The organism is Roseibium algae, assembly GCF_037783265.1.
In the GTDB taxonomy this organism is placed as follows: domain Bacteria; phylum Pseudomonadota; class Alphaproteobacteria; order Rhizobiales; family Stappiaceae; genus Roseibium; species Roseibium algae.
The window spans coordinates 1-115,343 of sequence record NZ_JBAKIA010000009.1 but is presented as its reverse complement, the minus strand read 5'-3'; the positions used below and the strand labels follow the sequence as shown (position 1 = coordinate 115,343).

Sequence of the window (115,343 nt, the reverse complement as noted above, 5' to 3'; positions counted from 1 at the left end):
AGATAGAGTGTGCTTACGCCACTCTTCATCGTTACGACCGCCAAATGGACCATCCTTATAGTCCTCACGGGCGTGTGCACCGCGGCTTTCCTTGCGGGCCTCCGCTCCGTAAACCGTAGTAATGGCGTTGGCCATCAAGTTTTCCAACTCAAGCGTCTCGACCAAATCCGAATTCCAGATCATCGAGCGGTCAGAAACCTTGAGATCCTTCATCTCGCCCCAGATGCTCGACAGGTTTTTACAACCCTCTTCCAGGCTTTCCTGGGTCCGGAACACGGCTGCGTCTTTCTGCATCGCGTGCTGCATCTTGTCGCGAAGGTCAGCGGTTGGCGTTCCGCCATCTGAATTGCGCAGCTTGTCGAAGCGTTCCATGATTTTTTCACAAGACGCTTCATTAGGCGTCGGGATCGGCGCGACACGGTCAATGGTTTTGCCAGCGCGGATTGCTGCTGCCCGGCCAAAGACCACCAGATCGATCAGCGAGTTGGAGCCGAGGCGATTGGCCCCGTGAACTGACGCACAACCTGCTTCACCCACAGCCATCAATCCTGGCTGAATACGATCCGGGTTTTCCGCATCAGCGTTCAGCACTTCACCCCAATAGTTGGTCGGAATGCCGCCCATATTGTAGTGAACCGTTGGCAGAACCGGGATCGGTTCCTTGGTCAAATCAACGCCTGCGAAAATTTTCGCGGATTCTGAAATGCCCGGAAGCCGTTCATGCAACAAGGCTGGGTCCAAGTGATCCAGATGCAGGAAGATGTGATCCTTGTTCTTGCCGACGCCGCGGCCTTCCCGAATTTCCATCGTCATGCAACGGGACACAACATCGCGGGATGCCAGATCCTTCGCAGAAGGAGCATAACGCTCCATGAAGCGCTCGCCTTCGGAGTTGGCAAGATATCCGCCTTCGCCGCGCGCACCTTCTGTGATCAGACAACCTGAGCCGTAGATACCGGTCGGGTGGAACTGAACGAATTCCATGTCCTGCAATGGCAAGCCAGCGCGGACAGCCATGCCGCCTCCATCACCGGTACAAGTGTGAGCAGACGTCGCCGAAAAGAAGGCCCGACCATATCCACCAGTCGCCAGAACGACCATTTTGGCGGAGAAACGGTGGATCGTGCCGTCATCCAGGTTCCAGGCGATCACGCCCTGGCAGACGCCGTCTTCCGACATGATCAGGTCGAGCGCAAAATACTCAATGTAGAATTCTGCATTGTGACGCAGGGACTGACCATAAAGCGTGTGCAGAATAGCGTGTCCGGTCCGGTCGGCAGCGGCACATGTACGCTGCACGGGCGGTCCATCACCATAATTCTGCATGTGGCCACCGAATGGCCGCTGATAAATCTTGCCTTCTTCGGTGCGTGAGAACGGAACACCATAGTGCTCCAACTCGTACACCGCCTTAGGCGCTTCACGGGCCAGATACTCCATGGCGTCGGTATCACCGAGCCAATCGGAGCCTTTCACCGTGTCGTACATGTGCCATTCCCAGCTGTCTGGCGTCATATTTTTCAGAGAGGCAGCAATACCGCCCTGTGCCGCAACAGTGTGGGAGCGGGTCGGGAAGACCTTCGAGATACAGGCTGTTTTAAAGCCCTGCTCGGCCATGCCGAGAGCTGCGCGCAAGCCTGCGCCGCCAGCGCCAACCACAACCACATCATAGCTGTGTTCGACGAATTCATATGTCTTGGCCATTCGGGTCAGCCTCCAAAGCCAATCTTGAGCACGGCGAAAAGCGCGCCGAAACCGATGAGGGCACAGAAAAACGTGTTGCCCATCAGGCAGAGCACTTTCGCACCCTCACCATGAACGTAATCTTCGATAATGACCTGCATGCCGAGCTTCATGTGGAAGACGCCGGACAGGATGACCAGCAGCATCAGGATCGAAATCAGCGGGTTGCCAAGTGCGGCAACGGTCTCTTCATAGCCTGCGCCTTGCAAGGAAATGACGAGAACCACAAAGAAGGAAATCAGGAACACGTTGGCAACTGCTGTGACGCGCTGCTTCCAGAAATGGTCCGTACCTTCTTTGGCAGAACCAAGCCCACGAACCTTGTTGAGGGGTGTACGCATGTCAGTCATATCAGATCTCCCTCAGCGAACCGCGTAGCCAATGACCCAAAGGATCAGGGTCAGGCTAACGGAGCCAATGATCGTGGCGCGTGCCATCCACTCTCTGGCCTTTGCTTCAAAACCATGACCCATGTCCCAAACAAAGTGGCGCAAACCGCCAAGCATGTGGTGCACCAAGGCCCATGTGAAGCCAAACAGGATCAACCGGCCGAGGATCGAACCGAAGACCTCGCTGACAAATTCGAAATAGGCCGGTCCCGCAGCAGCTGCAATCAGCCACCAGACCATCAGGATGGTCCCGAAATACAGCGCAGCACCGGTGATACGGTGCAGAATCGACATGACCATCGTCAGGATCGGTTTATAGATCTGCAGATGGGGCGACAGAGGGCGATTGCCCTTCAGGTCGGCATTCGACATGGAACTTCTCTCCCGTCCGACGCCAATCTTACGTTTACGTAAGCGTAAGCAATTAAAGGCGTTGTCTAGAAGGGTTCTAGCGTCAACACCTCGGTTCGTCAAAGGATCCTATCGCCAATTCTTAAACGAGTTGTGCTCTAAACCCCTCGATTTGGCACTAGTCCCTTATAGAATCGATTTAAATGAGCGAGATATTTTCAACCTAGACAATGGGATTTGTCTACGCATCAGTTTACCTGACCGAAGCGGCAACCGAGAGAAGAGTCAAAGTTGCGCCGTGATTCGTCTTCCCCATGACTCATCATCACTCATCCAATAGCCCATCGTTCAGACAGACCACTGCGAGTGCGCACACACGGGGGCATCCTTCGGCACTTTCGCGAAAATAGCCTTCGCAAAGCCATGCATTCCGCCCGCAAGAAGGTTCCCGCAGTGCCACAACCCTCCATCAACTTCGGGATGGGCTGAAATAAGCGCTTTATATTCAACATCCGCCCAAAAATAACCTTAGGTTAGTTTTTAAACTCATATCAACATTCGATATAATTCCGAAGGACTTCGAACATGAAAAAGGCACTCGCCGAGTTTATCGGCACGTTCACATTGGTTCTCATTGGATGCGGAACGGCTGTCGTCGCGGGCATGGGAAGTGGAACAACGGAGATCGACGCCCTCGGCATCGCATTCGCTTTCGGTCTCGCCATCGTTGCCATGGCCTATGGCATTGGCCGCGTGTCAGGCTGTCACGTCAATCCAGCTGTAAGCTTCGGTGTCTTCATCGCCGGACGCATGTCTGCCCGCGACTTTTTGACCTATGCAATTGCCCAAACACTTGGCGCGATCACCGGAGCGGTAGTTCTTGCGGTAATTTTTTCTGGCAAAGGCTCGGGCTGGGACGGCGGGCTCGGCCAGAATGGTTGGGGACCGAGTTACCTCGCTGAATTCAACGTTACATCGGCATTCATCTTTGAAGTCGTCGCAACGTTCCTCTTTCTGGTCTGCATTCTGGGTGTCACCGCGAAGGGCGCGCCCTCTCACCTTGCCGGATTGGCAATCGGCCTAACGCTTGCTGCAATCCACATTTTCGGCATCAATATCACCGGTGTTTCGGTTAACCCGGCACGGTCCATTGGACCCGCATTGGTCGGCATGGCGGCGAACCCACTCGCAGTTGCACAACTGTGGTTGTTTATTCTTGCCCCAATGATCGGGGCTGCCGCTGCAGGACTTCTGTTCAAGTCCGGTCTCATGGACACGGATTCCGAATAACAAAAATGCAGCGCATCACCTGTCTGACATTCCAGCCAGACAGGTGATGCCAATTCGATAACTTTGAGCAGGCAGTTCTTGCTGCTTCAACCGAAAACGGACCACCCGATTTTGCGGGTGAATGCCTCCATTGCCTCGGTTCCCAGCTTGGAATTGCCGTAACTGTTGAGCCCAGGAGACCAGACAGAAATTGCCCCCCGTCCGGGTGCGATGACCAAAATCCCACCACCAACTCCACTTTTTGCAGGCAGGCCAACGCGGAAAGCAAAGTCTCCGGATCCGTCGTATTGGCCACATGTCATCATCAAGGAATTGATCCGGCGCTTGCGCTCCCGCGATACAAGATGCGGCATTTCCCCAGTGTCCAACAGGAACCTGCCCGCCAGCGCCAACTGTTCGCAGGTCATCTCAATCGCACATTGATGGCAGTAGGTGCCGAGCACCCTATCGGGAGAGTTTTCCAGATTGCCATAAGAGCGCATGTAATGGGCAAGCGCGAAGTTTCGATCTGCTGTGTCCAACTCAGAGCTCGCCACGGCCTCATTGATGTGAATGTCGTCCTGGTCAGCAGCAGAGCGAATAAAACGCAGCAGAGCGCTCAATGCTTCGCCCGGCGCTGCAGCACCAAGCAGGGTGTCAGCAGCGACCAAGGCTCCTGCATTGATGAACGGATTGCGTGGAATTCCCTTTTCACGCTCCAGCAGGAGAATAGAATTGAATGCCTGGCCAGACGGCTCACGTCCAACCCGTTTCCAAAGCGCCTCCCCGACCCGGCCCAGCGCAAGCGCTAGAACGAATACCTTCGAGATGGATTGAATGGAAAAAGGAATGCGTGCATCGCCAGCGGAAAACAGACTGCCATCCGCCGTCGCAACACTGATCGCGAAGTGACCCGGATCGATCTTGGCAAGTTCAGGAATATAATCTGCGAGTTTTCCCCGTTCCTCGGACCGGCCAACAGTATCCGCGATCTCCGTCAATAAATCCTGCATGCCCACCCCTTCGACGGAAGCCCCATTTTATGCCTTGGTGATCTAGCAATAATGGCCAGGCTTTGTCACACGGTTTCCGGCTTATCAGACTTCGCGTCCAGCCTGAACGCGCTTGAAGACATGCATCATGAAAATGGTCGCAAAGATCGGTGTCACCAAATTCAAAATCGGCACAGCAAGCAATCCAGCAATCACAAGGCCGCTCATGAAAACGGTCACGCCTTTGGCCTTGCGCAAACGCCTAGCTTCCTCAGGTGACATGAAGCGTGTGGCGGCAAACTCAAAAAACTCTCGCCCAAGCAAATAACCATTGACCAGGAAAAAGGCGACCAGATTGATTCCGGGAACAAGCAGCAGGAACAGCGCGAACAAATTGCCCACGATAACAATGCCGGTGAATTTCAACGCCAGAATGATTGATGGAAACGCCGCCATGGCCCTGCCCGGTGGGTCAGAGGGATAATCCCGCGCCTCGACAATATCTGCAATCTCGTCCTGAAACAGGCCTGCGAACAACGCCGACACTGGTGCAATCAGAAATCCCAGCCCGATAATGGCCCCAATGCCGGTCAAGATTGAAAGCGCGGTGCTGAGCCAGGGATAGGGCAGATCAACAAAGCCGGTGACAAACCCCTCCAAGGCAATCCAGATGACCACCAGAACTGCCAGCGTGAAACCCAGCATTTTGAAGAAGATCTTGCGAAACTGAGGTTCGAAGACCTGGGACATGGCACGGGAGGCGGAACTAAACATATGAACTTTCAACAGTCTGTTGCTTGCCGGTTCGACATAGGGACCAAAACCAGTGGGCGCAAGAGCGGGCAGACGAAGATCTCAATGCGGAACAGCTCTCCCACGGCCTGACGGCCTGGTGCTGTCAGCGCTGTCCTCACTCAGGAGGACAGTTCATCCGCCAATTGCTGAATCTGATGCTGTGCGAAGACCTTGATGCCAGCCTCTCTCAAGCGTGACGTAACGATCCCGAAACCGCTTTTTCGGGCGCCGTCATGATGGCCGCTGTAAATAAAGGTCGATCCGCAGGACGGGCTGCCGTCCGTCAACAAGGCGTATCCGCACCCCTCGGCAATCGCAGTCTCAACCGCGATCTGCGCACCGGCCTGGAAGAGGTCCGTGACGTCGCTGCCGTTGTCCTCAAAGATCTTTCCCCGTCCAGAACTTACATCAGACCCGTCGCACCCAGGTTCAATTTCGGCCGGGGGGCGCGGGATCTGAAAGCCGGCGGCGACTTCAGGGCACAAAGGCACGATCATCCCGAGCCGCGACCACTCGGTCAACAGGTCGCTCTCGAGGGTGAGGGAGGATCCGTTATATCGGACTGGACGGCCCAGCAGGCAGCCGCTGACGAGTATCTTTGACTTCATGGGCCGACAATACCGAACTGGCAGCGCTGCGCATAGTCTCGATCACAGCCCCATTTGCGAAGATCGTTGTGCCCGAGGAACTATGAGCATTCGTTCCGCTCTGTGGTCTTTGCGCAATGTCGGCGTGGTCTCGAATCTGATACCGATAATACTTGTGTTTTAAAGACGTTTTGGGGACATGGAAACCGGCATGCCTTTCCAGCAGGTCGAGCCAATTACGCGAATCGATGATGGCTCGATAACCATCGCTGGCGGCGGACCGAGAGCACCGAGCAAAGGCAAGGCGACCCGCCTCAATCAGCTTGTCTTCGACTATACCAGGGCGGCGGTGAACGCTCTGCAACGTAATGCCTCGAGTGAAAATTTCAGCATTGATGCAAGCGAAGGCGACAAGCGAACCCTTTGGGAAAGCCGGACCCGGACCACCTGGTAGCGGCCCGCAGACGCAGCAAGCAGCGCGTCACGCTCTCAAACTCCTTGTCTGTCGTTGGACCCAACTCCAAACCGGCATCCGCTTTTGGGATATCCGCTCTAAAATCGCGTGCGGGCTTTGAGCGCCTGCGTCAGCGTACCCTCGTCGAGGTAGTCCAGCTCGCCGCCGACGGGTACGCCATGGGCCAAGCGGGTGACGCTGACATCCAGCCCGGCAAGTTGGTCAGTAATGTAGTGAGCGGTTGTCTGACCTTCGACGGTCGCGTTGATCGCCAGAATAACTTCGCTGATATCACCGCCGTGGCAGCGCTCGATCAGGCCCGCGATATTGAGATCATCCGGCCCGATGCCATCCAGCGGCGACAGGTTACCGCCCAGAACATGGTAGCGAGCGTTGAGCGCTGCTGCACGCTCCAACGCCCAGAGATCCGCCACATCTTCTACCACAACCAGCATGGTCTGATCACGGCGCGGATCAGAGCAAATGGCGCAAGGGTCTGACGTATCCACCGTGCCGCAGGTTGTGCAAACACCGATCTTGTCCACGGCGACGCCCATGGCCTCGGCCAGCGGCACCAGAAGCTGATCTTTCTTCTTAATCAAATGCAGGGCAGCCCGGCGGGCGGATCTTGGCCCGAGACCCGGCAATTTGGACAGCAGTTGAATCAGCCGCTCGATCTCCGGACCGCCAACTTTAGAATTTGCCATAAATGCTTCCGTGAACTCTGCTTAGAACGGCAGCTTCATGCCGGCAGGCAAACCCATGCCGCCCATGAGTTCCTGGGTCTTTTCCTGCATCTGGGCTTCGCCCTTGATACGCGCTTCATTGTGCGCAGCAACGATCAGATCTTCGAGGATCTCGACATCGTCTTCTTTGAACAGGGACGGATCAATCTTGACGCTGCGAAGCTCACCCTTGCCAGCAATTTTTACGGTCACGAGACCGCCGCCGGACGTGCCTTCGGTTTCAATTTCAGAGAAAGCTTCCTGCAAAGAGCCCATTTGCTCCTGCATCTGTTTTGCCTGCTTCATCATCTTGAGGAAATCCATGACCCTCACGCTCCATCGTTTGTTGCCTGATCCGCATCCGCTGCGGTCGCTGATTTGCATTGGCCATAGTCGGACAGTTCCGACGAGGCAATCTAAATTTCGTCCGGATCGTCGTCGCCCAGCGCTTCATTCAACAGAGGATCAGCCAATTCAGCGTCCTCGTCTTCGCTTTCCTGCACCCGGACATCGACCACTTTGGCGCCTGGAAACTTGCCCAACAATGCGGCCACAGTCGGATGAGACCTTGCATCAGACAGCATCTGCTCCTGATTGGCCTCCTCTTCCTCATGGATGGTCGGACGGCCCTGATTTCGGCTGACACTGACGATCCAGCGCGTGCCGGTCCACTCGGTCAGCTTGCGGCCAAATTCACCGACAATATCGGCTGGCGCATCTTCGGTCGGTTGCACCTCGATGCGTCCCGGTTCAAACTTGACCAGGCGCATCTGACGCATGATTGCGACTTTCATCGGAATATCGCGTTTTTCAGAGGCAAGAGCCGCACAATCACGCAGGTTAGCAAGTGTAAAGGCCGGGGCTGTTGGCTCAGGCGTTTCCTGAGGCGCTGCATAGGTCATCGGTTGAGGCGCGGCCTGTGCGGCCCCGCCTGTGATCGCTTCAAGACGCGGACGCCCGCCCGCGACAGCTGCTACAGGTGCTGACAATGCTGGATTTTGCGCATGGCTCTGGGCCGCTCTTGGGCCGCCACCCTGCTGGCCACCGCCTGAACCGCCGCCCTGGCTTACAGGCGCACCACCGCCGGCTGGAACGGCGCCGCCACTTCGCAGCAGCGCCAAGGCTTCGCCCGGATCCGGAAGGTCCGCCGCATAGGCAAGTCGCACCAGAACCATATCGGCAGCGGCCAATGGCTTGGGCGCAGACTGCACCTCATGAACGCCCTTCAGCAGGATTTGCCAAGTGCGTGACAAAAGCCGCATGGAGAGCTTTTCAGCAAACTCGTGACCGCGCACCCGCTCGGTCTCCGTGACAGACACATCATCCCCAGCCTTGGGCACAATCTTCAAACGGGTAACCAGATGTGTGAAATCTGCCAGATCGGTCAGAACCACCGCAGGATCTGCGCCAACGGTGTATTGCGCCGCCAGTTCGTCCATCGCGCCCGCTATGTTGCCGGACATCACATATTCAAACAGATCGATCACCCGCGCCCGGTCCGCCAGACCCAACATTCCGCGTACGTCATCTGCCTGAATAGCGCCGGCACCATGGGCCATCGCCTGATCCAGCAGTGACAATGAATCGCGCGCAGAGCCTTCACCGGCTCGCGCAATCAGTGTCAGCGCTTCATCGGTGATTTCAATGCGTTCAGCATCAGAAATCCGGCGCAGCAAGCCAACCAGTTTGGGTTGCTCAATACGACGCAAGTCAAATCTTTGACAGCGTGACAAAACCGTAACCGGGACTTTGCGGATTTCGGTCGTCGCAAAGATGAATTTCACATGTTCCGGCGGTTCTTCCAGCGTCTTCAAAAGACCATTGAAGGCCGCATTCGACAGCATGTGAACTTCATCGATGATGTAGACTTTGTAGCGCGCCGTTGCCGGTCGGTAACGCGCCGCATCGGTGATCTCGCGGATATCGCTGATGCCAGTGTGAGAGGCCGCATCCATCTCGATCACATCGACATGACGGCCTTCCATAATCGCCTTGCAGTGAGAGCCTTCCTGCTCAAGCCGGACAGTCGGCTTGTCGGAAACGCCTGGAACTTCATAATTCAGGCCGCGGGCCAGAATTCGGGCGGTGGTCGTCTTGCCGACGCCACGAACGCCGGTCAGCATCCAGGCCTGAGCGATCCTGCCGGTGTCGAAGGCATTCTCGAGAGTCTGAACCATAGGCTCCTGCCCCACAAGATCCTCAAAGGTCTGCGGGCGGTACTTACGGGCCAGAACCCTATAGGCACCGTCTTGTTGAGCCATGTCTTTTGGGGCACTTACGCCCTCTTGCGGGAAGCCAATCTCATCCATGAATGCACCTTACCGTCTTTTGCAGCGCAATTCCCGCACCCAGTGAAAAATTTTCTCGTGATCCAATGGGAAATCCCGGCACAAAAAACTTTAATCATCATCTGAAGCATTTAGGGGAGTAAGGTGGAAGGCTGGCACGATGACCCGTGCCGGATCTCGTTAGGGCTGCTTCCTTCCGGACCTGACCCGATTGGCGAGTGGCTCGTCCACCACCAACCTTCCGAGGCCCTTATATCAGGAGAAGGTGGGTTGTTGGCAAGAGAAAAGACAAAGTTTGTTTGCCAGATGATTTGCAATTGGGCTCACCTCGCTCCGGATCGCATATTGTCCTTGAGAGATCATGCGGAAGAGACCGCATTCCAGACACCCAAAAGGCAGGAAAACCTGCTACCTCTCTGAATTGAGCTGAAAAACTAGGTTCAGCCATATATGATAGAAGCCAACAGGATTTTCCAAGCAGGACCCAATACATGATCGCCTTCGATATCAATCCGCGCCTTGAAGGCGATAGCTATCCAGTTGCTGATCTCGGACTTTGCGCCGTCCGGCTGATGAAAGATGCGAATTATCCCTGGATCATGCTCATCCCGCGTAAAAATGACATGATCGAATTGCTTGATCTCGAACCATTGGAACGTATCGTCCTGATGGAGGAAATCAGCAAGGTCAGCGCCGCGCTCAAGTCAGTCACAGACTGTGAAAAGCTCAATGTTGCCGCTCTTGGAAATGTTGTTTCCCAGCTCCATGTTCACATCATCGCAAGGTTCCGTGACGACCCGGCGTGGCCTGATCCAGTCTGGGGAGCTATTTCGCCATCACCTTATGTGGATGACAAGGCATCGCATCTGATTTCGGACTTGCGAGACGCGTTAAACGCCTAAAAGAGACCTGCCCTTTCTACCCTCCTTAACCGTCGCTCCCCCTCAGCCAAATGATGTCTTATCGCCAGCAAAGGATCCAGCCTGCATGACGGCCCTATTTTCCCAAGCGCGCCATCCCATGAGCTTCGTCGACAATGTCCTCGACCGACAGTCGGTCCAGCGCCCGAATGCCGATTGGATCACGGCGCGTCTAGACTCCAGTGACGCAGGGATTGTGCTTTCCACCGAAACCCAGTTTGTTCTGGCAACTTTTCCTGAAGCTGATCCGAGCATACGCCACAGCCTTCAAGGCGCTCTGGCTCTTGGAGCAAAACGGGAAGAGATGATCTTCCTCGGTCAAAACGACGACGGAACAGCACCGTTGTTCGCAACCGCAATTGCCAAGACCGATGAAGCCATAGAAGCTTTGGACGGTGTGACCGGGATCGATCTCAGAACACTGGCAATTCAGGGCGATCTGCCCCGCGAGGATCTGGGTGCTCTTGCCCAAGCGCGTGCGATGATCCACTGGCATCGGACGCATAAGTTCTGCTCCCGCTGCGGTCATCCGTCAGACCTGGCAGATGCCGGATATCGGCGCGAATGCGTGTCTTGCGGTGGCCAACACTTTCCGCGCACAGATCCTTGCGTGATCATGCTGATCACCGATGGCGACCGGGCGCTCCTCGGACGTCCGCCTCGGTTGGCGGAGGGGATATTCACGACCCTCGCAGGTTTCATGGAGCCCGGAGAGACAATCGAACAGGCTGTCCGACGCGAAACGATGGAAGAAGCGGGCATTGCAGTCGGGGATGTTCAGATCGTTGCAAACCAGCCCTGGCCATTTCCCGCCAATCTCATGCTTGGCTGCTATGGCACAGCAACGTCCACGCACATCAATCTGGAAGACGATGAGCTGGAAGCCTGCCGCTGGTGCGACAGGGCCGAAGTGCAACAGATGATGGATGGCACTCATCCGGCTGGTGACCGTATTCCGCCATCTATTTCCATTGCCTATCAACTGATCACTGACTGGATGGCTGGCCGAATTGGCTGACATTTTTTGGAGACCATATGGCCTTCTGCATCTACCTGACACACCCCCAAGTCCAGATTGATCCGGCTGTTCCCGTGCCTGACTGGGGGCTTTCAGATATCGGACAGGCCCGCGCGCAGTTAGCGGCAGGCTTGCCATGGGCGCGCGCCATCAAACACGTGATCTCGAGCGCGGAACGCAAGGCCATTGAGACGGCAGAGATTTTTACCAAGTCGAATAGTGTGCCGCTGACACTCATCGAAACGCTGCACGAGAATGATCGCTCGGCGACGGGATTTCTGCCCCCGGAAGAGTTCGAGCAAGTGGCAGATCAATTCTTTGCCAAGCCGGATGAAAGCGTGCGTGGCTGGGAAATGGCACAGGCGGCCCAACAGCGGATCGTTTCCGGTGTGCAGACCTGTCTTGCAGATATTCCGACTGAAGACCCGGTGTTGTTTGCCGGACATGGCGGTGTCGGGACGCTGCTGATGTGCCATCTGATGGCAGTATCAATTTCCAGGTCTTATGACCAGCCGGGCGGTGGAGGTTGCTGGTACCGGTTCAACAAACCTGACCTGATCAGCTGTCTGGCCGGGTCGTTGTCTTGGAACAGGCTTTAAGGCGATCCAGCCCGCTATTCTGTCGCAATCGCTGTTCATGATAGGCTTCAGATTAAGCTATTCACCTGGAGCCAAAACGTGATCAGAAGCCTCTCTGTTCTAGCAATCATCTGCTTTGCATCCACTTGCCTTATCGGCAAACGCCCTGCCTTCGCAGGGCCCCATGATGCTGCGTTCCGGGTCTTTCTGGAAAAACAAGTCAAACCAGCTGCGCGGGCGGAAGGCATCAGCACAGCCACGCTGTCTAGGGAGCTCAAAGGGCTGACACCTGACACGTCCCTTCCCGGACTTGTTGGACCTGGAGGCAAAGGCTCTCCGCCAAAGGTCAATTTTCAAGCAGAGTTTCGGGCTCCGGCGAATTACTTCCGAGACAGCCAATTCAATGCGCTTGTGCCGGGCGGACGCCGCCTGATGAAAAAACATGCGACATCTCTGGCGACCATCGAAAAACGCTATGGCGTTCCAAAGCGGATCATACTTGCCATCTGGGCGCGGGAGAGCGGCTATGGCGGTGCAAAAATTCCTCATGATGCCATCCGTGTTCTGGCGACCCGCGCTTTCATGGGGCAGCGACGCGGATTTTTCCAAGACGAGCTGATTGCCGCTCTGAAGATCCTGCAAAATGGTGCAGCCACGCGCCAGCAGTTGAAGAGCTCCTGGGGCGGAGCAATGGGCCAGCCACAATTCATGCCGACCAGCTATCTGAAATATGCCGTCGATTTTGACGGCAACGGCCATCCTGACATATGGCGCACAGAGGTCGACACCATGGCCTCCATCGCCAATTATCTGGCAAAGCACGGCTGGGCCAAGGGCCGAGACTGGGGCTATGAAGCCTCTATTCCAGACAATGTCTCCTGCTCGCTTGAGGGGCCAGACAACCGGATGGCGATTTCCAAATGGGTGAATGCTGGCGTCAAACGGGTCAGCGGACGACCATTCCCCGATCAAGAGCTTTCCAGACAAGGCAATATTCTGATGCCGGCCGGTCGTTATGGTCCCGCTTTTATCGCGACGGAAAACTTCTACGTCATCAAGGAATATAACGAGAGCGATACTTACGCACTTTTCGTCGGTCATCTCGCCGACCGCTATGGCAGCAACAAAGGCTTTTCAGCAGCCTGGAAACCAACCAAGAAAACCACACGCGGAGCAGTCCGCACACTGCAGAAGTCGCTGGAAGCCAAGGGACATGACGTCGGCGGTGCTGACGGGCTCATCGGCTTCAAGACCCGCCGCTCCATCGGCAAAGACCAGGAAGCCGGAGGATATTTCGCAACGTGCTGGGTGGGTTAGTTTATCGTCATTTCTGCTTATCACCACGATCGGGCAGGTCCCGCAGCATGAGCCAGACCAGAAAGCCTATGAAGGCGAAGGTACCGAGGTTGAGGATTGTATCGAGCAGACCACCGACAATCATTGCATGATCTCCTCTTTAAGCGCCTTCAACAGGCACACCATTAACAGAACCGTGATGAAGACAAACGGTAAAGCCCCCAGTGCAATCAGCTTCTTCACCGCGTCCATTGAACCGGACAGGATCATCGCGTAACCGAGCACGACACCCCAGACCAGGCGGATGCGTGGTTTCGGATTTGGATCGCCGCCTGTCGAAAAAGTGCCCAGCACAAAGGCCGCACTGACCACACTGGTGACAATAAAAAGAAACGCCGCAACAACAGTTACGAATGTAGTCACCACCGCGAAGGGCATGCGCTCCAGTAACGCGAATGTGGCGCGCTCAGCATTGTTCGCAGTCACTGTTGCCAATTCTCCGGCTCCGTGCAGAGTTTCAAAAAGACCAATGCCACCAAAGGCACCGAACCAGATCACTGAAAATAATATCGGACCGATCAGAACACCGAGCACGAATTCACGGATCGTGCGGCCCTTGGAAATCCGAGCGATGAACACGCCGACAAATGGCCCCCAGGCAATCCACCAGACCATATAGGTCAGCGTCCAGCCTCTGAACCAATTAGCCACCTGGTCGCCAAAGAAGGTGAAGGTCTGAAAGCCCCTCGGGATTGCATCTGTCACATATTGCCCAAAGCTTCCCAGGATCGAATTCAACAGGAATTCCGTGGGCCCGAATATGACAATGAACACAACGAGGCCGATGGCCAGCAACATTGCAAGATTGGACAGCTTTGACATGCCGCTGCCAAGATCGATCAGCAACGCCGGGATGTAGCAAGCGACCATGACAACAAAAACAGTTCCCACAAGCCATGAAGCGGCACCATCACCGCCCATCATGACGTTGACGCCGTCTGCGACCTGAAACACCCCCATGGCGATGGACCCGCCGACACCGATTGCTATGGCAATGATGGCCATGAAATCAGACGACCAGCCGACGACCCGGGCCCAACGCTCTTGCGGGAACAAATAGAGGATCGGCGCGCTTACAAGCATCGGAGTTCCACGGCGAAACGCGAAATAGGCGATCACCAGAGCCGTTGCCCCATAGATGCCCCAAGCGTGAATACCCCAATGGAACATCGTCGTGACCAGTGCCTGTTCAGCGGCGACCGAGTCGGTCATGTACTGACGCGCGAATTCGAAATGAGTCAGCGGTTCAGCCACCGCCCAGAACAGTAAGCCAACGCCCATGCCTGCTGCAAAGAGCATGGCAATCCAGGACGCGGTGGAGAATTCCGGCCGATCATCATCCGCACCCAAACGAATGTCGCCAAATCGGGAAAAGGCCAAGGCAATGCAGAAGAACAGCATGCCGGAAACCGTCAGCATTAAAAACCAGCCACGGCTGCGAAAATACTGCTCAACAATCGCGGAGGCGACAGACACAAGGCCAGCGGAATCAACCACACCCCAAATGCCGACGGCGGTGATGACCGCAAGGGAAGCAAATAACAGGGCGCGGGCTGCAGTCATGTCATATCCACCATGTCAGGATCCTCTCTTTAGAGGACTAAAATGCAGACAGTTCCAGTCTCCGGAACCTTCTGCAAAGGCATCGGCAGGCACAATATATGACTTTCGCGAAATAGGGACTTTCCTTTGCCAGAGCGCAAGATGTCAGAGATGGAGGTGAATAGCCCTCAATCACTCACCACGCCTGCAGGAGCCGTTTCCAGCTTGAAGGCCGCGGCCATGAGGGCTTTTGTGTAGCCTGTCTGCGGATGATCAAAGATGTCTGCGGACTTGCCGGATTCGACCACTTTACCGCTGCGCATGACAACCACGTCATTGGCAAGCGCACGCACGACCTTCAAATCATGGGAAATGAACAGGTAGGCCAACCCGTGTTTCTTCTGCAAATCCCGCAGCAGGTCGACCACTTGCGCCTGCACACTCATGTCGAGAGCCGAGGTCGGCTCATCCAGCATGACGAATTTTGGCTCCAGCACCATGGCGCGGGCAATTGAAATGCGCTGACGCTGACCACCGGAGAACTCATGCGGATAGCGGAACCGGGTGGTGGCATCGAGCCCGACTTCCACCAGCGCCTTGGCGACTTTCTGGTCGCGCTCTTGCGACGAAAGCTTCGGAAAATGGACCAACAGGCCCTCCCCGACGATATCAGCCACGGACATGCGCGGCGACAAGGCGCCGAAGGGGTCCTGAAACACAATCTGCATGTCACGCCGAAGTGGGCGCATGTCTTTCCAGGAATTCTCCTGAATATCCTTCCCCTTGAAGGCAATCCGTCCCGTCGAGGAAATCATCCGCAAAATGGCAAGGCCCAGCGTCGTCTTGCCGGATCCACTCTCCCCAACGATGCCAAGGGTCTGGCCTTCGCGAACGGTAACATCAATCCCATCAACCGCCTTCACGTGATCGACCGTTCGGCGCAGAAATCCGCGTTTTATCGGAAACCAGACCTTCAGATCATCGGCCTGAACAACCACCGGCTTGCTCTCATCGTGAACCGGCGGCTGGCCTTTCGGTTCGGCTGCCAACAGATGACGCGTATAGGCGTGCTGAGGGTTGTCAAAGATCTCTGCGACAGGGCCTTCTTCAACGATCTTGCCATCGGTCATGACGCAGACCCGGTCTGCGAATTTGCGCACAATGCCGAGATCATGAGTGATAAACAGCAGTGCCATACCGCGTTCGGCTTGAAGCTCTTTCAGCAGCTTGAGGATCTGCGCCTGCACTGTCACATCAAGGGCAGTTGTCGGTTCATCAGCGATCAGAAGATCTGGCTCATTGGCGAGCGTCATCGCGATCATCACGCGCTGGCGCTGGCCACCGGACAATTGGTGCGGATAGGAACTCAACCGTGTTTCCGGGTCTCTGATGCCGACCTGGGTCAACAGCTCCAGAACACGCTCCCGTGCCTTGGTGTCGCTCATTCCCAAATGGACTTTCAGAACCTCTGCAATTTGCTTTTCAACCGGGTGCAGCGGGTTGAGCGAGGTCATCGGCTCCTGAAAGATCATCGAAATCTCGTTGCCCCGCACCTTACGCAAGGTCTTTTCATCTGAACTCAACAGATCAACACCGTTGAACATCACTTTGCCGGTGGGATGCGACGCCGTCGGATAAGGCAGCAGTTTTAAGACAGACAGGGCCGAAACCGACTTGCCGGAGCCACTTTCGCCAACCAGAGCAACGGTCTCGCCTTTGTTCAGGGAAAAGGATACCCGATCCACGGCCAGGTTTTTCTTGTCGCCCTGCTGAAAGGCGACAGAGAGATCCTCAACGGAGAGGAGCGGCTGGTTTTTATATGTGCTCATGGTGTCCATCTCCTCACACAAAGCTCTTGCGCGGATCGAAGGCGTCACGGACAGCCTCGCCGATGAAGATCAATAGGCTGAGCATGAGCGAAATCACGATAAAGCCTGTGATGCCAAGCCAAGGGGCCTGCAGGTTGTTTTTGCCCTGAGCCAGCAATTCGCCAAGCGACGCAGAGCCGGGAGGCAGACCAAAGCCAAGAAAATCCAGCGCCGTCAGGGTTGAGATAGAGCCGTTCAAAATGAAAGGCATGAAGGTCAGTGTTGCCACCATGGCGTTGGGCAAGAGGTGCCGCCACATGATGGTTCTGTTAGAGACTCCGAGCGCACGAGCAGCAGCAATATATTCAAAATTTCGCCCGCGCAGAAACTCCGCACGCACAACGCCGACGAGCGCGACCCAGGAGAAAGCCAGCAGAATTGTGAACAAGGTCCAGAACCCGGGGATCAGAACCGATGACACAATCAAGATCAGATAGAGCGTCGGGATCGCCGTCCAGATTTCGATGAACCGCTGGAAGAGAAGATCGACCCAGCCGCCATAATAGCCCTGCACGGCCCCAGCCGCGATGCCAATGATCGAAGATGCCAGCGTCAGCGCCAGACCGAACAACACCGAAATGCGGAAGCCGTAAACCAAACGGGCCAGCACATCACGCCCCTGATCATCGGTACCAAACCAGTTCCAGTTGCCGATCACGCAATTGGGGTCATTCACGCCCTCAGCGTAGCGAGAACAACGGGTTTCCTTGTCCAGCATCCAGGAGGGTGGGGCTGGAGCCGGCACCGGGATTTCATTATTCACCGTCCGATAGGAATAGCGCACCGGCGGCCATAGCATCCAGCCATTGGCCCTGATCTCGTCCTGCACGAAGGGATCGCGATAATCCGTGACAGCTAGGAAGCCACCGAATTTCTCTTCCGGATAATTCACAAAGACTGGCGCCAGGATTTCTCCCTTGTAGGAGACCATAATCGGCCGGTCATTGGTCAGGAATTCAGCGCCCATGGCTACTATGAACAGGATTAGAAAAATCCAAAGCGACCAGAAGCCTCTGCGGTTGGCTTTGAAGTTGGCCAGGCGGCGCTGATTGATCGGCGACAAACGGCGATTGCGAATATCGTCCGGAAGGCTATCTGATTGCGTAGCTGTTGCGTCCATGCCTCAGACCTCCCGTGTTTCGAAATCAATCCGGGGATCGATCCATGTGTAGGTCAGGTCGGAAATGAGATTCACCAGAAGGCCCATCAGCGAGAAAATATAAAGCGTGGCAAAGACAACCGCATAGTCGCGATTGATAACGGATTCAAAGCCCAGCAAACCAAGACCATCCAATGAGAAAATTGTCTCGATCAAGAGAGACCCGGCAAAGAACGATGAAATGAACGCCCCCGGAAAGCCCGCCACCACGATCAGCATGGCGTTTCGGAACACATGACCATAGAGCACCTGACGTTCATTTAGGCCCTTGGACCGTGCCGTAACGACATATTGCTTGCGAATTTCATCCAGGAAAGAATTCTTGGTCAGCAGCGTCGTGGTTGCGAAAGCGGCCAGCACCATGGCGGTCAAAGGCAAAGCCAGGTGCCAGAAATAGTCGACAATCCGCGCAGGCCAGGACATGGCCTCCCAATTCTCCGAGGTGAGCCCCCGCAAAGGGAACAGATCAAGGAATGATCCCCCGGCAAAAAGCACGATCAGGAGCACAGCGAACAAAAAGCCCGGGATCGCATAGGCCACGACAATGACACCAGAGGTCCAAACATCGAACCGGGAACCATCTGCCACCGCCTTCCTGATCCCCAAGGGCACCGAAATGGCGTAGGAAATGAACGTCATCCAGAGCCCAAGCGAAATGGAGACCGGCATCTTTTCGGCAATCAAATCGATGATCCGGATATCTCGAAAATAACTCTCGCCAAAATCAAAGCGGGCGTAATTCCACAACATCCCGAGAAAGCGTTCCAACGGCGGCTTGTCGAAGCCGAACTGAGCTTCAAGTTCCTTGATGAACTCCGGATCCAGCCCCTGGGCACCGCGGTATTTCGAACTGGTGCTTTCGCCAGCTGCGCCGCTAACGCCTGATGAGCTTCCACCGCCGCTGAGCATATCCGACGTGCCGCCACTAATACGTGCCGTTGCCGAGACATCCGTGCCCGAGAGCTGCGCAATGACGCGCTCAACCGGCCCGCCCGGCGCGAACTGAATCACAAAGAAATTGATGGCCATGATCCCGACCAGGGTCGGAACCATCAGCAGCAGCCGTCGAAGGATATAGGCGCCCATATTGCTGTTCTATCGCCTTTTCATTGTTCGTTTTGAGCATGTCTCATGTTCGCGAGACAACTTGAACTGCTCTGACCGTCTGTTTTGATTCATTGTACAATCGGAAGACCGGTTTTTACTTTGATAGCCCATAGCTGGTGCCATGACCTAACCGCCCTTGCCGATCTTTTGCGCCTTGTCCTGATCAAACCACCAAAGAGACTCGACCGGAAAATCATAATGAGGTGGTTCATTCGAGTAGCCGAACATGTCCCAAAGCGCCACCGAATGAACCGGCTTGTACCACTGCGGTACCCAGTAATGTCCGGACCTCAAAACCCGGTCGAGGGCTCGGGCCGCGACATTCATGTCTTCACGCGTTATGGCATTGAGCGCCTTGTCAACGAGCGCATCCACAACCGGGTCCTTGATGCCAGCGAGATTGTTTCCGCCTTTGACCTCACCGGCATGTGACACCCATAGATCGCGATCATTGTTCGCCAAAGTCGGGTTGATTGCGAACCGGCGGCTGGTCACATCGAAATCAAAATCATTCAAGCGAGATTGATATTGTGCTGGATCAACAAGCCTGAAATTAGCCTTGATCCCCAGTCGCTCGAGGTTTTTGATATAGGGCAGCGTGATACGCTCAAAGCCTTTTGAATTGCTGAGGAACTCGAACTCAAGCGGCTGCCCATCCGGGCCGACGAGAATTGAACCGTCTCGCGTATATCCAGCCTCTCTTAGAAGCTGCGATGCCTGCCGCAAAAGTGTCCGGTCAAATCCGGATTCGTCGGAAACTGGCTGGAGGTAGGCCTCTCCAAAAACCTCATCCGGCACCCGCCCTCTGAAGGGTTCCAAAAGGGCTAACTCGTCTGCCGGAGGCTGACCTTCTGCCATCAACACCGAATTCTGAAAGAAAGACTGCGATCGCTTGTATAGGCCGTAAAACAAAGATTTGTTCGCCCATTCGAAATCGAAGGCATAGCCAATCGCACGGCGCACGCGAGGGTCAGAGAACTTCTCCAATCGCGTGTTGAAAAACCACCCCTGTGCACCCGAAGGCCGGTCGTCCGGAAACTCCTTGAGGATCACCCTCCCATCCTCAACCGCCGGAAAATTGTATTCCGTCGCCCAGGTCTTGGAGGAGAACTCCTCATGATAGGTGATATTGCCCTTCTTGAAGGCCTCAAACGCGATCTGGCTTTCCCGAAAAAACTCGATGCGGATCACTTCAAAATTCGACTGGCCGACCAGAACCGGCAAATCCTTCGCCCAATAGTCAGAGACCTTGTGGTACTCGACATAACGCCCGACAGCATGTTTTCCGACCTTGTACCCCCCCGAAGACAGAGGTGGCGTCAACGTTGATTGTTTGAAGTCATAAGCCGTGTAGTAGCGTTTGGAAAAGATCGGCAGCCCCGCCACCAAGAGCGGCAGTTGGCGCGTGTGATTTCCAGTAAACCGCACAGCCACACGGTACTCATCAAGCACTTCGGTATCAAGCAACTCCTTGAGTGGCAGTCGGACCTGGGGATGCCCCTCGGCTTTCAACAAGATCAGGGAAAACGCCACATCCTGTGCAGTCACTTTCGATCCGTCGTGAAAACGTGCTTCCGGGCGTAGATTGAAGATATAGGTGCTACCATCGTCTTCAATCTCGACACTTTCAGCCAATAGGCCGTACATGGCATCCGGCTCGTCGAGCGCTCGCACCATTAAAGTATCAAAACACAACTCCATGCGAGGAGGAGCATCACCCTTCAAAATGAAAGAATTGAACGAGTTAAATGTCTGGATATTCTGGTTGAAACCCCAACTCGGCGCGCGAAATATGAACTTTCCGCCCTTGGGGGCGTCCGGGTTGGCATAATCGAAATGCGTAAAATCTGCCGAATACTTGAGATCACCGAAAACCGACAAGCCGTGTCGTCGCTCACCAGCCACAGCTGAACCCGCACTGAACGGCATCGCGGAGGCAACAGCTGCCGCTCCGGTCAGCTTCAACAACTGGCGACGACTTGTTCCGCGCCCCGCCATCATTTCGCGACACCGGTTTTTGCAGCCTTCGCCTCGTCGTACCACCAGATCGTCGGGAAGCCATTCGAGTAGTCAGGTATGTTGTCCGGGTGGCTGAAGCGGTTCCAGCGCGCCGTTCGGTCAATGTCGAGATACCATTGCGGGATCACGTAATAATGATGCATGAGCACCCGATCGAGCGCACGCGTCGAGGCGACCAGTTCATCTCGATTCTTGGCAAAAATCACTTTGTCGATCAACGCGTCGACACCCGGGTCCTTGATGCCTAAAAAATTATAGGATTGTTGCTGGTCAGCGGATTCAGAACCCCAATAATTGCGCTGCTCATTGCCCGGCGACAGGCTCTGGGGCCAAAGGAATGAGGTCATTTCAAAGTCGCGACTGCGAAGCCGGTTGATATATTGCGGCGAATCCAGCACGCGCAGTTCCAAGTCTATCCCGATCAGCTTCAGACTGTTTGCAAATGGCAGAACAGAACGTTCGGCGCTTGGATCCCTTGCAATATACTCGATGGTAAAGGGCTCGCCGGTCTTCTCATTGACAAGTTTGCGATTCTCCAACTTGTAGCCAGCTGACTTCAAAAGAGTAAGCGCTTCACGCAAGTTGGAACGCTGGTTCTGCGGAGATCCACCGACAGGGTTCTTATACTCCTCAGTGAAGACAGAGGCTGGCACAAGGTCCCGCACACTCTCCAGAATTTCAAGTTCCTTGCCCTTCGGCAAGCCTGACTGCGCCAACTCTGTTCCGGCATAAAAGGACGAAATGCGCTTGTACTGATCGAAAAAGGCCGTCCGGTTCAGGCTTTCGAAATCGAAAGCATAATTCAGCGCTCGCCGCACTCGCGGATCTTTAAATTTATCCAAGCGAAGGTTTGGAATGAATGCCTGCATAATGCCAGATCCGTGATCCGGGAATGTCTCCAAAACGACCTTGCCGTCCTTCACCGCCGGAAAATCATAAGCCGTTGCCCAGTTTTTCGCGACGTTTTCATTACGCCAGTCATACTGGTCTCCCTTGAAGGCCTCCAAGAGTACGGCGCTGTCACGGAAGGAGTCGTAGCGGATTTGATCGAAATTATTCGTTCCAACATTAACCGGCAGATCCTTGCCCCAATAGTCGTCAACACGTTCATAGATCACACGGCGGTTAAACGTGAAATCCTTCACCTTATAGGGGCCGGAGCCCAGCGGGGCTTCCTGTAATCCGCTGGCAATGTCACGAGGCTCACCATCGGCATTGACACCCTCCCACCAATGCTTCGGCATCACTAACAGCTGCCCGACGATATGAGGCAATTCTCGGTTGTTTTTGGTATCGAATTCGAAACGAACGACACCGCCTGGCAACTCAGTCGCACTGGACACATCATGATAATAGAATTTTTGCCGTGGACTGAGCTCTGTTGCCTTTTCAAAGGACCAGATTACATCCGCTGCTGTGATCGGCTCACCATCTTGCCATTTGGCTTTCGGGTTCAGGCGATACTCAACCCAGGAATAATCGTCTGGATAGCGAAGGGCTTCAGCGATGAGCCCATATTCAGCACTGATGTCAAGCTCATCGAGCGAGCTGGTCATCAAGGTCTCATATACCAGGCCCACACCCGGTGCAGGGCTTCCCTTTGGCAGGATCGGATTAAACGTATCGAACCCACCGGACGTCGAGAGGCGCACGAGTCCGCCTTTGGGTGCATTCGGATTGACATAATCAAAGTGTTTTACATCAACGCCGTATTTGGGACTGCCCGTAAGCGCCGTCGCATGGTGCCATTCCGGTTGGGCAGCTTGCACTGAGGCAATCGGCAAACTCAAAATCGACAAACAGAGGAGGGAACATGCCCAAATGGATTTCAACGGTCCCGATCTCCTGTTGCCACTCGCCATGCATCATCTCCGCAATTCAACAAACTCACCCTTCGCCGAATCAGGCAAGCGTGTTCACAAAATTAGTCATGTAATACTAGGGGAGAGAATGGGTCTTCGTCACCTGTTCTTAATGCACATGACAAAGATTTAAGAACTTGGACAAACTAAGTATATTTAACGAGGGCATACCAAGCACCGGACATAAAAAAGCCGCATCAGAAGACGCGGCTTTTTACAATGACAGCAAATTATACTGCCAAATTTAATTATTATTGGCTTGGCAAAGCCACCGGATCAGTCGCCTGCTCTCGCAGATACGCCAGGAGATTGGCGCGATCTTTTGGCTTGCGCAGACCTGCAAAGCCCATGGATGTCTTAGGAACGTGTTCCTTGGGCTTGGTCAGGAAGCCATCAAGCTCTTCAAACGTCCAGGCTGGATTTGTATCACCAAAAGCAGTCATCGCTGCGGAATAGGCAAAACCTTCGTGCGATCCCGGTTTACGATCGATCAGATCCCAAAGCCCAGGTCCAACTTTATTGGCACCATCAGGAGTGAAAGAATGGCAAGCAGCACATTTTTTGGCAACTTTCTCGCCGTCGCTAGAACTTGCAGAAGCAAGACGAATGGCGATGGGTTCGACTTCTTCGACAGCGTCTGCCGAACTCGCAACAACACTGCCTTCAGGCGGCAGTGAAATTTCGTAGCCGGGTTTTCCCGGAATCGTCGGGTGAAAGATGATGTCTGATACAATTCCGACGCCCATGGTCAGAAGTAACACCATTAAAACCGCACCCGCGGCCTTATTAAGGGTGAAGGAATCCATTCTCTCCGGCTCCAAGCTAATACGCGTCCGGGTCCGCAACTTGCATCACGGACCCATTAAGCTTTTCGATTTGAAGCGGACCCTACAAATTTTTTGACGTTGCTGTCCATAGGTATAAAAGGACTCTGCCTAAGACATTCAGACGCAGATCCGTATGGCTGCCTGTCAAGACTGCTGATTTTCAACTGGAGCACCCCGTGAACAGCGCACTTGTCGTCATTCCCTCCCGCCTTGCCGCGACCCGCCTGCCAAACAAACCATTGGCAGATATCTGCGGAAAACCAATGATCGTTCGCGTGATGGAGCAAGCCCAAAACGCCGACATCGGCCCCGTTGTCGTGGCCTGTGACCATAAAAGCATCACCGAGGCTGTAAATGATCACGGCGGACGCGCTGTGATGACACGAGAGGACCATGAATCAGGTTCTGACCGAATTCAAGAGGCTGCAAACACAGTTGACCCCGACAGAAAACACGGTGTTGTGCTGAATCTGCAGGGAGATGTCCCTCTGATCGAGCCTGAAGCGATTCGCGCAGCCTTTGCGCCCCTATCCAATCCGGCGGTCGATATTGGGACAATCATGACGGAAATTCATGAAGAGCGTTTTCGTGACGATCCAAGCTTCGTCAAGGCCATCACAACGCCTGTCGGATCGACTGCTTTTAGAGCGCTTTATTTCACCCGCGCCAAGTCGCCAACCGGTGATGGCCCCCTTTACCAGCATATAGGTGTCTATGCCTATCGCCGCGACGCCCTGGACAAATTTGTCGCCTTGCCGCCCTCACCGCTGGAAATTCGTGAGAAGCTTGAACAACTGCGCGCACTCGAAAACAACATGCGCATTGATGTTTCCCTGATCCACAGTGCTCCAATGGATGTAAACACCCCGGAAGACCTGGAACGGGCACGTGCGGCAGTTTCTGCGCAATAAACCGAATTCTCTGATATGACACGTGCAAATTGATCGAGGAACCAACAGAACCGATGTCTGACCGCAAGAAGATCGTCTTTCAGGGCGAAACAGGTGCCAACTCCCATATGGCATGTAGCAACGTCTATCCCGACTATGAGGCGATCCCCTGTGCAACGTTCGAAGATTGCTTTGCGGCCATGGACGAGGGCAGCGCCGATCTGGCCATGATCCCGATCGAGAATTCGGTCGCAGGGCGTGTTGCCGATATCCACCACCTTTTGCCAAAGTCCAACCTTCATATTATTGGCGAATACTTTCTGCCGATCCGCTTTCAGTTGATGGCCCCAAAGGGCGCTCAGATTGAAGATATCAAGACAGTTCAGAGCCACATTCATGCGCTCGGACAATGCCGGAAAGTCATCCGGGAACTGGGGCTGTCCGCAGTTGTTGGCGCTGATACTGCCGGTTCTGCCCGCCAGATTGCCGAGAAGAACGACAAGAGCATCGCTGCCCTGGCCCCTGAAATGGCGGCCGATATCTATGGGCTCGACATCCTACGCCGGGACGTGGAGGACGAAGCACATAACACCACACGCTTTGTCATCCTGTCACGCGAGAAGCATGAAGCAGCCCACAGCCGCGATCCAATAATCACCACCTTTGTGTTCCGTGTTCGCAACGTGCCCGCAGCCCTCTACAAGGCACTGGGCGGCTTTGCGACCAACGGCGTAAACATGACGAAGCTGGAATCCTACCAACTTGAGGGGCAGTTCTTTGCCTCGATGTTCTATGCTGATGTCGAGGGCCACCCGGACGACCCCAATCTGACACTTGCTATGGAAGAACTCGCCTTCTTTTGCGCAGAACTAACAGTCGTCGGCGTTTACCGCGCCAGCCCGTTTCGCGAAAAGATCCGCGAACCGGAAGCCAATCGGGCCCTGCGTCCAACTCCCAAAATCTGATTAATTCCAATTCAGGACGAATGAATGACCGATATCCAATTTGATACCCTTTGCATCGGCAATGCCATCTGCGACGTCTTTGCCCATGTCGAAGAAGACTTCTTGGTTCAGGAAAGCCTCGTCAAAGGCTCAATGCGCCTGATCGATACGCAAGAGGCTGTCCGCCTATTCGACAAAATGGGGCAGACAGTCCGTGTGTCCGGTGGTAGCGCTGGCAACACGGCTGCAGGCATCGCATCTCTTGGCGGCAAGCCGGCCTATTTCGGCAAGGTCGCTCAGGATGAGCTTGGTGACAGCTATGCCCATGATATGAAGGGCACTGGCGTTCACTTTGAGACCCCTCGCCTCATCGATGGCGTGCCGACAGCCCGCTCCATGATCCTGATCACGCCTGATGGCGAGCGGACCATGAACACCTATCTTGGTGCCTGCGTCGAATTCAGCCCTGTTGATGTCGATCCAGACGTCGTTGCCGCCTCCGCTATTACTTATATGGAAGGCTACCTTTGGGACCCTGCAGAAGCGAAAAAAGCCTTCCTGGAAGCCGCGAAGATTGCCCATGCCAATGACCGCAAGGTCGGCATCACTCTGTCAGACTCTTTCTGCGTTGATCGCTACCGGTCGGAGTTCATCGGTCTGCTTAAGGACGGCGTTGTCGATATCATGTTCGCGAACGAGCACGAACTGAGAGCGCTTTATGAGACATCAGATCTCGACACAGCCGTTGCAGCAGCTCGCGATAGCGGCGCTCTCACAGCACTGACACTGGGTGAGAACGGCGCAATGGCGATCACTGCCAACGAGACGGTCAAGGTTCAGGCAAGAACTGTGAATGAGGTCGTTGATCTCACCGGTGCAGGTGACCTCTTTGCATCCGGCTTTCTGTTCGGGCTTGCCCGCAACTACGATCTAACCTCAGCAACAGAGCTGGGTTGCCTTTGTGCATCCAATGTCATTGGACATGTCGGTGCACGACCTGAAAAACCCCTGAAAAACATTGCTGAACAGGGTGGCTTCGAAGTCTGAGGCAAGCAGGCCTTACTTCGGGAAGCACGCATATAAACTGAGAAAGCCGTGTCCAAATTTCTGGATGCGGCTTTTTTATTATCAAACCTTTCGATCTAAGCCGACCGGGAACCCATGAAATTGCTTGAGTTCTTTCAAGACAAAGGTCGTCTGCATTTCCTTGATACCTGGAAGACGTCGGATCACAGACATGGCAAAATCCGAATATCGATCCAGATTTTCAGCGACCACCTGGACCAGAAAATCCGCATCTCCAGCGATGCTGTAGCAGGCAACCACTTCCTCAAGCTCTGAAATCTGCCGGGAAAATTCTTCGGCTTCGCTTTCACTATGGCTATCGATCTTGACCCGTATGAAGGCAAGAACACCAAGGCCAATCTGAGTACGATCAAGCGAGGCACGGTAGTTCTGAATAACCCCGACTTCCTCTAGTTGGCGAACACGGCGCCAACACGGTGAAGCAGACAGACCAACATCTTCGGAAAGCGCTTGATTGGTCAAGCGTCCGTCTTTCTGCAGAGCATTGAGAATTCGCCGATCCGCGTCAGATAGTTTCTTTGAAGGCATTTTTCACCGAAATTATTGTGATTTTAGATAGGATCTACCTATTAATAATCTATAACTGGGTAAATAGGCATGAATAACCTCATACTATCACATAGTTTTGGCGAGTTATTTCCCCATCAAGGACGCCAAGCATGTCGACAGATTTGCGAATTGCCATCATCTCCCGACCAGATCTTCCTATTGGCTTACTCGCCAATACGGTCGCGGCAATTTCAGTTGGCATCGGCGCCAAACTTCCGATCCTCGGCAACCTCCAGCTGACAGATACAGAAGGCCGGACTATCGACATTTCGTCCAACCGGCCCGTGCCTATCCTTCAGGCTGGTCAGGAAGTCCTATCGGAACTGCTTCTCAAGGCACTAAAGACCAATGAAGCAGCAATCGTTCCCTTCCCTGCCTTTGCACGGTCCCTCCATTCCTACGCCGACTATGAAGTAGCCTTTCCGGACAAGGATCTCAGTATAGAGCCCCTTGACGGACTTGGACTGGCCGGTCCCGAAAAATGGGTCCGCTCGCTGACAGGAAATCTAAAACTCCTGCGTTAGAAATTAAGAATGAAAAAAGGCGGCCAAAATGGCCGCCTTTTTTTTTAAAAAACTCTTACACAAATTACCCTGCAAGGTCTTCTACGCTGACAACTTCGCCATCTTCATTCAACCGATAGATCACCGGTGTGCCGGTTCCAAGCTCGCGCTTGAGGATTTCTTCAGGTGACAGCTTTTCCAGTTCCATGATCAACGCACGTAGGGAATTGCCATGAGCTGCGACGATTGTCCTCTTTGAAGACAGCACCTGCGGCAGGATTTCCCGGCGATAATAGGGAAGCACGCGCTCAGCTGTCATTTTGAGGCTTTCGCCACCGGGAGGTGGAACATCGAAGGAGCGACGCCAGATATGAACCTGTTCTTCGCCAAATTGCTCTCGCGCCTCATCCTTGTTCATGCCGGTTATATCACCGTAATCACGCTCGTTCAGAGCCTGGTCCTTGATTGTTTCCAAGCCTTGCTGGCCGAGCTCTTCCAGAATGATCGTCAGCGTCTTCTGTGCCCGCTGCAGAACCGATGTATAGGCCACATCAAACTCAAGCTTCATGTCGCGCAGCTGAGCGCCTGCGGTCTTGGCTTCCTCGACGCCCTGCGCCGTAAGGTCAGGATCTTTCCAGCCAGTAAAAAGGTTCTTCAGATTCCATTCGCTTTGGCCGTGGCGAACAAGCACCAAGAGACGTTCCATGATTGATTTCCCCAGTTCGTCAGTAAGATGTCAGTCGTTCAGGCCAAGAACATCGGCCATCGAATAAAAGCCTGGCTTTTGATGAAAGCCCCAAAGCGCTGCCTTAACAGCACCTTTTGCAAAAAGTTGGCGATCTTCAGCCCGGTGGGTCAGCTCAATCCGCTCCCCTTCACCTGCAAAAATCACTGAATGCTCGCCTATAACAGATCCCCCGCGCAGGGTGGCAAACCCAATATCTCCAGCATTTCGAGCTCCGGTTATGCCATCACGGGAGCGCACAGAGCGATCCGCCAAAGATATGTCTCTGCCTTCAGCAGCGGCCTCACCCAGCAACAAAGCCGTGCCCGAGGGAGCGTCAACCTTGTGCTTATGGTGCATCTCCAGAACTTCAATATCGAAGTCCTCATCCAGAGCCTGAGCGGCTTTTCTTACAAGCGCTGCCAGGAGATTAACACCAAGGCTCATATTGCCAGATTTAATGATCCGAGCCTGGCGTGCGGCGTCATGTAGTGGCAAATCCTCACCTTCAGCCCAGCCAGTTGTTCCGATCACATGTACGATGCTCGCTTCAGCGGCCAAGTTCGCAAATGCAAGCGACGCCATTGGCGCGGTAAAATCAAGAACGCCGTCAGCTGCAGCGAAGGCACTTTGCGGATCTAAGGTAATCGAAACGTCCAGATTGCCAACACCGGCCAATTCGCCGGCATCAGCACCGAGGAATTCAGACCCTTCGCGTTCAACCGCACCGCTAACACGGGCACCGTTGGTTTCCGTTACCGCCCGCACCAAAGCCCGGCCCATTCGGCCACCAGCTCCAACCACGACAAGCCGCATATCGCTCATGCCAAACCTCATTCAATTTTCAGTTGCTGCCGTATAACAGCATTCTCGGCCACAGAGCAAAACCTGTCATTGGTGAAATAGCCTGTTTCAACAATGAGAGAGCGCTCTGCGGAAAACCATAGGAACGTAATTACGTCTTTTAAATGAAAACAGGGCGGGATCGTTGCCGATCCCGCCCTGCCTCAAAACACCTTTGAGAAGATCATGCCTTATTCGGCTTCTTTCTCGAGTTCCTTGCCAGTCTCCTGATCAACAACCTTCATGGACAGGCGAACCTTGCCACGTTCGTCGAAGCCCATGAGCTTGACCCAAACCTTATCACCTTCTTTGATCACGTCAGTGACCTTGGCAACCTTGCGCGGAGCGAGCTGGGAGATATGAACCAGACCGTCCTTTGCGCCGAAGAAGTTCACGAAGGCACCGAAATCGACGCACTTCACAACTGTACCTTCGTAGATCACGCCAACTTCTGGCTCAGCAGCAATGGAGTTGATCCAGTTAACTGCAGCCTGAATGGCCTTGCCATCAGAAGAAGCGATTTTGACCGTGCCATCGTCTTCGATGTTAACCTTTGCACCGGTCTTTTCGACGATCTCACGGATGACCTTGCCGCCTGAACCGATAACTTCACGGATCTTGTCGACTGCAATTTTCATCACTTCGATGCGCGGAGCATGTTCGCCAAGCTCGGCACGCCCTTCAGTGATCGCATTGGCCATTTCTTTCAGGATGTGGATACGACCGTCCTTGGCCTGTGCCAAAGCGACCTTCATGATCTCTTCGGTGATGCCCTGGATCTTGATGTCCATCTGCAGTGCGGTGATGCCGTTTTCGGAACCCGCTACCTTGAAGTCCATATCGCCGAGGTGATCTTCGTCGCCCAGAATATCTGACAGAACCGCAAAGCGTTCGCCGTCCTTGATCAGACCCATTGCAATACCTGCAACAGGAGCCTTGAGCGGGACGCCAGCGTCCATCAGAGCCAGGGACGTGCCACAGACAGTCGCCATGGAAGACGAACCGTTGGACTCAGTGATTTCCGACACAACGCGAAGGGTGTACGGGAATTCATGATGCAACGGCAGCATTGGGTTCACTGCGCGCCATGCCAGCTTTCCATGACCGATTTCACGACGCCCTGGGGAGCCCATACGCCCAGTTTCACCGACCGAGTATGGTGGGAAATTGTAGTGCAGCATGAAATGGGACTTGTAGGTGCCTTCGAGCGCGTCAACAAACTGCTCATCTTCGCCTGTGCCGAGAGTGGCAACCACGAGGCCCTGAGTTTCACCGCGTGTGAACAGAGCCGAACCGTGAGCACGCGACAAAATGCCAACTTCGGACGTGATCGCACGAACTGTTGAAAGGTCACGACCATCGATCCGCGAACCAGTGTCCAGAATGGCGCCACGAACGATTTCAGCTTCGAGATGCTTGAATTCACCGCTCAAGACAGCAGCTTCTGGTGCATCATCACCGCCATTGGTGATCAGCGCTTCAACGACGGCTGCCTTGGCAGCATCAATCGCGTTCTTGCGCTCTGTCTTTGCGGTGATGGCATAAGCTGCCTTCAGTGCATCGGCAGCCATGCCCTTGACCTTCTCGTAAAGAGCGGAGTGGTCAGGCATAGAGAATTCGCGAGGCTCTTTAGCAGCTGTTTCAGCAAGCTTGATGATCGCATCGATCACAGGCTGGAAACCAGCATGACCGAACATCACGGCTGAAAGCATTGTTGCTTCGTCAAGTTCCTTGGCTTCGGACTCAACCATCAGAACCGCATCTTGCGTTCCTGCAACGATCAGATCCAAGGCGGATTCGCTCATGTCGTCGATTAGTGGGTTCAAAACGAACTCACCATTGATCATGCCAACGCGTGCGCCGCCGATTGGGCCCATGAACGGAACGCCAGACAGGGTCAGGGCTGCAGAAGAGGCAACCATCGCCAACATGTCTGGAGCATTTTCCATGTCATGGGACAGGACTGTGATCACGACCTGAGTGTCGTTCTTGTAGCCATCGGCAAAGAGCGGACGAATAGGACGGTCAATCAGGCGGGACGTCAGGGTTTCGTGCTCTGACGGACGGCCTTCACGCTTGAAGAAGCCACCCGGGATCTTACCAGCGGCATATGCCTTTTCCTGGTAGTTCACGGTGAGCGGAAAGAAGTCCCGACCTGGTGTAGGGGATTTCGCGGATACAACGGTGGCAAGAACCTTTGTCTCGCCATAGGTCGCCAGAACGGCGCCATCAGCCTGACGGGCAATTTTGCCCGTTTCGAGTACGAGCGGACGACCGCCCCACTCAACTTCTACACGATGAACATCAAACATCATGATTCCTTACAGATTTGTCTCCTGCGCGAAAGGCAACTCACATCGTGCGCAGAAACCTAGTATCGGTCGGCCCCGTATGGGCCGGTTACCGATCGAACGTGTCACGGGCAAGACGACAAGCTTCTTTTCGCCAAAAGCCAAAAACAGCCAGCAATCCTGCCCCATGACAGTTCCGGACTTCATATAGTGCGGATTCCGTTGAAATGGAACCGCTCAAAAAAACGCGGCGGACAAATCTGCCCGCCGCACTCAAATCCATAAAGCAACGTCCAATCCGAATGAACCGCCAGAGCGATCAAAAGAATCTGCGAACGATGTTTCGGTCTTTTGAAACTGCGAGCCTTTTAGCGGCGAATGCCGAGGCGCGTGATCAATGTCTTGTAACGCTCTTCGCTCTTGCCACGGGCATAATCCAGAAGCGAACGACGCGTTGCAACCATCTTCAGAAGGCCGCGACGGGAATGGTTATCCTTGCCGTGATCCTTGAAGTGACCAGTCAGGTTGTTGATCCGTTCGGTCAGGATAGCGACCTGAACTTCGGGAGAACCTGTATCGCCTTCTTTGATGGCGTATTCTTTCATCAACTCAGCTTTGCGCTCAGTAGTAATCGACATCCTCTTTCCTTTCAGAGATATGGCCGGTTAACCCGGCACGAGATGGTTGCCGGCAAGCCGGCCAAATCCGTATTTTCACCAGAGCCGAGATGTCGGTCAGCAAAGGTTCATCCGGACGATCAGAGCCAATTGGCCCGATAGCGGCGATATATGGCGGAAAACGCATGGAAAGGGAAGGGTTTTCTCTGAGATCAGAAAAATCCCTCCCTATAGGTTAAACACACGGTTCGGCTGGAAGCGACCTCGCTCGACAGTTCCGAGGGCGACCGGAACGCCTGCATGACTAGTGAATGCCGTCTCACAGTTCAGCGGTGCTTCGCGTCCACGCAACAAAATGTCCAGACCCTTTCGAATTCTAGACGCATCCTCAAGAGACACGGGCACCTCCGTAAGGTCTTCCATGGCATCACGAACTGGCAGGATGAACTCGCTCACCAGCGCATCTACGCTGTCGGTTTCTTCCAACCCTTCGGACGCTTCAAGCAATTCGTCCAGGGTGACCATGTCCTCTTCGCCAAAAGGTCCAACCAGAAGGCGGCGCAGTTCAGTCACGTGACCTCTTGTTCCAAGCCGCCGACCAAGATCACGGGCCAGCGCACGCACATAAGTACCCTTGCCGCATTCGGCTTCAATAATGGCCTGGTCTTTTGTCGGGCATTCCACAAGCGATAGCCTGTGAACGTCGATGGGACGTGCCTCAAGCTGAACGTCTTCGCCGTCACGCGCCAGATTATAAGCCCGCTCACCATCGACCTTGATGGCCGAGAAGATTGGCGGAACCTGCATGATCGTGCCAACGAATTCCGGTAGTGCGGCTTCAATATCTTCGGCACCTGGGCGTACATCAGAGGACGCGACCACTTCACCTTCGGTGTCATCCGTGGTTGTCTCTGCGCCCCAAGTCACCTCAAAACGATATACTTTCCGGCCATCCATGACGAATGAAACCGTCTTGGTGGCTTCGCCAAACGCCAGCGGCAAACAGCCGGAGGCTCTGGGATCTAGTGTTCCGGCATGTCCGACTTTAAGCGGATGCAGGATGCGCTTGATTTTGCCAAGCGCGTCATTCGAGGTGATGCCGTAAGGCTTATCCAGCACCAACCAGCCGTTGATAGCGTTCCGGTGCTTCTTGCGTTGCTGCTGCCGCGCCATATATTTTCCGTTCGTGGAGCTTTGTAACGTTGGCGCTATGCGCTCAGGCTGATGCCCATATCACTCTGCGTCGTCTGCATCCAGATCACGCGAAACAACAGGTGACTGCAGCAATGTTTCGATGCGGTCATCATCGTCGTATCGAGTGTCCAGAACAAAACGCAGATCAGAGCTGTATTTCATCGTCATGCGACGAGACACAAGACCGCGCAGGTGCTTTGCTGACCGGTTAAGGGCCGTTTCAACTTTCTTCGCATCGCCTCCGCCAAGGGGCATGAAGAGACATGTTGCCAGACGCAGGTCCGGTGCCATGCGAACTTCAGGAATGGTGACGATGACGCCTTCCAGATCGGGATCCGCGAGTTCGCCGCGCGTCAAAATTTCCGACAGTTCCTTGCGAACCAGTTCACCAACGCGCAACTGGCGCTGTGTCGGCCCCTTGCCGCCTTGTCCCTGTGGTCGTGCCATGATGTCTCAATCCGTTTTCGGAGCGTCATTCCTCTTAGAATGAACACCGCCTCATTTTAGATAACAGTCCGAGCCTTGCTCGAACGACGTTGGCCTTCCAACGCTAAATGCAAGACGCCGGCGCCGCTTATGTTGCTGCGCCGGCGTCTTTATTTTCAGTTCACTTGTCGTTCTATAGCGATCTTGCGAGATGCTCGACGCGGAAGCATTCGATAACGTCGCCAGCGCGCATATCCTGGTAGCTGACGAAGTTCATGCCGCATTCCTGGCCGGATTCGACCGTCTTGACTTCATCTTTGAAGCGCTTGAGCGTGCCCAGCTTGCCTTCGTGAATGACAACGTCGTTGCGAATGAGGCGTACTTCGGCCCCGCGCTCCACGATACCTTCGGTAACCAGACAACCAGCAACCTTGCCAACCTTGGAGATGTTGAAGACCTCTTTGATCTCCGCATTCCCGATGAAAGTTTCGCGACGTTCTGGAGACAGAAGGCCAGACATGGCTGCCTTTATGTCATCTACAAGATCATAAATGATGTTGTAGTAGCGGATTTCGATACCGTCGCGACGCGCTGCTTCGCGCGCCTGCTTGTTGGCACGAACGTTGAACCCGATGATCGGTGCCTTGGAAGCCAAAGCCAGCGTTACATCACTTTCAGTGATCCCGCCGACACCTGACATCAAAATACGTGCGCTGACTTCGTCAGTTCCAAGTTCTTTGAGTGCCTGGACAATAGCTTCAACAGAACCCTGCACATCGCCCTTGAGGACAAGCGGGAATTCCTTGTGACCAGTGTCCTGAAGACGGTTCATCATCTCTTCAAGTGACCCGCGGGCACCAGAAGCAACCACAGAAGCCTTTTCCCGGAGCTGACGCTGACGATACTCAACAATTTCACGAGCACGTGCTTCGTTTTCGACCACAGCAACCATATCGCCAGCTGCTGGTGTTCCCTGGAAACCGAGAACTTCGACCGGCTTGGAAGGACCCGCCTCCTTCACCTGGTTGCCAGACTCATCGAGCATGGCACGAACACGGCCCCATTCGGAACCGGCAACAATGATGTCGCCAGGACGAAGAGTGCCTTTTTGAACCAGAACGGTTGCAACAGGACCACGACCGCGATCCAGTTGTGCTTCAACGACGATCCCTTCAGCTGTCCGGTCCGGATTTGCCTTAAGTTCAAGAACTTCAGACTGCAACAGGATCATTTCCAGCAGCTTGTCGAGGTTCGTGCCTTCCTTGGCGGAGACCTCTACATCAATCACTTCGCCGCCCATCGCTTCCACAACAATAGAATCCTGAAGCAGTTCGGTGCGAACACGGCTCGGATCAGCACCAGGCTTATCCATCTTGTTGATCGCGACGATAATCGGAACATCGGCAGCCTGTGCATGCGCAATGGCTTCCTTGGTCTGCGGCATGACGCCATCATCAGCAGCAACAACCAGGATCACGACATCGGTAGACTTGGCACCACGAGCACGCATCTGCGAGAACGCGGCGTGACCCGGTGTATCGATGAAGGTGATTTTATTGCCAGCCTGTTCGATCTGGTAAGCACCAATATGCTGCGTAATGCCGCCAGCTTCACCAGTCACAACCCTGGAGTTACGAAGCGCATCAAGAAGCGATGTCTTACCGTGATCGACGTGACCCATGATGGTGACGACAGGTGGACGTGCCTGCAAGGTTTCTACTGAATCTGGTTCAGAGAAGAGACCGGTTTCAACATCCGACTCAGACACGCGCTTGACCGTGTGTCCCATTTCAACAGCAATCAGCTCAGCAGTATCCGCGTCAATCACATCCGTGATCTTGAGCATCAGATCCTGTTTCATCAGGATCTTGATCACATCAACAGCACGCTCTGTCATACGGTTGGCGAATTCCTGAATGGTAATCGTTTCAGGCAAAATAACTTCGCGCAGAACCTTTTCACGAACGACCTGCTGGCCACCACGTTTTTCTTTTTCACGACGACGGCGCAAGGACGCAAGAGAGCGGGAGCGCTGATCGTTGCTTCCACCTGTCGCTGCTGAAATCGTCAACTTGGACCGACGGCGGTCATCGCCAGTGCGCGGACGTGTCGTTGTTGGTGCCGGAGCGACCTTCTGACGCTTGACCGGACGCATCGCTTTGTTGCGGCCCTCTTCGTCAGTTGGTGGCGGTCCGTCTGCAGGACCAGGCGCCGGAGTGTTAGCGCGTGGTCCTGCTGGGCGCGCACCTGCAGGCTGGCGTGCCGCCGTAGCTGGTCTTGTCGCAGCAGGCTGCGGCTTAGACTTGGCTTCAGCTGCAGCCTTGGCATCTGCTTCAGCCTTCAGAGCAGCCTGTTTGGCTTCTTCGGCTTCACGAATGACACGAGCTTCTTCTTCGGCCTTCAGGCGAGCTTCTTCTTCAACCTTGCGAATCGCATCCTGTTCGGCGCGCAGCTTCGCATCAATGGCAGCCTGCTTGCGCTCTTCGACTTCACGAACCTGAGCCATTTTGAGAGCGGCGGAACGAGCCGCTGCTTCATCCTTGGTCAGGGTGCGAAGAACAGCACCGCCCTTTTGTTGCCGCTGACCAGAAGCGCCAGCAGCACGACGTGCTGCCTGCTGTGCATCTGGCTGAGGCTTGCGCGGAGCAACTTCAGCCGGCTTATCCAGCCGCTGTGTCTGAAGCACGGGTTGTTCGACCTTGGGCTGCTGCCCAGGCACGACGACACGACGCTTCTTTTTCTCCACGACGACGGCCTTCGTCCGGCCATGCGAGAAGGACTGGCGAACGGTTCCCTGATCGCCACCACCCCGCTTGAGGCCAAGCGTTTTGCGCTCGGCACTAACTGTCTTGTCGTCTGGATTCTTCGTATCGCTCATATTGCCTTCAGTCCTGCGCAACTGCACCAGCTGCCTTGCCTAAATCTTTTATGGCGGAATTCGACCGGAAATCCTCCAATTCGCGTACTCGCGACAGGAAGTTTTCGCTCGCCTGACCCGCAAGCAGTGCAGCATGTATCACATTTGACCGACCCAATGCCAAATCCAATTGAGTCGAATCGAACAAACGGACGACCTGTGGCCCGTTTGCAGTCTCATTTCGGCTCGCAACCACCCCTGACAGCTTCCTGATCCCGTCATCAGCTGCATCCGACGCATGGATCAGCCCCAACACAGGATCACGCCGAAGGGCGGCTCCAACTTTCGAAAACCCCGTTACAAGCCCTCCAGCCTTACGGCTGATAGACAAGGCAGACAACGCCGCCCGTACCATGAGCGCATCAATACGCCCAGAAAGCCCTGGCTCAACCGCTGCTTCACATTTAAAGCCGCGCCCGAAAACCCGTTTCCGTTCTTTTTCGGCCTTGCAGATGATTTCATCTGCCGCCGTAACCCAAACCCCGCGACCGGGGAGCACTCGTCTAAGATCCGGGACAACCTGCCCCTTCGGATCAAGGACGAAACGAATCATGCGATCAACCGGCTGAACCTCCCGGGTCACGGCGCATTGCCGCTCGGTCGGCTCATTTTTCTTCGGCACCAGTTATCTCCAGTCGAAACGTCCGTTAGCGTGCACCTTACCCCTTGAGAATTGCTCCAGCAGGGGCTTCTTCAACTGCGTCATCCTCCGAAGCTCCCGCTTCAGCATCCTCTGCAACTGTCTCGTTGGCCTTCAGATCGTCTTCCGTGATCCAGCCAGCCTGCAAGCGCGCAGACATGATCATTGACTCAGCATCGGCCCGAGAAACTTCGTATGAGCTCAGAGCACCTTCATAGCGCTTGGTCTCACCGTCCTTGCGTTCGGTCCATCCTACCAGATCATCTGTCGCACAGCCCGCAAGATCTTCAACCGACTTCACATCATCCTTTCCGAGAGCGACAAGCATCGCTGTCGTGAGGCCATCGATGCTCCGCAGATCGTCTGAAACACCAAGATCGCGGCGCTCCTGATCCAGCTTGGTTTCTTTCTCTTCAAGGTAGTCACGGGCACGCGCCTGAATTTCATCAGCTGTATCGCCGTCAAAGCCTTCAATCGTCGAAATTTCGTCAAGCTCGACATAGGCCACTTCCTCGACCGCCGTAAAGCCCTCAGTTGCCAAAAGCTGACCTACCATCTCATCAACGTTAAGAGCGTCCATGAAAAGATTCGAGCGTTCCTGGAATTCTTTCTGTCGGCGCTCGGATTCTTCCTGCTCCGTCATGATGTCAATCGCCCAGCCAGTCAACTGCGAGGCAAGCCTTACATTCTGGCCACGACGACCAATCGCAAGACTTAGTTGTTCATCAGGAACGACAACTTCAATACGTTCAGCGTCCTCATCCAGAACAACCTTGGCAACTTCTGCCGGTTGGAGCGCGTTGACGATGAAAGTGGCTGGTTCATCATTCCAAGGAATGATGTCAATCTTCTCACCCTGCAACTCGCCAACGACAGCCTGAACACGGCTACCGCGCATCCCCACACAGGCACCCACTGGATCAATCGACCCGTCATTGGAAATCACCGCGATCTTGGCACGGGAACCTGGATCACGGGCAACAGACCGAATTTCGATCACGCCATCGTAGATTTCAGGAACTTCCTGAGCGAAGAGCTTCGCCATGAACTGTGGATGGGTCCGCGATAGGAAAATCTGTGGTCCACGCTGTTCGCGGCGCACATCGTAGATATAAGCACGAATACGATCACCAGTGCGGAATGCTTCACGCGGGATCAATTCGTCACGACGAACGATCCCTTCACCGCGACCAAGATCGACAATCACGTTGCCATATTCGGCACGCTTGACCACACCGTTAACAACTTCGCCAACGCGGTCCTTGAATTCATCGAACTGCTGATCACGCTCGGCTTCGCGAACCTTCTGAACAATCACCTGCTTTGCAGACTGCGCTGCAATACGGCCGAAGTCCAAAGGCGGCAATGGCTCGGCAATGAAATCACCGATTGTTGCTTCCGGGTTCCGCGCCAGAGCTTCAACCAGAGCAATTTCCGTTGAAACGTTATCAACCGTTTCAACAACCTGCAGCAAACGTTGAAGGCGGATCTCGCCGGTCTTTGAATTGATCTCGGCGCGCACCTCGGTTTCCGTACCGTAACGAGACCGGGCAGCCTTCTGGATCGCATCTTCCATTGCCGTAATGACAATGGTGCGATCGATCGACTTTTCCCTGGCAACCGCGTCTGCAATTTGCAGCAGTTCCAGCCGGTTCGCGCTGATAGCCATTCAATCAACTCCTCTCGCGCCCTGTCTTTAAGTCTTGCTTGGCGCGTTTCGTTCCTAACCCTGCGGGTACACCGCTTAGTTGGGCTTGTTGTCCCCGTCGGTCTGCTCATCCGAACGGGCGGCAAGTGCCGCTTTTTCCGCCTTCAAAGCAGCCGTAATCAAATCATCTGTCAAAACCAACCGAGCTTCACTGATTTCTGCAAGCGGCAGCTCAACCGTATCTGGATCACCTTCACGTACATCCGGCAACCGGACCACAGCAGACTCTCCATTCAGGCCAGTCAAAATTCCGCGAAAGCGCTTGCGCCCGTCCTGCATGACAGACATTTCAGCTTTCAACTCATGCCCTGCCCAGCGTTCGAAATCTCCTGGGCGCACCAAAGGCCGATCAATGCCTGGAGATGAAACCTCCAGATGATAAGCCCGCGTAATCGGATCATCAACATCGAGTGCAGGCGACACTGCCCGGCTGATTGCCTCGCAATCCTCAACGGCCATCGTGCCATCCGGACGCTCAGCCATAATCTGCAATGTACAGCCATTTGACGCGTTCACCTGGGCGCGCACCAACCGGTACCCGAGATCTTCAATCACCGGCTCAACAATGGCAGCAACACGGGCATCAAGCCCCTGCTCTTTCACGATGCGTTCTTCGTGTGCGTTCACACCAAACTCCTGTCCAGTGACTGCCGTTCTCCGACGCCACCTCGTCTCTTATATCTCAAGGCTCTTTGTAAGCACCAACGGAGCGGGTCCCGGAGGGGCCCACTCTCACACCGCTCATATAAGCCGTTTGAGATGAAACAACGGCTGTATACAGTCAAACCACTTGGGAACGCAAGGGGCAAGCCGGAATTGAGCCGGCTGCTCATGAAGAAAGTCAGACTCGCAAAAAAGTAAGATACCGCGGCACCCGATTTTCCCGAACGGCTTTGGCTTCATAGCGCGTGCCCGGCCAGTTCTTCCAAGGCTGCGTCCAATCTGAGGCTGTTTCCGCGGTCCACTCGAAATTCTCGTGTTTACGGCACCGCTTCAGTGTCCAATCCACATAAGTGTCAATATCGCTGGCAAAGCGGAACTCACATCCGGACTTCAACACTCTGGCATACCGATCCAGGTTCTTTTCATTGATGAAGCGGCGCTTCCAGTGGCGTTTCTTGGGCCAGGGATCCGGATACAGCTGATAGGCAAGGTCAATTGACCCTTCAGGCAGCCAATCCAACACCTTGATCGCGTCATCGTCATAAAGGCGTATGTTGGTGAGGCCTTCAGCCAGGACCGTCGTGACAACCTTCGCCATGCTGCCGACAAATGGCTCTACACCAATATATCCAATGTCAGGATTTTCACGCGCACGGTGGAGCAGATGTCCGCCTGCCCCAAAACCGACCTCAAGGCAAACACTAGACACAGGCGCATCGAACAGATTGAGCGCGCTTTCCGGCGTAGACACAGAAAGGTCCAGCCCCAGCTCAGGCATCGCATTCTCTACGCGCTGAATTCGGGTTGGACTCAGCGCTTTTCCTTTTCGGCGTCCGAAAAAGGAACCTTCGTAACGTTCCGTCATAGCGTCTCGAATCAAGTCGCCGGCCCAATATGGGCCGACGACAAAAGTTCTGCGGTTATCTAATTAGACCGCTTTATCCTGCAATCGTACGCAGGGCGTCAACCAAATCCGTCTTTTCCCAAGAGAAGCCACCATCAGCATCAGGCTCACGACCAAAGTGGCCATAGGCAGCAGTCCGCTCATAGATCGGCCGGTTCAGGTTCAAATGCTCCCGAATGCCACGCGGGCTGAGACCCATAACGTCGCGAAGGCCTTTTTCAAGCTTCGCCTCGTCGCACTCGCCTGTGCCATGCAGATCAACGTAGACCGAAAGCGGATCAGACACGCCGATGGCATAGGACAACTGGATCGTGCAGCGTTCTGCCATATTGGCCGCCACAACGTTCTTGGCCAGGTAGCGTGCAGCATAGGCCGCCGAGCGATCCACTTTTGTCGGATCCTTACCGGAAAAAGCACCGCCACCATGCGGAGCAGCCCCACCGTAGGTATCCACAATGATCTTTCGACCCGTCAGACCAGCATCCCCATCAGGACCGCCGATGACAAAAGCGCCCGTCGGATTGACGTGCCATATGGTCTCATCCGTCAACCAGCCATCAGGCAGCGACGATTCAATGTAGGGCTTAACGATAGCCTGAACATCATCTGATGTCAGGGACGCATCCAAATGCTGGGTGGACAGCACCAGGGAAGACACACCAACTGGCTTGCCGCCAACATAGCGAATCGTAACCTGACTTTTGGCATCCGGTCCAAGCATAGCTGCAGCGCCAGATTTGCGCGCATCTGCAAGGTTCTGCAAAATACGGTGAGAATAGAGAATTGGAGCCGGCATAAGTTCCGGTGTCTCACGGCAGGCATATCCAAACATGATGCCCTGATCACCAGCGCCTTCATCTTTGTTCTCGTTGGCATCAACGCCCTGAGCGATCTCTGCAGACTGCGCATGCAGATGAACGGCCACGTCGCAATTTTGCCAATGAAAACCGTCCTGCTCGTAACCAATATCCCTTACCGCCATGCGCGCCAAATGCGCGATGTGGTCCTTAGTGATCGTGTCAGGGCCGCGAGTCTCGCCTGCAATGACGATCCGGTTCGTCGTCGCAAGGGTTTCACAGGCCACGCGCGCATCGGGCATAACGCCCAGATATGCATCAACCACAGCATCGGAAATGCGATCGCAGACCTTGTCTGGATGACCTTCCGAAACCGATTCAGAGGTAAAGAGATAATCTTGACGAGCCATTGGCAAGCGTCCTTCTGGGAATTAAAATGACGGGAGCGATGACATTGGCCACCGCTCCCAGCGACATCAATCCAAAAAGTTATTGGCTACGTCAAGCTACAATTGAGATTATGAGTCGTCGCCAGCCAGCGACTTCACCAAATCCACGATCCGGCGCCGGACCTTTGGATCCTCAATGCGAACGAATGCCTTGTTCAAAGACAGGCCTTCGGAAGAAGATAGAAAATCGACGACATAAGACGTTGGGCGGGTCTCGCCAAAGCCTTCTCCTTCATCAGGTGTGCCAGGAGCATCTTCAAAGAAGAACGCAACTGGAACCTTCAGAACTGTAGCAATATGCTGCAGACGGCTGGCACCGATACGGTTGGTACCTTTTTCATATTTCTGGATCTGCTGGAACGTGATTCCGAGAGCTTCACCTAGCTTTTCCTGGCTCATGCCAAGCATCATACGTCTCAGACGAACGCGACTACCGACATGGATATCAATGGGGTTTGGAGCCTTTTTACTGGGCATCTGGCTTGCTTTCTTTCGTTGTTCTTGCGGCTAAACACCACAGTTTCTTTGGCTGAAACGGCGGACCATGACGTTAAGTCCTGCAGCCCGTGAGCGCACCCCTACACTCACAAACCGTTTCTTCTTACTCGCTTTCTACCTGCGAGGAATACAGGTTGTAACACAGGTTACACACATACCCAATACGAAATATCAATTTTTACGCGAGTGTCGGTTGTGCCTCTGAGCCAAGATTAACCCGAGTAACAAAAACGTCATCGCAAAAAAGAAAAAATCACCATACTTGCTGAAACCAGTACTCAACATTTTTCCCGGCAGTGCGACATCCAGCGCACCTCGCTCGCCTATAGATAGAAATGCAACCTTGCGGCCCTTTGCATCGAACACGGCCGACACGCCAGTATTCGCTGCACGCACCAATGGCAACCCCTGCTCGATCGACCGCATCTTCGCCTGAGCAAGATGCTGATAAGGACCTGGGCTATCACCGAACCACGCATCATTCGTAACATTCAGCAAGAAATCCGCACGCGTATCCGTTGAGCCTGCGATCTCAGGGAAAATAGCCTCATAGCAAATCAGAGGCTGAAAAGACGTCCCGGATTGCAATGAAAGGACACGGTTACGAAAGCCAGGCTGAAAGGTGCCCGGTGCATTAACCAAGGCTTTCAAGCCGAGGGTTTCCAAGAGATCCTCAAGCGGCAAATACTCTCCGAACGGAACCAAATGCACTTTGTCATAAGCATCTTGCACCGTTCCATCCGGATCAAAAAGATAAACGCTGTTAAAGTAAACAGCCCCATCCGCAGATGGCTCCGCTCTAACGGCACCAGTGACAAATGACATATCACCGTCAAGTACGCCCGCGATCCGCACTAAGGCATCTGGCGAGTCCGTCAGTAAAAACGGAACTGCAGATTCAGGCCAAATCAAGAGACGTTCAACCCCAGACCGCGCATTGTTTGCCCAGGATTGTGAACTCAGGTCGAGATAGGACTGAAAAATCCGCTCACGGTTTTCCGGTAGCCATTTTTCGTTCTGGGCAACAGCAGGTTGTACAATTCGAAGATCGACAGCTGACACATCGGGATCTGCCACCAGAAACAGCCTGACAGCGCCAAAAATACCCATGCCTAATAGACAAAGGGCCCCTGCCCCCATAATCACGATTTTCTTGCCGCGCGCGATGCTGTCAGCCAACACGGCTGGGGTTGAAAAAACCAGGAGCGCCAAAAGGCCCAATCCATAGACACCAATAAGGCTCGCTGTCTGAGCCAGAACAATCGTGTCCGCGAAGACATAGCCGAAAGTGTTCCAGGGAAATCCGGTCAGTATATGCCCGCGGATATAGTCACTCGTGGACAAAGCCAGGGCCAAAAGAAGAAGCCGCCAGCTGCCTTCTGACCAAAACCGGGCGACCACAGACATGGCAATTGCAGGAAAGAGAGCCAAGCCAGTTGGCATTGCGACCACGGCAAATGGCATCATCCAGGCGAAGCGGTCCCCATCAACCAGAAAGGCTGAGCCAATCCACCAGAAACCAGCCAGAAAGAAACCGAAGCCAAACCACCAGCCAATGGAAAATCCTGCCAGCAACCGCTGCTTGTTCCGGCCACTTCCGTGCTCAACAGCACCGTCCAGTAGCCACACAAGCACAGGAATTGTCCCCGCCAAAAGTGGCCAGAGTCCGTAAGGAGGCAGGGCAAATGATGAAATTCCACCAGCCCCAAGCGCGAGTCCGCAACGACGCCAGCCCCAAGCAAGAAGGCAGGCATTCGGCAGGGCCATAAAGACAGCTAAGAGCTGATGCATCGCAACTCGATCCGAGTTCAAAAACTTACGGGACAGCCTTACCAGGGTTTAGACTCATAAAGCTGGATCCGCCCCATAAACTTGAAATGATCTAACACAAGCCATCTGGTCAATCACTTGCCTTAAGGCTGATGTGCCTCATCCCGCTTCGCGCGCCGCCGCTGCTCTGTGCCCCGAGCCTCTGGTCTGCTGCGCCGAATACCCAGCCGTTTGATGCGACGAGGATCTGCATCAAGAACTTCAAATTCATAGCCTGGAACATCCGAAACAAGCAGAAGCTCACCGCGCACCGGCACCCGCCCAATAGACACGTAAAGGAGCCCGCCGAGTGTATCGACGTCCTCGCCAGCAGCACTGGTTTCAAAGTCAGTCCCAAGCTCCGCACCCAGATCCTCCAGGGGCATCCGGGGATCAGCAATCCAGACCCCTTCTTCAGTGGACTGGAGCATGGCTTCTTCGTCTTCGTCATGCTCGTCCTCGATATCACCAACGACTTCTTCGACAAGGTCCTCCAGAGAGACCAGACCGTCAGTGCCGCCATATTCGTCAATGACCAACGCCATCTGAATACGGTCAGCCTGCATTTTGGCCATCAGATCAGTCGCGGGCATGGACGGCGGCACAAAAAGAAGCTGACGCACCAAGCCGACATCCGTCAGCGACCGGGACAGATCCACTTTGGAGAGGTCCATTTCCTGGGTGTTGTCGCCCGCAACGCTGCGGGATCCGCCTGAGCTGCGACCGTTGTCGCTTACAGTTTCCCCATCAGTTTCTGCGCTATCTTTTGCACCGCCCTGTACAGTCATCAGAGAAATCAAATCTTTGATGTGGACCATCCCTCGAGGGTCATCGAGTGTTTCCTCATAAACCGGCATGCGCGAATGGCCAGATTCCTGAAACAACTCCATCAATCTTCCAAGCGAAATGCTGGCTTCAACAGCCTCGATATCCGCACGCGGGATCATCACGTCATCGACGCGCAGCTCACGCAGCCGCAGGATATTACCCAGCAGAAGTCGCTCTTCAGGTGAGAATGTGGTATCAGCGCCCGTTTCACGCGCGAGCTCATCCCGCAAATTCTCCCGCAAGCTCGCGGCACCGCGACGGCTTGCAAACAAGCCCTTCACTCTATGCCAGAAACTCGCCTTTTGTTGCGATACACTCGGCTGAGGATCGTCGTCCTGCTCCATCGTCACACCAACCGGAACGGAGGCAGACGTCTCACTACTTCGAGGTTCAGAACCTGTCATCGTCATCAATAGCCAAAATGCCCTGCTGCACAGGGCCCTCAATCGTCATCTGCGATCAGCGGTGCATCCGCATAGGGGTCGGAAATACCAAGGGCTGCCAAAATTTGACGTTCCTGATTTTCCATTGCTTCCGCTTCATCATTTTCCTGATGATCATAGTCGAAAAGATGAAGCATTCCATGAACGACCAAATGGGACAGATGAGCGGAAAATTCAATTCCCATTTCATCAGCTTCCCGGCAAACCGTCTCATAGGCGAATATAATATCACCCAACAGCGGTCCATAGATCTCGCCATCCGGGTCACTTCCTGGAAAAGACAAGACATTTGTCGGCTTGTCTTTATTACGCCAGCGCTTGTTCAAAGCCTTTATCGCCTCGTCACTGGTAAAGACGAGAGACACTTCCGATCCAGCCTGCGCATCAAGATGAGCACAGACAAAAGTGCTGTCGATAGCCCTTTGGCAAATGCCCGCCAGAACGGCTTCTTCAGGCCAATCGCTTGACTGGACCGCGATATCAATCTGAAAGTCCTCAGGCAGCCGTGTATCGGCTGCCTGTACAGTATCGCTCATTGTTCGTTGTCCACGCCGCTTCTGGCACTCCCACGAGCTTCGTTCCGCCGCTCTTTTGCCTGAGCTGCATCACGCGAAGCATTGTCATAAGCAGTCACAATACGAGCGACCAGTTCATGACGTACCACATCAGCCTCTGTAAACTGAACATGCGAAACACCTTCGACACCATCAAGTAACGACAGGGATTCGCGCAGTCCTGACGTCTGCCCAGGCGGCAAATCGACCTGGCTTGGATCTCCCGTCACAATCATCTTGGATCCCTCGCCAAGACGGGTCAGGAACATCTTCATCTGCATAGAGGTTGTGTTCTGCGCTTCATCAAGCAATACAACTGCATTCGACAATGTTCGCCCGCGCATGAACGCCAAAGGCGCGACTTCAATCATGCCGGATTGCAGCCCACGATCCACCTTTTCAGGCGGCATCATTTCATAAAGCGCGTCATAAAGAGGCCGGAGGTAAGGATCGACCTTCTCCTTCATGTCACCGGGCAGAAAACCCAGACGCTCGCCAGCTTCAACAGCCGGACGGGACAAAATAAGTCGAGATGCATCGCCACGCTCAATCAGAGCTGCCGCATAGGCAACCGCAAGAAAGGTCTTGCCAGTTCCCGCTGGGCCAGTGCCGAAAACAAGATCTGCACGGTCCATAGCGCGGATATAAGCATCTTGTGTCGGTGTGCGCGCCACAACGGTTTTGCGCCGGGTCGAAACCTGAGCGAACGCCAGCCGCGACTTCGGCTCAAGTGTCGGCAAAGGCAGTTGAGCATCATCCGCTGCTGCCATGCGCAGAGCGCCATCGACATCACCCGGATTGATTTCATGGCCTTGTTGAAGTCGTTGGTAAAGTGATTCCAGGGCTTTGCGCGCTTGAGCGCAAATTGTCTTGGAGCCCTTGAGCGTGACCTGATTGCCGCGCGCAATGGCATCTACGCCAAGTTTTTGCTCGATGATGGCAAGGTTCTGATCGAATTGACCAAAAAGATCACCAATCAGCCTGTTGTCTTCAAATGCTAGAACGATATGCGTTAAATCCGAGGCCGAAGCCGCCGCTTGGTCAGTGACCCTGCGAGCCGAAGATTGATTGTCACGCGTCAAATACCGCCTCCTTGATGGCGTCAGTGGAAGACACACTTGCATGATGCCCTGCAACAAGGCGTCCGAACAGTGAATTACTACCTATCCCGGTGATTTCCACCGGTTGTATCGTTCCAATCAAACTGTCCGGCCCATCAACAGGGACGGGTTGAAGCCAAGGTGACTTGCCAACAATCTGTCCGGTATTGCGGCCCTTGCGCTCAAAAAGCACGTCGCAGGTCATACCCATGCGAGATGCATTAAACGCCGTTTGTTGGTTGGCGACCAAAGCCTGCAACTCTGCCAAACGGGCGCTTTTGACATCTTCGGGCACCTGATCGGTCATGGTCGCGCCGGGTGTCCCTGGGCGCTGACTGTATTTGAACGAGAAGGCAGAGCCGAATTCCACACGACGGATGAGATCCATGGTGTCCTGAAAATCCTGATCCGTCTCGCCCGGAAAACCGACGATGAAATCACAGGACAAGGCGATATCAGGGCTCGCGTCGCGAATCCTGTCGATCAAGCGAAAATACTCATCGCGGGTGTGCTTGCGGTTCATGGCAGCAAGGATTTTGTCCGACCCAGACTGAACTGGCAGATGCAAATAGGGCATCAAGGTTTTCAGGTCTCGATGAGCATCAATCAACTCATCATCCATGTCGCGCGGATGGCTGGTTGTATACCGAAGCCGATCAAGACCCTCGATCTCGGACAGACGTCGCACCAACCGGCCAAGACCCCAGGTAGAGCCATCGGGCGCTTTGCCATGCCAGCCGTTGACATTCTGACCCAGCAACGTGATTTCGCGCACACCACCAGCCGCCATCTGGCCCGCTTCAGTTACAATTTGCTCAACGGACCGGGAAACTTCAGCGCCGCGGGTATAAGGCACAACGCAAAACGTGCAGAATTTGTCGCAGCCTTCCTGAACTGTCAGAAATGCAGCAGGTGCCCGTTTGCGTTCTGGTTGAGCAGCCTGAGCCGACAGATGCTCAAATTTTGCATCAATATCGAACTCTGTCTCGATCACGGTTTTGCCAGTTGCCGCTTCCGCGAGGATTTTCGGCAAACGATGGTAGCTCTGCGGACCAAACACCATATCGACAATCGGTGCACGGCGGGAGATTTCCTCGCCCTCAGCCTGGGCGACGCACCCGGCAACGCCAATCATCATGTCCTTGCCATCAAGGGCACGTGCTTCCTTGACCTTCCGGATCCGGCCTAGTTCAGAATAGACCTTCTCGGCAGCTTTTTCGCGGATATGACATGTGTTGAGAATGACCAGATCGGCATCTTCAAGGTTTTCAGTCGCCGTATAGCCTTGAGGCCCCAGAACATCGGTCATCCGGTTGCTGTCGTAGACGTTCATCTGGCAGCCATAGGTGCGCATGAACACCTTGCGCTCAGGTGCTACGAACTTGGGGTCTGTGGAAGCAGCGATATCCGTAGCTTCAAATTCCTGGCGTTCCGTCATTCAATCCTCATTACCGGTTCCTATCAGGCCAAAACGGCACGCAGGACAAACGGTATATTCGTATTGTGCGGCAAAGCTCGTTTCCATCACCATGTGGTGAGCCGACAATCTTTAGGCAAGCCCAGAGAGGTACCGCATTCTTCAATCGCCAGCTTTAACGGGTTTTTCCCCGCTTGAGAATAGCGCGGACTGGTTGATTTCTGCGGAACCTGCATCCCCAGACAGCCCAGCACGAAGAGACGCAGACGCCATGGACCGTACGCAGGCTTCCAGTTCGGAACTCAAAGCCTTGCGATCCGTATGGGCTGACACCCGAACGGGCGGGCCCCAAGTCACCACAACGTCCAGCGATCCCGCTTTAAATACCCCCCAAAGATGACCCGCTAGCTCCATATCACCATACCAAGCCACATGCGGCCTGTGGCGCCGCCCCATCGGCAGTCCATGCAAGGAATGAAAGGCGATGGACAGGGGCTGAACCCAGACTTCATCCTTTTTGCCCAGAGCACGGGTGGCTGCGCCCAACAAAGCCGAGCGGAAGGGCAGAACATAGTTTCCATCACTGGAGGTGCCTTCAGCAAAAAGCACCATTGCATCACCTTGGCTCATGCGCTCGGCAATTGCATTTGCAACGTTTCCGGTATCTGAACGCCTGGTCCGATTCACAAACACAGTACGCTGGAGCTTGGCAAGGAGACCAAAAATCGGCCAACCAGAAACCTCCGACTTGGCAATGAAGGACAATGGCATCAGCGATCCGACCACCACAATATCGAGCCAGGACGCATGATTGGCCGTAATCAGGAGAGGCCGGGCGTCTTCAGGTTTCCCAATCTGCCGAACCCGAATGCCGACAAGGCGCGATGCAATCCGGTGCCAGAAATGAGGTAATTTACGCTGAACAGGGTGAGCGAACTTCATCGCGACCCACTGCGGGGGTATCAAAACAAGAGAAACAAGTGTCAGGAGCAAAATGGTCCAAACGGCTTTAATCTGCTCCATTACCCTCATCCGCCTCCGCCTGGTCAATCGGCACGCCATAAAGTTCGAGACGGTGGTCGACCAGCTTGTACCCCAGTCGTTTGGCAATGAATTCCTGCAAGGCCTCTATTTCCTCACTGCGGAATTCAATCACCTTGCCCGACCTCAGATCGATCATATGATCGTGATGCTCGTCCGGCACCGTTTCATAGCGCGAGCGTCCGTCCCGGAAGTCATGGCGCTCAATCATGCCGGCGTCCTCAAACAGCTTTACCGTTCGATAGACCGTGGAAATCGAAATACGAGAATCAATTGCGACTGCGCGACGGTAAAGCTCTTCGACATCCGGATGCTCTTCGGAGGCGGCTTCGATCACAGAAGCGATAACCCGACGCTGCTCCGTCATGCGCATTCCTTTGGCGACACAGAGCTCCGCCAAGGTTGTTTGCAGTTCTTCGCTCATGATCACAGTTTCCGCTCGCGATATGGTATCGTAACTAGGGTCGGCCCCTCGCGCAGCGATTAAAGAAGATCGACGCGCATGACAAGCGCTGTCCCATCGCCATCACCAGCGCGATAGTACCCTTTGCGCTCGCCTACTTTGCGGAAACCGCGAGCCTTGTAAAGACTAAGAGCAGGCTCATTGGCTGTATCCACTTCCAGAAACAGACATTCGCAGCGCTCCGCATAAAGCCGAAACTGAGCTTCCTGCAGTAGCTTTCCAGCCAATCCACGCGTGCGGTGAGCCGGATCCACAGCAATCGTCAGAACTTCAGCTTCGCCCGCGACAGAGCGTATCAGGATAAAACCCAGCGGCATTCTCGTTCCAAAAGGATTTGCACGTCTGATCACGAGAGCAAAAGCCCCGTCAGGATCCATCAAACGCGCCAGTTCGTCCTCATCCCAAGCATGCTGAAACGACGCGGCATGGATTTCGGCGAGCCTCGGTAAATCCTCAGAAATGGCTTCCTCCACAACAGGAGGTTGGGTCCGGGTCCACCAAAAACTCATTGCCGCTCTATCCTTCCCTTCTTTTGCGGTGTCGCATCAGGAGGCCTGAGATAAAGCGGTGTGGCAATCGCCCCCCTGGGATCTGATATGATGCCCAAACGTGCCACCTCGGCAATATCCGGATAGGACGTTTCATTCAGAACAAAGTCCTGACTGCGGCCAGCCGCCTCAGCGATTGTGCGTGCAGCTGATCCGGCTAACTTCACATTGGCTGAAAGAGACGTCGCCAGTTCACTGACTGTCCTTACGCCAGGCTCCTCAATCGGACTTCCACCAGCATCAAAAGATTGACAGTAAACCTCATCACCTTTGCCGTTCAGCGCCACCAGGAATGGAGCACCGTTCGTTCCTGAACTTGAAGTCGATGCGGCAATCACAGCCAATGTCGTAACGCCAACAACAGGCTTTTCAAGAACAAGCCCGATCCCTTTGGCAACAGACAGCCCGACACGAAGACCCGTGAAGCTGCCCGGCCCTGTGGTGACGACGACTCGATCAAGATCTGTAAAGGCCGATGATGATTCGGCCATGGCCTCACCAATCATCTCCATGAGGCGTTCCGCATGGCCGCGGCCGATTTCCTCAGTCACCAGAACATGGCAATGCTTTTCATCCCCGTCGTCCAGAACAGCGGCGGCACAATTGGCTAGAGCAGTATCGATAGCAAGAATACGCATGATGAAACCGGCTTAGACCCTGTGGTGCTTCCTGTCGAGATGAGCTTTGGACTTACCCCAAAAGTTGAGCGTCAGGGGGGAAGGACTGATCACGTCAAAACGCAAAAGCCCGGCACGACGGGCCGGGCTTGAGAACAGTCTGCATCAGGCAATCGTCAGATAGGCCGAACTTCTTCTACTTCCGGCACAAAATGCTTCAGAAGATTCTGAATACCATGCTGAAGAGTTGCCGTAGAGGAAGGGCATCCAGCGCACGCACCGCGCATAGACAGATAAACGATGCCTTCCTTGAAGCCCTTAAATGTAATGTCACCGCCATCCTGGGCAACGGCTGGGCGCACACGTGTCTCAAGAAGATCCTTGATGACAGTTACGGTTTCCTGGTCACCTTCATCAAAGAACTCGCCTTCTTCGATGTCTTCGCTCTCTCCGGCAGCCATCACAGGCTGGCCAGACATGAATTGTTCCATAATCGCGCCAAGGATTGCTGGCTTCATATGCTGCCAATCCGTGTCATTCTTGGTCACCGTGATGAAGTCATGACCGAAGAAGATCGCCTCTACGCCCGGAACCTGGAACAGTTTCTCGGCAAGCGGCGAAGCGCCAGCATCGACAGCTGAGCGGAAATCATATGTGCCTTCGGGCAAAACGACCCGACCTGGAAGGAATTTCAGCGTTGCCGGGTTCGGCGTAGCTTCTGTCTGAATGAACATCTTCGGATCCCATTAACGTCTGGGGCGCATTAAGCGCTCGTCTCATCGTTATCTCACGATGAATGATACTGCAAACCTGTGCAGTTTGGAACAATTAAAATGTAGATAAGGCCACTTTGGCCAACTTCAAGATGGCGAGCCTCTCGAAAGTCTACGCCAGTGCAGCAATAGAGTCATCGTCAAGGTCCCCAGGAACGATGGTCACTGGAATTGGAAACTGTCCAGCAGACTTTCCGGCAATCGATGACACAAGAGGTCCAGGGCCATCTGAACTCAAACCGGACGCTAGCACGAGGATCGCAATATCGGCATCAATATCAATCAGCTCTAGAATCGCTTCGGACTTCGTGCCTTCCCGGACGACGCATTCAGGCTCTGTACGCGCAACAGAGCGAATCCGCTCAGATGCCCTGGCCAGAGTTTGATCCGCCTTTTCCATTGCCTCGGCCCGCATAATGTCCTCAACGCCCAGCCAATGCTGAAAATCACCGGATGTCACAACGGCCAGCAAAGTCACAATACCGCTGGTTCTTGCGGCTCGTTTCGCCGCATAGACAATCGCCCGGTCACACTCCGGAGTATCATCAACCACCACAAGAAATTTCCGGCGGTGGCCTTCTTCATTACTTTTTCTAATCGCTACCATGGGTACATGCTGCCATTGGCTCGGCTTCTCCGCAAGCGGAAGGTGTCGCAGTTGCCCCAGCAAGCCCGCTCAAATGAGCAAAACAGCCTGCTGCGAGCTCCTGACCCTAGAGAATATATTTCGACAGATCGACATTCTTGGCTAGTTCACCAACATTTTCACGAACAAATTTCGCGGTAATCTCGATGGTTTCTCCCGCGCGATCTGGTGCTGTGAAGGACACCTCGTCCAGAATGCGCTCCATAACCGTTTGCAGTCGACGCGCACCGATGTTTTCCACCGAACCGTTCAGATCCACGGCAACGGAAGCAATTTCATCAATAGCCTCAGCGCTGAAGGAAAGCTCGACTTCCTCTGTGTTCAACAGCGCAATATATTGCTTGATCAGGCTCGCTTCAGGTTCTGTCAGGATCGCCCGAAAATCATCGCGGGTCAGCGCCTTTAGTTCCACACGGATTGGCAGACGGCCCTGCAATTCAGGTAGCAGATCCGACGGCTTGGCAACATGAAACGCGCCCGACGCGATAAACAGGATGTGGTCGGTTTTCACCGGGCCGTGCTTGGTCGAGACCACAGTCCCCTCTATCAGGGGCAGCAAGTCGCGCTGCACACCTTCACGGGACACATCACCACCGCTCCGACCTTCACGGGCGCAGATCTTGTCAATTTCATCCAGAAAAACGATCCCTGAATTTTCGACGAGCGAAATGGCTTCCTGAACGATCTTGTCCTCATCAAGAAGCTTGTCGGATTCCTCGTTGATCAGCAGCTCATAAGATTCGGTGACGGTTGTGCGTTTGGTTTTCGTCTGTCCACCAAACGCTTTGCCGAGCAAATCAGACATGTTCATCACGCCGACGCTACCGCCCGGCATTCCGGGCAGATCAAAACTTGGCATCTGCGCCTGGGCTCGAACCTCGATTTCGATTTCCTTGTCGTCCATTTCGCCTTCGCGCAGCTTTTTTCTGAAGCTGTCGCGGGTTGCCGGACTTGCATTTTTACCAACCAGCGCTTCAAGCACCCGATCTTCAGCCAGAATATGCGCCTTGGCCTTCACAGCTTCCCGCTTGCCATCACGCACCATCGTTATTCCGGCTTCGACCAAATCACGAATGATCTGCTCAACGTCGCGGCCAACATAGCCAACTTCGGTAAACTTGGTCGCTTCCACCTTGGAAAACGGCGCATTGGCCAGCTTTGCCAGCCGCCGGGCAATCTCGGTCTTGCCGACGCCGGTCGGGCCGATCATGAGAATGTTCTTTGGCAGAACTTCCTCACGCATCAATCCGTCCAGTTGCTGGCGACGCCAGCGATTGCGCAGAGCAATCGCAACAGCGCGCTTGGCATCGTTTTGACCAACGATAAAACGGTCCAGTTCGGAGACGATTTCACGGGGCGAAAAGTCACTCATGTCTTTTCTTTCATTCAAAAGGGTCAATCGATAGCGGGAACAAAATTCATGATCGCCGTCGAGGATACAGGCGCAACAACAAAGCGACGTACAAACCGCCAGGCCGAGCCCAGAAGCAAGATGAAGCACCCAAGCAGGACAAGGGTCAGCGCCAGCGTTGTCTCTTCGGAAACCGAGGCCTGTGTCATCAGCGAGGCGATGGCAAAGCCAAAATAGCCCAGGCCAGACACAAGTAAGGCTCTTCGATCCACGACAATTGCCACAAAGGCAAGAGCCAGGAAAAGCACCAGCACGACAACAGCATAGAAAGCGCTCTTGGCGTCTGCATTGGCAGTCGCCAACATCAAGACGGAATGAACAATCAAAGGCGCAGCCATCAGATGCAGCCAAAACGCCTTATCACTGTTCACAGTTACACGTGATAGATCGCGACTGTCGAACATCATGGCCAACGCAAATCCTGCAAGACCTGCCAGCAACGTGAACCAGACGAAGTTTTCTGAAACCAAGTCCGGCACAGCCGATTCGAGCAGCACGGCCGCCAGAAAGATCACTCCTGCGGTAATTCCGGCAATGCCCACCGGCACCTTGAAGCGGAGATAATGCAGCACAACACCGGCGATACCAACCAGCGTTGGAAGGATCAAGAAATGCGCTTTGTCATCCCCCAGAGTCCTGCCATCAAATATCCAATCCGCTGTTATGCCGCTGTCATCGGTCGTCAACAAACCGATGCAGGCCATGAAGAACAGGGGTGTGAACGCTATGCTTAGCAGGAAGGAAGGCAGAGCCAGCCGCATCCGCCGCGCAAAAACTTCAGACAGGCCCCAGACAGAGACAGCCGCAACGCCTGCAACAAAACCTGCATCGCCAAAACCCTGAAGGCCGTAAACTAGCCCAAACAGGAAAATAACGATCCCAATAGCAATGAAAACATCGTGGAAACCGCGCACAAAACGGACTTCCTCGGCATCAACTCGAGAAACCGGGGCACTTGCATCCGCGATGCTGTCCTGTCGCTGCCAAAAGTCGGCAAGGTGATCTGCCTGCTGCCGGGACAGAATGCCTCTAGCAACCGCAGCATCAAGACGCTTGGGCGACAGTGAGACGGGAGAGGATGCCTCCTCGTTGAATAGGTTCACGTTTCGCTCTCCAGGCTTTCAATCAGCACGTTGGAATTGGTGTAAACGCAAATCTCTGCTGCAATGGCCATGGCCTTGCGGGCAACAGCTTCCGCCTCAAGGTCGCCATCGACAAGCGCCCGGGCCGCTGACAACGCATAATTGCCACCAGAGCCAATGCCCATGACGCCGCCTTCTGGCTCCAGTACATCGCCAGTTCCTGTCAAAACAAGCGATACTTCTTTGTCCGCAACCAGCATCATGGCTTCCAGCTTGCGCAAATATCGGTCTGTCCGCCAATCCTTGGCCAATTCCACACAGGCCCGCATCAGCTGCCCGGGATATTGCTCCAACTTTGTCTCAAGCCGTTCAAACAACGTGAAGGCATCGGCCGTCGCGCCTGCAAAGCCTGCAATGACCTCGCCTTTTGCCAGAGGCCGCACCTTGCGCGCAGTGTGTTTGATCACAGTTGCCCCGAGAGACACCTGGCCATCTCCGGCAATCACCACTTTGCCATCTTTGCGAACCATCAAGATCGTGGTGCCGTGCCAACTTACCGGCTCGCGGGAGTTGCTCATATATGCCTCGCAGTCATTTGTTCAATTGCAATCTGGAACACGTCGCGGATCGCCTTGTCAGTCCTATGTAGGCTGCAAAATACAGAATTCCAAGGTCAGCTGATCAGGTCATGCTTTAACGAACGGACACAAGGCGCAGGCTCTCGCTGGCCAGCGTATCGGTGAGACCTTCCAGATAAGCGGCGGCTCGATCATCATTGAGATCACCCTTGAGATTAAAGCCCGTCGCGGCTCTCGACACCACCACCATCTGGGGCAACACAGTTGCACCAAGGCCAACCTCCAGAATCGTTCGCATGCCGATCAATCCGCTCATCCCGCCATGAGCACCAGGCGAAGCGGCCCCCAGCGCAAAAATACGGTTTTTAAAAGCGACACCCGGCGGCTCATCTTGCTCAGATGGACGGCTAATCCAGTCGATTGCATTCTTTAAAACAGGGGTGACTCCGGCATTATACTCCGGGCAGGCGATAAAAATGCCGTCCTGTTTCAAAATCAATTTCTTCAGGATCTGCGCATTTTTCGGAAGGCCCTGGTTAGCCTCAAGATCGCCATCATACAGGGGAAGCGGATAATCGACGAGAGAGATATGAGTGACTTCGGACATCCCAAGCGCCAGATGCTTGGCAACAAGAGCTGCCAGCTTGGTGTTGTAGGATCCAGATCTGGTGGAGCCGGAAAGCGTCAAAATTCGCGGCTGGATCATGATCAATGAACCCTGCGATATACCCAGACACGAGCCGGAGGAAGGTTTTTCCAGATCCAGTCGGACTTGCTCAGGGAAAACACACCGGGTTCAGGTTTCACTGGCGGAACTAGGGCATAGGAGAACTGAATGAATGGCGCGCCAGGCTTTAGGACTTCAAGAGCGTCGTGCAAGAAACGCCGACGTTCACTCTCTGGCCGCGTGAACAGCGGAAGACTGGAAACAATTCCATCAAGCCCGTCTTTTGCAAAGCCTGCTGCAGCTCCGTCAGACAGAATATCTTTCAAAGCATAAGCATCACCCTGCACCACATTAAGGCCGGGAAAGCGCGATTTGAGAAGCTGGCAGAAATCCTCGCTGTATTCGATCGAAATCAGATCATCGCTCGGGATCCCGCGATCAAAGATAGCCTTGGTAACCACACCAGTACCTGGCCCAAGCTCAACGAAATGAGCACCGGGCTTGGGATCCAGATATGATGCCATTTTTGTAACGAGCAAAGGCCCTGATGGACTGACGGCCCCGGTCTTCAGAGGACTTTCGACCCATGATCGAAAAAACCTGACTTCATCCAGAGCCTTGACCTTCAGACTTTTGACCTTGCGGACTTTTTTCCGAACGGCCTCGGATTGAGCTCCGAGCATATCCATCATTGAAATTAATCCTCCTGCATCGACTTTCAGTGTAAGTTCCGCACAAGGGCAATTTCAAGGCAGGAAGCTGGCTTAAGCCCCTAAATTGTCTATGAATACCTTGACCTTAGAGAAGAAACCCGCGGATTCTGGATGATTTTCACCAGAAGATTCCTGCTCAAACTCTGCCAGCAGTTCCCGCTGGCGCTTGGTCAGGTTGCTTGGCGTCTCAACCGTGACCTGAACATACATATCACCATGTTGGGTCGCGCGCATGATGGGCATGCCCTTGCCACGCAAGCGGAACTGTTTCCCAGTCTGCGTCCCATCAGGAACTTTCACGCGACTTGTCACACCATCCAGAGTCGGAACATCGAACTGGCCGCCCAAAGTGGCTGTTGTCATTGAGATCGGCACCCGACAATAAAGATCCGCGCCATCGCGCTGGAAAATCTCGTGAGGCTTCAGCGATAGGAAGATATAAAGATCGCCTGCTGGCCCGCCGCGCAATCCAGCCTCACCTTCACCGGCAAGACGGATACGTGTTCCGTCCTCGATTCCGGCCGGAATGTTGACCGAAAGGGCGCGTTCCTGGGTCGTCCGACCGACGCCGCCGCAACTGTCGCAGGGATCAGAAATTACCTGGCCTTTGCCCTGACATGTTGGACAGGCCCGTTCCATTGTGAAAAAGCCCTGTGCGGCGCGCACACGACCAGCACCACCACAGGTCCGGCAAGTGGTTGGAGTGGTGCCAGGCTTGGCACCTGAGCCAGAGCACGGTTCACAGGTAACGCTTGTGGGGACATCAATCTCCACCGTTTTGCCAGCAAACGCCTCCTCCAGCGAAATATCAAGATTGTAGCGCAGGTCTGCACCACGTTCACGACCTCCAGCAGAGCGACGTCCACCGCCGCCGCCGCCCATTCCGAAAAATTCTTCGAAGATGTCGGACATGGTTGAGGAAAAGTCAGGACCGTGACCGCCGCCGCCACCACCGCCGCCATTTTCGAAGGCTGCATGACCAAACCGGTCATAGGCTGCACGCTTCTGCCCGTCTTTCAAAGTGTCGTAGGCTTCGTTTGCTTCCTTGAAGGTTGCCTCGGCTGCCGCATCCCCTGGGTTGCGATCCGGATGGTATTTCATCGCCATCTTGCGGTAGGCGCTTTTCAGCTCCTTTTCATCCGCTTCGCGAGAAACGCCCAAAACTTCATAGAAATCGCGCTTGGCCATTCGTGGTCACTCGTGTCTATCAGGCCAGTGATTATTAAAACATCTGGCTTCGTGCCAACATGAGGACTTCCACGGCAGCTTTGATATGCCTGACATGCAAAGAGCTGGCGTTGATGCCAGCACTGCGTTCAAACATGACATAGATGCTGCGAAGACCTTATGAGACTTGATAAAGCGGCCTGCGAAAACTCCACAGGCCGCTCATTCTATAGTTAGGCCGACTTCTTGTCGTCGTCCTTAACTTCTTCGAAGTCCGCATCAACGACATCATCATCGTCAACAGCGGAAGGCTCGTCGCCGTTCTCAGCAGCTGCAGCATCCGCTTCAGCTTCATCCTGAGACGCCTGATACATTGCCTCACCGAGCTTCATCGAAACTTCTGCAAGGGTCTGGGTCTTGGCCTGAATGCCTTCCAGATCCTCACCTTCAAGAGAAGCCTTCAGCTCCTCAAGAGCGGTTTCGATAGCAGACTTGTCATCTGCACTGACCTTGTCACCATATTCTTTAAGTGACTTGTCAGTGGAATGAACAAGTGCTTCGCCCTGGTTGCGGGCTTCGACCAGCTCCTTGCGCTTTTTGTCTTCATCCGCATGGGACTCAGCATCCTTGATCATCTGATCAATGTCGCTGTCGGACAGACCGCCAGATGCCTGAATCCGGATCTGCTGCTCCTTACCAGTGCCCTTGTCCTTTGCAGTCACGTTGACGATACCGTTGGCATCAATGTCAAACGCAACTTCAATCTGCGGAACACCGCGCGGTGCAGGCGGCAGGCCAAGAAGATCGAACTGACCAAGGACCTTGTTGTCCACCGCCATTTCGCGCTCACCCTGGAACACCCGGATGGTCACAGCCGTCTGGTTGTCTTCTGCAGTCGAGAACACCTGGCTCTTCTTCGTCGGGATCGTCGTATTACGATCGATCAAACGGGTGAAGACACCACCAAGAGTTTCAATGCCGAGGGACAGAGGCGTCACATCGAGAAGCAGAACGTCCTTGACATCGCCCTGAAGAACACCAGCCTGAATGGCAGCGCCCATCGCCACGACTTCATCAGGGTTCACACCCTTGTGCGGATCCTTGCCGAAGAAAGCCTTTACGGTTTCCTGAATTTTTGGCATGCGGGTCATACCACCAACCAGAACGACTTCATCGATCTGACCGGCAACAAGACCAGCGTCCTTCAAAGCAGCCTTCATTGGCTCAATGGTGCGCTTGACCAGACCTTCAACCAGCGACTCAAACTTCGCGCGGGTCAGCTTCAAGGTCAAATGCTTAGGACCGGATGCATCTGCCGTAATGAACGGCAAGTTGATTTCGGTCTGAGCAGAAGACGACAGTTCGATCTTCGCTTTTTCCGCACCTTCCTTGAGGCGCTGCAAAGCGAGCTTGTCGTTCTTAAGGTCGATGCCCTGCTCTTTTTTGAATTCCTTGGCAAGATAATCGACAAGAAGCATGTCGAAATCTTCACCGCCGAGGAATGTATCACCGTTGGTCGACTTCACTTCGAAGACGCCATCGCCGATTTCCAGAACGGACACATCGAAAGTGCCGCCACCAAGGTCATAGACAGCAATGGTCTTGCCATCGTTCTTGTCCAGGCCATAGGCCAGCGCAGCAGCTGTCGGCTCGTTGATGATACGCAGAACTTCAAGGCCGGCAATCTTGCCTGCATCCTTGGTCGCCTGACGCTGAGCATCGTTGAAGTATGCAGGAACCGTGATAACAGCCTGTGTGACTGTTTCTCCAAGATAGCTCTCAGCGGTTTCCTTCATCTTCTGAAGAATGAATGCAGAGACCTGAGACGGAGAATATTTCTCGCCGGAAGATTCGACCCAGGCATCCCCATTGTCTGCCTTGACGATTTCAAACGGAACAAGCTTCTTGTCTTTCGCGACTGTCGGATCGTCAAACCGACGACCGATCAGGCGCTTGACTGCAAACAGAGTGTTGGTTGGGTTGGTGACAGCCTGGCGCTTGGCCGGCTGACCGACAAGGCGTTCGCCATCGTCGGAAAATGCCACCATGGAAGGCGTCGTACGAGCGCCTTCAGCGTTTTCAATAACCTTTGGTTCTTTTCCGTCCATGACGGCCACGCACGAGTTCGTCGTGCCGAGGTCGATACCAATGACCTTTGCCATATGTGCCTCTCCTTATTAGCAAACCGGAACGACCCATAACGGCGTCCCTCCGGCTCCTCTTCATAAAATTCCGGGATAGCGCCCGGGAGCTACGCCGTAGCGTATCGCTTGAACGCTATATAGGTGGATGAAACGGGGCCTGCAAGACATCTGAAGCACAGCTGTTGCAGGCAACCCCTTCTATTCGCGATATTTCTTCCCAGATCGTTACCAAGACGGCTTTCCAACATGTTTTCAAAAAGGCACCCATCATGACGAAACGGCCTTCTTTTCCCGATGGATTTCAAGTGCTGCCAGAATATTTCAATCGCGAACAGCAATCAGCCCTAGTGACCCAGCTGCGGGATATCCTTGTAAAAGCTCCTCTTTTTCAGCCCGTCATGCCCAAAACCGGAAAAGCCTTCTCTGTGCGCATGAGCAACTGTGGCCCTCTCGGATGGGTGTCGGACATTAAGGGATATCGTTATCAGCCCCTCCACCCGACAACAGGCGAGGCCTGGCCGGATATGCCCAATATTCTTCTGGAATTATGGAAGGACGTTGCTCCGGATGCGCCCGCCCCTGAAGCTTGCCTGATCAATTTTTATCAAACCACAGCCAAAATGGGTCTGCATCAGGACAAAGATGAAGACATGTTCGAGGCGCCTGTCATCTCGGTTTCGCTTGGGGACACGGCAACATTCAGAGTGGGAAACACCACCCGCGGCGGCCCGACCAGCTCCCTGCGTCTGACCTCCGGGGATGTCGTCGTTCTGGCTGGCGAGTCCCGCCTCGCCTATCACGGCATCGACCGGGTTCTACCCGGAACGTCAACACTTCTGAAAAACGGCGGGCGGATCAATTTGACGCTGAGACGGGTGACATCAGATTGAAGTCACACTGCGGTCTGGATCCGTGTTTTTTTGTAGGCTTCCGGGTCCGGAGTTGGGATCATCATGGTCTTTTGCCAGACCATCTGCTCTGCATTGATCAATTCCAATTCCCAAACGCAAGCGATCACGGGCCTGTCGGCAAACTTCAGCGGACGGTCTGCTCCGTATAACGTTCGCTTGATATGCTGACACAGGACACAGCCATGCACCCACCAATAAAGAGAAATAGTCACACCGGTTTCGCCGCAATGGATCAAGGCAAATCCAAGCCCATTATCATCGCCTTCAGCGGCAATAAGCTGTGGCAGCTCTGCCTCAGCCAAAGCCTTTGCATCAGCGATCACTGCCGCCGAAACACTCTGACCAGCAGCTGCAATCCCGTAGACCTTAAGCCAGACAGGCCCAATGTCCCACAGTCCCAAATCCGAAATATCTCGCGGCTGATAGATTTCCGACTGACCAGACATCAAAATCGCGCCCTAACCGCAGTTGGTTTGTGACTTAAAACAGATCCCGGACCGCCAAGGCAACGGCAGCCAACGCGATCACCCACAGCGCCAAACGACCTGAGCGAGTGTGGCGCGATTCGGCTTTGCCGATGGCTTCAGCTGTCTCGGAATCAAACCGCATGCCATTGACGGTCATTTTTTCGAACTCTTCAGACATACGCCCGACACGATCAGCAAAAATCGGCAAATCATTGGCAATGCGGCCCATGGCACCAATCGCCTCGCCGGCATCGCGCAGTTTGCCAACAGGGCCGAGATTATCCCTGATCCAGGCCCCCACAACAGGCTCTGCTGTATGCCACATATCAAGATGCGGGTTCAGCGTTCGTGCCACACCTTCAACCACGACCATGGTTTTTTGCAGCATGATCAGCTGAGTTTGAGTGCGCATTTCAAACAGTTCGGTGACTTCAAACAACTGGGTCAGCAGACGAGCCATGGAAATTTCGCTAGCATCATGACCGTGGATCGGCTCTCCGATTGCCCGAATGGCCTGAGCAAACATATCCACATCCTGATGGGCAGGAACATAACCCGCTTCAAAATGAACTTCTGCCACCCGCCGATAATTGCGCGTTATAAAACCGAACAGGATCTCAGCCAGGAAGCGACGCTCCTGCTTGCCAAGACGGCCTGTAATGCCGAAATCGACGGCCACCAACGTGCCATCTGGCTGCACGAACAGGTTACCCTGGTGCATATCAGCATGAAAGAAGCCATCGCGAAGTGTATGACGCAGGAAGCTTTGGATGACATTCGCGCCCAGCGCTTCAAGGTCCAGACCATCCTCAGTGAGGCCTGCGACGTCCGACATTTTTCGTCCGTCGACCCACTCCATGGTCAGCACGCCTTTTCCAGTGCGCAACCAGTCTACCGCTGGAACACGAAAGCCGACATCTTCTGCTGTATTTTCTGACATCTCGGACAGTGCGGCAGCCTCAAGCCGGAAATCCATCTCCATAGCTACCGATTGTGCAAGAATATCAACAATCGCAACAGGGCGCAGGCGGCGTGAAGGCGGATGAAACCGCTCGGCTAGGCGAGCAACCAGATAAAAGCTCTCGAGGTCGCGCTGAAACCGTTTTTGCACGCCGGGGCGTAGCACTTTAACCGCGACCTCCCGCCTTGTGCCGTCCTTGTCTTCAACGACCCCCGGATGCACCTGCGCTATGGAAGCAGCTGCAACAGCTTCGCCAAATTCCAGAAAAATCTCTTCAACGGGCTGGCCAAACTGATCGGCAATTGCCTTTCGGGCAGCGACATCGCTGAAGGCTGGCAGGCGGTCCTGCAGGGCAGACAATTCCTGTGCTGCTTCCTTACCCACCACATCCGCGCGGGTGGCCAGAAACTGACCCAGCTTCACATAGGATGGCCCGAGCTTGTTCAGAGCATCAGACAGACGCGATTCCGCGCTCTTGGTCTTGACAGACCGGCGCTCCAGCAAGCGCGCGCAGGCAATCGCAATCCTGGGACCTGCCGGTAGATCCGGCAGATGCGCAAGGCCAAACACACCTTCGCGCGCCATGACGAAACCCGCCTTTGCCAGGCGAAGAATTGGCACTAAGGCAAATCCCATGGATTAGAGCTTCCAGCCGGAATGGAGAGCGGCAATGCCGCCGGTATAATTGCGATAAGTGACCTGCTCGAACCCGGCCTCCCGGATCATTTCTGCAAAACGGTCCTGCTGAGGGAATTTGCGGATCGATTCCACCAGATAGCGATAAGGTTCACCGTCACCCGTCACCATTTTGCCCATCGCCGGGATGGCATTGAAGGAAAACCCGTCATAGATCTTGTCGAGCATCGGCACATCGACTTCGGAAAATTCAAGGCACAGGAAGCGCCCACCTCGTTTCAAGACCCGGCGCGCTTCTCTCAATGCCTTGGGAATATCGGGGACGTTACGAATGCCAAAGGCGATCGTATAGGCATCAAAGCTTTTGTCGGGAAACGGCAGTTCCTCGGCATTGCCCTGCGAGAAAGTAATGAGATCCGACAGGCCCGCCTTCTCGGCGCGGTCACGACCAACGCCCAGCATGGATTCATTGATGTCGCAGACAACGGCTTTGGCATTTTCATTGGACCGGCGAACAACACGGGTCGCGACATCACCGGTGCCTCCGGCAACATCCAGCAGCCGCCAAGACCGCGCACCAGATTTTGGTGGCGCCAGAACGGACACCATCGCGTCTTTCCAAACTCGGTGCAAACCACCAGACATCATGTCATTCATGATGTCATAGCGCCCGGCCACCTTGTGAAAAACGTCATCCACCAGCGCCTGCTTCTGACCCTCACCAACTGTGGTGAAGCCGAAACTTGTCGGCATGTCTTCCGGAGTGCGGGCAGACGCCCGTTGGGCTGAAAAAGTGTCCTGCGCCATCATCATATCTCCTGACCGACACGCGTGCGTCACACCAATCGTTTGACGCACGCGTGTCACTTAATCAAGCAGCCTTTTCCACCGGATCCACCTGAATGGCAAGCGCCCCGGTCCAATTTGCCGCGGACCATAGTACAAGCCTCCTGTGAACGCTATGTTCGCCATTCGTCAAAATCAGCAAAACGGAAGCCTGTATGCCTGAATTGCCCGAGGTCGAAACCGTCAAACGCGGCCTGGCGCCGACTTTTGAAGGTGCCGTGATCGCCAAGCTGGATCAGAACCGCCCGGACCTACGCTTTCCGTTTCCCGAGAATTTCGTCGAACGCTTGACCGGACAGATCGTCACAGGCTTGTCCAGACGCTCGAAATATCTGCTGGCAGACATCAGCAATGGTGACGTTCTGGTCATGCATCTTGGCATGTCCGGATCCTTCCGCATTGAAACAGATGACGACATCCATGTCCCAGGGGATTTCACCCACGCAAAATCCAAGAACGAAAAACACGACCACGTTGTCTTCCACCTGCTTCGGCCAGACGGTGTCAAAGCGCGGATCCTTTATAATGACCCTCGTCGCTTCGGCTTTATGTCGCTGGTCCCGCTTCCAGAACTAAGCGAGCATCCCTATTTTAAGACCCTCGGGCTGGAACCACTTGGCAATGAACTGGATGGCGCACGGATCTCTGCCTTGTTTGAGGGCAAAAAGTCACCTCTGAAATCGGCGCTGCTGGATCAGAAGCTGATCGCAGGGCTCGGCAACATATATGTCTGCGAAGCCCTTTGGCGCACTGGCCTCTATCCGAAACGCCTGGCTGGTAGCATTGCTGGCAAGAACGGAAGGGCCACCAAACAGACAACCGCGCTAGCTTTACACATCCGTGACACACTAAATGAAGCGATTGAGGCTGGTGGATCGAGTTTACGCGATCACACACAGGCAGACGGCACACTCGGATATTTCCAGCACCGCTTTGCCGTTTACGACCGCGAGGGCGAACCGTGCCGAAACGAGGGCTGTAGCTCGACAATACAGCGGATCGTACAATCCAATCGCTCGACCTTTTTCTGCCCGACCTGTCAACGCTGACACCTGCCAGCTTTCCCAATTCCATCATTTTCCTGATCTGCAGTTGCCAGCAACTGCCCACCTCGGCTACGCCTTTCCTCAAATGTAATTTGAAACAGGTCTGAATTTGGGAGTGAATCAGATGGGATATGAGAACATCCGCGTGGAAACCCGCGGCAAGGTTGGCCTGATTACGCTGGATCGCCCTGCGGCACTCAACGCTCTCAACTCGGCACTGATTGAAGAGCTAAACACGGCACTTGCAGGCTTCGAAGCTGATGAGCGGATAGGCTGCATGGTCCTGACCGGCTCAGAAAAGGCGTTTGCAGCGGGTGCCGATATCAAGGAAATGGGCGAACTCGATTATATGAGCGCCTATCTGAATGATTTCATCACATCCTGGGATCAAGTCTCGCGGACCCGTAAACCAATCATTGCGGCGGTATCGGGCTATGCTCTGGGCGGCGGATGCGAACTGGCCATGATGTGCGATTTTATCATCGCATCGGATACAGCCAAATTCGGCCAGCCCGAAATTACCCTTAGTGTCATGCCGGGCGCGGGCGGTACACAGCGTCTAACGCGCTTTGTTGGCAAGTCCAAAGCCATGGACATGTGCCTGACTGGCCGCATGATGGACGCGGAAGAAGCCGAGCGCAGCGGGCTCGTCAGCCGCATCGTTCCATCAGGAGACCTGCTTGAAGAAGCCCTGAAGGCCGCCGACAAAGTCGCAAGTTTCTCTCTGCCAATTGCTATGATGACCAAGGAAAGCGTCAATCGAGCCTATGAAACCACCCTTGCCGAAGGCGTCAGGTTCGAACGACGCGTCTTTCACAGCATGTTTGCAACAGAAGATCAGAAAGAAGGCATGACCGCCTTCACCGAAAAGCGCAAACCGCAGTTCTCAAATAAATAAGAAGCGAGAATTATCCCGCATCCGACTGCTGGTATTAAATCGGTCATTGCTGGATCATTCCGCTTCAGCAATGACCGATGAATTTACTTGTTTTATTAGTGAGATAGAGCCTTGTGATCCGATTAGGTGGATCATAAAGTGACCTAGACCATTGACGCAACCGCATTGCGGGATTATAAGCTGCGCCCAACCGGTGGCGGGACCTCTCGCCGCCGTTGTTTTTTGATCGGGTCCTCCTCCCGCCTTGGCGTTTGGGTCTCCCGGTCGTAACCGGACTTACAAGTTCCACCACGGATCAGGATTGAGCCCATGGCCAATACACCCTCGGCCAAGAAGGCGGCCCGCAAAATTGCCAGCCGCACGGCCACAAACAAAGCTCGTCGCAGCCGCGTACGGACATACTTGCGTCAGGTTGAAGAAGCGATCTCTTCAGGCGACCACGCAGCTGCAAACAGCGCTCTGAAGGCTGCACAGCCTGAAATCATGCGCGCTTCGACGAAAGGCGTCCTTCACGCCAACACGGCTTCCCGCAAGGTTGCCCGTTTGAACGCACGTGTGAAAGCGCTTAGCGCCTAATCTATCGAGAATATCGAGTTTGAAACCCGGCCCTTGAGGTCGGGTTTTTTTTAGCCCTGAGCTTTCGTGCCCCACTGAAGCCAGCTAACTGTTTTTTACTTATAAGGAATTTTCCCTAGGCAATAGGCGTGGCACAAAAAACATAATTTTTCCAATGACATAGCCATAGGTAGATCAGATGAAACTCATTTGAACCGGATTCGATACGAGTCAAGTTAAAACATGAATCATTTTTTTAAAGCCCCCAGCTTATGACTTAGGCAGAAGACCTGGATCCCAAAAATCCTTGCGACAAAAAGCATTTGGCGCAAACACAGCAGCTCAAGACGCCTATCTAACGCTACGTATCTTTCGATACTGCTAACGATTTGTTCACTCGCCCCTGTTGCCCGCCAGACGCCGGATGTATATGTTTCTTTCAACGGCAGAGAGACATCTGCTGACTAACGAAACAATAAACAAGTGCAGGCAAGTCATGATAAAATCGGATCAAATTTTCGCCATACAAAAACGAAAACAGAACCCGATTGAATACATAAATTTATTTGACGCCTGACCGCCCTTTTACTTAAAGGGCGCCTAAATCTTTCCAAAAATTTTAAACAACGAAACAACAACAACGGCACCCCCGTTGTTAAGGGGGCTTTCTTGCGCGCTACAACTGAATACGCTGGCGATATGGACGTAACAGCCGCATTTGAAATCCTTATGGAAAAGGCCGCCGCCGTTCTGGTAGATGTACGAACAAATGCCGAATGGGCATTCGTTGGCGTACCCGATCTTACAGCCACTGGAAGAGATCCGATTTTGGCTGAATGGCAGAGCCTCCCGCCTGCCGAGCCTGTCAAGGATTTTGTCACTGATTTGGCTAAAAATATCTCTGAAAAAGGGCTTGACCAAAGCGCCTCAATCTTATTCTTGTGCCGCTCTGGCGTAAGGAGCCAAGCGGCTGCAAAAGCAATGACGCAAGCTGGTTATGCCAATTGTTACAACATCACCGGTGGCTTCGAAGGCCCTCTTGATCAAGAGGGCCATAGAGGAACTCAGTCTGGATGGAAAGCTTCCGGACTTCCCTGGATCCAAACTTAAGGCAATCCGCATCCAAGCGGATTAGGGCGCTGCCGATTGGCAGAAGCTCAACTCACATTTGTCCCAATCGGGATTTATACAAGCTGTCAAAACAGCATTAATCAGAGCGACTGTGGCGGATCGCTCTATGATACAGGAGGCGTAGAAATGCAGGTTCAGGAGGCAACAGGCTCTGAACACTGGAACCGTGTTAAAAAACGGCTCCGCGCTGAACTCGGTGACGATGTTTTCTCGAGCTGGTTTGCTCGTGTTGACCTCGAGGAACACAACGACGGGACAGTTCGTCTGTCGGTTCCTACCAGGTTTCTCAAACAGTGGATTCAGTCAAACTACAACGAACGGCTCATGGGCCTTTGGAAAGGCGAGTGCGACAACGTTCACAAAATCGAACTTACTGTCCGTGGCGCGATGCGCCCGCGTCAGCCATCAGCGCAAGTTGCAGCTGGGCTTCCGGCTCCAAAACGGCCGAAGTCTTCGATGTCTGACCCACGTATGGACGGTTTTTGCGACTCCAATTCGGTCGCAGCAGCCCAAGCGGTCACCGCGGCTCTCGGACGCGGCGACAACGCCGGCGACGTAGCACGCGACGTTCTGCAAGGTGCCGCTCTCGACCCTAAATACACATTCGATACATTTGTTGAAGGTGACTCCAACAGACTGGCACTGGCAGCAGCACGTCAGGTCGCAGCAGGTGGTGCGGTGACCTTCAATCCGCTCTATCTTCATGCATCGGTTGGCTTGGGCAAAACTCACCTGATGCAGGCCGTTGCTTCCAAGGTTCGCGCCTCTGGTCGTAAAGTCCTCTATCTGACGGCCGAGCATTTTATGTACAGGTTCGTTTCCGCCCTGAAAGCCCAATCAGCACTGGCTTTCAAGGAGACCTTGCGGACAATCGATCTCCTCCTGATTGATGACATGCAGTTTCTCCATGGCAAACAGGTTCAACAGGAATTTTGCCATACACTGAACGCTTTGATCGACGGCGCACGTCAGGTCATCGTGGCAGCTGACAGGGCACCTTCCGAACTCGATACTTTAGACGACCGCGTTCGCTCACGTCTGTCTGGCGGCCTTGTCGTTGGCATTCAGGAGCCTGACTTCTCTCTTCGGCGCAACATTTTAACCACACGGGTCACCCAGACGCGGCGCAGCTACCCGAATTTTGATGTTCCGGAACCTGTGCTCGACTATGTAGCAAAGCATGTTGCGTCTTCTGGTCGTGATCTTGAAGGTGCTCTCAACAGGCTCATCGCGCATAATCAGCTAACCAATCAGCCAATTACGCAAGAAATGGCCGAGTTGACACTTCGGGACCTTATCCGCTCCAGCGAACCGCGCCGGATAAAGATCGAAGACATCCAGCGCGTCGTCTCCAAGCATTACAATGTGACCAAGGCAGACCTTTTGTCTGCCCGAAGAACCCGGACGATTGTTCGCCCACGTCAAATCGCTATGTTTTTGGCTAAGGTTATGACCCCGCGTTCTCTTCCGGAAATCGGCAGACGCTTTGGCAACAGAGATCACACCACAGTTTTGCACGCTGTTCGCAAAATTGAAGAGCTGGCTCGTGGCGATCAGGCACTGGCAACGGAGCTGGAACTGTTGAAGCGCATGCTCGACGCTTAAGCAGCACAAAATGCTCATCAAATTCAGGGGCGCTCAGCTGAGTGCCCCTCTTGCATTTCAATGCTACAGGGGGCAATGTCGTCCCCCGCTCCCTCAGGGGAGTATCCTGTTTTATCGTCCGAGTTCCACTCGGCATTTCACGAATACGGACATTGCGTATGAAAGCGACACTCGAGCGGACCGATCTCCTCAAGTCTCTGACTCACGTACACCGGGTTGTCGAGCGCCGTAACACCATTCCGATCCTGTCCAACGTCTTGATCCGCGCCGAAGACGGTGTGTTGAAGCTCAAGGCAACCGATCTGGATCTGGAGATTTTGGAAACCGTTCCAGCCATGATCGAAATGCCAGGCGCAACCACTGTGCCTGCACATATGATCCATGACATCGTGCGCAAGCTGCAAGACGGTTCCCAGGTCGTTCTGGAAACCACCAGCGATAATGCCACATTGGAAATCCGCGCTGGCCGTTCAAAATTCGCGCTTCAAATGCTGCCAGAGACTGACTTCCCGGACCTGACAGCCGGTGATTTCACCCATGGCTTCACGTTGTCTGCCGGTGATATTCGCAAGCTGATCGACACGACCCAGTTTGCCATCTCAACGGAAGAAACTCGCTACTATCTGAATGGTATCTACATTCATGCTGTTGATACGGCAGATGGCGCAAGATTCCGTGCCGTTGCGACTGACGGTCACCGTTTGGCGCAGGCTGAAGTTCCAGCTCCATCCGGATCTGCCGGGATGCCAGGTATAATCGTGCCACGCAAAACCGTTGGCGAAATTCAAAAGCTGCTGGAAGAGCCGGAAGCAGACGTTCAAGTTGAGCTGTCTGAAACCAAAATTCGCGTGACCACAGCTTCTGTTATTTTGACGTCGAAATTGATCGACGGTACCTTTCCAGACTATGGCCGTGTTATTCCGCAAGGCAATGACAAGGAAATGCGCGTTGACCGGGACGAGTTCAAGGAAGCAGTCGACCGCGTGTCGACGATTTCCTCCGAGCGTGGCCGGGCCGTTAAGCTGTCCTTGAGCGAAGGACGTTTGATACTGGCGGTCAACAACCCGGATTCTGGCAGTGCAACCGAAGAAATTGCGGTTGAATATGATTCAGATCCACTCGAGATCGGCTTCAATTCCCGCTACCTGCTCGACATTGCCAATCAGCTGAACAGCGACACAGCCCTATTCCGCTTTGCAGACAGTGGATCTCCAACGCTGGTTCAAGATAATACGGTTGAAGATTGCCTGTTCGTGTTGATGCCTATGCGCGTGTAGTCGGCAGCTCTAACGCGCCGATGGGATAAATGTCATGCCTGACAGCACGTCGGTGGCGCTAAACCGGTTGACGCTGACCGACTTTCGCAACTACCAACGCCTGGATGTTGCCTTTTCCAAGCCACTTGTCGCCTTCGTCGGCGACAATGGCATTGGCAAGACCAACATTCTGGAAGCAATTTCATTTCTAACAGCAGGACGCGGCCTTCGGCGCGCGCCCTTTGCTGATGTCGCTCGTATTGGGGGCAGCACTGGCTGGAGCGTATCCGCCAACCTCTCCAAAGATGACTACGACACCCCGATTGGCACAGGCCTCACCCCGGGGGAGGCTGGGCGGCGCGTCCGGATAGATGGGGAAGATGCAAAGTCCTCCGAAGCACTGCTCGATTATGTCCGGGTTTTATGGCTGGTCCCATCGATGGACGGCCTATTTACTGGTCCGGGATCTGACCGCCGCCGCTTTCTCGACCGCCTGACGCTTTCTCTTGATCCAACCCATGGGCGTCGTGTCAGCAATTTTGAGAAAGCCTTACGGCAAAGAAACAAGTTACTCGATACCGGAGGTTCTGCAGACTATTTGAGCGCCCTAGAAATACAGGTTGCAGAACTCGGCACTGCCGTTTCGCTAGCGCGAGGAGAAACCGTGACCTTGCTGGGAGAAACGGTAAAGGCGCAGGCAGGAACTGGTCTGCCGTTTCCTCTTGCCTCTTTGGTTCTCGAGGGCGCTTTTGAAACGGCTACACGCGGGATGAGCGCAGGAGACCGCGAGGATCACTACCGCGAGCTGCTGTGTGAAGGGCGTAGCCGCGATCGGGCTGCTGGCCGAACCTTAATGGGCCCTCACTTGTCTGACCTCGCGGTTCGTCATGTTGCCAAGGACATGCCCGCATCCCAATCTTCGACCGGCGAGCAAAAGGCACTTCTGATCGGACTTATTCTCGCACACGCCGAACTGACTGCCTCAATCACCAACATGGCCCCGGTTCTCCTATTGGATGAAGTCGCAGCTCATCTTGATCCGCACCGACGCGAGGCGCTCTTCAACCGCCTTTTGGACCTCGGAGGCCAAGTGTTCATGACCGGCACCGACGCCTCTCTTTTTCATGCTCTACCCGACGCAAGCGAGATGTTTCACATATCCCCTGTAGGGGCCAAACGTCTTACCTAGCGTTCTTTGGCCAAAAAACGCCAAAATCCAATGGTTTTCCACCGCAATAGACGCTCCATCCGTGCTAAGCATGACGGGCGGTTGAACGACCTGCTGAACCCCGTATAACAGGGGATTAAATCAAAGAACCACTGGTGACTGATTCGCATGAGCGACACTTCCATTCCCGAGAATGTTCCGACGCCCGACACAGAGTATGGTGCGGATTCCATCAAAGTCCTCAAAGGGCTTGACGCTGTCCGAAAACGGCCTGGAATGTACATCGGCGACACGGACGACGGTTCCGGTCTGCATCACATGGTCTATGAGGTTGTCGATAACGCCATCGATGAAGCCCTTGCAGGACATGCGGACCACGTAACCGTAACCATGAACGCTGAAGGCTCGGTCACCGTTTCAGATAACGGACGCGGCATTCCAACCGACATGCACACCGAAGAAGGCGTTTCAGCTGCCGAGGTCATCATGACCCAGCTTCACGCCGGCGGTAAATTCGACCAGAACTCCTACAAGGTCTCTGGTGGTTTGCATGGCGTTGGCGTGTCCGTGGTGAATGCCTTGTCTACGCGCCTCGATCTACGTATCTGGCGGAATGACAAAGAGCATTTCATGCAGTTCGCTCATGGCGATGCTATCAGTCCGCTTGAGATTGTCGGTCCGGCCAATGGCAAAAAAGGAACTGAAGTCACATTCCTTCCATCACCGCAAACGTTTACGAAAACCGACTTCGATTTCGCCACTCTGGAGCATCGCCTTCGTGAGTTGGCATTCCTGAACTCCGGCGTTCGAATCATTCTGACTGACAACCGGGATGTTGAGCCCGTTGTCGAGGAATTATACTACGAAGGTGGACTGGAAGCTTTCGTGCGCTATCTCGATCGGGCCAAGCATCCGTTGATCGAAGCGCCGATCACAGTCATTTCAGAGCGAGACGGGATCACGGTAGAAGCTTCCATGTGGTGGAACGATAGCTACCACGAAAACGTACTGTGCTTCACCAACAACATCCCACAGCGCGACGGCGGAACCCACCTTGCAGGTCTGCGCGGCGCATTGACCCGGCAGCTCTCAAGCTACGCCGACAATGCTGGCATCATGAAAAAGGAAAAAGTCTCCTTTACCGGTGATGACTGCCGCGAAGGACTGACATGTGTTCTATCAGTCAAGGTTCCGGATCCGAAATTCTCGTCGCAGACAAAAGACAAACTGGTGTCCTCAGAGGTCAGGCCTGTCGTTGAAAACCTGATGTCTCAAGCGCTGTCTGACTGGTTTGAAGAAAACCCGGCACCCGCTAAAACCATCATGGCCAAGATTGTTGAAGCCGCATCTGCTCGTGAAGCGGCCCGTAAGGCCCGTGAGCTGACCCGCCGCAAAGGCGCATTGGACATAGCTTCCCTACCGGGAAAGCTTGCAGATTGCCAGGAACGCGACGCGTCCAAAGCTGAACTCTTCCTGGTGGAGGGTGACTCCGCTGGCGGCTCTGCAAAGCAGGGCCGAAATCGTGAAAATCAAGCCGTACTGCCGCTACGAGGTAAAATCCTCAATGTGGAGCGTGCGCGTTTCGACAAGATGCTGTCTTCCAACGAAATCGGCACCCTAATCACAGCCCTCGGCACCGGTATTGGACAGGAAGAGTTCAATCTGGAGAAGCTGCGCTACCACAAGATCATCATCATGACAGATGCTGATGTGGATGGGGCTCATATTAGAACCCTGCTTTTGACCTTCTTCTATCGCCAGATGCCGGCATTGATCGAAAACGGCTACATCTATATTGCACAGCCGCCGCTCTATAAGGTCACTCGCGGCCAATCCGAGCAGTATCTGAAAGACCAACTGGCTCTGGAAGATTATCTGATTTTGGCAGGCTTGAAAGACACGTCCTTGACCCTGGAAAACGGTGAAGTCCGAATGGGCGAGGATCTGCTAACTGTCGTGGAGAAGGCTCGCTCAATCTCCGAGATATTTGACGGCCTGCATACGCGCTACAATCGCGATGTCGTCGAACAAGCTGCCATCGCCGGTGCCTTGAACGAAGAAACATTGCACGACAGGGCAAAGGCAGAAGCCGCCGCAGCTTATGTCGCACGTCGACTTGATATTCTGGCCGACGAATTCGAACGTGGATGGGTCGGAGAAGCAACAGACGACGGCAGCCTCGTATTTAAACGCACCGTTCGTGGTGTTGAAGAAGTTGCCATCATCGATGCAGCTCTTCTGGGCTCAACCGATGCCCGGCGCCTTGATGCACAGTCCAGCCACTTGAAGGAAATCTACGGCAAAGCCGCCGTACTTCGCCGCAAGGACACTCCGCATGAAGTCCGCGGCCCGAGGATGTTCCTGAAAAGCACCTTTGCCTTTGGGCAAAAAGGCATTTCCATGCAGCGCTATAAAGGGCTTGGCGAGATGAACCCGGATCAGCTTTGGGAAACCACTCTCGATCCGAACGTCCGTTCTCTTCTACAGGTGAAAGTGCGGGAGGCTGATGATGCTGACGGGATCTTCACAAAGCTCATGGGTGATGAAGTTGAGCCGCGCCGCGACTTCATTCAGGAAAACGCCTTGAGCGTTGCAAATCTGGACGTTTGATCCAGACCAAATTCCGCAGAAGGACCGTTTCGGCCCTTCTGATTTACCAAAGAACAATCCTACCTATCGTACGTGAGGCGATTAAGCCGGTCTTGCTTTGCACCTTACGGCCCGGTTACAGAGGCCGATTGACAAGCTCCGCGACATTCCAGGGCCAAGGCTTGGCTTCGCCAAAATAAGGACCATGCGCAGCATCCACATTATGGTCCCGCAGCCTATTCAGGCAGATTTCGGATCTTACATTTTTTGCAATAATTCGAGCGCCACATTTTTTACCAGCCAGAACGGCACTACCCAAGGAGCGCTTTCTCCCCGCGCCTTCGTTTAAGGCATTCGTTAAAGCTGGCTCAAGTGTCAGCCAGTCTACCCGGTTTTTTGCCAAGCGCTTCAACATCAGTTCATTTCCAGAAAAATCATCAATCGCCGTTTGACAGCCCAATTCGGATGCCAGCTGAATGAACCGCCTAGCGTCTTCCGGGTTCGCCAAATAATCCCTCTCAGAAATTTGCAAACACAAGCGTTCTGCCAAAAGCGGATCCGCATCCAGACGAAACTGCAGGAGATCCCTCAACCTCGAATCCACAATTGCTTCTGCTGAAACATTGACCGAAAGCCATGACCGCCGGGTGTGTGACCATGCAAAATCCAAAACCTGGTCCAGCGTCCAACTGTCAAGTTGCACCACCGACCCGTTCCGCTTAGCTGACGCAATCAGTTTATCAGAAGAGCAGGGCACAAGCGCGTACTCTCCCCGCAAACTCAGGATTATATCAGCCCCCACAGGCTGCAGCTTCGCAAGATCATAAACCGGACAAGCATGTAGCTCGAGGTCGTTGAGGAAAACGTCCGCTGTCGCGGAGAAGGTTGGATCATTCGCCGTCGAGTTACCATCCAGACGACAATCCACCTCACGATGGAACTGCATAAGAACGAGCGGCTGAACACCGACTTCCGCGTCAATTCCTAAAAAGACAGGCGTACAAGTTGCACTTGAGCATAAGACAGCGCCATTGAGACAAGCGAGCACGCCCTGAACTTCCACAATCGACCCGGCTGCAGCAGTACCAACCGCCCTTTGGCAACGCTGCGTGCTGTCCGGAGTCAGCAAGCAGGACAAGATTGCGCCCTCTGTATGGTTCGAAAAACCGCGGAGATAGCTTCCAAACATATTGTTGAAGGCTATGCAGCGTGCCTCTGCATCAAAGAAAGCCGCCGGTTCCGGCAAGACATCTAGCAATAGTTCGTAAACTGTGGGTAGCTTTTTTCCTGACGATTGAAGCACATTACCTCTCCCGCCGTTGACTAACCGCTGGTCGATCTTCAACAGATCATCCTCTCAAAGTATAATTTGATTCACGGCAGCCACTACCCAATACTATCAAACAGCTCCGTTGCTAGAATTAACATTAACATGATTTTCACCTGCATTTTACGGCATGGATATTTCCCACAATTCTTGGAATTATATTGGTTAATCAAATATTAATTAAAAATACTAATTTTAGAAAATATCAATGCCCGATCGGCTTATTCTTGCTCGTCATTACACGGCTGCTGCCATAGTGTCACCATAGCCAACATGCAGTTGACTGTAACTCGAGAATTTTCCGTCCCATTTCGAAACAGAGGGTAAAACCGTGCCCCACGCCTCGCAGATACCTCGTGCTACGCAACCAGGCAGGCTGTTAATGACCTCCTTTGTATTGATGACTTACCTATGCGCGGGAACCTCTGCCGCAATGGCCCTCACCCAATGTGGCAAGGCTTCTTGGTATGCACTCACCAGTCAAACCGCGAGCGGTGAGATGGCTGACCCGACCTCTTTCAACGCAGCACACAGAACACTGCCCTTCGGAACCAAAGTGAAAGTGACAAACCTTCACAACGGACGAACAACCATAGTCAGCGTCAATGATCGCGGCCCCTTCGTCAAAGGTCGAATTATCGATGTCACCCGCGCAGCAGCCAAGGAACTCAAGTTTTTGGACCGGGGAGTAACCCGTGTAAAAATAGAAATCGCAGACAGAAATTACCCTAGGTCTTATAAAGAATTAAAACATTGTAAAAACTAATTACCATAAAGAGCACCTTGAGATATTTACGAAATCGCCTTTAATAAATCAAAGTAACCCAGCCACACCAAGGCGTAAAATAAAGTACTCGAAGCTAATGACAAACGTCCATTTCCTTTGTAGGATCCCGCCCGTGGTCGATGGGGCCATGTGCACTATAACTTTATATCGCGCGGTCCTTTTAGGTACCGCGCGTTTTTTTGAGCTCAGGCGCCCACTGAAAATCCGCTTTAACTATCCGCTCAAGACGATGGCCAATAAGACAACACGCGCCATGGAATAGGCATCAAAAGCGCCCTTCTTAAAATTCAAAATATTTCCTCTCGGCAGAAGGTTTATCTGCAGGCTTTCTGTCAAATAGAAAGCCTGTATGAAGACCGGATGTCGATCGAAGTCGGGTTTCATTGCGCTCAAGGCAGTCGGGCAGTACGGAAGCTGTCCAAAAGACCAAGAAAGCAATTGAAGGCCGCCAACCAATCGGGTATCAGATGCATCTATATGCAAAGCGTGATGTAATCACAGCATGCACCCGTAGCTCAGCTGGATAGAGCGCTGCCCTCCGAAGGCAGAGGTCACAGGTTCGAATCCTGTCGGGTGCACCATTTACGTTCAAAACTGCGAACACCTGAGGAAAATTTTTTCCGATCCGACACGGCGTGTTCAATGGCCGCCTTGCTGCCGATAATTCGGTGTTGAATGTCACTTAGACCTGACCCGGTGTTGTCACCGAGATTTGACCCGCACAGTCGTTATGCTTTTTACGTCATGATGTGGTCAATGGTGGTGTCTGCTTTTGTTTCTGTTTTGCGATCTCGGAGCTGGCTTTGAAGCGATAGCTGTCATTGCCGGTCTCCAGGATGTGGCAACGGTGCGTGAGCCTATCGAGAAGCGCGGTGGTCATCTTGGCGTCACCGAAGACTGTGGCCCATTCACTGAATCTGAGGTTCGTAGTGATGATCACGCTGGTCCGCTCGTAGAGTTTGCTCAGAAGATGGAACAGCAGCGCGCCGCCTGATGTGCTGAACGGCAGGTAACCCAACTCATCCAGGATCACGAGGTCCGTTTTAACCAGTGCTACAGCGATCTTTCCGGCCTTGCCGAGGGCCTTTTCCTGTTCCAGTGCATTGACCAGCTCGACCGTCGAAAAGAAGCGCACGCGCTTGCGGTGATGTTCGATGGCCTGAACGCCGAGGGCCGTCGCGACGTGCGATTTTCCCGTGCCTGGTCCACCGATCAGGACGACATTCTCAGCGACGTCCATGAACTCACACCGGTGCAGTTGGCGCACGAGAGCCTCGTTGATTTCGCCGGCAGCGAAGGTGAAGCCAGAGAGATCCTTGTAGGCTGGGAAACGGCCGGCCTTCATATGATAGGCTATCGAGCGCACCTCACGTTCGGCCATTTCAGCCTTGAGCAGCTGCGACAGCATCGGGATTGCCGCATCGAAGGCAGGCCTCCTTGCTCCATGAGATCATGCACGGCCTGCGCCATGCCCGGCATCTTCAGGCTGCGCAGCATGATGACGATGGCGGCTCCGGCGGGGTTATGACGCATGGCGTGTGCCTCCCCGCAGTCCGTCATAGCGTGCGACGGTGGCCGCAGGTTCCTTCGTGAGGACGAGACTCGAAGGCGGCGTCACATCGGACTGGTCGGTCGACGTACCATCCACCAGCCTATAGAGCAGGTTCAGCACATGGGTCAATCCTCAGTGACAATTCTGACCTCTACCGGGTCAGTTCTAAGTGACATTCAAGAGCCTCATGCCAGACACCAATTCGTCCTCACAGCCCCTTCTGCCGCAACAAAGCCTGACGCCGCTCGAGCGCGAGTTGCTGAGCTTGGTCGAACGCTTGACCAACGCCTTCGAACATTCGACCTCAGAGCTGGAGCACTTGGAAAAGCGCTCGACAATCTTGCTGGACGAACGGCTAAACGCGCTCTAGACCTCGCTCGACAGGTCCGTCAGTTCTCAGGCGCGCTTCAACGAGGCCTTGCTCGACTTACTCAGCACGCCAGAATCCTCCGGCAGATCGGTGGAAGAGCTTTGCAAGGCCCACGACGACCTCAAGAGTGCTCAAGGGCAATTTGGATCACCATTTTCTGCCTCGCGTCCCGAGCAATTAGTGCGAGGCATCGGCTAAAAAATCCCTTTCCACTACCAACTAGCCAATCTTTGAATGCAGTTTGTCGACGTCTGCCGCGCTTACCTGCTCAGCGGTAGCTCCCCGGCACGTAGATGCCGTTGCCATATTCTCTATCGCCGCTCGCTTCCAAGTCCAGATCTGGGTCGGATGTACGCCATATTTCTTGGACAGTTCCGCAAGCGTCATCTCCTCACGGATCGCTTCAAACGCAACTTTGGCTTCTAATTCGGGACAATGGTTCTTTCGTTTCTTCATTGCAGACCGCTTCTTTCGTCATGCAATCCACCTTAACGAGTGGTACGAAAATCCGCGCCCAACTCTTCCAGATGAAGAGCTCCAAGGGAGATCATCAAGAAAGCTCTGGAAACCGGCCGAGGGAAGCCTTAAACTCTGAAAACCTTCACCAATTCACGCCAGACCGGGTTTTTAATTTCCATGAAGATCGGCCTCGCTACCTCTGGCCTCAAGGCTCACAAACACGCTATCCAACATCTGAGCGGTGGCCAAATAGGCTTTCTGTGGCCATTTGGCCTTGGGCTGGATGCCATAGCCGGCTGGGGGCACAAGCCGACATCGAACCGAGCGCGCAAGATTGCAGCCCGGCGCAGGTTGCCCTATCTTGCGTTCGAAGATGGATTCCTCCGCTCTGTTTTGCCCGGCAATACGGAGAGTCCTCTCTCACTGGTGTTGGATCGAAGCGGCATCTACTACGACGCCCGCAGCGCAAGCGACCTGGAAACTTTCGTCACTGCACGGAGCCAAGCGAGTTCGCTAGATCCGAAAATTGCCCGCGGCCTCGAGGCCCTGCGCGAGGCGCGGCTGTCGAAATACAATCATTTCGAAGTCCATGACATTGCTGATCTGAAGCTTGGTAGCAGCTCCCGGCAGTACCGCGTTTTGGTGGTTGACCAGACCGCGGGCGATGCTTCCATTGTTGGCGCCCACGCAACTGAGCAAAGCTTCATTGATATGCTTCTGGCGGCAGTGAAGGAAAACCCCAAGGCAAAGATCCTGATCAAGGTGCATCCGGAGACAATGCAGGGGCGCAAGGCCGGGCATTTTTCCCATGCCTCCCTGGAGACCCTGGCGGCAGCACACCCGGAGCTGGCCCAAGCTCAGGGAGATAGTCGCTTGCGGCTGACACCGGAGGCTATCAATCCCTGGGCGTTGCTTGAGGATTGTTCGAAGGTCTATTGCGTCTCCAGCCAGCTTGGTTTCGAAGCGCTGATGGCCGGATGTCAGGTGGTCACGTTCGGCACCGGCTTCTACAGCGGCTACGGTCTGACAGATGATCGCAACCCAACACCCCTCACGCGACGTCAACCGGCCTCTCTAGAGGCACTATTTGCAGCACTCTACTTCGACTACAGCCACTACTTTGCGGAATTTCCCTTTCGCGAGATCTCCTTTTTTGAAGCAGTGGACCTGCTGGGGCAGCGGATCGCGACCGCAACGATCTCAGTGAAGGCTTGCACGAGGCTTACCTAGATCGACGTTATCTGGCAAACTGGACCTCGTGTTGAAGTCCGATTTGTGATTCACTGACTGCATGGAAGTGGCCTAATGAAGCCCAGCAGCTTATTCAGTTTGTCCGATCATCTTGAGCGCCTGAGCCAGGACCGGCTCTCGTGGATGCGCTTTCTAGATTTCGACCTGGGCGAGACGACCCCGGATGAGAACACCATCCGTCACTTCCGCAACCGCATGAGCGAGACCGGAACGCTGAAGCGGGTGATGAAGGCCTTCGACTGGCAACTGCACAAGAAGGGCTATATTCCAATGTCCGGTCAGATTGTCGATGCGTCTCTGGTTCCGGCTCCCAAACAGCGCAACACAGAGGGCGAGAAAGAAGCGATCAAGGCGGGCAAGACGGCCAGGGAGATCTGGCCGGAGAGGCCGAACAAAGCCGCCCAGAAGGATACATAGTCTGAGGCTGGCGCCCGCTGGACGTTGAAAGTCGGCGGTAAAACGAGATTCCGACTGGATGGCACGCCCTTGCCGCAGATCGCCCTGCCGGTGTTTGGCTATAAGAGCCACATCAGTATCGATCGGCGTTTGGCTTCATCCGCGGCTGTGCAGTGACATCGGCTTCAAGTCCTGACGGGCGTCAATTGAGGCATTGGTCAGCACCGACAATACCGCCTCCGATGTGTGGGCCGACAGTGCTTACCGCTTCAAGAGGAATGAGAAATGGCTGGCTGACAACATGCTGGTGAGCCAAATCCACCGGCGTAAACCGAAGGGCAAACCCATGCCGCAGGCAACCGCCCGCGCCAATGCGAAAAAGTCTTCGATCCGTGCACGGGTAGAGCATGTCTTTGCACATCAGAAGAACTGCTATGGCCTGTTCATCCGTACCATTGGTCTGGATCGAGCTGAAGCGAAACTGACGCTGGCCAATCTCGCCTACAACTTCGACCGCCTGATTTTCCATGAACGAAAAAACGCCCTGGGATGAGTCCGCCTTAAAGGCGGACAAACGACCCAAACCCGGCCTGGACCAGCCCGGACCGGACCGGACCAAAACGGCGCTCTCATCCGTCAAATCCGAGAAAATGAAACAAAACAGTGGGTTTTTGCGGGTCTCTAGCCGCTGGGGCCGGACCCAGCGCATTATCTTACCAAGCATCCACAGCAGGGCATTGAAAGTGACCATTTCCGAGTGAAGAAGAATATGCCGAATGTTGGTTGTTTCCAGTCGTTCAACATCGCGTGGCGAACCATCGCCGGGTTTGAAGCCATGCTGTGGCTGAGGAAGGGCTACGGTTTTTCCAACGGTTGTACCGTCAACGACCAGAATGATCTCATCGCGCGCCTCTTCGAACGGGAAAGGTTAACTAATCATGAAAATGCAGCCTGTTACAGGATAATTATACCCGCCGAAAATCTTTGCGACACGCCCTGGGCGTGTCGCTTGAATGGCCAAGAGGATGCATGAGCCGGTTGGCCCAGCCGAAAATGGCAATGGAATGGATAAGGTCCTGAATCTCGCCGTCGTCCATACCCTCCGAGCGCAGGGCCTCGATATGAGATTGATCGGCGCGGGGCGGCGTGACCGTCAGGGCCTCGGCAAAGTCCATGATTGCCGCGTCCCGCGTGCTCAAGGCATCCCGCCGCCCGGCGTAAAGTGCCGAGGTGGTGCAGGGGCCCGACAGTTTGGCGTGCTGGCGCGCATGCACGTTGGCACAATACATACAGCCATTGACCAGGGAAGCACCGAGTGCACCGAGTTCGCGATCCTGGCGGGGCAAGCCGCCTTCAGCATACATGATGGCGTTGAACAATTCGGTACGCGCCACATAGCTGTCCGGGTCGTGTACGAGCGTGCGCACATAGGGCGACACCTTTTTGGCCGAGGGCGTAACCTTCATGGCTGCCAATTGGCGCTCGGTGGCGTCAGCGACCTCGACCGGCGGCAGATAGGGCGTCCAGGACAGAGGCTTGATCTTGATCCGGGTAATCGCATCACGCATTGGTATTATTCCTCAACAGTGAGAGACCATGAACGACGCGCATCTCGAAACACACCTGCGCCAGGAGCTCTGAGAGGGCGATGATCTGGGACACGGAAAATCCCGCGGACAAAAGATCCTGCAGATGGGCTTCCGAGGCCCTGGCGGGTGTCACCGCGATCATGTCCGTGTGGCGTGCCAGGGCCGCGAGGCCCGGGTCTGACGGCTGGCCACCCTTTGCCAGATCATGGAGCTCGGGGGCGTCCGGGGCAGGATAGCCAGCAAGGAAGGCGGCATTTGCGCCGAAGGCTGCCGCCCGATGGGCAACCGCATGGCGGAGATCCGGGGACAGATCAAGATCGTCTTCAGGGTGTAAAACGGCCGCACGGCAGGCCTCTGCGCCGCTTACAAAGGCCGGCCTGCGGGCTCTTAGCTGATACATTGCGTCCCCGGAGGACACTCCAAGGGCGGTGTTGATGGCGTCTTTCGCGGTCATATAGAGACTTTCGGTAGCCTTATTCGGTTGGGTTTCCGGTTTGGATCCTGAGGAAACAACGACGGGGTCAGCGATTTGCAGGCCCCATCACCAGATCGGGCAGCCACAAGGTGATGATCGGGAATGCCGTAATCAGGATGAGCGCCACCACGGGCGGAATCAGCAGGGGCAGAACCGCTATGGACAGGCGTTCGAATTTCACCCCTGACACGGCGGACATCAGATAAAGGCCGACGCCCATGGGCGGCGTGGCGATCCCGATCAACAGGGCCAGAGTGATGATCATCCCGAATTGCACCCGGTCGATGCCAAAGGCATCTGCTGCGGGCAGCAGAAGCGGTAGAAGAATGATCTTGGCCGGTGTCGCCTCCATGAAGCAGCCGATCACAATCAGCAGAACCACCACGAAGACAAGGAACAGGGTGCGGCTGTCAATCGTATCCAGAAATCCGGTTGCGAAGGCCTGGGGCACCTGCTCGAAGGCGAATAGCCAGCCCATGGTCTGTGACGCACCGATGATCATCATAATCAGCGCCGAAAGAAGCGCGCTTTCCTTGAGCGAATTCCACAGCATATCGAAGGTCAGCACGCGATAGGCCAATCCTACGAGCAGGGTATAAACGCAGGCGATCACACCGGCTTCGGTCGCTGTGGCAAAGCCGAAAATGATCGCGCCCAAGATTATGCCGGGGGCGACAAGGGCGGGAACACCCTGGAGGACCGCGTTTTTGATGGAGGCCATGCTTCTTGGCTCCTCGCGCGGCATCTCCTGGAACACGCACATCACGCGGATATAGGCGATGAAGGAGGCGGCCACCAAAAGCCCCGGTACGATCCCAGCCAGGAACAGGCGCGCAACGGATTCATTGGCCAGCCAAGCGTAGACGATCAGACTGATCGAGGGCGGCACGATGGGGCCGACCAGAGAAGTGGCCACGGTCAGGGCTGCGGCGAATTCATGGGAATAGCCGCGTTTGCGCATGGCGCGCACCTCGATCTGGCCCAAGCCCGCGATATCGGCAGTCGCCGCACCGGATACACCGGCGAAAATAAGCGAGGCGACGACATTCACATAGGCCAGGCCCGCCCGCACATTGCCGATCAAGGCGAGAGCGAAGTTGAAGATCTTGTCGGTCATTCCGACGGCATTCATCAAGTTGCCCGCAAGGATAAAGAACGGAATGGCGAGTAGGGCAGGCTTGCTCGCACCCTCGATGATTTGCTGAGGGAAAACGAGGGAGAAGTCCATCAAGTTGGCCCAGAACAGGCCAGCAACCGTGCCGATGCCGATGGCGATCGTCACCGGTACGCCGAGCATCATGAGCAACATGAAGCATCCGATTACCACAAATCCGAGGGTCATTGTGACTGTCCAGCCTCTAGCAGGTCGCGCGGTGTCGTGCGCGGATAGGGAATGATCTCACCGGTCAGGACGTTCAGCGCATGCAAGCTGAAGTGCATGACAAGGAACATTGCCGAAGTGAATAAAGGCAGGCTGGAAACGTATATGGGCAGGGCGATCGTTTCCATGTGGCCTGTCTGCATCGCGGTGAGCTCCAGGGCTGGCGATAGCACCATGTACATGAACAACAGGCCGGTCATGTCGGCAAAGATCGCCAGTGCCCGGCGGATTGGCATCGGCATGCGCGCGGCGATTAGGTCTACGACCACATCGCGGTTTTCACGCATGTAGACGTAAACACCCAAGCAGATCATCCAGATAAACATTAGCATGGTCCAGTGAAACACCCAGTCATACGCATCGTTCAGCAGCGAACGGCTTATGATGTTGATGATGTTGATGGTCAGCATGACGAGCAACAGAAGGGCAATCGCGGCTTTAAAAACCACCGCGACCGCGTCCAAACCTGTTCCGGCAAGGGAGAGAACCCGCCTCATTATTGCGCGCTTTTACGGGCGGCTTCAACGGCGCTCATCAGGCCCTTCGGCAGCTCGCCAGCTGCTTCGCGAGCGGCGTAGAACTCTGCCGTCTTCGCCAGGATTTCGGAGGTGTCGAAGCTGTCGGAATAGGTTACGCCATCTAGAGCTTTGATCCGCTCGACGGCCTCATTAGCGCCTGAAAAAATCGCGTTCCAGGCAAAGGCCGCCGCATCAGCATGGGCTCTTGTCAGAGCGTCCTTGTTTTCGACAGAAAGGGCCTGAAAAGCCTGGTCGTTCATGAGAAAGGCAATGGCCTGGGGGTACTCATCGGTGCGGATGATGTTCGGAGCTACTTCATAGAACCGTGTGGTTTCTATGAGCTCCAGCGGCGAGGTAACTGCATCCACGATATTGCGGTTGATCGCGTCGTAGACTTCGCCCCATGGCAGGACAACAACCTCGGCTCCGAGGTTTGCCCAGGCATCGATCACCAGCTGGCTGTTGAACTGGCGGATCTTGCGACCCACGATATCTTCAGTCGAAGTGATCGGTTCCACGCTCAACAAGGTGCGGAACGAGCCGCGGGGGAACGCGGGGGCGTCGCCCAGGATGGAAATTCCCGACTCGTCCGTAATGCCTTTGAGCCATCCTTGAACCATGTCTCCACGGATGAACTCGGCCCAGTGATCATAGTCATCAAAGAGGAACGGCGCAGAGGAATAACGAATATTTTCATCCCAACGCGCCAGGAATGTCATGGCAGACGGAGCAAGCTGGATCACACCTGCGCTCAGCTGCTCGATGACGGCGTCCATTTTCCCAATCTGGGAGTTAGGGAATATCCGGATGGTCAAATCGCCGTTCGAATATTTGGCCACTTTCTCGGCCAGAACTTCATAGGCCTGCCCTTCAATACTGTCAGGGGCAACCATGGAACTGAGACGCCAAGTTTCGGCGGCAACGGGGAGGGTGGTTGTGGCCAGAAGGGCCACAGCGGCGGCAAGACGGTGAAATTGGAACATGTGAGAACTCCGGTCGGTGTTGCTTTTTGGGCTTGTTATTATCCTCATAATGCATGATCATGCCTGCATGATGTCAATAGAAAATAATAAAAAGTTCGATCTAAAGGCGCTGGAAGCCTTCTTGGCGGCGATGTCTTGCGGATCCATGACCAAGGCCGCAGTTTATCTGGGTGTTGGCCAACCTGCCGTGACCCGCATGATCAAGGAACTGGAAGTCGCTGTAGGCTTTCAGCTTTTTCATCGCAACGGACCGCGCATTTCTCCGACAGATCGTGGTCTGCGGTTTCACGAGGAAGTCCAGCGCGTGGTTGCCGGTCTGCGCCAGATCGGACAACGGGCAGAGGCGATCCGCACGGAAAAGGTTGCTTCCATCGACATTGCCGCGACGCCGACCATGGCGGCGGGTCTTTCCGGGCCGGCGCTGAAGCTGCTCGCCGACGATTTGCCCCATCAGGTAAATGTCCAGACGATGAATGCGGAATATGTGATCAGGGCGCTGCGCAGCCGCACGGCGGACTTCGGCATTGCAGCCAATCCGATCGATCACGCCGGCATGGTACGGCACGTGGTCTGTGAATCTCGACTGGTAGGGGTTGTGGCGGAGAGCTCGATACTTGCCAGTTCCCAGGACCCTCTGTCGTTGTCGATCTTTTCCGAACGGCGTTTGATCACGGTGGGTAACGCCTTTCGGATCCGCCATGCCATCGATCAGGCCTTTCAGAAACTCGACATCAGCCCACCTTCTGAATTTGCGACCAACACTTCGTTGAATGCCGTCATGGCGGCGCGTTCCGGTCTCGGCGTTGCGATCGTAGACCCTGTTACCGCCTACGGCGTGCCCGTGGAGGGCGTTAAAATCGTCCCACTGGAAACTCGAATACCCTATGTCTGGGAGCTTTTGAGCGACGCTGATCGCGCTTTGTCGCGGCATCTGAGCGCTTTTGTCGATGCCTTTCGCCGGGGCTGTGTCGCCACGGTGCCTGACTGCGTCGTCAAGAGCCCCGGGGGCGATGCTGTGCTCGCAGATATTCATCAATCTTCTTAGGGAGACGCTCCATGAAAGAGCCGACAAGTCTGGCGGAGTTGGAAGCCGACTACGCCCGACAACGCATGTTATTGAACCTGCCTCCTAAACCCTGGATGCCCGTAACCAAAGGGCCGACGGACAAACCCGTTCTGGATGTTGCCATCGTGGGGGCCGGGCTTTGTGGTCTAGTGGCGCATGCCGCCCTGGAGATGGAAGGCATTACCAATGTGCGCCTTCTTGATCGTGCACCAGCAGGACGAGAAGGTCCCTGGATCACCTTTGCCCGTATGGAAACACTGCGCACGATCAAAGAAGCGGCAGGTCCGGCCCTGGGAATACCCGCGTTGACTTTCAGGGCCTGGTTCGAGGCGCAATGGGGGTCGGCGGCCTGGGATGACATGACCCTCGCGCCCCGTACCATGTGGATGGATTACCTGAACTGGTATCGCAAGATGACCCGGCCGGATGTGCTGAACGACTGCGATGTCACCGAGATTTCGCCTGAAGGGTCGTTTTTTCACCTGCGCACCAGCGCTGGCGACATTTGGGCGCGCCGGGTGATACTGGCCACGGGACTTGACGCCCTCGGGGCTCCCAAACTGCCGATGGTCGCACAAGGAATGCCCGAGGGTACTGTCTATCATTCCGCGGATGTATTTGAAATCGATCGTCTCAAGGGTAAACGCGTGATCGTGGTGGGAGCCGGGGCGTCTGCCATGGACAACGCCGCCGCTGCTCTTGAGGCCGGATGTGCGCGTCTAGATCTGCTGGTCCGCCGCCCCACCTTGCCGGCCATCGACAAATTCACAGGCACGGGATCGCGCGGCATGACGGTCGGCTATGCGGCACTCGACGACTCTCAGAAATGGGACCTGATGAATCTGGGCGGCAGGTTTCCCGTGCCCCCGCCGGCGCACTCGGTCGCGCGTGTCGCCCGTCATAGCAATGCACATTTGCATCTCGGGGCGCCGATCCAAACCATGTCGCACGGGCAGAACGGCCTGTCTGTGGACACACCGGACGTTCATCTCGAGGCCGATGTGGCGATCTTCGCGACGGGATTCGGCATCTCTTTGCAGGATCGCCCCGAACTGTCGCAACTGGCGCCGCATTGGCGTACCTGGGGCGATGTGGTCGGGGAAGGGAAGGCCGTGCAGAACCTGGAACTAGCCGCCCATCCACATCTCAACCCGGATTTCACCTTTGCGGAACGCACACCAAACGCCTGTCCGGCGTTGGCGCGGCTTAGCTGTTTTGCCTACGCGGCGGTGCCCAGCCACGGCAAGGTTACCTCGGGAATTCCCTCTGCCACGGAGGGCGCGCGGCGCCTGGCGACAGGATTGGTGCGCTCGTTCTTTGCCGAGGATGCGGCCTTCCATCTCGACCGGTTCGAGACCTATGACACCCCTGATTTCTCACCTGACATCTGGCCCGCCACCCAGCTCAGCGTGACCGCCTGAGACCTCTTCCAACAAGGTTTTACTCATGACTTCCAACGATTTTCACGCAGGCTCGATTGTTATCGACGCACTGCAATGCTCGGACTTCAATCGTGAATTGCTGCTTGATGCACAGCAAGGCGGGATCAGCGCGATCAACGCCTCTTCCGTCTTGTGGGAGAACTTTCGCGGCGGCATGGACTATGTTTCCATGTGGCGCGAGAAACTGGCGGAGAACGACGATATCGCCATGGCAATTCGCACGACCGATGACATTCGGAGGGCTAAGGCTGAAGGTAAAGTCGGGATTGTCATGGGGTGGCAGAACACCTCGCCCATTGAGGACCGACTCGACTATTTTGCGCTATTCAAGGGCCTTGGCGTGAACATCATGCAACTGACCTACAATACCCAAAACTTCTTTGGTGCCGGGTATCTGGAAGCGAAAGACAGCGGTCTGACCGGTTTTGGCCGCGAGGCCGTGGACGCCATGAACGAAAGCGGCATCCTAATCGATCTGAGCCACGTAGGCATTCAAACCTCGCTGGATACCATCGATTATTCCCGCAAGCCCGTTGCGATCACCCATTGCCTGCCTAGCGCGTTGCGGGATGTGCCGCGCAACAAGCCCGACGATGTGTTTCAGGCCTGCGCTGCCAAAGGCGGTGTGATCGGCACGTCGCTGTTCGCACCGGGATTGGCCAAAGGCAATGACGCTGCGGTTGCCGATGTGATCGACGCGATGGAGCATACGCTAGATCTTGTTGGCGAGGATCACGTTGCCATCGGCACTGACTTTAACCACAATCGCCCGCGTCCTGGCCCCTGGCTGATCTGGGCCAACAAGGACAAGGGCACCGGCCGTACCTTGGCCGAGTTCGGTTCCGCCAAGATTTCCAAGCCTGAGGGCATTCGTCATAGCCGTGACTTCGGCAATCTCGCCGCTGAAATGCAACGGCGGGGTTGGGGCGAAGACCGTATCGTCAAGATCCTGGGCGGCAACTGGATGCGGCTGTTCGATCAGACCTGGGGGTAAGCGGTGTGGGTCGGTATTGCCCAACATAGTTTGCGCCCATTTGCGTCGATAGTTTGTGGCTGCAGGTTTTCCCATATTTGCTGATAGAGATTGCACTCGCCGGAAATCTTTGCGACACGCCCAGTTATGCCCCCTCGGCAATCAGGCGCTACTCAAAAAGACATTGATCGTTTCAGCAATCAAATCAGGAGACTCAATTGGAGCAAGGTGGCCAGTCGGTAACTCCAAATAGGACGCTCCGCTTATGGAGGCTGCTAAGGATTTAGCGTGCGCGGGCGGAACCATGTGGTCATGGCTACCGCCGACCACCAGTGTTGGGGCTTCAATCCGTTTCAACGCATCGTCAACATCCAATGCAAGATCGACCTCGGTCTGACGGCTCATGCCGTCCCAGTTCTGAGTTTCGACCATGTTTCGTACTGCCTGTTCTACGCCTTCAAATCCCCAGGAAGACAGGCCATCAGGACTGAAACCTGTCAACAAAACGAGCCTTGCCATCGCTTCGCGATCCGATCTGATTAGGTCTCGCCATAGTTCGAATTGTACCTTCAGGCGTGGATCTGGCTTGGCAAAACCCGAGATAAGAACAAGGGCGCTGATGCGTTCGGAATGGGCTGCTGCGATATGAGCAGCAACTGCTGCGCCAAGCGAAAATCCAACAAGAGCGAAGCGCTGGATCCCCGCATGGTCTACAGCGGCCAGAACTTGAGCAGCAAAATAGCCTACCGTCAGGTCCCGTCCATCGTCCTCGGTATGGCCTGACCCACTGCAATCAGGCCGAATGACTTCGAACTCTTTTGACAGCTCCTTGGTCACATCCTCCCAATTGCCGACGCCGTCGCCCCCGGTGCCATGGACCAAGACCAATGCCGGCCCCTCTCCGTTCTTTCGGTAACCGACCTGCACACCCTCGAATGTTGTGAAATGCATAGCGCAACTCCTCTCTTGTCTTCAGTTGCAACAAGTTATAAACTCTGACACTACTGTTAGGGTCAAGCCACGTTGGAATAAAGATGAAAATCGGCGAACTATCTAGGCGTTCTGGCGTCTCGGTTCGGATGCTGCGTTATTATGAAAGCGAAGGCTTAATCGCCCCGGCGCGCCGAGCCTCCGGCTATCGTGACTATGATGTGGAAGATGTTCGGATCGTCTTGGCTATCCGCACACTGAATGAAGCCGGGTTGAAACTGGATTTCATTCGCAGATTTCTCCCTTGCCTACGCAGCGAGGGACCGATCCTGCACCCTTGTCCGGACCTCATGGCCGCGATGGAGCAGCAAATGCAAGCGCTTGATGACCGCATTGGAAAGTATCGTGAAAGCCGAAAAATGCTGGGGGGCTACTACGAGGAGATGCTTAGTCACTCCTGACTTCCTGCTGTTTTTCAACATTTCAGGAAATTTACAGGTACGGTAAAGCTCTATCCCTAGCACCTCTGACGGCGGCATTGCCAACTTATTCTGATCGGCGAGCATGGGTCTTCGTTTTGGACGGATTTCAGGCATTCATTTCGCCGGTGTAGTGCTGCCAAAGACCTCTTGCCGTGGCGCTACTCAGTAAAGCCAGTGTAACAGAGCGGGTACCACCAGGAAGACAGGCTTCTTGCGCGCAGCCGGTATCAGGCTGGATACAGCGCAGGTAGCTGCGACGATCTCAGGTCTTTTTGCGCAGAGCCGATCTTGCGGTCTTCCCTAGCAAGTCTGTTGAGCCAATCGCGTGTCCGGCCTCCGGACGTTTCGGGAGAGGGTGCGAAGGCAGCTTGCTCCAGAGCGGCTATGGCCTCTCTTGCGGCGGCGGTCATCGCCGGGTCGCCGCCGACCAGCCGGCGCCAGGCCAAGACGCAGCCGTAGCATCCGCGCAGATCGCCGGATTTTTCCCTGGCAGATGCCAGGGCCAGCTGCTTGCGGCGTTCAGACAGACCGTTCGGGCGTACCTGCTTACGGGGTGTTGCGGACATAGGTTCTCGGCTCTTATCGGCAAGCCGTCCCTTTTTCTGGAAGGAGGCGGCCGCTCCGCCGAGCGCGGCCAGGATCGCGGCGACGCCAAGCCCGGCAAGCAGATAGACAGGCAACCTCCCGCTGGCTTCCTGCTGTGCGTGCTGAATGTCCTGCGAGGCGGACGCAGCTTCCGGTGCTGCCGCCGCAGGCTGACCGGCCGACGTCATAGTTCCTTCGGCCGTGATGACCTCGCTCGGCAAGGTGACCGTCTTTGCTTCTCCGGTAGCACTGTCGGTCCAGTTCACCTTGATCTCCGGCAGCGTTATCTTGCCGCCGCGTGCCGGCACCACGGACAGAAGAAAGTCCTTCCTGGCGACAGTGCCTTCGGCGCTCTGATCCTCGCCCGTCTGGACGTCGTCAAGATAGATCCGCGCGCCATCTGTGTTGTCGAAGGAAAGGTCCGGAAGCTGAACCGCGCTGGCACCGAGCGCTAGTAGACTGACGCGGCGGCTCACCGCTTCCCCTTCACGGAAGGCCGGGCGTTCGGGAGACCATGCGGCAGTCAGCCGGACGTCTTTCGCCGGCAGGAACCATTGGTGCTGCCCTGAACCGCCGTTGGGATCGGCGCGAACCGTCAGCTTGATCGGGTCGGAGCGAATGGCAAAGGGTTTACCGGGATCGAACATGTGGTTGAACATGGACGAAGAGAAACCGGGAAAGCTCCTGAAACCAGAACCCGCGAAAGGATCGCGCCGCCGCGCAGCGGGGTCCTCGACGGAACCGCGCAGAACAAAGGGCGGTATTTCGATCACGCCCTCCTCCTGGGGCTTGAGCATATATGTGCGCTCGATCACATTGAGCGTCTGGCCACGCCTTGAGGCCTGACTGACCCGGTCGTCTCCACGCTGAACGAGTTCGAAGGCACTCGAATGCGGAGCAATCAGTTCAGCACTCTTGATCGGTTCGCTGGTCTCGATACGAACGGTCAGTGGCGTTTCCTGAAACAGAAACGGATTACCGTCGTCAAGGGTTGCCGTGAGGCCGATCCCGGAGGCTCCCGCGGCTCCGGGTATGGAGCCTGCATCCACCACCTCGATAGGGACGGGAGAACTGCTCAGGCCTCCTGCATTGATCGACGGAATTTCAAGCGTGCCCTTCGATTTCGGCGACAGCGACACGGTCCAGCTCACGCTTTGCGAGCGTTTTCCGTTGATGCTTTGCGTCGACATGGATTGCGACGTGCCGAGGATGTCGAAGTCTTTCTGCAGCGGGGCGAGATCCGGGCTCTCGCCAACCTGGCCGTCGGCTGTCAGGGTCAGCTGAAATGCGTCCTCTTCGGCTACGGTGCTACTGTTCACATAGGCGACCAGCCCTCCGGCCCAAGCAGGGGCGGCAAGCGCGATGGAAAGAACAGCAGCGCTGACAGTGGTTTTGAGCGTGTTGAAAGTCATGGACCTGTTTCCTCTCAGTTGGCGCCAGACCGAAGCTGGACATAATGTTGACGAATACGAGCGCGAAGCAGCCCGGACGGGTCGTCGGGTACCTTGCGCAATTGTTGCTCTATCGCCTGACCGACCACCGGAGCTCCCGGAATGGAGGCCTCCACCGGCTCGCCGCTGGCGTCCTCGCCATTGCCGTCCAGCACGCTGGAAAGCAATTTCGACAGACGGTTTTCACTCTCCTTGTCGGCTTTTCCGCCAGCGTTTCCGGAAGCGCTTGCCTGCTTAGGGGGCCTGACAGCCTCCTGGGCGGCCTGGTCTTCTTGAGCCAACCCTTCAGAGCCGACCTTCTCTTGTTGCCCGGCCTGCTTGCTGCCCTCTTCCTGACCCTGCGGCCGTGTTTCTGAGGCCCCCTGTGTCTTCTCGTCACCAGCGCCGGCTGCTTTGTCCTCAGCCTGTGCGGCAGAGCGTTCTTCTTCGCCGACGTTGGTAGACTGGCCGTTCTTCGCGTTGTCCGATGCCTGGTCTTCCGGTTGCCCACCCTGCGATGCGCTTTGCTGGTCGGCGTCTTCTGCCGAACCGCTGTCCTGTCCCGGCTGAGCGGCTGACTGCTGCTGATCGCCGGACTTGCCCGACTGGCCGGATAGGCCGGACTGGTCGCCTTCTTGCTGCTGCGATACGTCGGAGGCCTGCTGCTGCTGAGTGGACTGGCCGCCGGCGTTCTGCTGGTCCTGCTGGCCTTTAGAACCGGGCTGTTGACCAGACTGGCCCTGGAATTGCTGCTGGTTCTGCTTTTCGTTGTTGCCGGACTGCTGTTGCTGATCCTTTTCGCCGGAACTGCCAGCTTGCTGCTGCTGGTTGTTCTCCTGTTCCTGTTCCTGCTGCTGTTTCTGTTCATCGAGCAGCTTCTGGATCAGATCGCGATTGTACTTGGCGTCTGCATCCTGTGGATTTGCCGCCAGCGCCTGATCGTATGCTCCAAGCGCTTCCTCGAGCTGGCCGGACTTGGCAAGCGCATTGCCGCGATTGTATGCGCCGATGGCAAATTCCTGAGCTGCCGAAGCGTAGTCGCCCGCCCGGTAGGCGGCACTGCCGCGCCAGGAGGGCGTCTCGAACTGGCGGGACGCCGTGTCGTAATCTCCGGAGGCGAAAGCCTTCTGGCCCTGCTGGTCGGGTGTCGACCAAAGGTCCTGCCAGGTTCCCGCGTGGGCTGGGCGGGTCGCGATGCCGGGAGCAAAAGTCAGGCACGCGACCAGTCCGATGCTGAACACCAGCCCGCGGCGGAAGGCAAAGGGCAGAAGTAGCACGGGTAGGATCAAGAGCCAGTAGCCCATATCGACCCAACTGTCGGTCTGGAAATCCTCCGCCTTGCCGACGGTTTCGATCCTGTCGGACTTCGGCAGGATGCGATTTAGGTCGGCGCTGCTTGCAGTCACGCCGGAGTAGGCACCGCCACCGGCCCGGGCGACCGTGTCAAGACCTTCGGCATCTAGGGCCGTCGTCACCTTTTCTCCTGTGCGGCTGGTAATTGCCTGACCGCGCGCGGTCTGCAGCGTTGCCCCTTTCTCGGTGCCTATGCCGAGAACGGAGACGGTGTACCCGGCTTTTCGAGCGTCGATCGCTGCCTTTTCGGTTGCGGCGATATCGCCTGCATTGTCTGCGATCAGAACGATTTCACCGCGGCCCGCGTCGGCCCTTTTCAGAACGGAGACTGCCTCGGAGATGGCAAGGTCCGGCCTGTTGCCGAGAACCGGCATCAGCTTGGTGGAGAGTTCGGGAAGCATCTGCGAGATCACCTTCCTGTCGCTTGTGAGGGGCGCGGCGACGAAGGGAATGTCTGAATAGATGACCAGTGCACGCTCTTCCCCTTCTGTACGAGCGAGAATGTCACGCAGTTTGTGCACCGCGCGTCGCATGCGGCTCGGCGACAGGTCGTCGGAGTTCATGGATTGCGCCAGACTTAGGACTGCGACCACGGGCTCCCCGCCGGTATATGAGGGAACCTCGGTTTTCTGCCAGGTCGGCCCAGCCAGCGCCGTCACCAGGATAAGCAACATGGCCGCCGCCAAAGCCGGAAGGAGACGTGATGCACGGGCGGTTGCCCCGCCGGCCGCCAGATGCCGCAGCAAATGGGCGTCCACGTATTTGCCCCAGTTGCCGCCAGTGGTGCTGTTGCGGGATCGCAGGGCGAGCCAGAAGAGAAGACACGCGGGGATCAGCGCCCAGAACCATTCCGGGCGCAGGAAGTGGAACAGATCGGTTTCCATGTCAGGCTTCCTTGTGTACGGGGTGTTGTGCGATGAGGGTCGGAACCGTCGCGATCAGCGCGGCAAGCGCCGCGATGAGCAGGGCAAGACCGGCCGGCCAGAAATAAAGGGCGACTTCTGGTCGTACATGCACCGAGTCGGTACCGGTCGGCTCAAGCTTGTCTATTGCCCGGTAGACCTGAGCCAAGCCGTTGACATCGGTCGCCCGGAAGTATTGCCCGCCGGTAAGCTCCGCGATCTTGCGCAAGGTGCTTTCGTCGAGATCTGCGGACGGATTGACCATCTGGCGACCCACCGGAGTATTGATCGCCATCGGGCCGGCGCCGACGCCGATTGTGTAGATCCGGATACCCAGTTTCGCGGCAAGTTCGGCTGCCTGGACCGGGGCCATCTTGCCTTCGTTGCTCGCTCCGTCGGTCAGGAGGACCAGAACACGTCCTTCGGCAGGCCTTTCCTTCAAGCGCTTCAGGGAAACTGCAATGGCATCGCCGATTGCCGTTTTCTGGCCAGTCAGACCGACTTCGGCCTGGTCGAGCAGATCACGGACGGCCTGCCGGTCGAAGGTTAGGGGCGCCTGCAGATAGGCGCGATCCGAAAAGAGCACCAGACCGACCCTGTCGCCTTTCCGGCTTTCGATAAACGCATCGGCTGCATCCTTGACAACGCTGAGGCGGGTGGACGGCCTGCCGCCGACGGCAAAATCCTGTTCGGCCATGGAACCGGAGAGGTCTATAGCCATCATGATGTCGCGTCCGTCCGCGGGAAGCGGGACTTCAGGGCCGACATAGGCCGGCCGGGCCACGGCCGTGACCATCAGCAGCCAGACAAGTGAGGCAGCAGAAAATTTCCACCAGGACGTCGATATCCGGTCGGCCCGGCCTCCGAGATCCCGAGACAGGCTTGCAAAGAACGGCACTTTCAGCGCACCGCCCAACCCTTTGTCTGCGGGTTTGAGAAAATAGCGCAGCACAAAAGGCAGCGGCAGCAGAAGAAAGGCGAAAGGCCAAAGAAAGGTGATCATCCGTTCCTCCTGATCCAGGTGGCGGTTTCTGCGCGCAGCGCCTTCGGTTCGAAATTCTGGTTGGCCGGCGGACCGTAGGGGCCGATGGCGAGAAGCGTCGCAGTGTCGCGGTTCATCCCGTGTTTGCCTTCCATCAGGAACGCGCTCCACGCCTCACCGGTCAAAACGTCAGCCCCGGCAGAGCGGCGCCGGGCCACACGCCGAAGGAGGGACGAGATCTGCGTGATAAACACCTCTTCTCGCTCCGGATCGATTGCTTCAAGTTCGCGAAGCGCAAGAAAACGGGAGCTCCGACGGCGGATCCAGGTCCAGATGACGGCGGACACGACAAGCGCGCAGACAAGGGAGAGCAGAGCCCACCATCCAGGTGCGACCGGCCACCAGCTGATGGCTTCCGGCAGGCGAATGTCGCGTAGCTGGTCCAGTTGGTCCAGCATCTGCGGAGAGAGTGCGGTGCTCATGCTGCCATACTCCGGTTGCGATGCGGATGGAGGATCCAGGCCGGATCGTCGGGTGTCTGCAGGTAATGGCAGACCATGCCGTGATGGCGGCTGATCAGTTCAAGCCGCGCCCTTCGAACCTCAAACTGCTGTGCGTAGCGTTCCAGTTTCCGCCCGCCAAGAGCTGAAATGGCCAGCGCGTGTTCGCCATCGGTGATACGCCCGCCGCGAGGCGGCAGGGCAGCATCGAAGGGATCGCAGATCTGTATGTTGGTGACATGGGCATTCACTGCCAGATGTCGCAGCTCTGTCTCCGCTTCGTCATCGAAATCGGAGAAATCGCTGATGACGAAAGCAAGCGTTCCAGGGCGGTTACGGTGACGCAGGCGGCGCAGAGCATGCGCCAGCGTCACTTCCGTTCCCGAAGAACGCTCCGGCCGTGTTTCTTCCGCAAGAGTTTCCAGAAACCCGAGAACTGAACGCCGCGTTCTGGAGGCGCGGAAGTCCCAAAGGCCCTCCCGCGTCATAACAAGTCCGCCGACACGGTCGCCGCCGTCATGCCCGATCCAGGCCATCAAGGCAGCCACTTCCGCTGCCAGATTCGCCTTAAAACGATTTCTGGTGCCGAACTGCATCATAGCGCGCATGTCGGTCAGAATGACGATGGGCCTCTCTCGCTCTTCCTGGAAAAGCTTGGTGTGGGCATGGCCCGTCCGGGCAGTCACGCGCCAGTCGATGGATTTGACGTCGTCGCCTGGCTGATAGATACGGCTTTCGGCGAATTCCATACCACGCCCGCGGAAAACGGATCGGTTGGCACCCCATTGATGGGTCGCGACACGGCCCGAAGGCGCAAAGCCTGTAAGGCCGCGCTGTGGGCGCACCCTCACTAGGTCGGGCAGTGTCGCGACAATGCCTTTGAGTTCATGGTCTGTCATGACGGTCCCCCGTGTGTTCAAGCAACCGGAACCCTGTCGATCAGGGTGTCGATGAAGCCGTCGGCTGTGTTGCCTTCCGCTTCCGCCTCGAAGCTTAGGATGATGCGGTGTCGCAGCACGTCGTGAAGGACGCTCTGCACGTCGGACGGGGTGGCGAAATCCGCGCCGTTCATCCAGGCATGAACCCGCGCGCAGCGGTCCAAGGCGATGGTCGAGCGGGGCGAGGCCCCGTAGGAGATCTGATGCGCAAGATCATCGCCGTACATCTGCGGCCGGCGGGTCGCCTGGATCAGTTGAATAATGTAGTCCGTAAGCGCATCCGAGACATGCGTCTGCAGGGCGCCCTGCCTAGCGTCGAAGATCTCCCGCTTCGATACCCGGAAGGAAGGCTTCACGGTTTCGGCAAGAGCTTCGCCGCGAACGATCCGCAGCACCTCGCGTTCGGCTTCGGCAGACGGATATCCGATTTTGATGTGCAGCATGAAGCGGTCTAGCTGGGCTTCCGGCAGTGGATACGTGCCTTCCTGTTCGATCGGGTTCTGGGTTGCCATCACCATGAAAAGATCTGGCAGACGGTAGGTCGCTCCAGCGACGGTCACCTGGCGCTCGGCCATGGCTTCGAGGAGCGCCGATTGCACCTTGGCCGGTGCGCGGTTGATCTCGTCCGCAAGAATCAGGTTGTGAAACAAGGGCCCGGAATGAAACTCGAAGGTCCCTTTTTCCGGCCGGTAGATCTCCGTCCCTGTCAGGTCGCTAGGAAGCAGGTCCGGGGTGAACTGGACACGGCAAGGCTCGCCTTCGATGAGTTCCGCCAAAGAGTTGACGGCCTTTGTCTTGGCAAGGCCGGGCGCGCCTTCGAGTAGGATGTGCCCGTCGCCGAACAGGCCCAGAAGTAGTCTGTCGACAAACCGCTCCTGGCCTACGATCCGCTGGTTCATGTGATCGCGGAGCGCATCGACAAGCACGTTGTTCGGGCGGGCTGCGGTGTGAAGTGCATTGCTGGTCATCATAGTCCCTCGCAATCGGGCCCGGCTTTGTGCCGAAGCGCCGCGGTTTCAGGTTCAAAGCTTCGGTGAAAGCGAAAAACCAGCTTGCGGGGGCTGCAATGCCTCCATTCGCCTTTCTTGAGAGGCGCTGGTCGGCAGTTCAATCAGGAAGCCGCTGAAGGGCAAACAGTTCTCTCAGTTCGACCAGCCCAGATTGGTTCTCACTTTCACGGTTCATTTCCCAGGGTCAATGAACAGCAAGAACTTTAAGCGGCGGAGTTTGAGGCAGCTTGCGGTGGACTTTAATTATTGTTGAAGTTCGCTCTTGGGGAACGACACGGTGACCTTAAGGCCTGGATGGTCGGCGGAGCCGGAATTGGTCTGCGAAAGTGCTATGGCAGCCTCGTGATGATCGGCGACGGCTTTCACCAGTGCAAGACCAAGACCGCTGCCAGGCTTGCTACGGGCGCTGTCGATCCGTTTGAACAGGTCGAAGACATCGTGTTGTTGCCCGCTGGGAATCCCTTCTCCTGCGTCCTCAACAACCAGATCGAGCCACTCGGGCCGGTCTTCGAGACGCACCCGGATTGAAATGCCGGGGCCACCATGCACGATCGCGTTTCCGACTAGGTTGGCGAGCATCTGCTGAACCATGTTCTTGTCGCACTGAAGCTGGCTATTTCCAGCCTCGCCAGGCAAAAACGCGATCGTCTGGCCGCTCTCCTGTGCAAGAGGCGTAAAGAATTCGACTGTATTCTCAATGAGACTGCCGATGTCGTTTAACTGCATGTCGTTGCGCGGCGAGCCTGCACGGATCCGGGTGATACGGAGAATTGTATCGATGATCTCGTTGAGCGCCCCCGTCTCGTTGAGCGCCTGTTCAACTTGAGGCTGCGGATTGCCACCAGCGTCGATTTCGTCCAGGGCATCGTTCAGTACAAGCGAGACACGGGCGAGTGGTGTCTTCAGATCGTGTGCGATGGCAGTCGTTGTCGCGCGCATGCTGTCCATAAGGCGGGACAGCGCATCGAGGTTCGCGTTGATCTGGATGGAGATTTCGTCGATCTGGTCCTTTCTCTCCACGATCGACACGCGCGCATCGGATTCGCCACTTGCAACGCGCGCGAGAACGCCCTCTATCGACCGGAGTTTCGAAAAACTCTCGCCGCTCGCCAGCAGCCCCAGTACGAGCGTCCCGAAGGTCAGGAGCACGGTCATGATGATGAGGCCTGCAATCATGTGGACGCGCATCTCGTCAACGCTCTTAAGGCTTCGCCCGACGGCAAGCGTTGCATCGGTATACTTCTGGACCGATAGCACGAAACGGCCGGCGCTTACTCCTGCGGCAACCGATTGCAGCGTTGTGTCGCGGACGCCTATGAAATCCGGCATGGCTAGGTCGGCCCCGGCAAGATTGACGCCCTTTTCATCGAAAACGGCGGAGACCCGCTCCTGATTGTTGACTAGGTCGCTCAAGGTTCCGATTGCCTTCACCAGGCCCTCGCGTCCTTCAGAGGAATAAATATCGCTCAGAAGGACAGCCTCCTCCAGGGTCTGCTGTTCCGTGGTATCGCGCAGGGCCTGGGTGGCCGACCAGATGAACAGCGATCCGCCCAGGCACATGAGAACAAGAACACCTATCGCGACCTTGGCAGAGGTCCGAAAGGGGCTGCCCGACAGAAGATCAGTGAGGCGCACAGATCCGGTATCCCATGTTGCGAACGGTTTGGATCAAGGGCGTTTCGAACGGCTTGTCGATCTTCTGGCGCAATTTGCTGATGTGTGTCTCGACGACAGTCGTTCCCGGATCAAAGGAAAAATCCCAGATCTTTTCCATGATCATCGTCCTGCTCACAACCCGGCCTTCGGCTTCCATGAGGAGTTCGAGCAGCGCGAATTCCTTGTTCTGCAGATCGATGACCTGCTTCTGGCGCACCGCAACCCGCTTAAGCAGGTCAAGTTTGAGATCGTGGCAGTTGAGTTCGGTCTTATGGCTGTTCTGTTTCGGACGCCGCGACAGGGCGTGAATGCGGGCGAGAAGTTCGGAAAAGTGAAAGGGTTTGACGATATAATCGTCCCCTCCCGCCATCAGGCCCTCGACCTTGTCCTCGACATCGGAAACGGCTGTCAGGAAGATGACCGGCAGCGAGCTGTTGGCAGCCCTGAGCGCCTTGACGAGTGAAAGCCCGTCCAGCCCGGGCATCATCCTGTCGATGATTGCAACGTCGCAGGTATTGTAGAGGCAATAGGTAAGCGCTTCGCGACCGTCGCTCACCCAATCGACCGAAAATCCCTGTTCGAGCAGACCTTTGCGGACATATTCCGCCATCGTCTCATCGTCTTCCGCAACCAGAATTTTCATCGCTCGAGCTTTCGATCAGAACAAACCGCCTTGTCAAGGACTTAGTCCCTGATCGCCAACAGCGCAATCGATATGCTGCGAGCGGTTATCCTATTTCTGGGCTTGTCGCAAGTTTCGTCGGCAGACGGAAGTCTCCCGTTTTGGGGCGACTTTCAGTCTACGTTAACTTTTTAATTCCGAAGAGCACTGCAAGTAGATCGTTGTGTTCGCGGGCGCTCCACTGACCGGTAAAGTCAAAGTGGACCTGTCGCGGTTTGATGCCGCTCCTTTGATAGCATTTATTGCACCAAAGGAGATGAATTATGGGACTGAAACGGACGGACGAATTTCGCCAAGATGCGGTGCGTATAGCACTGACCAGTAGGCTTACACGCAAGCAGGTAGCTGATGATCTGGGTGTGGGCATGTCGACGCTGAACAAGTGGATCACGGCACACAGAGACACGGATGTGGTGTCGAAAGAGGATTTAGGCCTCGCCCAAAAGAATGACAGACTTCGGCGCGAGAACCGCATTCTCAAGGAGGAAAGGGAGATCCTAAAAAAGGCCACGGTGTTCTTCGCGAGCCAAAAGCCGTGAGGTTTAAGTTTATCGAAGAGCACCAATCTGCATTCTCCATTGGTCGGATGTGCTATGTGATGAACGTCAGCCCTCGTGGTTTGCGCGCGTTTCGCAACCGTCCTGCCAGCCGCAGGCAGCGGTCTGATCTCGTCACGCTGGCGCATATCAAAGAACAGTCTCGCCTCAGCTTGGGTAGTTATGGCCGCCTGCGAATGACCGAAGAGCTGAAGGAGATCGGCCTGAATGTCGGCCACCGCCGCGTGGGTCGTTTGATGCGTCAGAACGGTATATCCGTGATCCGAACGCGCAAACACAAGGCTACAACGGACAGCAATCACAAGTTCAACATCGCGCCGAACCTGCTGGACCGGAACTTTGCAGCGGATACTCCAAACCAAAAATGGGCGGGAGATATTACCTATATCTGGACGCGAGAGGGCTGGCTGTATCTTGCCGTCATCCTCGACCTGCATTCCCGACGAGTGATCGGCTGGGCTGTTAGCAATCGGATGAAACGCGACCTTGCGATCAGGGCATTGAAGATGGCGATTGCGTTCCGGGCACCGCCAAAGGGCTGCATCCATCACACGGATCGCGGTAGTCAGTATTGTTCGTATGATTATCAGAAGATCCTCCGGCAGCACGGGTTTAAGGCGTCGATGAGCGGAAAAGGAAATTGCTATGATAATGCGGCGGTTGAGACGTTCTTCAAAACGATCAAAGCAGAGCTAATCTGGCGAGACACATGGGACACCCGCAGGCAGGCTGAGATGGCCATCTTCGAATACATCAACGGCTTCTACAATCCGCGACGCCGCCACTCAGCACTGGGCTGGAAAAGCCCCGTCGCTTTCGAACGCAAGGTGGCCTAAACGAGCACGTGGGGCGGCACGAAAGCGGGACAGGTCCACCTTGCTGAAGTAACACCAATAGAAGCTCAGGTAACACATAGGAGCTACACTTCTTGTCAAACCAAAAAGTCTCACAGAAAGCAGCCAAAACGGCCCTTTCTGCGAGACATTCAGTATTGTAACAGCCGATAAGGCACTCAAATATCAGATCGCGCCAGCACTCGTTGCTGTTTCATCTTCTGGCTTCACGTTTGGATCTGGCTCCGGAATACGGAACCAGGCCACATAGAGCGCAGGCAGGAAGAGCAGAGTCACCACCGTTCCGACGATAATGCCGCCCATCATGGCGTAGGCCATCGGCCCCCAGAAGATCTCCCGGGAAATCGGGATCATGGCGAGGGATGCCGCGGCGGCTGTCAACATGATCGGCCGCATTCTATGGACGGTCGCTTCAAAAACAGCGTCCCAGGCAGCTACTCCCTCTTTACGCAAGTCTTCGATCTGAACCACAAGAATAACGGAGTTGCGGATCAGGATTCCGATCAAAGCGAAGACACCAAGCAGTGCGACAAAGCCCAATGGGGCGCCGCTTGACAACAAGGCCACGACCACACCAATCAATCCAAGAGGAGCAACCGCAATCACCAGGAACAGACGGCTGAAACTTTGCAGTTGGAACATCAGGATTGTCAGCATGATGAAGATCGCAAGCGGAGCAACGGCTGCAATCGGGCCCTGTCCCTTGGCACTTTCTTCAACCGCACCACCTGTGGCGATCTTGAAGTCCTGAGGCAGGTTCGCTCGCAATTCATCCATTTGAGGCTTTAACTGCTGGACGACTGTGGCAGGCTGTAGAGAGCTTATGACGCTCGCGGCCACGGTAATGGTTGCCTGCCTGTGCCTGCGCCAAATCACCGGCTGCTCCATTTCGTAGCGAATATTCGCGATCGCTGCGAGTGGAATGCTCTGATTATCTGCCGTGGGCAACTGTAACTGCTGGATCGTTTCGAGAGAGTGACGCTCCTGCTCATCCGCACGCGTTATGACATTGATCAGATAAATCGAGTCCCGGATCTGTGTCACCGTGGCTCCACCGACAATGCCGTTCATCAACTGGGCTATATCCTGCGAAGTGATGCCCAGCTGACGTGCTTTGTCTTGAAGGACATCAACCTTCACCACCCGGCCCGGCTCATTCCAATCATAGACAACAACGCCTGTGTTGGGGTTTGTCCCTATGAGCGCTGCAACTTTCATCGCTTGCGTTTTTACAGTGTCGATATCTGGGCCGCTGACGCGGTACTGGATCGGGCGACCCACAGGCGGTCCCAGTGCAAGCAGTTTCACATGGGCATCAATGCCAACAAATTGCTCATCAAGAAGCTTTTCAATCTTGGCACGGACCCGATTGCGGGCTTCGATACTCTTGGTCACAATTACCGTTTGACCAAAGCTGGGCAGCTGCGGCTTAACATCATAGGACAAGATAAAACGGACCGCACCCTGACCGACATATGAAGTCCAATGTTCGATATCGTCATCACCTTTAAGGTGCGCCTCAAGTTTTGCGATTTGAGCATCCGTTTCGCTCAGAGAACTATTCTGCGGCAACGTCCAGTCAATAACCAACTCCGTCCGGTCTGAAGATGGGAAGAACTGATTTTGCACAAATCCCATTCCGAAAATGGATGCAGCAAAAACGCAAACAGTCGTCAGGATTGTTACCCAACGGTAACGCATTGCCCACAACAACAAGACATCAAAAATCCGGGCAACCAGACCTTTGGTCTCATGATGGGTCTTCATGGTTTTGGGCAGAAACACAACACCGAGCAAAGGCGCAAAGAGAACTGCTACAATCCAGGACAGGATCAGGGAAACTGCAATCACCACAAACAAAGTGAAAGTAAATTCGCCCGCACCACTGTCATTCAAACCCACAGGAATAAAACCTGCAACGGTTATCAAAGTGCCGGTCAGCATCGGGAAAGCTGTCGACGTATAGACATAGGTCGCCGCCTTATGAAGCGGGTCTCCCATTTCCAGACGGGCAACCATCATTTCAACAGCAATCATGGCATCATCAACCAGAAGTCCGAGTGCAATGATCAAAGCGCCCAGCGAAATTCTCTGCAGAGGAATACCCAAATACTCCATGAACACGAAGGTCATGGCCAAAACCAAAGGGATCGAAAGAGATACGATAAAGCCCGCCCGGACGCCAAGGCTGATGAAACTGATTGCCAAAACGATTGCGACGGCCTCAGCTAATGACTTCGTGAACCCACCAACGGCTTCCTGAACCACCTCAGGCTGATCAGCAACCAAGTGAACGCCAATCCCGATAGGAAGTTCCTGGATGGCCTTGTCCATTTCGGCGTGCAGGGCCTCACCGAATTCGAGTAGATTCCCGCCAGCCTTCATTCCGATGGCCAAACCGATCGCAGGCTGACCGTTAAAGCGGAAGAGGGTTGAGGGTGGATCCGCATAGCCACGGCTGACCTTTGCGACATCACTTAGACGGAAGAAACGTCCGTCGACCCTTAGGTTCACATTCTCCAGGCTCTTTTCTGATTTAAACTGGCCATCGACTCGCAGGCTCACCCGTTCCGGCCCCGCCTGCATCACACCCGATGGCACAACAGCGTTTTGCGCCTGAAGTGTCGAAACGATGCTGTCTTGGGAGATGCCCATGGATGCCAATTTTCGAACAGAGAATTCAAGATAAATGACTTCATCCTGTTCCCCGACCAAGTCGACTTTACCAGCACCAGGCAAAGTCAGAACGCGACTGCGGACGTTCTCAACATAATCGCGAAGCTGCCGGAAACTAACGCCATCAGCCGTGAAGGCATAGATATTACCGAACACATCACCAAAGTCATCGTTGTAGAATGGACCCAGCATTCCAGAAGGAAATTCAGCAGAGATATCGGCCATCATATGCCGGACCTTGGTCCAGGTCTGGCGAACCTCATCCGCTCTGGTGGTATCTTTCAAATTCACATAAATCAGTGCCGACCCAGGCGACGTCATGCTTTTGGTGTAATCGAGCTGAGAGAGCTCTTCGAGCTTCTTCTCAATCCTATCCGTAACCTGATTTATGGTCTCTTGCGTGGAAGCCCCAGGCCAACTGGCCTGGATCAGCATCGTCTTGATGGAGAAGTCAGGGTCTTCCTGACGCCCCAAGTTAATGTAGGAGAAGACACCGGCCACGACCGAAATGATCATAAAATACCACATCAAAGAGCGGTGATTGAGCGCCCATTCAGAAAGATTGAATTTTTTCATGACCGTTTCTCTTCACCAATGGAGACTTCCTGATCCTGCATCAGCGCATGCACGCCTGCCGTGACGATCCGCATACCGGATTCGACCCCCTCAAGGACAATGAACTCATCTTTGGTTTTTTGACCGATTGAAATTTGCTGCTTGCGGACAGTTTTATGCTCTTCATCCACCACCCAGACGAAGCTTTTCCCATCTTCTTCAAGCAAAGCACTTAAAGGCAGTGACATGACCGCCTCCTGGTGATCAAGTGACCTTGCAGAGATAATGGACCCAAGACGATAGCTATCAGGTGGATTATCCAGGGTCATACGAATACGACGTGTCCGCGTCACGCTATCTGCCTCAGGAGATACTTCCCGCACCTTTGCATTGACAGGCGGTGCATCAAAAGCCTGCAGCGTGACGACAAAGGAGGCGTTTCTCAGTCGACCGACCAGGCTTTCGGGAATATCCACGATTGCGTCGCGTTGATCGAGGCGCGCAACGGTCATGATGGTATCTCCAGCATCTGCGACCTGACCTACCTGAGCCTCAACTGCTGTTACAACACCGTCAAAACTTGCTTTCAGTTTGGTGTAACCGAGCTGCTCCTCAGCCTTTTGCAACGCTGCCTTGGCATTTGAGACACCGGCTTCAGCGGTTTCATTTGCCTGCTTGGCAGCGTCAAGCTCCGATGCAGAAGATACGCCACTTTTGGACAGAGCCTTAAAGCGCAATTCCGATGCTTTCGCATTTGTCAGCTGCGCCTGTGCAGAGCTCAGGCTGGCTTTTGCCTCATTAACTGCAAACTCATAAATCTTTGGATCAAGGAGAGCTATTAACTCACCTTTGCTCACGCGATCGCCGATATCCACGTTGCGAGAAATAATGCGACCGAACACCTGAAAGCCAAGGTCTGCGGTGTAGCGCGGCTCTATTGTGCCAGTGAATTCATTTTCCTGAGGAACGGACGGCATAGCGATAATCGACAAAACCGGCCTTGGTATTTCCTTAGGGGCAACAGTTTCCTCATTGCAAGCTGCAAGCATGAGAACAGGCACAAGAAGAAGTGAACGGAGCATCATGGACATTATAATGCATCTCCCTCACGAGGATTGACCATCTGTTTGGGACTCAGCAATTGCGTTCCGAAGGTGACGACAACTTCCCCATCGGCAAGACCATCACTGATGAGCACTCGCTCGGTTTCATGGCGTGCAATCTGAACGAGATGTAAGTCCACGGTGTCGGTTTCCGGATCAACGATCCAAACGGCCGGCTTACCGTCTAATGACGCCAAAGAGCTCCAGGGTAGCATTGCCACGCGTTGCCCAATCAAATTAGCAACAACAGTAACAGGCGCGCCAAGCGTCATCGATGCCGGGGGATTATCAATCGAAAGTTTGAGCTTTACCGTGCCAGTGGCAGGATCAACAGTAGGCGAGATCTCTCGCATACGCGCAACGGCCTCCACACTCGGATCCGAGACCAGGTGAATATGAAATTCCGGAGTTGCGAGGCGATTTGCCAGGAGAGCTTCGAAAACCTTCAAGACCGCATCGCGCGGGCCATCGCTCGCAATAGAAAATACCGTACTGCCGGGCTGAACCACCTGACCAACCTCAACACTACGCTGAGTTATCACACCACTCTCTTCAGACCGCAAGATTGTATCGTCAAGACTTTGTTGTGCCTCTGACAGCCTGGCCTCGGCGGCATCTAGATTGCCGGTGGCGACCCGATAGGCTTCTTGAGCAGAATCATGGTCACTCAGCGTTGTGAAACCTTTATCTAAAAGCGCTTTCTGCCTCTTCAATGTCAGGGATGCCTGACGTAAGGTAGCCTCAATCGAACTGACATTGGCCTTCGCAGCCTCCAGGTCCGCCTGCTTTTCTTCCGGAGCGAGCTTTGCCAGGACCTGTCCTTTGGCGACATGATCACCAATATCGACCAGCCGTTCACTCACTCGCCCAGACACCCGAAATGCGAGATCGTTGTGATATCGAGCCTCCACATCACCGGTCACGGATAGCTGCGGTGTATATTCCACAAACTCAACCCGCTGAGTCTTTACTGCAAGCGGTTCACGCTCCACTTCAGCCGAAGAACCCCGCGTAGCCGCGGCCATAGCCAATAGCATCGCAACAACAACATTTATCCGAAATTTCATTCATCAATCTCCGTCCAGAGACTCGGTACCAGCCAGGCCATGGCCATTTATAATCTCTGATGGGTACCAATCTTATTAACTGACCCGTTAGTCAATAACTTTCTTGAATGAAGTGAAAATTAGGTTATCCCAGAGGGGAAAGCTTATCTGATCGACTCGGATCAAGCTTCCAGGATCACGCGCGACAAGAGGAAAGCCCGATGAGACAGAGAAGAAAGGAAGAGCGTCCTAGCGAACTTTTGGAAGCAGCCTTCGAAGAATTCTCACAAAAAGGCTTTGCGGCAACCCGACTGGATGACGTCGCGCGCCGCGCGAATGTCACCAAAGGCACCATCTACGTCTATTATCCGAGCAAAGAAATTCTGTTCACAACGATGGTCCGAGATTTGATGTCACCTGCTTTGGATGACGTTGAAGCCCTGCACTCACTAGAGGGAGGTAGTGCTGAAGAGATACTCAAAAATTTCTTACACTACATTTACAACACAGTCGCTCGCGACAGGCGGAAACGTGAACTCATGCGCTTGCTCATCCTGGAAGCCGAAAGGTTCCCAGATCTAACCCGCGATCACTACAACCAGTTTGTAGAACCGCTTTTACTGCAGCTTAATCAATATCTTATCTCTCTGGCCTCTTCTGGCAAAATCAGAGACGCTCCAGCATGCCGCTCATCACAAATTCTGTTGGGGCCAGCCATAGCACTGAATGTATGGCGCCTTCTTTTCCTAGATGCACCAGAAGTCGATACGGACGCACACCGGGACGCCGTTCTGGATCTGTTCCTCTATGGCCTCTTGCCGCGCTGAATTCAGAGGACTGAGTGGCAGGAGTGTATTCGCCGACCATCAAAGAAAACCAATCAGTCTATAATCACTCGCTCGCAAAGACTTCCTTTGCATTTCGCACGCTATATGTACCAATTCACTCTATCGATCGGATTGTAATGTCAGTTTCTAGTCTCGTCATCGCCATGTCGTGCCTTTTTGCTCTGTCTGGCTGCGCAGCCGTAGCTGTAGGTGGGGCAGTTGTCGGTGTGACAAGCACGGTCGTCGGCACAACCGTGAGCACAACAACAAAAGTCGCTGGAGCTGCCGTTGGTGCCGTCATTCCTGATGGAGATGGCGACGACGACTAGACACCCAGCCCTATGAGACCCATACGTCTGCAAAAATCTTCAAACATCAAAAGCGTGTCCTATGAAAATCGCCGTCGTACTGCCTCGTGGAATGCAGTTCTCTCGTCAAGGCGCAACGTCGATAGACATCGTCGCACGAGACCTTGTCCTGAAAAGCCGATTTCGCCCGAACACCTACGTTGTTGGCGCAGCTATTCCAGATCCATTTAGCGACGTGGACTTTCGCCCTGTGGAAGCCACAAGTCAGAAGCGGATGATGCGGGGTATCGTTAGAAAGCTGAAGGCCGATCTGCCAGATATCGTCGTCGTACATCAACATCCCGAAACGGCAGCATTCGTCGCCAAGACCCTCCGCGACATACCTGTTGTCCTTCATCGCCATGGCTTGCTTAAGGAAAGCCGCGGTTTTTTTTCGCGATTTCTCAAAGCAAGACTGTTCTCAAAACTGGCCGGCGTTGTTTTCGTCAGCGATTTCATTCAACAACGCTTTCTTGAGCAGTTTCCCGCCGTCCAACCGCGCGCACAGGTCGTTTACAATGGCGTGGACACCACTTTCTGGTGCCCGGCAGCCCAGAAGAAACACGACATCATCTATTTGGGCCGTGCCCGGGAAGACAAAGGTATCCTTCCACTGATCAAGGCTTTCAAAGCGCTATCACCAGAGGGCTGGACGTTAAAACTGGTTCTTGGTGTTCAGACAGAAGCAGAACTCACCTTCGCCGATGTGGTGGATAAATTGTGCGCAGGACATGAATCCATCTCCATCACTCGGAATGAACAATCTGCAGCGGTGCAAGGACACCTGTCAGAGGCCTCTATCGCGGCGCTGCCATCCATTGTCCGCGAAGGATTTCCGCGCGCCGTTGTCGAGGCAATGGCCTGTGGATGCGCGGTTCTTGCCACCCGTCAAGGCGGCACTGTGGAAGCCGCTGGCGAAGCAGCATTGTTGCTGGAAGACCCACAATCTGACACTTTTGAAGAACGCCTAAAAACTGGTCTCGCCAGCTTGATCGAAGGCCAGGATCTACGCCAGCACTTTGCGGCGGCCGGTCGGAGCCGAGTTGTCAATGTCCTTGGCCTTACTGCCGTTGCAAAGCGCTATGACGATCTCCTAGAGCGCCTCAGCAAAAACTGATTGCCAAGCCTAGAAACGACGTTAGTTGACAGGGTTAGACTTTGTCTTCATTGCTTCGAAAGCTATAATTTCTCAGACAGCGGCAAGATATGCAGAAAATACGGATCGGCATCATGGTCTGCACGGCCCAGCGCCCCAAGATGCTGGAGAACTGCCTGCACTCGCTTATCACGCAAAAAATACTCCCAGAATGGCACGTCGAAATCTGCGTGGTAGAAAACGATAGCGAACCACGATCCCGTGAGACGGTCGACGCCGTCTCTGCAGGCACTTCAATTCCGATCCACTACACCCAGGAAGCAACCCGAGGCATTCCCTATGCCCGGAACAAAACACTTAGGGAATCTCTTGAACGTGGTTACCACTGGATTGCCCTGATCGATGATGATGAAATCGCCCTATACAACTGGCTGAAAACACATATGGAGGCTGTTGACCAGTTTAGTGCTCATGTGAGTTACGGAGCGGTCCAAAAGAACTTCGAAAAGCAACCTCCCGACTGGTGGTATCCGGAAATTCCCAACCATCATCCAGCTGGCCACTCCCTGCCCCGCGCGTCAACCAACAATGTTCTGTTTTCTGCGCGTTTAATTTCGCCGCCAGCCGACCTCCGCTTTAATCCCGCATATCTCTACGGTTATGAGGACCTGGATTTCTTTGAGGCAGCTTATGCTCGCAAATTCAAAATCGTCTGGACACCAGGCGCAATTGTTGAAGAAGAGGTCCCCGCAAGCCGGGTAGAACCGACAAGATTGCTTAACTGGTCAAAATCGAGTTCAGCGGCCCATGTTCAGGTCTCAATCCTGCGCAAAGGATATTTGCGCTCGGCACTGAAATTCTCAATCAAAGGCATGAGGCGGCTTCTCGGCGGCGCAATCGGCTCCGCATTTTTCCTCGTGCTGGCCAAATTTGGCAGCAAAAAAGCTGTCTACCGCCATTACAAAAGCCGTATGCGATTGGCCAGAGGGCTAGGAAATCTGCAGGGTGTCCTTCAAAAACCCTATCGCTACTACCAGGTTATCGATGGGCAATGATGTGATGACGGCACAGATGGATCGAAATATTTTCGTTTTCTGGACTGGCGACAATGAAATGTCTCCAGAACGCGCGGCATGTCTGAAAACACTGGCAAACAGTGAATGCACGGTCACTCTGGTCACACCAGAGAGCCTGTCTCAGTGGGTTTCAGACATCGCGCCGCTCCATCCAGCTTATGAATTTCTGTCGGCGGTTCACCGCTCAGACTACCTACGCCCCTATTTCATGCATCATTTTGGTGGCGGCTATGCGGATATAAAAGAGACCCGAGAAAACTGGCTCCCAGCATTCGATGCGCTTGAGACAACACCTGACGCTTTCGGCATCGGCTACCAGGAGAAATCAGCAAAGGGCGTCGCAAACCTGCATAGGCACACAGTCGATGGCCAGAGTTACTATCTGGACGAGCCCACAAACATTATCAGCAATTATGTACGCTATCGCTTTTTTAGAGCTCACTGGCGCAGCATGATCGGTATGTGCGCTTATATCATGCGCCCCAAAACAGAATTCACAGCGCTCTGGCTCAAGACTGTAGAGCAACGGCTCGACATCCTGTTGCCCTTGTTAAAGCAACGCCCAGCAGTCTCACCGCGGCAGGCTGCAGATACGGCGGTGACTGGTGACGATCTGCCCTATCCGGTACCGTGGTCTTTTCTGTGTGCAGATGTAATCCACCCGCTTGTTTATCGAAATCGCAATAGAATCCTGCAGGGCCTACCGACCCCGAGCTTCAAAAACTACATGTAAGACGTCGGCTTACAGCTGAGCGAAAGCTCGCTCCAATGCGCCTAGATCCACTTTTGTAGACGCCGTAAACGCTCGCCCTTGCGGGTTGAGCGTTATCAAGCTTTCGTAATCGAAGCCCAACTCTCTGGCCAACATGTAATAATGCGGCGAACCCATTTCCGGACTAAACAGCTCAATCACCTTGCAGGGCAAATGCTGGCTGAAAATAATGTTGGTCAATCCAGCCCCATGTGCGCCCACGACAACCGATGCCTGATTGAACAATGCGATCTGACCTTCAAGCGGCAATGTGGACGGATCGACAAGTTCAAAACCATACTTCCGCGCCAGACCGTTGACGGCCTCCTGATTGCGAAATGCACGACCATTTGCAGCACTTTGCCCGCGCAAAACAAAAAGCCGTCGGCCCTTCTCATCTGACTTTGCAACGCCAAAGCGATCTATCATCCAGTCAAAGTAGGGTTTGTGATTGAAAAACGCCCGGACGACATAAGCCTGCTCGACGGCAATGGTTTCCTTGCGGCCTTGAACTATAATCTCCCGATTGCCGAAGACCCCAAGGCTCCGAGCCTGTTGGAAAAACACCGTTCCGGCCGTCTTTTCCGGAACCAGAAACGGGATGTCTGCAGGCAAGCCATGCATCTCGGCCACACAGGCTTTGCTCAGGACATAGAGGAAAAAATGAAAATAATTGTCGCCATGAAAATGGTGCAGCAAGATCGCCGAAGGCAGCCGTTTCTGCGCGTTACCCAAATGCGAAAGAAAACGCGGGCTGCGCTCGCGTTCAGGCAAGTCACTTGATCCCCATAGGACACGCCCGTTGACGAAGAGAATACCCATTTTCGGATCGACAGTGCAGGGCCAGTCCAGGCGTATAATAGCTTCACGGTCAGATACATTTGACCAGTTCGCAAGAAACTCTCGTGCCTGATCTGGCAATAAAGCAGGCCCTTGATCCTTATCAGGGGCTTTGCGATGATCGGTGAGACAAGTCGAAAAGGCTTCCAGCTGTGCCCGCGGCCAAATTCGGTCAATCGCATGAGCGATCGCCTTACGCGCCTTGTGGAACTCATCTCGTAACGGGTAGCTCATGTCACAAACACCTTATCGCAACGGGCAAGAAACTTGTCCGCTACATTGTCCATGATAGAGCCATTACCCCGTGATCTTGATCTCGACCAGCGCCAAATTGCGGTTTTCGTCAATATTTCGGATGGCGTCTGCGAGAATGCCAGGCAGCTTAGACCCATCAGAAACACTTGCTGTCCAAGCGCGGCTGGCTTCCGCGACCTTGGTGAAGTCCGGGCTGGGGCTTAATTCAACCAGTGGCATGTCGTTGGATCTGGCGGCATAGCCATCTGGATAGATCCCAGTGACCGAGTGACGCACAGCCCCCCACTCTGAATTGTTCAGCACCAGAATCAGCATCGGCAACCCAAGACTTTCCGCGATCTGATGACAGGTGACCGGGTTTGAGAACATATAGGATCCGTCGCCCATGGTCGCGACCACCAACTTGTCCCGATCCGCCAGCTGAATGCCGAGACCGCATGGAAATGACCAGCCCAGACCACCGGAATGAGGCTCCTGAAACCAACTGCCATGATCTTTCAGATCAATCTGCGCCAGTGGACAGCCGAGCTCTGACAGGACCGTAGTGGGGCGTCCCTGGATGGCATCAGACAGGCATTTGGACACAAAAGCCTTCGTCATCGGAGAACGGTTTCCAGCCTCGGCAGCCTGAAGAGCCGCAGCTTGGGTTTTCTGCGTCCGCCCCTCCACAGCTGGGCTACGGGCACTGCATATGGCTGTATGGTCTGCGTGAAGTGCTTTCATTGCACACGCTAGGGCCAGAACCGCATCTGCGGTCTCAGACATGATCGACAGGTCTGAGCGGAAATTGCGCACCGGAACCCGAGAGTACAGCGGATTCTGACCCACATGGATAATCTTGCAATCCGGCCGTGGTTTGTGAACATCCGGAGCCCAGGGCGCCAGGCAGTCCAGAACAAGAATGGCGTCCGCTTCGTCAAGGTAAGGTTCCAGATCGGCTCCCGCATTCATGGGATGCATGGTCGGCAGCGCGAGTTGAACCGCCCAATATTGCGACACCGGAATGGACCACATGTCCACCATCTCGGAGAACGCTTCAAAGGCTTCAGCGGAACCTGTTCCGCGCTGAGCGATGATCAGCGGATTTTTGGCCTCAGACAGAATCTGAGCCGCTTCTTCAATAGCCCCAGCATGAACGCCTACTTTAGCTGCCGCCATGGTGGGTGCTGGTTCTAATTCGGAGACCGGACAAGGCTCGCACAAAACCTCGCGCGGCAGGCTCATGTAAACCGGGCCCTTAGGCAAGGACGTGGCTATGGCATACGCGCGATCTGCCATTTCAGCGACCTGTTCCGGGAACCTCAATTCATAATCCCATTTGGAAGCCTCTCGCACCAAGGCGGCCTGATCCCGCATTTCCTGGCCCCAGCCGATTGGCACAGTGCGGGCTCCCAGCCGGTCTCGCTCGACGACGGGCGTGCGGCCGGAAAACAGCAGCATGGGCACATGATCCGTTGCCGCGTTAATCGCGCCGATGGCGCAATTCGCCAGACCAACGTTGGTATGAGCCATCACAGCCTGCGCTTTGCCGGTAGCAAAATAATAGCCATGCGCCATGCCCATGGCAGCATTTTCATGAGGCATGATCAGAGCTTCTGGCAAATCAATCTGTTTAGCGCGTGCCTCTGCCAGCCCTTCAATGATGGGCGGAAAATCCGTGCCGGAGTTGGCAAAAATATAATCGACACCGAGGGTTTTCAGACGGGCCAAAAGAGCGCCACCGGCTGTCATGGTCTCGGCTGTATCAGTCTTTTCCGTCTTGCTACTGCCGGACATATTTTCTCGCTCCAAAAATTCAGCGCTCTTCGCATGTGCTCTAAGAATTGGATACAGCAGGAGCTGTCTTTGACGTAGGTCTCAAACACCAACGTGCCGCCTAGTGGCACTTCAAACTCTCGAAGACAAAGAGGTAACTTACTCACGGGAGGGAGATGCCTTGGATTCACGGTCTGCGGAAATATATGCCGCCGGACAGAGTTGAAAACTCCAGCCGAGTTTCATGAATTGGCTCCCCATCCAGATTAATCTGCAAAGGCTTTTCCGTCTCAAGGACCAATTCTGCAAGCTGGGCCATAATCACCCGGTCGCGCAAACCCTCTAGTCCAAACTCAACCAAATGCTTCAGGAGGTCAGACATCTCGCCGGGCTTTGGATAGGGAATAATCGTCACATCAAGAAGCCCATCGTCCAGCACCGCATCTGGGCAAAGCTGCACCCCACCTCCCGCCTGACGGCCATTACCAATGGCCAGTGCAACAAAGTCCCCCTCCCAGGAAAACCCTTCGGCCTCAACACGGCCAGAACAAGCCGCTAGCTCGGAAAACCTGTGAAGGCCTGTAAAAAGGTAAGCTGCCCCGCCAAGGAGGTTTTTAAGTTTGGGATCAGTCTCGGTGGTGACCCGCGTTCCAAAACCGCCTGTCGCCACATTGACGAAAACCCTCCCATTTACCTGGCCAAGATCCGTTGTTTTGGTCTCACCAGTTGCTGCAATCCAAAGGCTTTCAGAGATATCAGTTGGATTCAAACCTATGCCATGCGCAAAATCGTTCGCACTGCCCAAAGGCAGAAGACCAAATGCGAACGGCAGTTTTTCATTGCCGCTCACCGCCTCACAGGAAGCAGCAACGACTTCATTGAGAGTTCCATCGCCCCGGTAATCCCCCCTAAAATTAGTGGTGTTCAAAAGTAGAATTTTCTCGGCAAGATATCTGAGGAGATTTTTGATGAAGAACGGACGATACAGCGACGCACAGATCATGGCGGTGTTGAGGCAGGCGGA

Annotated in this window: 106 protein-coding genes, 1 tRNA gene, 1 other RNA gene and 3 pseudogenes (1 of these 111 running past the window's edge); 36 read left to right on the top strand and 75 right to left on the bottom strand. The window is 54.8% G+C overall.

The window, feature by feature from the left end:
- The 3 genes in view from sdhA to sdhC are tightly spaced (at most 12 nt apart) and all read right to left on the bottom strand, a layout consistent with a single transcriptional unit that may run on beyond the window.
- Positions 1–1,704 carry the 5' portion of a succinate dehydrogenase flavoprotein subunit gene (gene sdhA / locus V6575_RS13755; protein ID WP_340275071.1) on the bottom strand. 123 nt of this gene lie to the left of the window's left edge, so the window shows 1,704 of its 1,827 coding nt (coding positions 1–1,704); it begins with the start codon at positions 1,702–1,704; its stop codon lies off the left edge, out of view.
- Between the two features lie 5 nt (positions 1,705–1,709).
- A complete protein-coding gene (gene sdhD, locus V6575_RS13750) occupies positions 1,710–2,093 on the bottom strand; it encodes a succinate dehydrogenase, hydrophobic membrane anchor protein (protein WP_340275070.1) in 384 nt (127 codons plus the stop codon).
- A gap of 12 nt (positions 2,094–2,105) precedes the next feature.
- Complete coding sequence (sdhC, locus tag V6575_RS13745; RefSeq protein ID WP_340275068.1) at positions 2,106–2,504, bottom strand: succinate dehydrogenase, cytochrome b556 subunit; 399 nt, start codon at positions 2,502–2,504, stop codon at positions 2,106–2,108.
- Positions 2,505–3,065: 561 nt separating this feature from the next.
- Here sdhC and V6575_RS13740 point away from each other — a divergent pair.
- Positions 3,066–3,773, top strand: a pseudogene (locus V6575_RS13740) (aquaporin); the annotation flags it as partial.
- Positions 3,774–3,859: 86 nt separating this feature from the next.
- Here the strand turns inward: V6575_RS13740 and V6575_RS13735 are convergent.
- From V6575_RS13735 to V6575_RS13725, 3 genes are all read right to left on the bottom strand, one after another.
- Complete coding sequence (locus V6575_RS13735) at positions 3,860–4,765, bottom strand: glutaminase (protein WP_340275066.1); 906 nt, start codon at positions 4,763–4,765, stop codon at positions 3,860–3,862.
- 84 nt (positions 4,766–4,849) lie between these two features.
- The gene (locus V6575_RS13730; protein WP_340275064.1) at positions 4,850–5,518 is read right to left on the bottom strand and encodes a sulfate transporter family protein; all 669 of its coding nucleotides are present in this window, start codon (positions 5,516–5,518) and stop codon (positions 4,850–4,852) included.
- Positions 5,519–5,658: 140 nt separating this feature from the next.
- Positions 5,659–6,147: a 2-thiouracil desulfurase family protein gene (locus V6575_RS13725; RefSeq protein WP_340275063.1), complete on the bottom strand. Its 489-nt coding sequence runs from the start codon at positions 6,145–6,147 to the stop codon at positions 5,659–5,661.
- 190 nt (positions 6,148–6,337) lie between these two features.
- On the opposite strand from V6575_RS13725, the gene V6575_RS13720 reads away from it, so the two are divergent.
- Positions 6,338–6,580 carry a hypothetical protein gene (locus tag V6575_RS13720; protein WP_340275061.1) on the top strand — a complete coding sequence of 81 codons (243 nt, stop codon included), beginning with the start codon at positions 6,338–6,340 and terminating at the stop codon, positions 6,578–6,580.
- A 98-nt stretch (positions 6,581–6,678) separates the two neighbouring features.
- Here the strand turns inward: V6575_RS13720 and recR are convergent, their stop codons facing one another.
- The 4 genes from recR to ffs all read right to left on the bottom strand — a co-directional run bounded on the left by recR (position 6,679) and on the right by ffs (position 9,835).
- Entirely contained in the window at positions 6,679–7,287 is a 609-nt protein-coding gene (recR, locus tag V6575_RS13715; protein ID WP_340275059.1) for a recombination mediator RecR, read from the bottom strand.
- Positions 7,288–7,308: 21 nt separating this feature from the next.
- Complete coding sequence (locus V6575_RS13710) at positions 7,309–7,629, bottom strand: YbaB/EbfC family nucleoid-associated protein (protein ID WP_340275057.1); 321 nt, start codon at positions 7,627–7,629, stop codon at positions 7,309–7,311.
- Positions 7,630–7,721: 92 nt separating this feature from the next.
- A complete protein-coding gene (locus V6575_RS13705) occupies positions 7,722–9,614 on the bottom strand; it encodes a DNA polymerase III subunit gamma/tau (RefSeq protein WP_340275055.1) in 1,893 nt (630 codons plus the stop codon).
- A gap of 123 nt (positions 9,615–9,737) precedes the next feature.
- An RNA gene (ffs, locus tag V6575_RS13700) (signal recognition particle sRNA small type) lies at positions 9,738–9,835 on the bottom strand.
- Positions 9,836–10,084: 249 nt separating this feature from the next.
- On the opposite strand from ffs, the gene V6575_RS13695 reads away from it, so the two are divergent.
- From V6575_RS13695 to V6575_RS13680, 4 genes are all read left to right on the top strand, one after another.
- Positions 10,085–10,495 carry an HIT domain-containing protein gene (locus V6575_RS13695; protein WP_340275053.1) on the top strand — a complete coding sequence of 137 codons (411 nt, stop codon included), beginning with the start codon at positions 10,085–10,087 and terminating at the stop codon, positions 10,493–10,495.
- Positions 10,496–10,580: 85 nt separating this feature from the next.
- Positions 10,581–11,531: an NAD(+) diphosphatase gene (gene nudC, locus V6575_RS13690; RefSeq protein ID WP_340275052.1), complete on the top strand. Its 951-nt coding sequence runs from the start codon at positions 10,581–10,583 to the stop codon at positions 11,529–11,531.
- Positions 11,532–11,548: 17 nt separating this feature from the next.
- Complete coding sequence (locus tag V6575_RS13685) at positions 11,549–12,130, top strand: histidine phosphatase family protein (RefSeq protein ID WP_340275050.1); 582 nt, start codon at positions 11,549–11,551, stop codon at positions 12,128–12,130.
- A 78-nt stretch (positions 12,131–12,208) separates the two neighbouring features.
- Positions 12,209–13,426, top strand: a complete 1,218-nt coding sequence (locus V6575_RS13680) for a lytic murein transglycosylase (protein WP_340275049.1) — start codon at positions 12,209–12,211, stop codon at positions 13,424–13,426.
- Between the two features lie 120 nt (positions 13,427–13,546).
- On the opposite strand, the gene V6575_RS13675 is transcribed toward V6575_RS13680, so the two are convergent.
- The 7 genes from V6575_RS13675 to V6575_RS13645 form a co-directional block, all read right to left on the bottom strand.
- Positions 13,547–15,028, bottom strand: coding sequence for a BCCT family transporter (locus V6575_RS13675; protein ID WP_340275048.1), 1,482 nt, complete (start codon positions 15,026–15,028; stop codon positions 13,547–13,549).
- A 167-nt stretch (positions 15,029–15,195) separates the two neighbouring features.
- Positions 15,196–16,836: an ABC transporter ATP-binding protein gene (locus tag V6575_RS13670; RefSeq protein WP_340275047.1), complete on the bottom strand. Its 1,641-nt coding sequence runs from the start codon at positions 16,834–16,836 to the stop codon at positions 15,196–15,198.
- 13 nt (positions 16,837–16,849) lie between these two features.
- On the bottom strand, positions 16,850–17,995 hold the full coding sequence (locus tag V6575_RS13665) for an ABC transporter permease (protein WP_340275046.1): 1,146 nt from the start codon (positions 17,993–17,995) through the stop codon (positions 16,850–16,852).
- 3 nt (positions 17,996–17,998) lie between these two features.
- On the bottom strand, positions 17,999–19,120 hold the full coding sequence (locus V6575_RS13660; RefSeq protein ID WP_340275045.1) for a microcin C ABC transporter permease YejB: 1,122 nt from the start codon (positions 19,118–19,120) through the stop codon (positions 17,999–18,001).
- A gap of 147 nt (positions 19,121–19,267) precedes the next feature.
- A complete protein-coding gene (locus V6575_RS13655) occupies positions 19,268–21,142 on the bottom strand; it encodes an extracellular solute-binding protein (RefSeq protein WP_340275044.1) in 1,875 nt (624 codons plus the stop codon).
- Complete coding sequence (locus V6575_RS13650; protein ID WP_422785573.1) at positions 21,139–23,022, bottom strand: extracellular solute-binding protein; 1,884 nt, start codon at positions 23,020–23,022, stop codon at positions 21,139–21,141. The genes V6575_RS13655 and V6575_RS13650 overlap by 4 nt, the downstream gene beginning before the upstream one ends.
- A 251-nt stretch (positions 23,023–23,273) precedes the next feature.
- Positions 23,274–23,828, bottom strand: coding sequence for a c-type cytochrome (locus tag V6575_RS13645; protein ID WP_340275041.1), 555 nt, complete (start codon positions 23,826–23,828; stop codon positions 23,274–23,276).
- Positions 23,829–24,025: 197 nt separating this feature from the next.
- On the opposite strand from V6575_RS13645, the gene V6575_RS13640 reads away from it, so the two are divergent.
- The 3 genes from V6575_RS13640 to V6575_RS13630 are packed head-to-tail and all read left to right on the top strand — an operon-like array spanning position 24,026 to position 26,730.
- Positions 24,026–24,760 (top strand): 3-deoxy-manno-octulosonate cytidylyltransferase, encoded by a 735-nt coding sequence (locus V6575_RS13640; RefSeq protein ID WP_340275039.1) that lies wholly within the window; start codon positions 24,026–24,028, stop codon positions 24,758–24,760.
- A gap of 53 nt (positions 24,761–24,813) precedes the next feature.
- Positions 24,814–25,704 (top strand): prephenate dehydratase, encoded by an 891-nt coding sequence (locus tag V6575_RS13635; protein WP_340275037.1) that lies wholly within the window; start codon positions 24,814–24,816, stop codon positions 25,702–25,704.
- Between the two features lie 24 nt (positions 25,705–25,728).
- A complete protein-coding gene (locus tag V6575_RS13630) occupies positions 25,729–26,730 on the top strand; it encodes an adenosine kinase (RefSeq protein ID WP_340275035.1) in 1,002 nt (333 codons plus the stop codon).
- Between the two features lie 81 nt (positions 26,731–26,811).
- On the opposite strand, the gene V6575_RS13625 is transcribed toward V6575_RS13630, so the two are convergent.
- Positions 26,812–27,297, bottom strand: coding sequence for an Lrp/AsnC family transcriptional regulator (locus tag V6575_RS13625; RefSeq protein ID WP_340275033.1), 486 nt, complete (start codon positions 27,295–27,297; stop codon positions 26,812–26,814).
- Positions 27,298–27,428: 131 nt separating this feature from the next.
- On the opposite strand from V6575_RS13625, the gene V6575_RS13620 reads away from it, so the two are divergent.
- Entirely contained in the window at positions 27,429–27,842 is a 414-nt protein-coding gene (locus tag V6575_RS13620; protein ID WP_340275031.1) for a DUF2000 domain-containing protein, read from the top strand.
- Between the two features lie 64 nt (positions 27,843–27,906).
- Here V6575_RS13620 and V6575_RS13615 read toward each other — a convergent pair whose 3' ends face one another.
- The 31 genes from V6575_RS13615 to dnaK form a co-directional block, all read right to left on the bottom strand.
- Complete coding sequence (locus V6575_RS13615; RefSeq protein ID WP_340275220.1) at positions 27,907–28,530, bottom strand: 2,3-bisphosphoglycerate-dependent phosphoglycerate mutase; 624 nt, start codon at positions 28,528–28,530, stop codon at positions 27,907–27,909.
- A gap of 27 nt (positions 28,531–28,557) precedes the next feature.
- The gene (gene dapB / locus V6575_RS13610; RefSeq protein WP_340275029.1) at positions 28,558–29,370 is read right to left on the bottom strand and encodes a 4-hydroxy-tetrahydrodipicolinate reductase; all 813 of its coding nucleotides are present in this window, start codon (positions 29,368–29,370) and stop codon (positions 28,558–28,560) included.
- A gap of 209 nt (positions 29,371–29,579) precedes the next feature.
- Complete coding sequence (gene pnp, locus V6575_RS13605) at positions 29,580–31,700, bottom strand: polyribonucleotide nucleotidyltransferase (protein WP_340275218.1); 2,121 nt, start codon at positions 31,698–31,700, stop codon at positions 29,580–29,582.
- A 347-nt stretch (positions 31,701–32,047) separates the two neighbouring features.
- Positions 32,048–32,317, bottom strand: coding sequence for a 30S ribosomal protein S15 (rpsO, locus tag V6575_RS13600; protein ID WP_340275027.1), 270 nt, complete (start codon positions 32,315–32,317; stop codon positions 32,048–32,050).
- Between the two features lie 207 nt (positions 32,318–32,524).
- Complete coding sequence (truB, locus tag V6575_RS13595; protein WP_340275026.1) at positions 32,525–33,469, bottom strand: tRNA pseudouridine(55) synthase TruB; 945 nt, start codon at positions 33,467–33,469, stop codon at positions 32,525–32,527.
- 60 nt (positions 33,470–33,529) lie between these two features.
- The gene (rbfA, locus tag V6575_RS13590; protein ID WP_340275024.1) at positions 33,530–33,937 is read right to left on the bottom strand and encodes a 30S ribosome-binding factor RbfA; all 408 of its coding nucleotides are present in this window, start codon (positions 33,935–33,937) and stop codon (positions 33,530–33,532) included.
- A 172-nt stretch (positions 33,938–34,109) separates the two neighbouring features.
- Positions 34,110–36,794, bottom strand: coding sequence for a translation initiation factor IF-2 (infB, locus tag V6575_RS13585; protein WP_340275022.1), 2,685 nt, complete (start codon positions 36,792–36,794; stop codon positions 34,110–34,112).
- A gap of 7 nt (positions 36,795–36,801) precedes the next feature.
- Positions 36,802–37,455, bottom strand: a complete 654-nt coding sequence (locus tag V6575_RS13580; protein ID WP_340275020.1) for an RNA-binding protein — start codon at positions 37,453–37,455, stop codon at positions 36,802–36,804.
- 37 nt (positions 37,456–37,492) lie between these two features.
- Complete coding sequence (gene nusA, locus V6575_RS13575) at positions 37,493–39,142, bottom strand: transcription termination factor NusA (RefSeq protein ID WP_340275019.1); 1,650 nt, start codon at positions 39,140–39,142, stop codon at positions 37,493–37,495.
- Between the two features lie 75 nt (positions 39,143–39,217).
- Positions 39,218–39,808 carry a ribosome maturation factor RimP gene (gene rimP, locus V6575_RS13570; RefSeq protein ID WP_340275018.1) on the bottom strand — a complete coding sequence of 197 codons (591 nt, stop codon included), beginning with the start codon at positions 39,806–39,808 and terminating at the stop codon, positions 39,218–39,220.
- A 214-nt stretch (positions 39,809–40,022) separates the two neighbouring features.
- Positions 40,023–40,709 (bottom strand): tRNA (guanosine(46)-N7)-methyltransferase TrmB, encoded by a 687-nt coding sequence (trmB, locus tag V6575_RS13565; protein WP_340275016.1) that lies wholly within the window; start codon positions 40,707–40,709, stop codon positions 40,023–40,025.
- 73 nt (positions 40,710–40,782) lie between these two features.
- Positions 40,783–41,955, bottom strand: a complete 1,173-nt coding sequence (gene metK, locus V6575_RS13560; protein WP_340275014.1) for a methionine adenosyltransferase — start codon at positions 41,953–41,955, stop codon at positions 40,783–40,785.
- A 108-nt stretch (positions 41,956–42,063) separates the two neighbouring features.
- Positions 42,064–42,471, bottom strand: coding sequence for a helix-turn-helix domain-containing protein (locus V6575_RS13555; RefSeq protein WP_340275012.1), 408 nt, complete (start codon positions 42,469–42,471; stop codon positions 42,064–42,066).
- 192 nt (positions 42,472–42,663) lie between these two features.
- Positions 42,664–44,283, bottom strand: coding sequence for an apolipoprotein N-acyltransferase (gene lnt / locus V6575_RS13550; protein ID WP_340275011.1), 1,620 nt, complete (start codon positions 44,281–44,283; stop codon positions 42,664–42,666).
- A 122-nt stretch (positions 44,284–44,405) separates the two neighbouring features.
- Complete coding sequence (locus tag V6575_RS13545) at positions 44,406–45,533, bottom strand: hemolysin family protein (RefSeq protein ID WP_340275009.1); 1,128 nt, start codon at positions 45,531–45,533, stop codon at positions 44,406–44,408.
- Positions 45,534–45,571: 38 nt separating this feature from the next.
- Positions 45,572–46,108, bottom strand: a complete 537-nt coding sequence (gene ybeY, locus V6575_RS13540; protein WP_340275008.1) for an rRNA maturation RNase YbeY — start codon at positions 46,106–46,108, stop codon at positions 45,572–45,574.
- Positions 46,105–47,208 carry a PhoH family protein gene (locus V6575_RS13535; RefSeq protein ID WP_340275006.1) on the bottom strand — a complete coding sequence of 368 codons (1,104 nt, stop codon included), beginning with the start codon at positions 47,206–47,208 and terminating at the stop codon, positions 46,105–46,107. Before V6575_RS13535 ends, ybeY begins: the two co-directional genes overlap by 4 nt.
- Entirely contained in the window at positions 47,198–48,664 is a 1,467-nt protein-coding gene (miaB, locus tag V6575_RS13530; RefSeq protein WP_340275005.1) for a tRNA (N6-isopentenyl adenosine(37)-C2)-methylthiotransferase MiaB, read from the bottom strand. The genes V6575_RS13535 and miaB overlap by 11 nt, the downstream gene beginning before the upstream one ends.
- A 141-nt stretch (positions 48,665–48,805) precedes the next feature.
- Complete coding sequence (gene olsA / locus V6575_RS13525; protein WP_340275004.1) at positions 48,806–49,666, bottom strand: lyso-ornithine lipid O-acyltransferase; 861 nt, start codon at positions 49,664–49,666, stop codon at positions 48,806–48,808.
- A complete protein-coding gene (locus V6575_RS13520; RefSeq protein ID WP_340275003.1) occupies positions 49,653–50,108 on the bottom strand; it encodes a Fur family transcriptional regulator in 456 nt (151 codons plus the stop codon). Before V6575_RS13520 ends, olsA begins: the two co-directional genes overlap by 14 nt.
- Positions 50,109–50,167: 59 nt before the next feature.
- Positions 50,168–50,656, bottom strand: coding sequence for a GNAT family N-acetyltransferase (locus V6575_RS13515; RefSeq protein ID WP_340275002.1), 489 nt, complete (start codon positions 50,654–50,656; stop codon positions 50,168–50,170).
- Positions 50,653–51,333 carry a tRNA (adenosine(37)-N6)-threonylcarbamoyltransferase complex dimerization subunit type 1 TsaB gene (tsaB, locus tag V6575_RS13510; RefSeq protein WP_340275001.1) on the bottom strand — a complete coding sequence of 227 codons (681 nt, stop codon included), beginning with the start codon at positions 51,331–51,333 and terminating at the stop codon, positions 50,653–50,655. Before tsaB ends, V6575_RS13515 begins: the two co-directional genes overlap by 4 nt.
- 155 nt (positions 51,334–51,488) lie before the next feature.
- Positions 51,489–52,046, bottom strand: coding sequence for a NifU family protein (locus V6575_RS13505; RefSeq protein ID WP_340275000.1), 558 nt, complete (start codon positions 52,044–52,046; stop codon positions 51,489–51,491).
- Between the two features lie 151 nt (positions 52,047–52,197).
- Positions 52,198–52,692 (bottom strand): universal stress protein, encoded by a 495-nt coding sequence (locus V6575_RS13500; protein ID WP_340274999.1) that lies wholly within the window; start codon positions 52,690–52,692, stop codon positions 52,198–52,200.
- Positions 52,693–52,798: 106 nt separating this feature from the next.
- On the bottom strand, positions 52,799–54,103 hold the full coding sequence (hslU, locus tag V6575_RS13495) for an ATP-dependent protease ATPase subunit HslU (protein WP_340274998.1): 1,305 nt from the start codon (positions 54,101–54,103) through the stop codon (positions 52,799–52,801).
- Positions 54,104–54,126: 23 nt separating this feature from the next.
- On the bottom strand, positions 54,127–55,245 hold the full coding sequence (locus V6575_RS13490; RefSeq protein ID WP_340274997.1) for a hypothetical protein: 1,119 nt from the start codon (positions 55,243–55,245) through the stop codon (positions 54,127–54,129).
- On the bottom strand, positions 55,242–55,802 hold the full coding sequence (gene hslV / locus V6575_RS13485) for an ATP-dependent protease subunit HslV (protein ID WP_340274996.1): 561 nt from the start codon (positions 55,800–55,802) through the stop codon (positions 55,242–55,244). The genes V6575_RS13490 and hslV overlap by 4 nt, the downstream gene beginning before the upstream one ends.
- 115 nt (positions 55,803–55,917) lie before the next feature.
- Positions 55,918–56,508, bottom strand: a complete 591-nt coding sequence (locus V6575_RS13480; protein ID WP_340274995.1) for an NADPH-dependent FMN reductase — start codon at positions 56,506–56,508, stop codon at positions 55,918–55,920.
- Positions 56,509–56,510: 2 nt separating this feature from the next.
- Positions 56,511–57,161 (bottom strand): class I SAM-dependent methyltransferase, encoded by a 651-nt coding sequence (locus V6575_RS13475; RefSeq protein WP_340274993.1) that lies wholly within the window; start codon positions 57,159–57,161, stop codon positions 56,511–56,513.
- A 72-nt stretch (positions 57,162–57,233) separates the two neighbouring features.
- On the bottom strand, positions 57,234–58,370 hold the full coding sequence (gene dnaJ, locus V6575_RS13470; RefSeq protein WP_340274991.1) for a molecular chaperone DnaJ: 1,137 nt from the start codon (positions 58,368–58,370) through the stop codon (positions 57,234–57,236).
- A 212-nt stretch (positions 58,371–58,582) separates the two neighbouring features.
- Positions 58,583–60,511: a molecular chaperone DnaK gene (gene dnaK / locus V6575_RS13465; protein ID WP_340274989.1), complete on the bottom strand. Its 1,929-nt coding sequence runs from the start codon at positions 60,509–60,511 to the stop codon at positions 58,583–58,585.
- 251 nt (positions 60,512–60,762) lie between these two features.
- On the opposite strand from dnaK, the gene V6575_RS13460 reads away from it, so the two are divergent.
- Positions 60,763–61,383, top strand: a complete 621-nt coding sequence (locus V6575_RS13460) for an alpha-ketoglutarate-dependent dioxygenase AlkB family protein (protein ID WP_340274986.1) — start codon at positions 60,763–60,765, stop codon at positions 61,381–61,383.
- Between the two features lie 2 nt (positions 61,384–61,385).
- Here V6575_RS13460 and V6575_RS13455 read toward each other — a convergent pair whose 3' ends face one another.
- From V6575_RS13455 to ubiE, 3 genes are read right to left on the bottom strand one after another with little or no spacing between them, the layout of a single operon-like run.
- Positions 61,386–61,850 (bottom strand): hypothetical protein, encoded by a 465-nt coding sequence (locus V6575_RS13455; protein ID WP_340274984.1) that lies wholly within the window; start codon positions 61,848–61,850, stop codon positions 61,386–61,388.
- Between the two features lie 34 nt (positions 61,851–61,884).
- Positions 61,885–63,468 (bottom strand): 2-polyprenylphenol 6-hydroxylase, encoded by a 1,584-nt coding sequence (ubiB, locus tag V6575_RS13450; protein ID WP_340274982.1) that lies wholly within the window; start codon positions 63,466–63,468, stop codon positions 61,885–61,887.
- A 3-nt stretch (positions 63,469–63,471) separates the two neighbouring features.
- A complete protein-coding gene (gene ubiE, locus V6575_RS13445; RefSeq protein ID WP_340274980.1) occupies positions 63,472–64,275 on the bottom strand; it encodes a bifunctional demethylmenaquinone methyltransferase/2-methoxy-6-polyprenyl-1,4-benzoquinol methylase UbiE in 804 nt (267 codons plus the stop codon).
- A gap of 194 nt (positions 64,276–64,469) precedes the next feature.
- Between ubiE and mutM the strand changes: the two genes are divergently transcribed.
- The 8 genes from mutM (at position 64,470) to gyrB (ending at position 74,583) form a co-directional block, all read left to right on the top strand.
- Complete coding sequence (gene mutM / locus V6575_RS13440; RefSeq protein WP_340274979.1) at positions 64,470–65,363, top strand: bifunctional DNA-formamidopyrimidine glycosylase/DNA-(apurinic or apyrimidinic site) lyase; 894 nt, start codon at positions 64,470–64,472, stop codon at positions 65,361–65,363.
- Positions 65,364–65,484: 121 nt separating this feature from the next.
- Complete coding sequence (locus V6575_RS13435) at positions 65,485–66,258, top strand: enoyl-CoA hydratase (protein WP_340274977.1); 774 nt, start codon at positions 65,485–65,487, stop codon at positions 66,256–66,258.
- A 309-nt stretch (positions 66,259–66,567) separates the two neighbouring features.
- The gene (gene rpsT, locus V6575_RS13430; protein ID WP_340274976.1) at positions 66,568–66,834 is read left to right on the top strand and encodes a 30S ribosomal protein S20; all 267 of its coding nucleotides are present in this window, start codon (positions 66,568–66,570) and stop codon (positions 66,832–66,834) included.
- 648 nt (positions 66,835–67,482) lie between these two features.
- Positions 67,483–67,923, top strand: coding sequence for a rhodanese-like domain-containing protein (locus V6575_RS13425; RefSeq protein ID WP_340274975.1), 441 nt, complete (start codon positions 67,483–67,485; stop codon positions 67,921–67,923).
- Between the two features lie 147 nt (positions 67,924–68,070).
- Entirely contained in the window at positions 68,071–69,549 is a 1,479-nt protein-coding gene (gene dnaA, locus V6575_RS13420; protein ID WP_340274974.1) for a chromosomal replication initiator protein DnaA, read from the top strand.
- A 158-nt stretch (positions 69,550–69,707) separates the two neighbouring features.
- Positions 69,708–70,826, top strand: a complete 1,119-nt coding sequence (dnaN, locus tag V6575_RS13415) for a DNA polymerase III subunit beta (protein WP_340274973.1) — start codon at positions 69,708–69,710, stop codon at positions 70,824–70,826.
- A gap of 34 nt (positions 70,827–70,860) precedes the next feature.
- On the top strand, positions 70,861–71,994 hold the full coding sequence (recF, locus tag V6575_RS13410; protein WP_340274972.1) for a DNA replication/repair protein RecF: 1,134 nt from the start codon (positions 70,861–70,863) through the stop codon (positions 71,992–71,994).
- A 147-nt stretch (positions 71,995–72,141) separates the two neighbouring features.
- Positions 72,142–74,583, top strand: coding sequence for a DNA topoisomerase (ATP-hydrolyzing) subunit B (gene gyrB, locus V6575_RS13405; RefSeq protein WP_340274971.1), 2,442 nt, complete (start codon positions 72,142–72,144; stop codon positions 74,581–74,583).
- Positions 74,584–74,698: 115 nt separating this feature from the next.
- Here the strand turns inward: gyrB and V6575_RS13400 are convergent, their stop codons facing one another.
- Positions 74,699–75,865, bottom strand: a complete 1,167-nt coding sequence (locus tag V6575_RS13400; RefSeq protein WP_340274970.1) for an EAL domain-containing protein — start codon at positions 75,863–75,865, stop codon at positions 74,699–74,701.
- 406 nt (positions 75,866–76,271) lie between these two features.
- Here V6575_RS13400 and V6575_RS13395 point away from each other — a divergent pair, with 406 nt between their 5' ends.
- Positions 76,272–76,655 (top strand): septal ring lytic transglycosylase RlpA family protein, encoded by a 384-nt coding sequence (locus V6575_RS13395; RefSeq protein ID WP_340274969.1) that lies wholly within the window; start codon positions 76,272–76,274, stop codon positions 76,653–76,655.
- Positions 76,656–77,180: 525 nt separating this feature from the next.
- Positions 77,181–77,257: transfer RNA gene (locus V6575_RS13390), tRNA-Arg, on the top strand.
- A gap of 161 nt (positions 77,258–77,418) precedes the next feature.
- On the opposite strand, the pseudogene istB reads toward V6575_RS13390, so the two are convergent.
- Positions 77,419–78,209, bottom strand: a pseudogene (gene istB, locus V6575_RS13385) (IS21-like element helper ATPase IstB).
- A 188-nt stretch (positions 78,210–78,397) separates the two neighbouring features.
- Here istB and V6575_RS13380 point away from each other — a divergent pair.
- Positions 78,398–78,598, top strand: a complete 201-nt coding sequence (locus V6575_RS13380) for a hypothetical protein (RefSeq protein WP_340274968.1) — start codon at positions 78,398–78,400, stop codon at positions 78,596–78,598.
- A gap of 219 nt (positions 78,599–78,817) precedes the next feature.
- On the opposite strand, the gene V6575_RS13375 is transcribed toward V6575_RS13380, so the two are convergent.
- Positions 78,818–79,054, bottom strand: coding sequence for a transposase (locus V6575_RS13375; protein ID WP_422785572.1), 237 nt, complete (start codon positions 79,052–79,054; stop codon positions 78,818–78,820).
- Between the two features lie 180 nt (positions 79,055–79,234).
- Here V6575_RS13375 and V6575_RS13370 point away from each other — a divergent pair, with 180 nt between their 5' ends.
- The 4 genes and pseudogenes from V6575_RS13370 to V6575_RS13355 all read left to right on the top strand — a co-directional run.
- Positions 79,235–80,287 (top strand): capsular polysaccharide export protein, LipB/KpsS family, encoded by a 1,053-nt coding sequence (locus V6575_RS13370; protein WP_340274967.1) that lies wholly within the window; start codon positions 79,235–79,237, stop codon positions 80,285–80,287.
- A 75-nt stretch (positions 80,288–80,362) separates the two neighbouring features.
- Complete coding sequence (locus V6575_RS13365) at positions 80,363–80,725, top strand: transposase (RefSeq protein WP_340274966.1); 363 nt, start codon at positions 80,363–80,365, stop codon at positions 80,723–80,725.
- Positions 80,726–80,918: 193 nt separating this feature from the next.
- Positions 80,919–81,257 carry a transposase gene (locus V6575_RS13360; protein WP_340274965.1) on the top strand — a complete coding sequence of 113 codons (339 nt, stop codon included), beginning with the start codon at positions 80,919–80,921 and terminating at the stop codon, positions 81,255–81,257.
- A gap of 135 nt (positions 81,258–81,392) precedes the next feature.
- Positions 81,393–81,620 (top strand): annotated as a pseudogene (locus tag V6575_RS13355) (DDE-type integrase/transposase/recombinase); the annotation flags it as partial.
- A gap of 49 nt (positions 81,621–81,669) precedes the next feature.
- Here V6575_RS13355 and V6575_RS13350 read toward each other — a convergent pair.
- The 5 genes from V6575_RS13350 to V6575_RS13330 form a co-directional block, all read right to left on the bottom strand.
- Positions 81,670–82,272, bottom strand: coding sequence for a peroxidase-related enzyme (locus V6575_RS13350; RefSeq protein WP_340274964.1), 603 nt, complete (start codon positions 82,270–82,272; stop codon positions 81,670–81,672).
- The gene (locus V6575_RS13345) at positions 82,265–82,747 is read right to left on the bottom strand and encodes a hypothetical protein (RefSeq protein WP_340274963.1); all 483 of its coding nucleotides are present in this window, start codon (positions 82,745–82,747) and stop codon (positions 82,265–82,267) included. Before V6575_RS13345 ends, V6575_RS13350 begins: the two co-directional genes overlap by 8 nt.
- A gap of 67 nt (positions 82,748–82,814) precedes the next feature.
- Positions 82,815–84,110, bottom strand: coding sequence for a TRAP transporter large permease (locus V6575_RS13340; RefSeq protein WP_340274962.1), 1,296 nt, complete (start codon positions 84,108–84,110; stop codon positions 82,815–82,817).
- On the bottom strand, positions 84,107–84,646 hold the full coding sequence (locus V6575_RS13335) for a TRAP transporter small permease (protein ID WP_340274961.1): 540 nt from the start codon (positions 84,644–84,646) through the stop codon (positions 84,107–84,109). Before V6575_RS13335 ends, V6575_RS13340 begins: the two co-directional genes overlap by 4 nt.
- Positions 84,646–85,650: a TRAP transporter substrate-binding protein gene (locus tag V6575_RS13330; protein ID WP_340274960.1), complete on the bottom strand. Its 1,005-nt coding sequence runs from the start codon at positions 85,648–85,650 to the stop codon at positions 84,646–84,648. The genes V6575_RS13335 and V6575_RS13330 overlap by 1 nt, the downstream gene beginning before the upstream one ends.
- 67 nt (positions 85,651–85,717) lie before the next feature.
- On the opposite strand from V6575_RS13330, the gene V6575_RS13325 reads away from it, so the two are divergent.
- The 3 genes from V6575_RS13325 to V6575_RS13315 are packed head-to-tail and all read left to right on the top strand — an operon-like array spanning position 85,718 to position 89,152.
- The gene (locus V6575_RS13325; protein WP_340274959.1) at positions 85,718–86,695 is read left to right on the top strand and encodes a LysR family transcriptional regulator; all 978 of its coding nucleotides are present in this window, start codon (positions 85,718–85,720) and stop codon (positions 86,693–86,695) included.
- A gap of 11 nt (positions 86,696–86,706) precedes the next feature.
- Positions 86,707–88,137, top strand: coding sequence for an NAD(P)-binding domain-containing protein (locus V6575_RS13320; protein WP_340274958.1), 1,431 nt, complete (start codon positions 86,707–86,709; stop codon positions 88,135–88,137).
- Positions 88,138–88,162: 25 nt separating this feature from the next.
- Complete coding sequence (locus V6575_RS13315; protein WP_340274957.1) at positions 88,163–89,152, top strand: membrane dipeptidase; 990 nt, start codon at positions 88,163–88,165, stop codon at positions 89,150–89,152.
- Positions 89,153–89,293: 141 nt separating this feature from the next.
- Here the strand turns inward: V6575_RS13315 and V6575_RS13310 are convergent, their stop codons facing one another.
- Complete coding sequence (locus V6575_RS13310) at positions 89,294–90,082, bottom strand: alpha/beta fold hydrolase (RefSeq protein ID WP_340274956.1); 789 nt, start codon at positions 90,080–90,082, stop codon at positions 89,294–89,296.
- Between the two features lie 83 nt (positions 90,083–90,165).
- On the opposite strand from V6575_RS13310, the gene V6575_RS13305 reads away from it, so the two are divergent.
- Positions 90,166–90,522 (top strand): MerR family transcriptional regulator, encoded by a 357-nt coding sequence (locus V6575_RS13305; protein ID WP_340274955.1) that lies wholly within the window; start codon positions 90,166–90,168, stop codon positions 90,520–90,522.
- Positions 90,523–90,770: 248 nt separating this feature from the next.
- Here the strand turns inward: V6575_RS13305 and V6575_RS13300 are convergent, their stop codons facing one another.
- The 8 genes from V6575_RS13300 to V6575_RS13265 form a co-directional block, all read right to left on the bottom strand.
- Positions 90,771–92,540 (bottom strand): BatD family protein, encoded by a 1,770-nt coding sequence (locus tag V6575_RS13300; protein WP_340274953.1) that lies wholly within the window; start codon positions 92,538–92,540, stop codon positions 90,771–90,773.
- Positions 92,541–92,554: 14 nt separating this feature from the next.
- Complete coding sequence (locus V6575_RS13295) at positions 92,555–94,795, bottom strand: tetratricopeptide repeat protein (RefSeq protein WP_340274952.1); 2,241 nt, start codon at positions 94,793–94,795, stop codon at positions 92,555–92,557.
- A gap of 1 nt (position 94,796) precedes the next feature.
- Positions 94,797–95,816: a vWA domain-containing protein gene (locus V6575_RS13290; RefSeq protein ID WP_340274951.1), complete on the bottom strand. Its 1,020-nt coding sequence runs from the start codon at positions 95,814–95,816 to the stop codon at positions 94,797–94,799.
- A complete protein-coding gene (locus V6575_RS13285) occupies positions 95,813–96,277 on the bottom strand; it encodes a DUF4381 domain-containing protein (protein WP_340274950.1) in 465 nt (154 codons plus the stop codon). Before V6575_RS13285 ends, V6575_RS13290 begins: the two co-directional genes overlap by 4 nt.
- Complete coding sequence (locus V6575_RS13280) at positions 96,274–97,194, bottom strand: DUF58 domain-containing protein (protein ID WP_340274949.1); 921 nt, start codon at positions 97,192–97,194, stop codon at positions 96,274–96,276. The genes V6575_RS13285 and V6575_RS13280 overlap by 4 nt, the downstream gene beginning before the upstream one ends.
- Before the next feature lie 17 nt (positions 97,195–97,211).
- Positions 97,212–98,204, bottom strand: coding sequence for an AAA family ATPase (locus tag V6575_RS13275; RefSeq protein ID WP_479692204.1), 993 nt, complete (start codon positions 98,202–98,204; stop codon positions 97,212–97,214).
- A gap of 282 nt (positions 98,205–98,486) precedes the next feature.
- Complete coding sequence (locus tag V6575_RS13270; RefSeq protein WP_340274947.1) at positions 98,487–99,878, bottom strand: sensor histidine kinase; 1,392 nt, start codon at positions 99,876–99,878, stop codon at positions 98,487–98,489.
- Entirely contained in the window at positions 99,865–100,542 is a 678-nt protein-coding gene (locus tag V6575_RS13265; RefSeq protein WP_340274945.1) for a response regulator transcription factor, read from the bottom strand. The genes V6575_RS13270 and V6575_RS13265 overlap by 14 nt, the downstream gene beginning before the upstream one ends.
- A gap of 302 nt (positions 100,543–100,844) precedes the next feature.
- Here V6575_RS13265 and V6575_RS13260 point away from each other — a divergent pair.
- Positions 100,845–101,974, top strand: a protein-coding gene (locus V6575_RS13260) for an IS3 family transposase (RefSeq protein ID WP_340274943.1) whose coding sequence is annotated in 2 segments (ribosomal slippage) — positions 100,845–101,079 and positions 101,079–101,974 — 1,131 coding nt in all. Because the reading frame shifts where the segments join, the coding sequence is not laid out codon by codon here.
- A gap of 183 nt (positions 101,975–102,157) precedes the next feature.
- On the opposite strand, the gene V6575_RS13255 is transcribed toward V6575_RS13260, so the two are convergent.
- Genes V6575_RS13255 through V6575_RS13245 form a run of 3 tightly spaced genes read right to left on the bottom strand, consistent with a single transcriptional unit; the run spans position 102,158 to position 107,393 of the window.
- The gene (locus V6575_RS13255; RefSeq protein ID WP_340274942.1) at positions 102,158–105,244 is read right to left on the bottom strand and encodes an efflux RND transporter permease subunit; all 3,087 of its coding nucleotides are present in this window, start codon (positions 105,242–105,244) and stop codon (positions 102,158–102,160) included.
- Positions 105,241–106,314: an efflux RND transporter periplasmic adaptor subunit gene (locus V6575_RS13250; RefSeq protein WP_340274940.1), complete on the bottom strand. Its 1,074-nt coding sequence runs from the start codon at positions 106,312–106,314 to the stop codon at positions 105,241–105,243. The genes V6575_RS13255 and V6575_RS13250 overlap by 4 nt, the downstream gene beginning before the upstream one ends.
- A complete protein-coding gene (locus V6575_RS13245; RefSeq protein WP_340274939.1) occupies positions 106,314–107,393 on the bottom strand; it encodes an efflux RND transporter periplasmic adaptor subunit in 1,080 nt (359 codons plus the stop codon). Before V6575_RS13245 ends, V6575_RS13250 begins: the two co-directional genes overlap by 1 nt.
- 200 nt (positions 107,394–107,593) lie before the next feature.
- Between V6575_RS13245 and V6575_RS13240 the strand changes: the two genes are divergently transcribed.
- The 5 genes from V6575_RS13240 (at position 107,594) to V6575_RS13220 (ending at position 111,451) form a co-directional block, all read left to right on the top strand.
- A complete protein-coding gene (locus V6575_RS13240) occupies positions 107,594–108,199 on the top strand; it encodes a TetR/AcrR family transcriptional regulator (protein ID WP_340274937.1) in 606 nt (201 codons plus the stop codon).
- 137 nt (positions 108,200–108,336) lie between these two features.
- Positions 108,337–108,528: a hypothetical protein gene (locus tag V6575_RS13235; protein ID WP_340274936.1), complete on the top strand. Its 192-nt coding sequence runs from the start codon at positions 108,337–108,339 to the stop codon at positions 108,526–108,528.
- Between the two features lie 61 nt (positions 108,529–108,589).
- Positions 108,590–109,663, top strand: a complete 1,074-nt coding sequence (locus V6575_RS13230; RefSeq protein ID WP_340274935.1) for a glycosyltransferase family 4 protein — start codon at positions 108,590–108,592, stop codon at positions 109,661–109,663.
- 89 nt (positions 109,664–109,752) lie between these two features.
- On the top strand, positions 109,753–110,697 hold the full coding sequence (locus V6575_RS13225; RefSeq protein ID WP_340274933.1) for a glycosyltransferase family 2 protein: 945 nt from the start codon (positions 109,753–109,755) through the stop codon (positions 110,695–110,697).
- Between the two features lie 4 nt (positions 110,698–110,701).
- Positions 110,702–111,451, top strand: coding sequence for a glycosyltransferase family 32 protein (locus V6575_RS13220; protein WP_340274931.1), 750 nt, complete (start codon positions 110,702–110,704; stop codon positions 111,449–111,451).
- A 9-nt stretch (positions 111,452–111,460) separates the two neighbouring features.
- Here V6575_RS13220 and V6575_RS13215 read toward each other — a convergent pair whose 3' ends face one another.
- The 3 genes from V6575_RS13215 to V6575_RS13205 all read right to left on the bottom strand — a co-directional run.
- Entirely contained in the window at positions 111,461–112,543 is a 1,083-nt protein-coding gene (locus V6575_RS13215; protein ID WP_340274929.1) for a glycosyltransferase family 61 protein, read from the bottom strand.
- Between the two features lie 63 nt (positions 112,544–112,606).
- A complete protein-coding gene (locus V6575_RS13210; RefSeq protein ID WP_340274928.1) occupies positions 112,607–114,340 on the bottom strand; it encodes a thiamine pyrophosphate-requiring protein in 1,734 nt (577 codons plus the stop codon).
- A 166-nt stretch (positions 114,341–114,506) separates the two neighbouring features.
- The coding region (locus V6575_RS13205) for a YegS/Rv2252/BmrU family lipid kinase (protein WP_340274927.1) at positions 114,507–115,343 on the bottom strand (837 nt) is incomplete at its 5' end.

Excerpts from the sequence above, each read along its gene's own strand:
- V6575_RS13225 (WP_340274933.1), top strand. The coding sequence starts at position 109,753 with ATGCAGAAAATACGGATCGGCATCATGGTCTGCACGGCCCAGCGCCCC.
- V6575_RS13635 (WP_340275037.1), top strand. The coding sequence starts at position 24,814 with ATGTCTGACCGCAAGAAGATCGTCTTTCAGGGCGAAACAGGTGCCAAC.
- metK (WP_340275014.1), bottom strand. The coding sequence starts at position 41,955 with ATGGCTCGTCAAGATTATCTCTTTACCTCTGAATCGGTTTCGGAAGGT.
- V6575_RS13520 (WP_340275003.1), bottom strand. The coding sequence starts at position 50,108 with ATGAGCGAAGAACTGCAAACAACCTTGGCGGAGCTCTGTGTCGCCAAA.
- dnaJ (WP_340274991.1), bottom strand. The coding sequence starts at position 58,370 with ATGGCCAAGCGCGATTTCTATGAAGTTTTGGGCGTTTCTCGCGAAGCG.
- dnaK (WP_340274989.1), bottom strand. The coding sequence starts at position 60,511 with ATGGCAAAGGTCATTGGTATCGACCTCGGCACGACGAACTCGTGCGTG.
- ubiE (WP_340274980.1), bottom strand. The coding sequence starts at position 64,275 with ATGGCGCAGGACACTTTTTCAGCCCAACGGGCGTCTGCCCGCACTCCG.
- V6575_RS13250 (WP_340274940.1), bottom strand. The coding sequence starts at position 106,314 with ATGTCCATGATGCTCCGTTCACTTCTTCTTGTGCCTGTTCTCATGCTT.
- V6575_RS13345 (WP_340274963.1), bottom strand. The coding sequence starts at position 82,747 with ATGACCGCGAAAGACGCCATCAACACCGCCCTTGGAGTGTCCTCCGGG.
- V6575_RS13305 (WP_340274955.1), top strand. The coding sequence starts at position 90,166 with ATGAAAATCGGCGAACTATCTAGGCGTTCTGGCGTCTCGGTTCGGATG.
- V6575_RS13300 (WP_340274953.1), bottom strand. The coding sequence starts at position 92,540 with ATGACTTTCAACACGCTCAAAACCACTGTCAGCGCTGCTGTTCTTTCC.
- ubiB (WP_340274982.1), bottom strand. The coding sequence starts at position 63,468 with ATGGGATTTGCCTTAGTGCCAATTCTTCGCCTGGCAAAGGCGGGTTTC.
- lnt (WP_340275011.1), bottom strand. The coding sequence starts at position 44,283 with ATGCATCAGCTCTTAGCTGTCTTTATGGCCCTGCCGAATGCCTGCCTT.
- V6575_RS13455 (WP_340274984.1), bottom strand. The coding sequence starts at position 61,850 with ATGTCTGGTCAGTCGGAAATCTATCAGCCGCGAGATATTTCGGATTTG.
- V6575_RS13660 (WP_340275045.1), bottom strand. The coding sequence starts at position 19,120 with ATGGGCGCCTATATCCTTCGACGGCTGCTGCTGATGGTTCCGACCCTG.
- V6575_RS13730 (WP_340275064.1), bottom strand. The coding sequence starts at position 5,518 with ATGTTTAGTTCCGCCTCCCGTGCCATGTCCCAGGTCTTCGAACCTCAG.
- gyrB (WP_340274971.1), top strand. The coding sequence starts at position 72,142 with ATGAGCGACACTTCCATTCCCGAGAATGTTCCGACGCCCGACACAGAG.
- pnp (WP_340275218.1), bottom strand. The coding sequence starts at position 31,700 with ATGTTTGATGTTCATCGTGTAGAAGTTGAGTGGGGCGGTCGTCCGCTC.
- V6575_RS13655 (WP_340275044.1), bottom strand. The coding sequence starts at position 21,142 with ATGATGGCGGGGCGCGGAACAAGTCGTCGCCAGTTGTTGAAGCTGACC.
- V6575_RS13275 (WP_479692204.1), bottom strand. The coding sequence starts at position 98,204 with ATGATGACCAGCAATGCACTTCACACCGCAGCCCGCCCGAACAACGTG.
- V6575_RS13675 (WP_340275048.1), bottom strand. The coding sequence starts at position 15,028 with ATGACTGCAGCCCGCGCCCTGTTATTTGCTTCCCTTGCGGTCATCACC.
- V6575_RS13395 (WP_340274969.1), top strand. The coding sequence starts at position 76,272 with ATGACCTCCTTTGTATTGATGACTTACCTATGCGCGGGAACCTCTGCC.
- mutM (WP_340274979.1), top strand. The coding sequence starts at position 64,470 with ATGCCTGAATTGCCCGAGGTCGAAACCGTCAAACGCGGCCTGGCGCCG.
- V6575_RS13315 (WP_340274957.1), top strand. The coding sequence starts at position 88,163 with ATGACTTCCAACGATTTTCACGCAGGCTCGATTGTTATCGACGCACTG.
- sdhC (WP_340275068.1), bottom strand. The coding sequence starts at position 2,504 with ATGTCGAATGCCGACCTGAAGGGCAATCGCCCTCTGTCGCCCCATCTG.
- rpsO (WP_340275027.1), bottom strand. The coding sequence starts at position 32,317 with ATGTCGATTACTACTGAGCGCAAAGCTGAGTTGATGAAAGAATACGCC.
- V6575_RS13515 (WP_340275002.1), bottom strand. The coding sequence starts at position 50,656 with ATGAGTTTTTGGTGGACCCGGACCCAACCTCCTGTTGTGGAGGAAGCC.
- V6575_RS13650 (WP_422785573.1), bottom strand. The coding sequence starts at position 23,022 with ATGGCGAGTGGCAACAGGAGATCGGGACCGTTGAAATCCATTTGGGCA.
- V6575_RS13310 (WP_340274956.1), bottom strand. The coding sequence starts at position 90,082 with ATGCATTTCACAACATTCGAGGGTGTGCAGGTCGGTTACCGAAAGAAC.
- V6575_RS13210 (WP_340274928.1), bottom strand. The coding sequence starts at position 114,340 with ATGTCCGGCAGTAGCAAGACGGAAAAGACTGATACAGCCGAGACCATG.
- V6575_RS13695 (WP_340275053.1), top strand. The coding sequence starts at position 10,085 with ATGATCGCCTTCGATATCAATCCGCGCCTTGAAGGCGATAGCTATCCA.
- V6575_RS13335 (WP_340274961.1), bottom strand. The coding sequence starts at position 84,646 with ATGAGGCGGGTTCTCTCCCTTGCCGGAACAGGTTTGGACGCGGTCGCG.
- V6575_RS13480 (WP_340274995.1), bottom strand. The coding sequence starts at position 56,508 with ATGATCCAGCCGCGAATTTTGACGCTTTCCGGCTCCACCAGATCTGGA.
- sdhD (WP_340275070.1), bottom strand. The coding sequence starts at position 2,093 with ATGACTGACATGCGTACACCCCTCAACAAGGTTCGTGGGCTTGGTTCT.
- V6575_RS13290 (WP_340274951.1), bottom strand. The coding sequence starts at position 95,816 with ATGATCACCTTTCTTTGGCCTTTCGCCTTTCTTCTGCTGCCGCTGCCT.
- V6575_RS13630 (WP_340275035.1), top strand. The coding sequence starts at position 25,729 with ATGACCGATATCCAATTTGATACCCTTTGCATCGGCAATGCCATCTGC.
- V6575_RS13350 (WP_340274964.1), bottom strand. The coding sequence starts at position 82,272 with ATGCGTGATGCGATTACCCGGATCAAGATCAAGCCTCTGTCCTGGACG.
- V6575_RS13625 (WP_340275033.1), bottom strand. The coding sequence starts at position 27,297 with ATGCCTTCAAAGAAACTATCTGACGCGGATCGGCGAATTCTCAATGCT.
- V6575_RS13245 (WP_340274939.1), bottom strand. The coding sequence starts at position 107,393 with ATGAAATTTCGGATAAATGTTGTTGTTGCGATGCTATTGGCTATGGCC.
- V6575_RS13255 (WP_340274942.1), bottom strand. The coding sequence starts at position 105,244 with ATGAAAAAATTCAATCTTTCTGAATGGGCGCTCAATCACCGCTCTTTG.
- V6575_RS13235 (WP_340274936.1), top strand. The coding sequence starts at position 108,337 with ATGTCAGTTTCTAGTCTCGTCATCGCCATGTCGTGCCTTTTTGCTCTG.
- dnaA (WP_340274974.1), top strand. The coding sequence starts at position 68,071 with ATGCAGGTTCAGGAGGCAACAGGCTCTGAACACTGGAACCGTGTTAAA.
- V6575_RS13215 (WP_340274929.1), bottom strand. The coding sequence starts at position 112,543 with ATGAGCTACCCGTTACGAGATGAGTTCCACAAGGCGCGTAAGGCGATC.
- miaB (WP_340275005.1), bottom strand. The coding sequence starts at position 48,664 with ATGACGGAACGCCAGGAATTTGAAGCTACGGATATCGCTGCTTCCACA.
- infB (WP_340275022.1), bottom strand. The coding sequence starts at position 36,794 with ATGAGCGATACGAAGAATCCAGACGACAAGACAGTTAGTGCCGAGCGC.
- trmB (WP_340275016.1), bottom strand. The coding sequence starts at position 40,709 with ATGACGGAACGTTACGAAGGTTCCTTTTTCGGACGCCGAAAAGGAAAA.
- V6575_RS13710 (WP_340275057.1), bottom strand. The coding sequence starts at position 7,629 with ATGGATTTCCTCAAGATGATGAAGCAGGCAAAACAGATGCAGGAGCAA.
- recF (WP_340274972.1), top strand. The coding sequence starts at position 70,861 with ATGCCTGACAGCACGTCGGTGGCGCTAAACCGGTTGACGCTGACCGAC.
- V6575_RS13500 (WP_340274999.1), bottom strand. The coding sequence starts at position 52,692 with ATGGTAGCGATTAGAAAAAGTAATGAAGAAGGCCACCGCCGGAAATTT.
- V6575_RS13645 (WP_340275041.1), bottom strand. The coding sequence starts at position 23,828 with ATGGATTCCTTCACCCTTAATAAGGCCGCGGGTGCGGTTTTAATGGTG.
- hslV (WP_340274996.1), bottom strand. The coding sequence starts at position 55,802 with ATGAGCAACTCCCGCGAGCCGGTAAGTTGGCACGGCACCACGATCTTG.
- ybeY (WP_340275008.1), bottom strand. The coding sequence starts at position 46,108 with ATGAGCGATACTGTACAGGCAGCCGATACACGGCTGCCTGAGGACTTT.
- V6575_RS13330 (WP_340274960.1), bottom strand. The coding sequence starts at position 85,650 with ATGTTCCAATTTCACCGTCTTGCCGCCGCTGTGGCCCTTCTGGCCACA.
- V6575_RS13505 (WP_340275000.1), bottom strand. The coding sequence starts at position 52,046 with ATGTTCATTCAGACAGAAGCTACGCCGAACCCGGCAACGCTGAAATTC.
- V6575_RS13240 (WP_340274937.1), top strand. The coding sequence starts at position 107,594 with ATGAGACAGAGAAGAAAGGAAGAGCGTCCTAGCGAACTTTTGGAAGCA.
- V6575_RS13340 (WP_340274962.1), bottom strand. The coding sequence starts at position 84,110 with ATGACCCTCGGATTTGTGGTAATCGGATGCTTCATGTTGCTCATGATG.
- V6575_RS13375 (WP_422785572.1), bottom strand. The coding sequence starts at position 79,054 with ATGAAGAAACGAAAGAACCATTGTCCCGAATTAGAAGCCAAAGTTGCG.
- V6575_RS13230 (WP_340274935.1), top strand. The coding sequence starts at position 108,590 with ATGAAAATCGCCGTCGTACTGCCTCGTGGAATGCAGTTCTCTCGTCAA.
- V6575_RS13365 (WP_340274966.1), top strand. The coding sequence starts at position 80,363 with ATGAAGCCCAGCAGCTTATTCAGTTTGTCCGATCATCTTGAGCGCCTG.
- V6575_RS13325 (WP_340274959.1), top strand. The coding sequence starts at position 85,718 with ATGATGTCAATAGAAAATAATAAAAAGTTCGATCTAAAGGCGCTGGAA.
- V6575_RS13545 (WP_340275009.1), bottom strand. The coding sequence starts at position 45,533 with ATGACAGGTTCTGAACCTCGAAGTAGTGAGACGTCTGCCTCCGTTCCG.
- V6575_RS13705 (WP_340275055.1), bottom strand. The coding sequence starts at position 9,614 with ATGGATGAGATTGGCTTCCCGCAAGAGGGCGTAAGTGCCCCAAAAGAC.
- V6575_RS13220 (WP_340274931.1), top strand. The coding sequence starts at position 110,702 with ATGACGGCACAGATGGATCGAAATATTTTCGTTTTCTGGACTGGCGAC.
- V6575_RS13475 (WP_340274993.1), bottom strand. The coding sequence starts at position 57,161 with ATGATGGATATGCTCGGAGCTCAATCCGAGGCCGTTCGGAAAAAAGTC.
- recR (WP_340275059.1), bottom strand. The coding sequence starts at position 7,287 with ATGGCAAATTCTAAAGTTGGCGGTCCGGAGATCGAGCGGCTGATTCAA.
- V6575_RS13735 (WP_340275066.1), bottom strand. The coding sequence starts at position 4,765 with ATGCAGGATTTATTGACGGAGATCGCGGATACTGTTGGCCGGTCCGAG.
- V6575_RS13285 (WP_340274950.1), bottom strand. The coding sequence starts at position 96,277 with ATGAGCACCGCACTCTCTCCGCAGATGCTGGACCAACTGGACCAGCTA.
- tsaB (WP_340275001.1), bottom strand. The coding sequence starts at position 51,333 with ATGCGTATTCTTGCTATCGATACTGCTCTAGCCAATTGTGCCGCCGCT.
- hslU (WP_340274998.1), bottom strand. The coding sequence starts at position 54,103 with ATGAGTGACTTTTCGCCCCGTGAAATCGTCTCCGAACTGGACCGTTTT.
- V6575_RS13265 (WP_340274945.1), bottom strand. The coding sequence starts at position 100,542 with ATGAAAATTCTGGTTGCGGAAGACGATGAGACGATGGCGGAATATGTC.
- nusA (WP_340275019.1), bottom strand. The coding sequence starts at position 39,142 with ATGGCTATCAGCGCGAACCGGCTGGAACTGCTGCAAATTGCAGACGCG.
- V6575_RS13295 (WP_340274952.1), bottom strand. The coding sequence starts at position 94,795 with ATGGAAACCGATCTGTTCCACTTCCTGCGCCCGGAATGGTTCTGGGCG.
- nudC (WP_340275052.1), top strand. The coding sequence starts at position 10,581 with ATGACGGCCCTATTTTCCCAAGCGCGCCATCCCATGAGCTTCGTCGAC.
- V6575_RS13685 (WP_340275050.1), top strand. The coding sequence starts at position 11,549 with ATGGCCTTCTGCATCTACCTGACACACCCCCAAGTCCAGATTGATCCG.
- olsA (WP_340275004.1), bottom strand. The coding sequence starts at position 49,666 with ATGGAGCAGATTAAAGCCGTTTGGACCATTTTGCTCCTGACACTTGTT.
- rpsT (WP_340274976.1), top strand. The coding sequence starts at position 66,568 with ATGGCCAATACACCCTCGGCCAAGAAGGCGGCCCGCAAAATTGCCAGC.
- V6575_RS13665 (WP_340275046.1), bottom strand. The coding sequence starts at position 17,995 with ATGGACGCAACAGCTACGCAATCAGATAGCCTTCCGGACGATATTCGC.
- dnaN (WP_340274973.1), top strand. The coding sequence starts at position 69,708 with ATGAAAGCGACACTCGAGCGGACCGATCTCCTCAAGTCTCTGACTCAC.
- dapB (WP_340275029.1), bottom strand. The coding sequence starts at position 29,370 with ATGAGCGATATGCGGCTTGTCGTGGTTGGAGCTGGTGGCCGAATGGGC.
- V6575_RS13370 (WP_340274967.1), top strand. The coding sequence starts at position 79,235 with ATGAAGATCGGCCTCGCTACCTCTGGCCTCAAGGCTCACAAACACGCT.
- V6575_RS13620 (WP_340275031.1), top strand. The coding sequence starts at position 27,429 with ATGTCGACAGATTTGCGAATTGCCATCATCTCCCGACCAGATCTTCCT.
- rbfA (WP_340275024.1), bottom strand. The coding sequence starts at position 33,937 with ATGGCACGACCACAGGGACAAGGCGGCAAGGGGCCGACACAGCGCCAG.
- V6575_RS13435 (WP_340274977.1), top strand. The coding sequence starts at position 65,485 with ATGGGATATGAGAACATCCGCGTGGAAACCCGCGGCAAGGTTGGCCTG.
- V6575_RS13320 (WP_340274958.1), top strand. The coding sequence starts at position 86,707 with ATGAAAGAGCCGACAAGTCTGGCGGAGTTGGAAGCCGACTACGCCCGA.
- V6575_RS13280 (WP_340274949.1), bottom strand. The coding sequence starts at position 97,194 with ATGACAGACCATGAACTCAAAGGCATTGTCGCGACACTGCCCGACCTA.
- V6575_RS13670 (WP_340275047.1), bottom strand. The coding sequence starts at position 16,836 with ATGAGCACATATAAAAACCAGCCGCTCCTCTCCGTTGAGGATCTCTCT.
- V6575_RS13460 (WP_340274986.1), top strand. The coding sequence starts at position 60,763 with ATGACGAAACGGCCTTCTTTTCCCGATGGATTTCAAGTGCTGCCAGAA.
- truB (WP_340275026.1), bottom strand. The coding sequence starts at position 33,469 with ATGGCGCGGCAGCAGCAACGCAAGAAGCACCGGAACGCTATCAACGGC.
- V6575_RS13720 (WP_340275061.1), top strand. The coding sequence starts at position 6,338 with ATGCCTTTCCAGCAGGTCGAGCCAATTACGCGAATCGATGATGGCTCG.
- V6575_RS13725 (WP_340275063.1), bottom strand. The coding sequence starts at position 6,147 with ATGAAGTCAAAGATACTCGTCAGCGGCTGCCTGCTGGGCCGTCCAGTC.
- V6575_RS13555 (WP_340275012.1), bottom strand. The coding sequence starts at position 42,471 with ATGCCCAGTAAAAAGGCTCCAAACCCCATTGATATCCATGTCGGTAGT.